The following is a 115,343-nucleotide window of genomic DNA, read 5'->3' on the forward strand; positions in this document are numbered from 1 at the left end:
ATTCATTTTCAGTCATAGTGAGCAACATTTATTGATTCCAGTTCATAGCAAAACCTATGATCTGAATATAGTTCAACATGACATTTCTAACGGGTTCAAACCGGACATTTCTAAATGGGACCTACACGCGTAGTACGGATTAGATGCATACTGTTAAATACAGGCATTTTTAGAGAAAAGTCATATTAGGTGTCGAGTGAGAGGTCTTTATGTCTTTAAAATCGTTTATAGAGGCTATTTAACGGGTATTTGAGTCATGTCAGACTGATAAGCGATTATGGCGAGATTGATTGATAAAAATAGTCAGATTTAAAATAAATCTATTTCTAGGGGGTTTGCCTAAATTTAGATTTATTTTAAATCTAAGGAATAAGATCGCTTAGGCGGCCTTTATTGTATCTGAGCGCTACGAGGACTCTGGATCACATAAGATGGATGCTGTTAATAATTATGGTATAAAAAACACACTCGGTTAAGTGTGTTTTTGTTTCTTAATTTACGAGTATTAAGAGAATGAAGATATATCTGTTTCCATAGATTTCACTTCTCTATTGATAATATTCCAAAAATTATTTTCTATATCTTGTTCTGATAATTTTAACTTGTGTACTGGAATTCCTTTATCGTATGAAATTACTTCTTTCATGTTTTTATAATTATATGTATCAAAGTTTGGGAAATAGTTGTTATTCCATTTATTATGCTTAATTTCATGTATGGCTCTAGTTGATTTTTTTACGCCGTTGTACTCAACATGGTGTCTTATGCACAGTTTTTTAATCATGTTATCTAGATTAAATAGCATTAGCATATCGTCAATTTCTGAAAAGAAGAATAACCAACCTTTACATTTTTTATTGGAAATACAACCTGTAATTCTTAAGTTTAGTTTCCAGAATAGCAAAGCTTTTGATCGTTGCTTTCCAGCATTGGAATATGAAGTGAATAGTGCTGCTATAGCATCCTGAAATTTTTTTCTACTAGAATACCTAATTGAAGTTGTTATCTTTCTAGAAGGTTTAAGTGGTATATTTTTATTACCGTTATCCATCTTCGGATTATATATATACCCCAGATAAGAAAATTCATCATTTATAGGTTGTATTATAGTTTTATCAGAAGTTTCGCTTACTTCATGTGCTTTAAGGATCAGTGCGTTAACTTCTGTTATAAAATGATTATAAATATTTTCAGCTTCATTGTTTTTACAGAATATAAGTACATCATCAACATATCTTTTATAAAAAATATTGTATTTACTTATTTTTTCATCTATTTCATGCATGTATATTTCAGCAAGTACGTTTGAAATAGATAACCCTTGTGGGATGCCTATAATGTTTTTTTTATTTTTCTCAAAACCAGTTGAAATTGCATTTTTAATTAAAGTGATAGCCGTATCTTCAATCCCTAGCGTTTTTAGTTTTTCTTCTAAGATGTGGTGGGAAATTGTTGGGTAAAAATCTTTAATATCTATTTTTATTACAGTTTCGTACTGACCTATTTTTAAAGCGGATTTAACATCTCTTGTTGCTTGCTGTGGTACTTGAATGTTTAGGTGATCAGAAAGTTTTTTTTGGAGGTAATTGTTCAATGCTTTTAAGGCAATCCTATCTCTCAATGTAGGTATAGCAATTTGTCTTGGGTATTTATTAGCACCTTTAGAAATTAGTTTTTCTTTGTATCTAGTGAATTCATATTCTTTAAAAAACACTTTTGTAACTATAGTATTAATATCTTTACTTTGATTTTTAGCGAAGTGCTTTGGTTGTATACTATCAATGCCAGTCACTTTAGATAAAGCAAAGTTAGAAATGTATATTTTTCTTAAGTTGTCAGATGTGAATATAGAGTTCATAGCTTTACTTTTTGCATGAGAAGTAAATTATTAATAACGGTATAGATAATATTGCAATAGTTAGTAATACGTTAATAACTTTTATTGAGTAAAATAATACAAAATCGTACCATCTAGCAATTATAGTTAAGTCATCGATATTGTTAGTATTATTGTAAGCAGTAACTTTGGCATTAAGAAAATCAATCCAAGAGTGGTTTTCACAAGATTCAAGTATCTCACGATATTTTTGTGAATCTTCGTTATTCAAATGGTCTTGATATTTAACTTTTATGTAAAGAGATTGTAAGTCAATATATCCACATTTAAATTTATTGGCTCTTTCGTTATGACGGCCTAGAGAAATAAATAAAGACATACAGAAAACAAAAACGGAAAAGCAAATAAATACCTTTGATATTACATCAGGTTGTGTTTTTCCTAGTAGTAATACAGATGCAAAAACTCCGCAAAGAGAATACCAAAATAGATACCTATTCGACCAATAAGCATAGTGAAGTAGTCTACTTTCAGCATTTATCCATGATTTTCTTGTCCACCAAATACTATCTTTATTCATTACATCTCCGAATTAGTTGCCCTGCGGGAAAATTTTAAGACTATTAACGCCCTTTTTAGGGGGCTACTTCACAAGGAAGTAAGTGAGTAAATCACTTCATGATTAGAATCACCTCTATGAGAGGCTTGTATATAACACACCGACAGGGCGTGAGAATAATACACGTTATCTTGTTGCATATCATTAGATTAATGAATCATACAAATAAATAGTTACAAAAAACTGCATTTTAAAATTAATTATTATCAGAGGTCGTTTTTCTATGTCAGTGCGCATAAATAGACATACTGTTAAATACCGCCCAATTTGAGGCGGTATTTTTGTATGCGAGGTAGATTTATTTTAAATCTAAGGCGAAAATGCTTTTACGTTAAATGATTACGATTTAAATATGTTGCACAACAACAAAATAGGCACTAAAAAGCCGCGTAAATCTTTATGGAAGTATCTGTTCTTGAAGCTTTTCTGCTTTGTTAATATCTTCAGCTGACATGTGTTGTTTTATATCTTTTATCTCAGAACTGGCATCGTAACCATTATTTTCTGCAATATTATACCAAGCTAAAGCAGTACTGAAATTACTGTATGTTCCATGTCCATTACGATACGAATACCCAACCATATATTGACTATATTCATTACCTTGCATGGCACCTTTCATGAAATAACTTAATGACTTCTTATAATCAGTCTTGTTAAATCCGCATTGAGCTTTGTAGTCGGTATAGTAATAAATGTCACCCAGTTTGGCATAAGAGCGAGTGTGATTATCCGTATTTATTGCTTGCTCGAGGAGTTTAATTGCATGAGCACAGTCTTTTTTAACACCTTCACCGTTAAGGTAAGAGAGGCCTAAATTATACATCGCACTGGCATCCCCTTGTTCGGCTGATTTTTTGAACCATAGGGCTGCTTTAGTATAGTCTTGTTTGACACCTTGACCGTCGTTGTATGAAAAAGCCAATTGGTACATAGCATCGTTGTATCCCAATTTGGCAGCTGCAAGATAATACTTATTGCCTCTTTTGTAATCCTGTTGAGTACCTTCACCATCAAAGTACATAACACCTAAGCTATAAAGCACATAAGGATCTTGTTTTTGTTCTAATTGGTGATAAAGCTTGAGTGCTTCTTTGTAGTGACTATCTTCGTAATAGTAATCAGCTAGAGTTAGTGTTGCTTTAGGGTGATTTTTTTTTGCAAGCAGAACAAGGTATTTTATACCCTGTTCAATATTTTCTTGCATCATTGATTCTGATATTAAAATATTTGCTGCGTTGTAAAGAACTTCTGCATTAGCCGATGTCTCAGCTTTTTTAATAACAGTTAGATCTTCTTGAGTATATTCGTCGGCGCTTAAATCATAGGCAAAAGAAGGAGCAGAAAGGACAAGAGATATTCCTGTAGATATTAGAGTTTGACGATAGTTCATTATAATAATTCTATTTTGTTTTGTAGTTGAATTATAAAGCTATTCTGATTGTTTAAAAGATTATGAATAGAATTAATCTATGGAATGTGATCGTTGTACAATTATATGAGGTGTTTCGTTTTATGCGTGATCAATATGATTTTTCCAAACTAAAAAAAAGGGCACTTTACGTGCCCTTGAATATGGTATTCGCAAGTTTTTACTCGTTGTTATGATTTTGGTGCTTGCGGTTGAGGATTCGGATGGAAACGAACCACTTCATCTTCTGTCGCTGCTAGTGGATCATTGAAACGTTCAATATCCATTTCACCTTCAGATTTAGCAACAATACAGGTTACGACACTATCACCCGTGATGTTAACGGCGGTACGTACCATATCAAGTAGACGGTCAACACCCATAATCAATGCGATACCTTCAACAGGTAGACCTACTTGGTTAAGTACCATTGCAAGCATAATCAGACCAACCCCAGGAACACCTGCCGTACCGACTGATGCCAATGTTGCGGTTAGAATAACCATGATGTAATCATTCATCGAAAGGTCAATATTAAACGCTTGAGCAATAAATACCGTTGCCACACCTTGCATGATGGCGGTGCCGTCCATGTTAATGGTTGCACCAAGGGGAACCGTAAATGAGGCAATCTTGTTATTAACACCTAAACGCTTAGTGGCTGTTTCCATTGTAACGGGAATGGTGGCATTGGATGATGCGGTTGAGAACGCAAACATTACAGCATCTTCCATTTTCTTGAAGAACGTAATTGGGCTCAAACCGGTAAATACTTTTAGCATTACGCTATAAGTGACCAATGCATGCAGTAATAGAGCAGCGACTAAGACGAGGAAGTAATTAATTAAGCTAAAGATCGCATCTAAGCCTAAACCTGTGAACAATTTCGCCATTAAGAAGAACACACCGTATGGGGCAATGTTCATCAATAAAGCCACCAGCTTCATGATCACTTCATTTAAATCGGCAAATACTGCTGCCAGACGTTCACCTGGTTTGCCAGCGGCACTGATTGCGATACCAAATAAAACGGCAAATACAATAATCTGTAAGGTATTACCATTTGCCATTGCGCTGATTGGGTTGGTTGGGAACATGCCCACAATAACGCTACCTAGCGATGGTGCTTCTTTAGATGCAAATGTTGTTGCAGCACTTAAATCGGCCCCTGCACCTGGTTGGAAGATATTTGCCATGGTCAGCGCAAGGGTAATGGCTAAGGCTGTAGTGGTGAGATAAAACGCTAAGGTTTTACCACCAAGGCGGCCAAGTGTTGCTAAATCTTTTAATGAGCTTGTACCACAAACCAGTGAGACAAAAACCAGAGGTACAACGAGCATTTTTAAGCTGGCAATAAAGATTTTGCCACCAACATCAAACAGGCCATCTACGATGTAGTTATTAACAAAAGCGACATCAGCAAAAAGGGAACGGATCATAAATCCTGTCAGAATACCTAAAACCATACCGAGTATAACTCGGCCAGTCAGTGACATTTTTTTCTTTTCTGTGGTCATTAATATTTATCCTTAATATTTATTTCTCTCTGTCCATCGATTATCAGAGTGCGTTCGAAGAGTAGCAGTTATTTGTCTGTTAACGTGAAGTAATAATTGTTATTAACTGCTAAAATCTGCGTTAAGTCACAAATTTTATACTGATTTAATGTTTATAAAATCTATTTTTAACTAATATTTAACATAAATCGCGATTTGAATGTATAAATGAGTAATAAAACGTTATTTTTTCGAGGAATATGATCGGGATTTTCGATAAATAGTTGTAAGAGAATAATGTAGGAAGGATATTGATGATGTTTATAACAGGGAGGAGACTACGTACTTTTTCTTTATAGATGCTAAAAAAGTACGTAGCTTGTGTCGTTATTATTTATAGATAAAGCGATTATTTAGCCACATTACCCGCGACATTCATAATATCCCAAGTACGTGCAAATGGCGGCGCATAGGCAAAATCCATCATACCTAGTTGTTCGGTTGTTGCGCCAAGACTGATGGCAACGGCAAGGGCATCAACACGGTGAACAGCCCCTTTATTACCGATCATTTGACCACCAAGTAATTGTTTATTATCAGAACGGTAAATTAATTTAATATAAAGTGGTGATTGGCCTTCACAGTAGTTGGTGTGGCATTTATCACTAATATACACGGTGCTGTAATCAATATTAGCTTGTTGAGCTTCACGCTCTGAGAGTCCGGTGCGAGCGGCTTCTAAGCCTAAAACTTTGACACAACTGGTACCTAATGTACCGTCATAACGGAGATTTTTTCCTGCGATATTCTCACCGACTAAGCGCCCCATTTTATTAGCGCCTGTTGCGAGTGGAATATAAACAGGCTGCTGTAACTGTGCATGCCAAATGGTAGCGCAATCGCCTGCCGCCCAAATATTATCTATTGATGTTTTTCCTTGCTGATCAATGATTATTGCGCCATTGGCTAAACGTTCAATGCCTGTTGCGGCAATAAAATCTGTATTCGGTTTAACGCCAGTACAGCAGATCACTAGATCGGTCGCATAAATATCTTTATCGGTTTTAATGCTAGTAACACGATCATCACCAATAATTTCACACACTGATTCTTTAAGGTGAATTTGTACACCAGCGTGTTCAAGTTCAGGTTGAAGATGTTGGCTGATTTCAGTATCAAACGCATCGGGAATTAAGCAGGCGGCACGTTCAATTAAGCGTACTGTTTTACCTTGATGGATCATCGCTTCAGCCACTTCTAAGCCAATAAAACCTGAACCAATAATCGTTACATGTTGGCATAGTGGATCGGCAAGGGCGGTTTTAATGTCTAAACCATCTTGCATACGACGTAATGAATAAACCCCTTGTTTTTCAAGGCCAGCTATTGGGGGGAATATTTCTTTAGCACCCGTTGCAATCATTAAACGATCATAATGGGTAACGAGTGTTTCCCCTTGATGTTCAACGGTGAGTTGCTGCTGTTGTGGGTCGAGATCAACAACGCGATGTTGAGTTAAGACCTGAATCCCTTTTTCTGCAAATTGTGCTGGGGTAAATTCTGCCATGAAATTGGCATCAGAAAATTCATCACCAATATAATAAGGTAATCCACAGGCACCAAAAGAGATCACATTAGAGGCTTCATAAACAACAATCTCAGCGGTTGGGTTAATGCGTTTTGCTTTTGCTGCGGCACTCATACCTGCGGCTTCGCCACCAATAATGATAATTTTCATACTATTGTCTTTTCCTTAAAAAATGGAGAAGGGAGGCAATACACCTCCCTTAAAACGAATGTTTACTATTGATTAAGCTGCTGATTCTTCGCCATCTAAGTTAATGGTTTCATCACTATTAAAAATAGCCATGTCGGTTTCGCCCATTACTTTACTGGTGATTACACCTGCGGTGATTGAACCTGATACGTTAAGTGCAGTACGACCCATATCAATAAGCGGCTCGATTGAAATTAAAAGACCGGCAAGTGCCACTGGCATATCCATTGCTGATAGTACTATTAATGCTGCAAATGTTGCGCCACCACCAATACCTGCCACCCCAAAAGAACTCACGGTAATAATTGTGACTAAAGTACATAGAAAGCCGAAATCCATTGGGTTGATACCCACAGTTGGTGCAATCATCACTGCAAGCATGGCAGGGTAAATACCCGCACAACCATTTTGACCAATGGTTGAACCAAAAGAGGCGGAGAAGTTAGCAATTCCAGACGGAACACCGAGGCATTTTTCTTGGGTTTGCACGTTCATTGGAATTGAACCTGCACTGGTGCGAGATGTGAAAGCAAAAGCCAGCACTGGAATGATTTTTTTAAAATGGCGTACTGGGTTAAGACCAACAATGGCAACAAGTGCTAAGTGAATCATAAACATTAAAATTAAGGCGGCATATGAAGCAAAAACGAAGTTGGCAAGGTTTACAATATCGGTGTAGTTAGAGCCTGAAATAACCTTGGTCATTAGTGCTAATACGCCAAATGGGGTTAGACGTAATACTAACGTTACCATACGCATAACAATCGCTTGAGTGACTTTAATAAAGCCTTCAAATTGGGCGAAGATTTCAGGTTTTTTCTTGGCAATACCCGTTGCAGATAAGCCAATAAAAATAGAGAAGATAACAACAGCAATAGTTGAAGTACGACGCGCACCCGTCATGTCTAAGAATGGGTTGGCAGGAATAAACTCAATCACTAATTTAGCAAACGACATTGCTTCTACATTAGAAAGGGTTGATTCAAGGCTTTTCGCACGCGCCATTTCAGCGGCACCTGATGTAAGCCCTTCTGCGGTAAGGCCAAAAAGGTTAGCCATTAGGATACCAACACAAGCGGCAATCATGGTGGTAACAATCAGCACCCCAAGGGTGAGACTGCTTATTTTTCCTAATGAAGTGCCACCATTTAGTTTAAGAATGGCAGAGATGATAGATACCATCACTAATGGAATAATGATCATTTGTAGCAGACGCACATAACCAACGCCGACAATATCAAAATATTCAATTGATGTTTTGATGACCTCAGAGCCAGCACCATAAAAGACTTGTAGCGCAGCACCAAAGGCAATACCTAAACCTAGACCAGCAAACACACGTTTAGTAAAACTGTAGTGTTTATTTTGCATATGATATAGAAATGCTATCAAGCCAACAAATATGGCGAGGTTCGTTACAATACCTAAAGTCATCATGAGTCCTTCATATCAAATAAAAAAATGGGTTATTTTTATTGTTCCTATCTATTTAGGGTTAAATTTTGCTGGTTTTATGAATAATTACAAGCAAATTAACGCAATCAATGTAAGTGATATTGTCAGAAGGGAAAACGATCAAGATCGCTAATTATGAACGAGAGATGAATATTTGTTTATAAAATTAGAGTTTGCAGCGGAGCTAGATCAACATTCAACAACCTATTAACAAGCGGTCGTAAGGTGATAGGTTTGGTGTTCTATAAAGCGGGGGGATGTGTAAAAAAAGATAAAAAAATACCGATAACAGTGTTATCGGTATCGAGAATTAAGATGCAGTGTAAATTACATTACACGCATACCTGGCTGAGCACCTTCATGAGGTTCTAAGATCCATAGATCTTTACCACCAGGGCCCGCTGCAAGGATCATACCTTCAGACATGCCGAATTTCATTTTACGCGGTTTTAGGTTAGCAACCATTACCGTCATTTTACCAACAAGCTCTTCTGGTGTGTAAGCTGATTTAATACCAGAGAATACTTGACGCATTTCACCACCGATATCCAATTGGAATTTCAGTAGTTTGTCTGCTTTTGGCACCGCTTCACAAGAAACAATTTTAGCGATACGCATATCAATTTTAGCAAAATCATCAAACTCGATTTCAGCTTCAATTGGCTCATCTGTTAATGGGCTTTTTGGTTGGGCCGCTTCAATCGCTGCTTTATCAGCCGCTGCTTCTTCTTTAGATGCTTCAACCATTGCCGCAACATGTGCAGGATCGATACGATTAAACAATGCCTTGAACTTAGTAACTTCATGGTTTGTTAATGGTGTTTCGATGCTTTCCCACGTTAGCGTTTCATTTAAGAAAGCTTCAGTACGCTCGGTAAGTTTTGGCATTACAGGTTTTAGGTAAGCCATTAATACGCGGAACAGGTTGATACCAACAGTACAGATTTCCTGTAGCTCTTGATCTTTACCTTCTTGTTTCGCCACAACCCAAGGTGCTTTTTCATCAACATACTGGTTAGCTTTATCAGCCAGTGCGGTGATTTCACGAATAGCGCGACTGTATTCACGGTTTTCATAAAGATCACCAATACGTGTTGCTGCGCCAACGAATTCAGCGTAAAGCTCAGGCTCTGAAAAATTCTCAGATAACATGCCGTCAAAACGCTTAGCAATAAAGCCTGCGTTACGTGATGCTAGGTTAACAATCTTGTTCACAACATCGCTGTTTACGCGTTGAGTGAAATCTTCAAGATTAAGGTCGAGATCATCAATACGGTTGTTTAGTTTTGCTGCGTAGTAGTAACGTAGGCATTCAGGATCAAGGTGGTTTAAGTAAGTACCCGCCTTGATAAATGTACCTTTAGACTTCGACATCTTCGCGCCATTTACCGTTACGTAACCATGTACGAATACGTTATTTGGCTTACGGAAACCAGCGCCATCTAGCATTGCAGGCCAGAATAGGCTGTGGAAGTAAACAATGTCTTTACCGATGAAGTGGTAAAGCTCTGTTGAACTGTCTTTGTTCCAGAACTCGTCAAAATCAAGATCATCGCGCTTATCACAAAGGTTCTTAAATGAACCCATGTAGCCGATTGGTGCATCTAGCCATACGTAGAAGTATTTGCCAGGTTCGCCAGGGATCTCAAAACCGAAGTAAGGTGCATCACGAGAAATATCCCACTGGTGTAGGCCAGACTCGAACCACTCTTGCATCTTGTTTGATGTTTCATCTTGAAGTGCACCAGATTTAGTCCACGCTTTTAGCATGTCTTCAAACTGTGGCAAATCAAAGAAGAAATGCTCTGAATCTTTCATGATTGGTGTTGCGCCAGACACTGCTGATTTTGGATTAATCAGATCAGTTGGGCTGTAGGTTTCACCACAGTTATCACAGTTATCACCGTATTGATCTTCAGCTTTACACTTAGGGCATGTGCCTTTTACAAAGCGATCAGGTAAGAACATTTCTTTCTCAGGGTCAAATAACTGAGAAATAGTACGGCTAGTAATAAAGCCTTTGTCTTTTAGCTGGGTGTAAACAAAAGAAGCAAGTTCACGGTTTTCAGGTGAATGCGTGCTGTGGTAGTTGCTAAAGTTAATATCAAAACCAGCGAAGTCAGCTTGGTGTTCTTTGCTTACTTCTGCAATCATTTGCTCAGGTTCTACACCCATCTGCTGTGCCTTAAGCATGATTGGAGTGCCGTGTGCGTCGTCTGCACAGATGAAATGAACTTCATTGCCACGAAGGCGCTGGTAGCGAACCCAAATATCCGCTTGAACATGCTCTAGCATGTGACCTAAGTGGATAGAACCGTTAGCGTACGGCAGGGCGCAGGTCACCAGAATTTTTCTTGGATTAGCAGCCATAATTACTTCTTTCGCTCATGATGGGTAAAAAAACATAGCTGCAAATACTACCTGATGGACAGCATATTGACTAGCGTCAGATACTGATTTATCTGTTTTAGGACGGGGGAAATCGGGCAGAAAGGGTACTTTGGTGGTAGCATGATAAAAAAGAGGAAGATATTACCCCGCAGCATCAACGTTACTGGTTGTTTTCTATACTAATACTGTGACGTAGATGTTGTTAATAAGTGATGACATTTATGTGGAGTGCTAATTTATGGCAATAGAAACAAACCATTTCGATAGCGTTGGGGATATTCGCCAATGGCTAAATCAATTTGAACATCCACTATTGAGCGTGGAATGGGCTGATGTGCCGCATTTTGTCTCGGTATCAGCTGACGGTGTTATCATCATCACAATCCCATTTGCAGCCAATGAATTAGCGCAACAATTACGCCTATGGATTGCAGAGCAGCAACAACAAGGTATTGTGAATTCAGCGTTAAATTTTGATGTTCGCTGTCGAGTGGCAACGTTAGCTGTGGCTGACAAACAACCACTTAACGGGGTTAAAAACATTATTGTTGTGAGCTCTGCTAAAGGCGGTGTGGGTAAGTCTACAACGTCGGTTAACTTAGCTTTGGGTTTACAGCAACAAGGTGCCAAAGTCGGCCTATTAGATGCGGATATTTATGGTCCATCAGTCCCGATGATGTTGGGTGCAATGGATGAAAAACCACAATCATCTGATGGCAAGATGATGTTGCCAATAGAAGCACATGGTTTATATACCAACTCAGTGGGTTATTTAGTGCCAGCAGAAAGTGCCACTATTTGGCGTGGTCCTATGGCATCGAAAGCATTGTCGCAAATTATCACTGAAACATGGTGGCCTGATCTGGATTACCTTGTGATTGATATGCCACCAGGTACGGGTGATATTCAATTAACATTATCACAGCAAATTCCAGTTACTGGCGCGATAGTGGTGACAACGCCGCAAGACTTAGCGTTAGCTGATGCGATTAAAGGCATTAGTATGTTCAATAAAGTCGATGTACCTGTGCTCGGTATTGTTGAAAATATGAGTTATCACATTTGTAGCAATTGTGGTCATCAAGAGCATATTTTTGGTACGGGTGGCGCGGCTAAAATGGCACAAGATTATGCAGTACCGTTATTGGCACAATTGCCATTAGATATCAAAATTCGTCAAGATATTGATAACGGTACACCAACCGTTATTGCATCGCCTGAATCAGAACAAGCGGCAGCATACATTATGTTAGCAGCCAATATTGCTAGTCGACTATATTGGCAAGGTGAAACGGTTGCTGAGCAGATTACTATTCGTACAATGTAACGGTTAATCAAACAAAACCCGTTGATATTATAATCAGATATGACAGATGCCTCATTTTTACTGGTATCTGTCATAGCAACTGCTTATAATCGGAGGGTTTAATTTATCCAAATTCGCCTTGCTACGTGGTCTAATAGGTACTTTCTGATATGTCTGAAACTTCACACCAATGCGTTATTATCGGTATTGCAGGCGCTTCTGCTTCCGGTAAAAGTCTGATTGCCAGTACAGTTTATAAAGAGTTAAAAGAGAAAGTCGGCGATCATCAGATCGGTGTAATCACGGAAGATTGTTACTATAACGATCAAAGCCACCTATCAATGGAGGATCGTGTTAAAACTAATTACGATCATCCAAGTGCACTAGATCATAATTTATTATGTGATCATTTAGAGCAGTTAATGAAAGGTGAAGCAGTAGAAGTACCACAATATAGCTACAACGAGCATACTCGTTTACAAGAAAGCACCACGATGACACCGAAAAAAGTGATCATTTTAGAAGGTATTTTATTGTTAACTGAGCCTCGTTTGCGTGACATTATGCATGCTAGTATCTTTATGGATACGCCATTGGATATCTGTTTATTACGTCGTTTACAACGTGATGTTGCTGAGCGTGGTCGTACAATGGAATCAGTCTTGATTCAATATCAAAAAACAGTACGTCCAATGTTCATGCAGTTTATTGAACCATCAAAACAATATGCAGATATTATTGTTCCTCGTGGTGGTAAGAACCGTATCGCAATTGATGTGTTAAAAGCACATATCGCTAAATTGCTACGTTCGTAATGATTTAAAATAAATAAGGCTGACAATATGTCAGCCTTATTTTTATAGTTATAATTGTTGGTTATAACCCCGTCACCCGTTGCTGAACCATCAACGACATTAAGTCTTACTGATGTGTTTTGTTATACCACTCTCATGTGCTAAGCACTGACAGGATAGAGTGTGTATTATGCAGGAGAGAGATTAAATGAGACTTTGCGATAGAGATATCAGGGCTTACCTTGATGAAGGCAAAATCAGCATTGAACCACGACCATCTGATGATTGTATAAGTGGCCTAACGATTGATGTAAGCCTTGGGAATAATTTCCGCGTCTTTAATGATCATGGTGCGCCATTTATTGATCTATCCGGTAAAAAAGAAGATGTCGCCACTCAACTTGAAAAAGTAATGAGTGATGAGATTATTGTCGCAGAAGAAGAAGCCTTTTTTCTTCATCCGGGTCAGCTTGCACTAGCGGTTACTCATGAGTCAGTGACATTACCCGATAACATTGTTGGTTGGTTAGACGGTCGTTCATCATTAGCGCGTTTAGGCTTAATGGTGCATGTAACTGCGCATCGTATTGATCCCGGTTGGTCAGGACGTATTGTGCTTGAATTTTATAATTCAGGTCGTTTACCATTAGCGTTACGACCACATATGCCTATTGGTGCGTTAAGTTTTGAGACCTTATCGGGTCCGGCGGAAAAACCGTATAACAAGCGTGTTGATGCGAAATATAAAAATCAGCAAGGTGCGGTAGCAAGTCGTATTAATGAAGACGACAAGCAACGTTAATCTTTTTAGATGCTAATTATTGTTGTTATCGTCAAAAGTTTATTAAAGGCAGCCTTCGGGTTGCCTTTTGTTTAGCTATTATGTTTATGATGAACTAATCTTGGTGTCAATGGTCTTAATGACATTGATTTATAAGGTTAATTTTAAACAAATTATTTTTGCATAGTCCACTATGAATGGTGACGTTCTATGCATATCCGAGGGGCATAATGAAAAAAATACTGTATATATTACTCGGGCTGATTTTATTAGTCGTGATTGGTATTGGCGCGCTAGTTACCTTTGTTAACCCTAATCAGTTTAAGCCGTTGCTGACTGAACAAGTTAAAAAAATGACGGGGCGAGACTTAGTTATTAATGGTGATATTAACTGGCGTTTTTTCCCTACATTAGGATTAAGTGTTGGTGAAACTGAATTTCGAAATCCCAAGGGGTTTGCTGAGCCTAATTTAGTGCAGTTTAAACAAGCAGACTTATCAGTATCAGTTTTACCGTTATTGTCTCAACATCTTGATATTGGTGAAATGCGTTTAGATGGTGCGCATGTTTTTGTTCAAACTTTAGCAAATGGTCATACTAACCTTGATGGTTTAATGGCTAAAAAAGCAGAAGCTGAAACAACAACGACAAAAAATACGATCACGAATCATGATCAAAAGGCACAGTGGAAAGTATCAGTTGCAGGTATTAAGTTAGTTAATGCGAGTGCCGATGTACGTAATGATCAAACCAAGATGGTTGCACAACTTAATCACGTTAATTTCACGCTTGATAGCTTTCAGCCACAAACATGGACTAAAGCAACCTTTAATGTGCAAGGCCATGTCAACGCATTAACCTTTAGTGCGCAGGGTAGTACCGATCTTAATTTAGCGGCTAATTATAAGAATGTTAAGTTAAAAGCATTATCGGCTACCATGAGTATGATCGATGGCAATCTTGATATCAAAAATGCACAATTAGGGCTTGATCAATTTACACTGGGTCAGTGGTCAAATGTGACTTTTTCAGTGGATGGTAAAGTACCCAATCTAAACTTTGATACTCATGGTGTTGCTAAAATGAAATTAGCGCCAGATCATAATGTTATTACGGTTCAAGGACTGAAAATAACTAATGATTTAGTGGGTAAAATGCTGCCTCGTCCAACAATAAATTTAGTGGTTGATGCTGATGCAACATATGATATTAGTCAAAAATTAGCATTAATCAGTCAGGTTACTATTAATGCTAACGGCACAAAAGTAGCCGGCTCTGGTTCATATTTAGCCGCTGCAATTCCGGATATTCGTTTTGCATTATCAAGCGATAATATTGATGTTGATAGTTGGTTGCCTACAAAATCAGTTGCTACAAATAATAATACGGCAAAAGCGGCGGCTGCGATGAATTCGCCTGCTAATACCAATTTTAATACCAAGACAGATATTTCTACGCAAGAACCTGATCTTAGTGCGCTAAAAAATATCGATTTGGCGGGTATGATAGCGATTAAGCAGTTAACGGTAGATAATGCTGATATAGCGAATGTTAAGGTTGTGACCTCGGTAAAACAAGGTATTGCGACCATCAATCGTTTTGAAGCTAATTTATATGGCGGTAAGGTAACAGGTAGTGCTTCCATTGATGTCAATAGTACTTTACCGAGATACCATTTAAAAAATACTGTATCTAATGTGGATCTATTACCATTATTAAAAGCAGTTGCAAATAATAAGCTACTTGCTGGTAAAGCTAATATCACCACAGATTTACGTGGACATGGTTTATCTGAAGCGAATATTCGCCATAATATTGTAGGTTCGATTAAGGTTAATGTTTCAGATGGTTCGGTGTATGGGGTTAATATTCCAGATTTACTGCGCAATGCGAAAGCTAAATTAAAAGGCGAAGCTGAAACTGATACTGCAAAGAAAACAGATTTTTCAGCATTAACTGCGACCTTAAAATTAGATCATGGCATTGCAGCAACGGATAACTTCCATTTAGCATCACCGTTAATTGCAATTGTAGGTCAAGGTAAAACCAGTCTTGTTAATGAAAGTATTGATCTGATGATTAATTCTGAGATTGTTGCTAGTGGTAAAGGACTGGATAAAATCAAAGGTATTGCCGTTCCTATTCATGTTACTGGTACTTGGCAACAGCCTAAATATAACTTAAATATTAAAGACTTATTTAAGAATAATGCAGAGCTAGAGAGTAAAGCTAAGAAAGAAATCAATCGAGGCTTAGAAAAATTGTTTGGCGATAAAGCAAAAGATGACAATATTAAAAATGTCGCAGATAAACTACTGAAAGGGTTATTTAATTAATATTGACCAAGTAGTGCTATTGCTAACGTAAAGTATAATAGAAGAGGTTTGCTGTTATCGGCAAACCTTTTATTTTTTAACTATATAATCAATTAAGTAGCAGGTATGTAACGGCTTGTTATTATTAGATTGGATTTGTTTTTATCCATGACTAATATTATTGAGTATTTTTATGGTACCAGCAGTAAAATTATGACTAATAAAACGATACCTTCTGAAAAATCGACGTTACTCTCTAAAATAAGGGGAGTAATAACCTTTGTCGGCAATGCCATCAAAGCCCTACCACCAATTGACCATTTTATTCGCGCAGCAGATCGCTTTAATGATCGTTTAGGCAGCCAGTTTGGTGCAGCAATTACCTATTTCTCATTTTTATCACTAATACCCATTTTAATGGTGCTGTTTGCTGCCGCAGGTTTTATTTTAGCGTCAAACCAAGTATTGCTGACAAACATTATTGATAAAATTGTTGCTGGGGTGACGGATCCAAATTTAGCGAATACTTTAAAGCAAATGGTACAAACGGCTATTAGCCAGCGTACAACCGTCGGTTTAAGTGGTTTGGCGATTGCACTCTATTCTGGTATTAGTTGGATGGGCAACTTACGTGAAGCCGTACGGGCGCAAACTCGTGATGTGTGGGAGCGTAAACCGGAAGATAAAGAACATATTTTACTGCAATATTGTAAAGATCTTATTGGATTAACCGGATTGGTTGCAGCATTGATTTTTACGGTGGTATTAACGTCGGTTGCAGGTTCAGCACAAGCTATGATTGTTGATGCATTAGGCCTTGGCGGTATTACGTGGTTACGACCTGTATTAACGACGATTGCATTAACTATTTCTATTTTAGCGAACTATCTGATGTTTCTATGGATATTTTGGATGTTGCCTCGTCGCCGCTTTAACCGTAAGACATTAATGCAAGGAACGTTATTGGCAGCAATTGGTTTTGAAGCAATTAAGTTTGCGATGACATTCTTATTGCCTAAATTAGCTAGCTCACCATCAGGTGCGGCCTTTGGTTCTATTATTGGTTTAATGGCTTTCTTCTATTTCTTTGCACGATTGACCTTATTCTGTGCCGCTTGGATAGCAACAGCCAAAGAAAATCGACCTGATTATGATGTTGTCGTTGATGGTGCTATTGAAGAAGAATAGCAAGATAGACATGGTTATTTTATAGTCATTAAAAAGGATAGCTTTGTCGCTATCCTTTTTTGGTTTTTACGATGTTGTTACAATATAAGCGTCATAGAATGCGGTATACAACAGTATTTATTGCATAATGATGACTATTGGTATCGGAGTGTAAGTCATCGGTATGATTTATTTATCAGCTACTGCCTGAATAATGTTACTTAGTCGTGTTTTTTTTGTGATTATTAATACTTTAACGAGTAAGTAAGTTGTTTTTATGGCGCAGTAGTTATTGGTGATAGTTCCCAGAAGTGAAATTTTGTGATTATTTCTATTACATAATATGATATTTATCAATATACCTGATTGATATAAGAGGCATTTTACTCCTAATAATAGGTACTTTGGTTAATAAAGTATCAATGATATATAAGGAGATAGGTCATGTTGTATTTGGAATTTTTATTCCTGTTGTTGGTGCTGTATGCAGGTAGTCGCTTTGGTGGTATTGGATTAGGGGTTGTTTCGGGATTAGGTTTGCTGGTGGAAGTGTTTATCTTCCGTATGCCACCGACATCACCACCGATTACCGTGATGTTGATTATCCTTGCAGTGGTTACATGTGCATCCATTCTTGAGGCTGCTGGTGGCTTAAAATACATGCTGCAAATAGCAGAACGTATTTTACGAAGTAATCCTAAGCGCGTTACTATTGTTGGCCCGCTAGTGACTTATATTATGACCTTTATGTTAGGTACAGGTCATGCGGTGTATTCAATTATGCCAATTATTGGTGATGTTGCCCTTAAAAATGGTATTCGTCCAGAGCGTCCAATGGCGGCTTCATCTGTTGCTTCTCAACTTGCGATTACTGCCAGTCCTATTTCGGCAGCTGTCGTTTATTATCTCGCACAATTATCAACAATCACTGACTCTATCCATTTATTATCCATTTTGATGGTGACTATTCCTGCAACCTTAGGCGGTACATTGTTGTTGTCATTGTACAGCTTACGCCGTGGTAAAGAGTTAGCTGATGATCCTGAATATCAACGTCGTTTGAAAGATCCAGTTTGGCGTGAACAAATTTTGCATACCACTAAAACGTCATTGAATGAACAATTACCACGTTCTGCTATGCATGCAGTGATCTTGTTTATTGTCGCGTTAGTCACGATTGTTATTGTCGCGATGGTGCCAGAAATTAGAACTATTGGTGATGCAAAACCGATTTCAATGGCATTAATTATTCAAATGATGATGTTAGGATTTGGTGGCTTAATTCTATTAGTGACACGTACTAATGTGCAGAAAGTGCCTGAAGGGGTAGTGTTTAAATCAGGAATGGTAGCAGCAATTGCTATTTTTGGTATTGCTTGGATGAGTGATACTTATTTCCAATACGCGATGCCATCGTTTAAATCAGGCATTACTGAAATGGTGCAAGGTTACCCGTGGACATTTGCGTTGGCATTATTCACTGTTTCTGTTGTGGTGAATTCACAAGCAGCAACAGCACGGATGATGTTACCTGTAGGTTTAGCTATGGGATTAAACCCAGCGTTATTAATTGGTTTAATGCCAGCGACATACGGTTATTTCTTTATTCCTAATTATCCTTCAGATATCGCAACCGTTAACTTTGATGTAACAGGTACTACTCAAATTGGTAAGTGGTACTTTAACCATAGCTTTATGATGCCTGGTTTAATTGGTGTTATTTCAGCATGTTGTATTGGTTATACACTTGCACAAATCGTTATTTAGCAGTAATTCGTCTCATTTTGTTGTGAATGGCTTTTTAAATAGCAAAGGGCGAATTATTTGATTCGCCCTTTTAAATTTAAAGCGTGCTGTATTTTAAATCTGATAATTAATCGTCAACTTGCTTTTTACCCGGCTCTTCTGGTTCATCATAAGGCCAATAGTGATGGCCAATTCGAATCAAAACGGTAGCGGCGGCTAAAATAAAGGCCGCGAGTGATAACCAAATAATAAAGGGTCCATCAAGCTCTTTCATACCAAGAGTAATATAACGAGCGATAGCCATAATCGCAATATACAACGGATAACGGACAGGGATCTTACCGTGAGCAACAAATTGCTGCACCATTGCAAGAATTTCGAGATAAATGAACATTAATAAAATATCTGTTAACTGAATATTACGGTTAACAAACACATAAATAAATTCATTCACCATTGCAATAACGGTCGCTAAGGTAATGGCTATTAATAATATCGCTTCTAAAATATGAAAAACTTTCAGAAACGGTTTACTAAATGAGTTAGGTAAATGAGATGGCATACTTTCTCCAGCACTGAGGCTGTTTATTTTATTTTTATACATGTAGCTAGTATAAGATTTATTGCTTATCCAGATAGCAAAATATCACCGAGTCTAACTACATGCTTGTTTATTGAACAATATGAATTTATATGTGTAGCACCTTATTTACAATTACCAATCAATGCCTTTGCGCGCTTTGATTCCTTGTTCAAAAGCATGCTTTACATTGCGCACTTCAGAAACGGTATCTGCAATATCAATTAAACGACGATGAGCCGCGCGTCCTGTAATAATAACGGTTTGTTGTGAGGGTCTTGCGTTGATCGCGTTAATGATTTCATCTAAATCAACATAGTCGTAAGTTACCATATAAGTCAGCTCATCAAGCAACACTACATCTAATTTATCATCCGCTAGCATTGCTTTACAATCAGCCCATGTCGCTTGAGCTGCGAGTGTATCTGCGGCTTTATTTTGGGTTTCCCATGTAAAGCCGGTTGCCATGACAGAAAACACTACGCCATGTTGTTGTAGCAGATTACGTTCGCCACAATCCCAGGTGCCTTTGATAAATTGACCAACGCCACATTGTTGACCATGGCCGACAGCGCGCGCGATCATTCCAAAGCCAGAGGTTGATTTTCCTTTACCGTTACCCGTAATAACCAGTACTAATCCTCGCTCTTGTTGCGCGGCATTAATTTTGTTGTCAACCTGTTCTTTTAAACGTTGCTGACGGGCTTGGTGACGTTCGTCCTTGGTAGTTAAATCAACCATAATTTCCTCTTTGGTAACATTGCTACATTTAGCATAAATACAATCATAATGTATAAATGATTATAAATGAAAGCCCGTGCAGTCACAGGACTACACGGGCTTTTATTTTGGCGTATTACGTTGATTAGCCTAGAACATCCGTTGCAACTTTGTAGGTTGGATCTTCTAGCATGTTCACTTCAACTAGATTACCTGCTTTTTGCAGTAATCGACGACATTCAGGACTAAGGTGACGAATATGCAGGGTTTTGTTACGGCTTGCGTAACGTTCTGCAAGTGTATCAATCGCTTCAATGGCTGAGTGGTCAGCAACACGTGAATGGGCAAAATCAATAATCACGGTTTGTGGATCATTAGGTGCGTCAAATAAGTCAAGGAAACGAGATGCTGAACCAAAGAATAATGGGCCATTAATTTGGTACACTTTTGCGCCATCGTTATCAATGTAAGAACTGGTATAAATTTGTTTTGCATGGTTCCACGCAAATACCAATGCCGAGTAAATAACACCAACAAACACCGCAACAGCAAGATCCGCTGCAACCGTTACACAAGTAACAAGAATAATAGTAAAGAAGTCATGTTTAGGTACTTTACGTAGCATGCGTAAACTTGCCCACTCAAACGTACCAATAACAACCATAAACATCACACCAACCAGCGCAGCCAGTGGGATCATCTCAATGAATGCTGATCCAAACAAAATAAACACTAATAAACCAATGGCAGCAGTAATGCCCGATAAACGGCCACGACCACCAGAGTTAATGTTGATCATTGATTGGCCAATCATGGCACAACCACCCATTGCGCCGAAAACTGAACAAGTAATATTAGCCAGACCTTGGCCGACACATTCACGGTTACCGTGGCCGCGAGTATTGGTCATTTCGTCAATAACAGTCAGTGTCAGTAATGATTCGATTAAACCTACCGCGGCAAGAATTAAAGAATAAGGCAGAATAATTTTAAGGGTCGCTAGATTAAAACCAACATCGGGTAGGGCAAAAGTAGGTAATGAACCCGCAAGGGTCGCATTAGCATCACCACTCATTGTACGGACGAAATCGACGACAGTACGTGAATCTAGACCTAATATATGCACCAACGCTGTTACGGTCAAAATGGCAACTAACGAAGAGGGGACCGCTTTGGTGAGTTTAGGTAAAAAGTAAATGATGGACATGGTTAATAATACTAATCCCAGCATGATGTATAGCTGAGTACCGTGCATCCATTCAAGACCACCCGTCAGTGATGGCACTTTAAATTGGCCTAATTGCGCCAAGAAAATAACAATCGCAAGGCCGTTTACAAAACCTATCATTACAGGATGTGGCACCATGCGAATAAATTTACCGAGGCGGAAGACACCTGCGAGTATTTGGAATACACCCGCTAACATCACAGCAGCAAATAAGTATTGAATACCATGTTGGGCAACAAGGCTAACCATAACGACAGCCATTGCCCCTGTAGCACCAGAGATCATGCCAGGACGACCGCCAAAGATGGCTGTAATTAAACCGACAATAAATGCAGCGTATAGACCAACCATAGGATCTACGCCTGCGACAAAAGCAAAAGCAACGGCTTCTGGTACTAGAGCAAGTGCTACAGTTAATCCAGATAGAATGTCATTTTTGACTGATTGTTGTGAGACTTGAGGAAATTCAGGCATATATTAGGCGTACTTCTCTTCGCTAAAATGAATGGATAGTTAACATATATTGAGTAACAGAATGTTACCGAAAGATTTACAATGCTTCAACTTAAGACGCTAAAAGGTCTAAAGATGTGCTTGTATAGCATATTAATTAAGTTAAACCATGAAAATGTTAAATTTTGTGGTTATTTCTGACTCAAAAAGCGGTGATAAAAAAAGCCATGCAGATGCATGGCTTTTTATTAGCAGTTTACACTAACTTAGTCAAAAGATGGCTTAGTCATTGGTGCTGCTGCTGTGCTAGTTGCTGTTTGGCTACCTGCAGAGCGTGTTGTTACACGTTCGCGTAATGGTGCCGCTTCAACGTGAACTTTTACAGCTGTTTCTACAGGTGCTGGTGCTTTAGTCATTGCCGCTACCGCATGGAAACCACGTGGAGAGGTTGCTGTTACTACAACAGCTTCAGTGACAATTTTTGTCATTGGTGCTGATGCTGCTTTAACAACGGGTGCTTCAACAACTGGCGTTTCAACAACTGGCGTTTCAACAACTGGTGCTTCAACAACAGGTGCTTCAACAACTGGTGCTTCAACAACGGGCGTTTCAACAACTGGCGTTTCAACAACTGGCGTTTCAACAACTGGCGTTTCAACAACTGGCGTTTCAACAACTGGCGCTGAACGTAATGGGAATGCTTTACCCATTGCAAGTTCTGGCATCGCAACACCACCTAAAGTAGGTTGTGATACAACGACTTCAGGTAATGCTTGGGCGATTGTTGGTTGATGAGCTTGCTCAGTAATAACATCTACTACAGGCGCTTCAACTGTTGGCTTAATGTGTGACCATACTTTGCCCATTGCCATTTCTGGTGCAGCTACACCTGAGGTTGGACGCAGCGCTTGTGGTTTCTCAACAATAGAGACAACATTAACCATATCGCCAATTGTATCTGTTGCTTCAACAACCGCGAACTCAACAGCATCAGCAACGTTATAACAGCTTGGATCTTCATGCTGCTCATAATCTTGCTTTTCAACACGGGTATCACGAATACGGCGACGGCGTTGACCGCTAGCGCGTAGGTGGCGTGGTGAACGACGATTACGACGTTGATTGTTGTCCTGCTCATTTGTTTCTGATTGTTCATCAATCACAGATTGATCTTGAGCTGGTGTTGTTTGTGCTTCTTTTGCAATTGTTGTACCCATTTCCATTAATGGTGATGGGTTAGTGATTGCAGTGATAGCATTCGTTTCAACAATTGGTTGAGCTACAACCGCTGTTTCTACGTTGCTAGTAAAGCGGATCTTTTTCTGTAACTGACGACGTTGACGACGTTGTTTTATCTTAACGACTCTGTCTTCAGCTTCAACCGGCGCTTCAACGTGGGCTTCAACGGGAACTTCAACAACAACCGTTTCAGCTATTTTCACTTCTACTTCTTCTGATTGTTGGCGCTGTTGCTTTTGCGCTTGAATCTCTTCTTTACGAGATTGACGCGGTTGCTCTTTCACTTCTTCAGAACGAGGTTGACGTGGTTGTTTTACTGGACGTTCGGTTTGAGGTTGACGGTTTTTGTCCGTGCGCTCATTACGTTCATTGCGACGACGAGGCTGCTGACGCTGTTCGTTGTTGCGATCCTGTTGTTCAACGTTGTTGTCTTGATCACTCTCTTGGGTGTTATTACGGCGAGTGTTATCACGGTTACCTTGACGGTCATTACGACGAGTATCAGGGCGATTATCAGGACGACGGTTATTGTTGTTACGACGATTATTGTTATTTTCTTGTTCTTTTACTGGTGTTTCAACATCTGGTTTAACGGCAGTCTGTTGTTCAGTACTGTTATTAAAGAATGAAGAAATTGCAGCAAAAAGACGATTAAATAGGGTTGGTGCTTGAGCAATAATCGTTTGTGCGCTTAGTGTTGATTGTCGTGTTGGTTGTACTTCTGGTACTTCTGGTGCAGCTGTCACAGGAGCGGGTTGTTTAGGCGCTGCGAAACCGTGTAGAACAGGTTCTTCACGTTTTCTGGTTGTACGCTCTTGTTGTGGAGCTTCAGTTGCTTCCGCTTCTCTTAATGCATCAATAACATTAGGAAGATGGTATGAAAGCGTCTCTTGCTCTTCACCTTCACGGATACGTAACACTTCAAAGTGTGGTGTTTCCATGTCAGGGTTTGGCACAATAACAACATGCACATTGTGGTATTTCTCAATGTGTTGTACTGCTGCACGTTTTTCGTTTAGTAAGTAAGAAGCAACAGGCACAGGTACAATTGCAACAACTTGTGAACTGTTATCTTTTAATGCTTCTTCTTCGATTAAACGCAGGATAGAGAGTGATAGTGATTCATTATCACGTACAACACCTGTACCTGTACAACGTGGACAAACGTGGTGGCTTGCTTCTGCTAAAGATGGGCTTAAACGTTGACGAGACATTTCAAGCAAACCAAAGCGAGAGATACGACCAATTTGTACACGTGCGCGGTCAACACGAACGGCTTCACGTAAACGGTTTTCTACTTCACGTTGGTGACGAACAGGTGTCATATCAATGAAATCGATAACCACAAGACCACCAAGATCACGAAGACGTAATTGACGTGCAATTTCATCTGCGGCTTCTAGGTTAGTTTGTAGTGCGGTTTCTTCAATATCGCCACCCTTTGTTGCACGGGCAGAGTTGATATCAATTGACGTTAGTGCTTCTGTTGGATCGATAACGACTGAGCCACCTGAAGGTAAACGAACTTCACGCTGGAACGCAGAGTCAATTTGGCTTTCAATTTGGTAGTGGCTGAATAGTGGTACTTCACCGTCATAACGTTTAATACGCGATAAGAAATCAGGGCGAATTAATTTGATATGCTCACGTGCGCGCTCAAATATTTGTGGGCTATCGATAAGAATTTCACCGATATCACGACGTAGATAATCACGAATAGCACGTGCAATAACATTACTTTCTTGGTGGATCAAGAACGGAGCTGCTTGAGATTCAGAAGCTTCTTTCACTGCACTCCAGTGATTAAGAAGAACGTTTAAATCCCACTCAAGCTCTTCACCTGATTTACCCACACCAGCAGTACGTACAATCAGACCCATGCCATGAGGCAGTTCTAATGTACTTAATGCCGCTTTAAGTTGAGTTCGTTCTTCACCTTCGATACGACGAGAAATACCGCCAGCACGAGGGTTATTAGGCATTAATACTAAGTAGCTACCAGCCAATGAGATAAAGGTTGTTAGTGCGGCACCTTTATTGCCCCGCTCTTCTTTATCAACTTGGACGATAACTTCTTGGCCTTCTTTCAAGACTTCCTTAATGTTAGGACGACCTTGATAAGAATAATTTGATGGGAAGTAATCTTTAGCGACTTCTTTTAAAGGTAAGAAGCCATGGCGTTCTGCACCGTAATCAACGAACGCAGCTTCCAGGCTTGGTTCGATACGTGTGATACGGCCTTTGTAGATATTTGCTTTTTTAGATTCGTGACCTGGGCTTTCGATATCAAGATCAAATAGCTTTTGGCCATCAACTAATGCGACGCGCAACTCTTCCTTCTGAGTTGCGTTAATCAACATTCTTTTCATTATATTGTACTCATTATTGTTGTTGTATTAGCGCCGCTAATTACATCAAATATTTGATGGTGCCTGACTCCAAGTCTGATGTACGGGTGCAACCTCACGGTTGGAATGCAGGAGTGCTCTATGGCCACACGTATTAGCCAACTATGTAAGAGATTGTTAGATCTGAAACACACAGCTGGTATCACCACATCGAGGTGTGGTTGTATCTGTTACATCAAAAAAATCTGTAATCTAACGCACTAAAAAAAACTCCGGTAACCATAACGTCTTACGCCACGTGCTGCGTTTATCACCTGAGTTGTATATAAAATAGCCGAAATGATGAGAGCATGCTCACCTTGTCAGTAAAATAAGCAAAAAAACTTATTCTAGAATGCAATCATAGCAGGCTCACTTTTTTGCGGCAATCTGCTTTATTTGCATGGTACAATCAAATTTATGACAGAAGATAAACCTAAAGTGCAATTCATCGATATTACTGATGATTTTGCTGGCCAACGGATCGATAATTTTCTCCGTGCTAGGCTTAAAAATGTACCAAAAAGTATGATTTACCGTATTTTGCGTAAAGGCGAGGTGCGAGTAAACAAAAAACGTATTAAACCTGAATATAAATTGCAAGATGGTGATCTCGTACGTGTCCCACCGGTTTTTGTTTCTGAAAAAGAGGAACAAGCACCGATTAGCACTAAACTTCATAAAGTCGCTGAACTTGAATCATGCATTATCTATGAAGATGATCATGTTTTAATTTTGAATAAGCCTTCGGGCACTGCCGTTCACGGTGGTAGTGGTTTGAAGTTTGGTGTGATTGAGGCGTTACGTGCATTACGACCTGATGCTCGATATCTTGAATTAGTACACCGTATTGACCGAGATACCTCTGGCATTTTGTTGATAGCGAAGAAACGTTCAGCGTTACGTAAGCTACAAGAGCAATTTAGAGAAAAAACGGTTCAGAAATATTATTTTGCCTTAGTGATGGGGGAATGGAAGGCAAACTGTAAGAGAGTCAATGCACCGCTATTAAAAAATGAAGTAAATAGTATTGTGCGTGTTAACTCTCAAGGTAAGGCATCAGATACACGCTTTAAAGTCCTTGAACGTTTCGCACAAGCAACGTTAGTACAAGCTAGTCCTGTAACCGGACGTACTCACCAAATCCGTGTGCATTGTCAATATGAAGGTCACCCTATTGCTTGGGATGATCGTTATGGCGACCCACGTTTTGATGCTTATACTAAAAAAACGGGTTTAGGACGATTGTTCTTACATGCGGCAAACATTAGATTTACCCATCCAAGTACGGATGAGTTTATGGATATTAGTGCGCCGATGGAACCTGTATTAGAACGTTGTTTGGAAAAGCTACGTACTTTTTAATTGCTGTTGAAAATATTAAGGCGAGCATTAAGCTCGCCTTTTTTATGCTTTATTTTCGTAATGCAGATCTTGGCTTATAAAACAGTGATATGTTCATTGGCCAGCATTTCTCGTAAGGCAATAAGCGGTAATCCCACCAAAGTATTTGGATCGCGTCCTTCTAACTTATTAAATAACGCAATGCCTAAACCTTCACTTTTAAAACTACCAGCACAGTAAAGCGGTTGTTCTTTAGTGACGTAATGTGCAATTTCATTATTAGTTAAGGTTCTAAAATGGACGTGGAAAGGTTCACAAATTACTTGGGCTATTTGTGTTTGTGCATTATATAAACACAAGCCTGTATAAAAAGTGATGACTTTACCACTGGCTGCGCGTAGCTGAGCACAAGCGTTCGCTTCGGTATGCGGTTTACCTAAAATGTCACCATCAATGACACATACTTGGTCTGAACCTATAATAAGGTGATGAGGATGCGATTCTGCGCAAGCTTGTGCTTTTGCTTGAGCTAATCGCTTTACTAAGGTTGTTGCTGACTCATTATCAAGTCTGGCTTCATTAACATTAGGGTTTGCTGTCGTAAAAGGTAGCTGAAGTTTTTCAAGTAGGCTTTTACGAAATGGCGAAGTAGATGCAAGAACAAGTGGTTGATTCATAAGCTATGATGAGTTATCTAAAGGAAAAAGTAGTATGAGTGTACTCATCGTCGTTATTCAAAGCCAGTAAGCCTATTTATTGATTGTTTTAATTTCAATGCAGACAGACGATGTTATCGTTACAGCACAATGGTATTATAAAGCGTAATTATTGATTTGAATTCCAACAAAGTTGTTATTGGTTAGCATTTGAACAATGATTGAGTGATCTTTCATCATTTTATCAGCAATCGTCAAGTGATTGAGTGATGGAGAAATAAAAACTTTTTAATGAGGAGAGGGAGTGAATGTTGAATGAATTTTCATGGCAGCATGAGAATTTTTCAAAAGCTGTTAATTCGGGCACATTTCCTTTGACTCAACCAGACTATAAGGCTAGTATTCGCGCCCTATGCAAAAGGTAAAATTGCCGATAAAGGTAGATCCAGTACGCACTGCACAGAAAAGACTCGACTATGATGGCATCATCAAAGCTGATCTTCTGTCCCGTTTAGCTGGCTCAACCCAGAGCGTAATAAGTGATGCAAACGTCAGCTTGTCTTTTGACCTTGATCAACGTCGTATTCCTTTTATTCGCGGAAACGCAAATATAGATGTGATGTTGACCTGTCAGCGATGTCAGGGAGAATTTCCACACACACTTAGTGTTGAATTCTGTTATAGTCCAGTTCGTGACGAAGAGGCTATTGACAAGTTACCGGAAGCCTATGAGCCGACAATTGTCGATGAAAATGGCGAGATTAATCTAATTGAACTCATCGAAGATGAATTGATGTTAGAGTTACCACAAGTTGCAAGACATGATGATGACGATTGTAAGATCGGCACTTATAACTTGTCTTTTGGTGATATCCCCGTTGCTAATGAGCGTCCGAATCCGTTTGCAGTATTAAAAAATCTTAAAAGTTAAATTTAACAGGAGTAGGGTTAATGGCCGTACAAAAGAGCAAAAAATCACGTGCAGCACGTGGTATGCGTCGTTCACATGATGCACTAACTACAGCAGCAGTATCTGTAGATTCAGTATCAGGTGAAACTCACCTACGTCACCATGTGACAGCTGACGGTTTCTACCGTGGCCGTAAGGTTATCAACAAGTAAGGTTGAACCTTAATGGGTCTTACCGTTGCACTTGATGCAATGGGCGGGGATTTCGGTCCTCAAGTAACAGTGCCTGCCGCCGTGCAGGCACTGTTACATTCGCCTGAGCTCAAACTCATTCTATTTGGTGATATTAGTGCTATCACTACCCAGTTAACACTTCTTAATAAGCTCAATCATCCTCGATTGTCTATCGTACATTGCGATAATGTTATAGCTAATGAAACTCGTCCATCACAAGCATTACGTCATAGTAAAGGTTCTTCAATGCGTATGGCTCTAGAAGCTGTTGCCGCAGGAGATGCTGACGCTTGTGTTAGTGCTGGTAATACGGGGGCATTAATGGCTTTATCTCGTTATGTACTGAAACAACTTCCCGGTGTTGAACGTCCTGCTTTAATTTCAGAAATTCCTAATCGCCACGCTAACCATACTTGGTTACTCGATCTAGGCGCAAATGTTTCCTGTGATGCAGATACCTTGTTTCAATTTGCTGTTATGGGATCGGTTGTTGCTGAACAAACATTAGGCACATCACCACGGGTTGCATTACTTAATATTGGCGAAGAAGCCATTAAAGGCAATGACCTGGTGAAACGTTGTGCTGAAATGTTGACTGAATCTCCTGATATTAATTACATTGGTTATATTGAAGGTCATCAATTATATTCAGATAAAGCGGATGTGATTGTGTGTGATGGTTTTGTCGGAAATGTAAGTTTAAAAACCAGTGAAGGGGTAGCTAACCTATTCATTGATTGTATTAAACGCAATATTGGACGTAACCCATTTAAGCGCTTAATTGCTAAATGGCTATTTCGTGAGCTGTTTAATAGTTTACAACAATTGAACCCCGACCAGTATAATGGCGCAAGTCTGTTAGGATTACGCGGTATTGTAGTGAAAAGCCATGGAAGTGCTGATACCACAGCTTTGGAGAATGCCATAAGCCAAGCGGTTTATGAGATTAAACGCCAAATACCGATGAAAATCAGTGACCGTCTGGAAGAGGTCTTATTAGAGAGGCATTATTAGTCTTCATGTATAGCAAAATTTTAGGAACTGGCAGCTATTTGCCAACACAAGTTCGCACCAATGCGGATTTAGAAAAAATGATAGATACTAGCGATGAGTGGATCGTTGCTCGTACTGGTATTCGTGAGCGTCGAATTTCATCCGCTGACGAAACGGTTGCCGTGATGGGTTACCATGCTTCTTTAAACGCGATTGAAATGGCGGGTATCAATAAAGAAGATATTGATCTTATTATTGTTGCAACGTCTAGTGCAAGCCACTCATTCCCGTCGGCTGCTTGCCAAGTGCAAGGTATGTTAGATATTAAAGGCTGTCCTGCTTTTGATCTATCTGCGGCATGTACTGGTTTTGTGTACGCATTAAGTGTCGCTGATCAGCATATCAAAACGGGCATGGCAAAAAATGTATTAGTGATTGGATCTGATGCGCTTTCTCGTCATTGTGATCCTAAAGATCGTTCAACCATTATCTTATTTGGTGATGCGGCGGGTGCGGTCGTTCTTGGCGCAAGTGAAGAACAAGGTATCATTTCAACACATTTATATGCTGATGGTCATTTTGGTGGCTTATTAAGCCTTGCTGTGCCAGAGCATGATAAAGATTTTGATGCTAATACTTGGCTTTATATGGCAGGTAATGAAGTATTTAAAGTAGCAGTTACTCAACTGTCTAACTTAGTGAAAAATACGCTTATTGCCAATAATATGGATAAATCTGAACTTGATTGGTTAGTGCCACATCAAGCGAATATGCGTATTATTTCAGCCACAGCGAAAAAATTATCAATGTCGATGGATCAAGTGGTTGTCACACTGGATCGTCATGGTAACACCTCTTCAGCAACTGTACCGACTGCGTTAGATGAAGCAGTGCGTGATGGCCGTATTCAACGTGGTCAAACGTTATTATTAGAAGCGTTTGGTGGTGGTTTCACATGGGGCTCTGCACTAGTGAAATTTTAAACTGACTCACCATTGGGTTTAGTTTACGCGTTAAAAGAATTTTGCGATAAGGCAGACGGTGCATATAGTTAACGCTGTCTTATTAGCCTATTAATTTACTGAACGATCAGTATATAAAGAATAAGGATTCTCAAATGTCTAAGTTCGCGATTGTTTTCCCTGGACAGGGTTCTCAAACTGTTGGCATGCTTGCTGATTTAGCAGAGCAATTTGATGTGGTTAAGCAGACGTTTGCTGAAGCTTCTGATGCTTTAGGGTATGATCTTTGGGCGTTAGTTCAAAATGGTCCCGTTGAAGATTTAAACCAAACTCAGCGTACACAGCCTGCATTATTAACCGCATCTGTAGCGATTTGGCGTGTATGGCAACAACAAGGTGGTGAACAACCTGTTGTTTTAGCTGGACATAGCTTGGGTGAATATTCAGCACTTGTATGTGCTGGTGTGATTGATTTCCAAGCAGCAGTTAAGTTAGTTGAACTTCGTGGTAAACTAATGCAACAGGCCGTTCCAGCAGGTGTTGGTGCAATGTCTGCAATTATTGGTTTAGATAACGATGCGATTGCCGCAGCATGTGCACAAGCCGCTGAAGATCAAGTGTGTTCTCCTGTTAACTTTAACTCGCCAGGTCAAGTGGTTATTGCGGGCAACAAAGAAGCAGTAGAGCGTGCCAATGTATTGTGTAAAGAAGCCGGAGCTAAGCGTGCATTACCATTGCCAGTTTCTGTTCCTTCACACTGTGCGTTAATGAAGCCTGCGGCGGATAAACTTGCTATCGCATTAGAAGGCTTAGCATTTAGTGCGCCGACTGTGCCTGTAATTAATAATGCAGACGTAGCGACTGAGATTGATCCTGTTGCAATTAAATTGGCACTTGTTAAGCAATTATACAATCCAGTTCGTTGGACTGAGTCAGTTGAGCGTATGGCATCTGAAGGCGTTGAAGAATTGCTAGAAATGGGGCCGGGTAAAGTATTAACTGGTCTTACCAAGCGTATTGATCGTGCTCTTAGCAGCCAAGCCGTAAATGATGTAGCATCATTAACCGCAGCATTAGCAAAGTAATTAAGCTTAGAAAGAGGATTTACAATGAGTCTGGAAGGTAAAATTGCACTAGTTACAGGTGCGAGTCGTGGTATCGGTCGTGCAATTGCTGAAATTTTGGCTGAGCGTGGCGCAACTGTAATCGGTACGGCAACATCTGAAAGCGGTGCTGATGCTATTAGTGCGTATCTTGGCGATCACGGTAAAGGTTTTGAATTAAACGTAACCTCACCAGAGTCAATTGAAGTCACATTAAAGCAAATTAAAGAACAATATGGCGATATTGACATTCTTGTTAATAACGCCGGTATTACTCGTGATAATCTACTCATGCGTATGAAAGAAGACGAATGGCAAGATGTTATGAATACCAACCTTACATCGATTTTCCGCCTGTCTAAAGCAGTGTTGCGTGCTATGATGAAAAAACGTCATGGTCGTATTATTAGTATTGGCTCTGTTGTTGGTACTATGGGTAACGCTGGACAAACAAACTATGCAGCTGCTAAAGCAGGTTTGCTTGGTTTTACAAAATCGATGGCACGCGAAGTTGCTTCTCGTGGAATCACCGTTAACGCAGTTGCACCCGGTTTTATTGAAACGGATATGACAAAAGCGCTAAATGATGATCAACGTGCTGCAACGTTAGCAAATGTTCCTGCTGGTCGTTTAGGCGATCCGCGTGAAATAGCAGCGGCTGTTGCTTTTTTAGCCTCTGATGAAGCTGCTTATATAACGGGCGAAACATTGCACGTTAATGGCGGCATGTATATGATTTAAGCAAATTTGTTGTAATACTTCATGATTCAAGTCAAATTGAACTATTTTTCTGGTTAAATCGTGGTTTGACCAGCATTATGAGTGTTGCAACTTTTGCTGTAATGCATAAACTACAACAAATCGCATTAGCGAATTCTTGTTAAAGGAAATATATTAGTATGAGCAACATCGAAGAACGCGTAAGAAAAATCATCATTGAGCAACTAGGCGTAGACGAAGCAGAAGTTAAAAACGAAGCATCTTTCGTTGACGATCTAGGTGCTGATTCTCTAGATACAGTTGAACTAGTAATGGCTCTTGAAGAAGAATTCGATACTGAAATCCCTGACGAAGAAGCTGAAAAAATTACTACTGTTCAATCTGCAATCGACTACGTAAACAGCGCACAGTAATATAAAAATGAATATTTCCAGGCGGTCATTATGACCGCCTGTTTTTTTTCACTTCCTGTTATATCCTCAATTCCCGGAGAAATTAATCGTGTCTAAGCGTCGTGTAGTTGTAACTGGCATGGGTATGCTTACCCCGGTTGGTAATTCTGTTGAATCTTCTTGGAAAGCTTTACAGTCTGGCACCAGTGGTATCAGTACCATTCAACATTTTGATGCAAGCGCCTTTGCTACTCAATTTGCCGGAATGATCAAAGATTTCAATTGCGAAGATTACATGTCTCGAAAAGATGCTCGCAAAATGGATTTATTTATCCAGTATGGCGTAGCAGCTGGCGTACAAGCATTCAAAGATTCTGGTTTTGAAGTTACTGAAGAAAATGCACCACGTATTGGTGTTGCTATTGGTTCTGGTATTGGTGGTTTAGGTTTAATTGAAGCTGGCCATCAAACATTGATCGACAAAGGACCACGTAAAATTAGTCCGTTCTTTGTACCATCAACAATTGTTAATATGATCGCAGGCCACATGTCTATCATGTACGGTCTACGTGGTCCAAATATCGCTATCTCTACAGCGTGTACGACGGGCCTTCATAACATTGGCCATGCTGCACGTATGATTGCATACGGTGATGCTGACGCAATGCTAGCGGGTGGTGCAGAAAAAGCATCAACAGAACTAGGCATGGCGGGTTTCGCTGCTGCAAAAGCATTATCAACACGTAATGATGATCCCCAAGCGGCTTCTCGTCCATGGGACAAAGATCGCGATGGTTTTGTATTAGGTGATGGTGCTGGTGTGATTGTGCTAGAAGAGTACGAACACGCTAAAGCTCGTGGCGCTAAAATTTATGCAGAGCTTGTTGGTTTTGGTATGAGTGGTGATGCTTACCATATGACGTCACCAAGTGCAGACGGTTCTGGTGGTGCATTAGCGATGGAAGCTTGTATTCGCGATGCGGGTATCAATGCTGATAAGATTGGCTACATCAATGCCCACGGCACATCAACACCTGCTGGTGATAAAGCTGAAACATTAAGCATTAAACGCGCACTAGGTGCTGCGGCTGACAATGTGATGGTTTCATCAACTAAATCAATGACAGGTCACCTATTAGGTGCTGCTGGCTCTGTTGAATCAATCATTACTATTCTAAGTTTGATTGATCAAGTTGTACCACCAACAATTAACTTGGATAACCCAGGTGAAGGTTGTGATCTTGATTATGTTCCAGGTGAAGCGCGTCAAGCTAATCTAGAATACGCATTATGTAACTCATTCGGTTTTGGTGGCACTAACGGTTCGTTATTGTTTAAGAAAATTTAATTCGCTTATTTGCGTATTGAGTAATAAGTGCCATAAACTGATATGATTAAGTAGCCTGATATTTCGATATCGGGCTATTTTTTTATCTGTTAAAAGGAAGACGCAATGGCCTCAGTGAATGGTCGCGAACAACAGGTGCTTGCCATTACAGATAGAGCGACCCTGTATGGCGATGGTTGCTTTACAACAATGTTAGTTGAGCAACAATGTGTTCAGTTATGGCCATTGCATTTAGCTCGTTTAGAGGTGAGTCTGCAACGGTTAGCGATTACAGCACCGAATTGGCAGCAGGTATATACTGATGTAGTCGCGCTAGCATTACACTATCCTCATAAGGGTGGAATAAAAATATTAATTAGCCGTGGTAGTGGTGGGCGAGGGTATAATCCAAGTGGCTGTAATGATACTCAAGTAATTATTACCCATTTTAAATGGCCACAGCATTACCAGCAATGGCAACAGCAAGGGGTTACATTAGGCGTATGTCAGCAGCGAATGGGGAATAGCCCAATGCTTGCTGGGATGAAGCATTTAAATCGCCTTGAACAAGTGTTATTAAAACAAGAAATTGAACAAGCAGGTTGGGTTGATGCGATTGCACTTGATGGTGACAATCGAGTTATTGAAACCACGGTGGCCAATCTGTTTTGGCGTAAAGGCAATACTGTATATACTCCAGCGCTACAGCGTGCAGGCGTTGCAGGGGTGATGCGTCAACATGTCCTCGATATACTTGATGAGCTTAATTATGACTATCAAGTAGGGGATTTTGATCTGACGGCTGTATTTGCTGCTGATGAAGTTTTTATGACTAATGCATTGATGGCGTTAGTACCTGTTAATCAAATACAAACTACACAATATTGTGAACGTACAATGTTCAAAACACTATGGAAGAGGTTACATTCGTGCTAAAGAAGTTGATTATTGTGATTTTTCTGTTGGGCTTGTTAATGGCTGGCGTGGCAGGTTGGAGTTTTTTTCAAGTAAAATCGGCGCTTGATAAGCCAGTGCTGATTGAACAACAAACATTTATTACCGTGAAATCAGGCACCTCTTTTCGTGGGTTATTAACACAATTAAGTAATGAAAAAATTGTCACCTTATCGCCATGGCTGCGCTGGGTGGGGTATTTAGAGCCAGCATTGACGAATATTAAAGCGGGTACTTATGCGATTGAACCTCAAGCAACATTGCATTCAGTATTAACAATGATCACCGAAGGTAAAGAATACCAATATGCGATCACGCTGGTGGACGGTGAGCGTTTTAGTGAATGGCGACAATTATTGCAAGCTGATCCGCATTTGATCCATACAACTGACAATATGACTCAAGCACAAATTAGCACCGCGGTTGGGATCGAGAATGATAAAATTGAAGGCTATTTTTTGCCAAACACTTATCATTTTACCGCTGGCACGAGTGATATAAGTATTTTAAAACGTGCACATGTTGCGATGATGAAAGAACTGGATCTTGCATGGCAGCAACGCGCTAAAGATACCCCATTAAAAACGCCTTACCAAGCATTGATTATGGCATCGATCATCGAAAAAGAAACCGCTGTGGCGAGAGAGCGTGGTTTAGTAGCATCGGTATTTATGAATCGCTTACGTGCCAATATGCCATTACAAACTGATCCTACGGTGATCTACGGTATGGGTGATAAGTATGATGGCAATATTACTAAAAAAGATTTGCGCACTCCAACCGCTTACAACACTTATACCATGCGTGGTTTGCCGCCAACACCGATAGCCATGCCAAATAAAGCTTCTATTATGGCCGCGGTTGATCCGGACGACAGTGATTATTATTATTTTGTCGCGGATGGTAAAGGCGGTCACAAATTTTCAACTACGTTAGTCGAGCACAACCGCGCGGTTCGTGCCTATCTCAAAATATTAAGAACACAGAAATGATCGGTAAATTTATTGTCATCGAAGGCCTTGAAGGGGCTGGTAAAAGTACAGCGATAGCACAAGTTATAGCAACATTAGCTCAATATGGTATTGCAAACCCACAATCGACACGTGAACCTGGCGGCACACCGCTGGCAGAACAAATGCGCGCTTTAGTTAAGCAAGGTCATCCTGATGAGCCATTAACGGATATGGCAGAATTGCTGTTGTTATATGCAGCTCGAATTCAGTTAGTTGATAATGTAATAAAGCCAGCTTTAGCCGAAGGGCGTTGGGTCGTTGGTGATCGCCATGATATGTCATCACAGGCTTATCAAGGCGGTGGTCGTGGTTTTGATCAAGCATTGATGGAAAACTTGCGTGATACGGTTCTAGGGGATTTTCGTCCTGATCTGACTATCTATATGGATATTGATCCCGTATTAGGCTTACAACGTGCTCGTGGCCGTGGTGAGCTTGATCGTATTGAACAAATGGATATTAGTTTCTTTGAACGTGCTCGTGAGCGCTTTTTAGCATTATGTAACAATCAACCCAATGTGATTATTATTGATGCTAGCCAAACCTTAGAACGCGTTACTGCCGATTTAACCCAAGCATTACAGTCTTGGTTGGAGCAACAATAATAATGATATATCCATGGCAACAAACTTTGTGGCACAACTGGCAGCAGTTGCTTGAGCAACGACGTTTACACCATGCTATTTTGTTATTAGCGGCAAAAGGTAGTGGGCGAGGTGTGTTGGCACGACAATTATCGAAAACCGTACTTTGTCAAAATGCACAAACAGAGCCTTGTGGTGTTTGTCATAGTTGCCAGTTATTTGATGCTGAAAACCATCCTGACTTTCATGTTATTAAGCCTGAACAAGATGGCAAGCAAATTGGTGTCGATGCGGTTCGTCAGTGTAACCGTTGGGCAACGGAAACCTCACATCTCAATGGTCAGCGGGTTATTTTAATTGAAGACGCTGATTCTTTGGGTGAAGCGGGTGCTAATGCGATATTAAAAACTTTAGAAGAGCCACCTGCGGGCTGCCAATTTATATTAACGGCGCAAGGTTTAGATCGGTTATTACCGACAGTGATCAGCCGTTGTAATAAATGGCGTTTAAATCCACCTGAAGAAACTAATGTCAAAAGTTGGGTTGAAAGCAAACTTCAACGATCCATTCTTTTAGAAAGTGTACGGCTTAATAATGGTGCGCCATTAGCAACGTTGTCCTTCATTGAAAGTGGATTAGATATCCGTTACGGCCATTTAGTAACAGCGTTTACTGAATTTGTACAACCGCCTCATATTGGTATTTATGATGTCGCGGCAATGTGTACTGCTGATGGTATTGTGACATTGCAATTGCTCAGTTATTTTCTGGTTGATTGTTTAAAATGGCAGCAAGGGGCAACGCAATATCTGGTACATCAAGAATCATTACCCGCCGTTGAAGCTGTCGCGACCACAATACCAACCGCATTACTGTTAGAACAAGTGCGCAATCTTAATAACTTACATCGTCAATTAGCTAAACATACAGGGCTAAATATTGAGTTGTTAGTGGTTGAGTGGTTAAGCGGATTTATTGGTAAGTAATTGTTACCATTAATGCTTTACCAGCACCGTTATGAAATGAAGCATAAGAATAAACAAGAGGAAAGCCTGTGTTAGTCGATTCACATTGTCATCTTGATAAACTTGATTATGACAAACTTCATACAGGGATTGATGATGTATTAAATAAAGCCAAGGAACGTGGCGTTGAGTATTTTCTGTCGGTCGGGGTTACATTAGCGGCTTTTCCTAAAATGATGGAAATGATCGCACCTTACGATAACGTGTTTGCATCCTGTGGTATTCATCCACTCGATGTAGAGTCAGGGTATGACTCTGAGCAGTTTAAAGCCTTTGCGCGCCATGAAAAAGTGGTTGCGATTGGTGAAACTGGGCTTGATTATCACTATCAGCCTGAGACTGCGGAATTGCAGCAAAAACTGTTCCGTGAGCAAGCACGTGTGGCGGTTGAATTAAATAAGCCGTTAATTATCCATACTCGTATGGCACGTGAAGATACTATGCGTATTTTACGTGAAGAAGGCGCAGAGAAGTGTGGTGGTGTATTACATTGCTTCACTGAAGATTTGGATATGGCATTAGCTGCGATTGAGCTAGGCTTTTATATCTCAATTTCTGGCATTGTGACGTTCAATACTGCGAGCGACTTAAAAAATGTGGTGAGTAAGTTACCGCTAGATCGCTTGTTGGTTGAAACCGATTCACCATTCTTAGCCCCAATTCCATACCGTGGTAAGCAAAACCAACCTGCTTATACCCGTGAAGTGGCTCAATATATTGCGCTATTAAAAGGCATATCTGTTGAGGAAGTGGAACAAGCCACCACTAAAAACTTCTTCACACTGTTTTCATTAGCGAAACAGTAAGACACAGTTTTGGTCTGACATTAAAGAGAAGCCTCGGCTTCTCTTTTTTTGGTTGCTGGAAAGGGGCTGGTGGTTGATGTGATATTTCTAAATGGTTGTAACACATACAATTCCCTGTGGGACATATAACAGATGTTATGTGAAATAGGTAGCGAAGTGCGTCGATATGGAATGATATCGGTGAAGTTGGTTTCAGTGTGGTCGCTTGGTGATCACATGAGTTAGCCAAAGGACTAACTTAAAAGTAGACAAAAGCAAGTTAGATTTTGTGCCCTGATGTTATCGTTTGGTATTAAATAAAATAATGATAACGCCTGCAATAAGGTGCCCCGCACTAAACCAGCAAAGCACACCGAACTTTTAACCCAAACTGCCGAGTATAACGGGTCACCTTGATTGCTTTGTTGAACGAAGCCGCTGCGCGGCAGAGTAAAGCAGACAGCGATTAAGCTACCTTTAATACTCCTTTTAATGGAGTATTTATGATGAATAACGAACAATAACAACGTTCAGATTATCTTTATGAACAACATGTTACCCACCTAACCTTGCAAGGTAAACGTCCAGCCACTATTGATGGTTATAGTCACTCACCATTTAGATAAATCACCCGATACGTTAACCACTGATGATCTCAAGCGATACTTTGCTCAACTGATTAAAACCCATTCAGAATTGATCATAATGGATTATGAATGTTATGGGTGTCCTATGTTTTTCTTTTGTCCATGCTGTCAGCATGTCATGCAATTGGCGGGTTTTTTTCGACCCAGATAAAAACGTAAAATAATAAGGATAATGGCATTAACGCGTAATAATTAAAGAGGTTCTAATTATAAATCAATGAATTAAATTGATTGGTTCACGCCAAGGATAACGCTCGACTTCTTTTCAGCATCACCCTTTATGATATTCACAATATTTACTTATATAAAGCAGCTCGGGCTTGTCCAACACTTCGGATAGGTGTCGGCTGCGCGACACATATCCTTATCTGTTATACAGTTGGTTACGCAGAGCTTCTTATAAATTTTGACTTACTTTTGCAATATAAAGACTGACATCTTCAAGCTTGCTCTTTATCTGAGTTACCTCTATACCGATTGCCATTAACTCAGCAGAAATCGTGTTAGGTTCAAAATTAATAATATTTTGTAAAACTTTATTTTCCGTGCCTTTAAAGAATGTTATTAACCCAAAAACTTCGTCTGCCATACTCTGACCACTTTCAGAAGTAACAGAGTCGAGTACGATCAAAGCATCCTGTAACTTAGCTAAACTATTAGCTAACTTGTCAGTGTGCGCTTGCACATCATTTTGACTTGGTAAAGAATCTCTCCCAAGTTGAGATGCGGCTATTAATTGCACTACAGTACGCATGTTCCAAGTATAGAAATGTTGTCTATACTTGATAATAGCCTGTTTAGCTTGAGAGACTTCAGTGAAAACTTTTTCCCAACGATTCTTCTCTTTCCAACTGTACGCCCCCCAGAACGCAGATACTGATAGGACTAGCGTACCAATTCCAGTAAGTAAGTCGCCTATATGAGCAAAATATTCAAATTTCATTTCTGGTAAAAAACGCCACAACATAGTGATGATTCCCGAGAACTGTATAACGCCGCGTTAAGTAGTGAGCAACGCTACCACGAAACCTAACCATACCACCGTAAACACAAAACCCAACGATGGAATGAAAAGTGCCATGTGTTGCGAATCACTCTTGAACAGTTTGTTGAACGAAGCTGCTGCGCGGCAGAGTAAAGCAGACTGCGATTAAGCTACCTTTAATACTCCTTTTAATGAAGTATTAAAGATGAACAACAACGTTCAGATTATCTTTATGAACAACATGTTACCCACCTAACTCTACAAGGTAAACGTCCTGCCACTATTGATAGTTATAGTCATGCACTTCGTCGCATTACTCACCATTTAGATAAATCGCCTGATACGTATCTGTTAATTTTCAGCTATTTACCCCATAACATTTTTTTGTACTTGAATGCTTCCGCAGCATTATCAAGAGATGGCATTAGTGTAAGTTTGGAAATATCCACTTTGTATAATAGCTGCAGTAAATGTTGAGCTTCCGAACTAGGCAATGACAAGCGAATTAATCCGGGTCTAGTGTACGATCTGTTAGGTCTTTCATCCTCGACTATTGCTTCGATACTTGGCCACTTACTATGTTTTTCGTAAAAAGCATTCGCTGAATTGACTAGGGTAAATAATCCTTTCTGTGCTCTTAAGAATGTGTTCCCGGCCTTTGGTGCAGAAACAATGTTTAAACTTGGGATGTCGTTTATTAAAACAGTGCTCACACACATTATAGATAAACATGTTTCTGGATCTGCATTTAACGCACTAGTAGCTGCGAAGTAAGCCGCAACGAAAGGAGATTCAGTCCAATCGAGTAAACGAGTTGAAACTCCATGATGCTGAGCTAGAGCTATACTCGGCAAAAGCTCCGGAGTAAAACATTCATCCATATGAGTTACCGACTGTTTGAAGTGCGCGTAGTTTAAAGGCGTAGAAACTCCAATGCGGTCTGCTGCTTCCAGAAATAGATATATCGACCTTATTTCTGCATGATTATGACATCGAAGATAATCTTTAATATCATCAGTTCGATCTGTTGGAGGTTGTGGAGTAAAATGCTCTAGCATATTAAAATTCCGATGAGCTGTGGGTATTAGCTCCCATTCTTTATTTCCCTGACCTCTAAAAACATAACCATTAACAAACCTTTCACTAACATCGAAAATGCAACTTGGTTCAAATATGTTCTCACCAAGAAGATAATCAAAAAGCTCTCTTGCAGAATCAAAAAAGTGATCGTAATCGTACATCAAAGTCCTCATTTACACTTGTGCCATATATAGCTTATTAATAAGTATTCTGCTTTCACGAAAAAGCACACTTCTAAAATATGACAATCATAATGAATTTAATTCAAAAATATCATGATGTTGGTAGTGTTTTTTATATTTCAAATGCTTTTTAATAATGTAGAAAATAAGAAATGTATTTACTCAGTCTTATTAAATATGAAGCCAAACAGATAAAATCACCGTGCTCCGTTGTAACTGTTCAAATACTCTGTAAATAAAACTAATCCAAAATCACGTTAATACGATATGAATGAGTATTTGATCTAACCAATAATGGGGCAATTATGAGTTAGCTGAGTTACTAACTCATAGATGGACAGAAGCGAGCTAGGAGTTCTGTCCCAACTAGCCGAAGTGAGATTAGAAAAAGTATGTTAATACCTTAGATCCTGTTAGGCGATTTTCACTACACCATTTTCGTAATGGTTGGAGAATAATACAGGCAACGCTGGGCAATCGGATAATAAATCAGAGCGCAATTCATCATATACCTTAGTAATTGCCCAACCTTTCAATTGTGATGTGCGACCTTCAACCTGAAACTGAGTTTCACCAACAGAGTAATATGGAGAGTTGTATTCAGGAAGAATATTGATGGACTGCATAATTGTAGCAATATTATCATTATTTTTAGGATCGGCAGCTGCATAGTGTGCAGCAACTTTATTTCGCCATTTTTTTACTGCATCTGGCAAATAATAGTCTTTTATTGCCTTAGATTTATCTCTAATCAACGAGTTATTTTGTTTTATATCCAGATATGTCACACCTGATTCAAACAGTTCTTTTAAAGCGACTAGTGAACATAAGTTACTTAGGTAAATACTAAAAATGTCGAAATTGTTAGTACCAAAATGTACAGCAAATACATCAGTAGTATCGACTAGCGTAATTGTGCTCGTTGCTCTGTGATTTAGAACAAGTTCTTTGTTTTGTTGCAACTTTACCAACATTTGTTGAGCTTGTTGATAGTTAGACGCTCCATGTTTAAGCAGGAATTTGACGTTTTCATGGAAGCGAACACTCTGTGCCTCTTGAGCTAACCGCGATTTTACTTGTTGGATTTGTGGCCCCATACGGCCCAATTCCTGATCAAATGTAAGCTCAATCATACTACCTCTCTCTTAACACTATAAATTAACTCGTGATATTATTTAGAACGCCATACGCTATAATAAAAAAGGGGCAATACAAGAAAAGAGCGCGAATATTTAAGTTCTTACACTGTAATATTAGGTTTAATAAGGCAAAAATAGATGAACAAGATATGGATGAATCTTTACTATGAATTGTAATGGAGTAAAAATCAGTTACAGATCTTTGATCTGTTATTGCAGCTCTCATTTTAGGTATACCCCAACGAAATCAGTTCACTTCATCTCTCAACCCGCATTGCAGCATTTAAGAAACTATCTATAACAAACTAATCAAAGAAACTAATTTAAATGGAACCAAGAGGTGATAGGTATGACATAATATTAAGAAATTAAAGCCGTGTTCTTTTTCAAATAATGTTGGTGCTGTTATTACTTTATCTTGATCGTAATTATATACAATGAATCTAACCCCATCAGATTTATTAGCGCTTGTTTGTTTATCATCTAGCCTTCAATGAGTGCCTCTACATGATATTAAAAACACATATTTTGAATGGGTATAACTAATTAAGTTCCCAACTATACGACAGAACCTTTATTTTGTGTTGTTTGCGTTACATTGTGTTACTTAAGTATCAATTCTGTAATAAAAGTTTTATTATAATTACGTTTTTTTGGTTTTATTATCAGTAATTTACGGCTCGTAGTGCGATCAGTGTGATCAATGTTCTATATTTTGCATGTTATGTAAGTATATTCTGGAAATATCAGTCAAAAACGAGCAATATCACCCCTGAGTTATGCTAGTGACGAATGCTTTAATCAATTTATTATTATAAAGAGCTAAAACTAAATTTATTAAAGTAGATAAATGCTGCATCTAACTCTTAATTATTTTAATTAAATCAATTATTTATTATGTATATGTCAGTGAAGGAATATCACATTCATTGATATCAGTTTGGATATAAGGGTAAAAACTATGTCGAATGGCAATAAATCCTCAGCAGAGAAGATCCTTGAAGGGGTTGGTGGTGCTGCTAACATTAAGTTTCTGACGTGCTGTGCAACGCGTTTACGTTTTGAATTAAACGATAACTCAATTGTAGATAAAGCTGCATTAGATGCTATTCCTGATGTAATGGGTTGTGTTCCTCAAAGTGGCGAGCGCTACCAAATTGTTGTTGGTGGTGGTGTTGCGACGATGCATAGCGCACTGCAACAGTTAATTGAAAACCAAGCGAATAGTGGTAATAGCACAAGCGTTAATGAAACGAAAGCCGCTGCTAGTACATCAAATGATGATGTAAAAGCATCACTGCGTTCAGGTGGTGTTCGTGGCAAAGTTGCTTGGGTTGATGGTTTCTTTGAATACCTTTCAGATTCGTTCCGTCCCATTTTAGGTATTTTACTAGGTGCTTCGTTAATTATTGCTCTGGCAGCCGTTCTTGATGCCCTACACATTGTTGATTTTAGAGGTGTTAAATCTGCTGGTTGGATCTTTGTCGATTCAATGTGGCATTCAGTTTTCTACTTCTTGCCAATTATGGTTGCTTATAACGCAGCTAAAAAACTGAAGGTTGACCCTTGGTTAGGTGCGGCAATCATGGGCGCATTAATGACGCCTGATTTCCAAAAGCTAACATCATTAGCGTCAACAACATCTATTAAAGATACAACATTAGGTACTGTCTCTCACATTGCTCATGTGTTTGGTTTACCAATGCAGCTTAATGATTACTCTGGTAACGTATTCGTTCCGTTGATCATGGTTGCTGTATTAGCGCTTGTATATCGCTTCTTAAAGAAAATCATTCCTGACAACCTACACATGGTATTTGTACCATTCCTTTCTTTGATCATCATGATCCCGCTAACAGCGTTCTTGATTGGTCCACTAGGTGTATGGATTGGTACTTACTTAGGTCTTGGTCTAGCTTGGTTAAATACGCATGCACCGTTTGTGTTCGCGATTCTAATCCCGTTATTGTACCCATTCCTTGTTCCATTGGGTCTACACTGGCCTCTAAACGCACTAATGTTAATGAATATTCAAACATTAGGTTATGACTTTATTCAAGGCCCTATGGGTGTGTGGAACTTTGCATGTTTCGGCGCAACCGCGGGTGTATTGTTGATTTCACTTCGTGAAAAAGATGCCACTATGCGTCAAACCGCTTCTGGTGCGTTAGCCGCTGGTTTATTTGGTGGTATTTCAGAGCCATCACTATACGGTATCCACTTACGCTTTAAGAAAGTTTACTCACGTTTACTTCCTGGTTGTCTAGCAGGTGGTGTAACACTTGCGATTCTTGGTTCTATGTACGGTAGTGTTAAAACTCAAGCGTTTGCATTTACGTCACTATTAACTATTCCTGTGTTCCACCCAATGTGGGTTTACGCAGTATCAATCGCAGTTGCTTTTGTTGTGCCAATGGTACTGATCTTCATCTTCGATTATCGTACAGCAGAAGAAAAAGCAGAGCACAAAGAATAGCGTTAATTACGATTAGTGACTCTTTGTATTATAGAATGAACAGAGAGGTATATTAGCTCGCCTCTCTATGAAAATCCCGCGATGAAAGTCGCGGGATTTTTTTATTTATAAATTATCGAAAAGTGGGTGTATGGAAATTGAATATTACATTGATATGATTTATAAATTGGTTGTTTTAATTATTATGTTGGGGCTTAAAATTAACGTTGGAAAGTAAAGTTTAACGAATATCGCTTATTATTCATGTTACATAGGTTACAAAGGTTACTTATTAGTGATTAAGTGACTTATTGAAAAATGCTTTTTTTGTGTATTTTTATTATTTTAAATCATGGTGTTATAGTTTTGATATCGTGATTTGATACGTTTGTTTCATTGTGATCTACATTATAGTTTGGAATTATACTTTATTGCTTATTAGTAATTTTGATAGCCATCAAGTTATATTACTCGACGCATTTTATACTAATGCTTGAAATAATACGGAATAAGTATTAGCAAATGACTACGGGGGTATGTCGCTAATGCTTAGTATTATTCCAATTTAATATACTCAGGAGCTAACAATGTTCACTAACGCGATTACCCTTGGTAATTTGAGCTGGGCTCTAACTGCGAAAGTGTTCATCACTTGCTTATTTGTTTTTGAATATGATTTAGAAAAAGAGACAAAGTAACGTCTCATATTTATTTCATTGACAAGTGTAGAGTCATCTCAAGGAGACAAGGTAATGAAAGCCTTTTTCAGTAAGTTATCTCAAGCTGTAATGCTACCGATAGCCTTGCTGCCAGCCGCTGGTATTATGCTAGGGCTTGGTGGTAGTTTTACGAACCAAAGTATGATTGAAGCGTACCAAATTGGTATTTTGCAAGACGGAACACTTTTAAATAGTTTCCTACAGGTTATGACCGCAGCTGGCGGTATCGTCTTCGCAAACTTACCATTAATGTTCGCACTGGCTATTGCTATCGGTTTTGCCCGTGCAGAAAAGGGTGCTGCGGCACTGGCGGCTACCATTGCATATCTTGTAATGAACGTTGCGATTGCAAAAACATTGACTGTTGCGGGTATGGTTGATACCACCAACAACACAGTGATATTAATGGGCAACCATTATGCTGGCGTATTAGCTGATGTGCTTGGTATTCAAAATACACTGAGTATGGGTGTATTTGGTGGTCTTATTGCTGGTGGTATTACTGTTGTGCTTCACAACAAATACCATAATATTAAGTTACCTGAATTCTTAGGTTTCTTTGGTGGTGCACGTTTCGTTCCGATTATTAGTGCATTCTCTGCATTATTTTACGGTATCGCATTAGTATTTATTTGGCCATACATCGGTGCTGCATTCGGTTCTATCGGTGCAATGCTAGGTGAAATGACGGCGTCTGGTCACGGTTATATTGCATCATTTATCTTTGGTATTATTGAACGTGCGCTGATCCCTGTTGGTCTACACCATGTATTCTATCTTCCATTATGGCAGACAGAAATTGGTGGCACCGCTGAAATCGCAGGTCATGTTTACAAAGGTACACAAAACATTTTCTTTGGTTCATTAGCGAATGGCGATTACACGCAGTTCTCTGCAACTAACTTTATGACGGGTAAGTTCCCATTCATGATGTTTGGTTTACCAGCAGCAGCTTATGCTATGTATACTGTTGCAGATAAAGAAAATAAAACAGCGGTAGGTGGTCTATTATTCTCTGTTGCGCTAACTGCGTTTCTAACCGGTATTACTGAGCCAATCGAGTTTACGTTCCTATTCTTATCTGCGCCACTTTACTACTTCATCCACGTGCCTCTTGCTGGTCTGTCATTTATGATTATGGACTTGCTACAGGTTAAAGTCGGTATGACATTCAGTGGTGGTTTCATTGACTTCGCCTTGTTTGGTATGCTGCCAGGTCTAACGGGTACTGAAAACCATTGGTACTACATTCCGCTACTTGGTCTGATTTATGGCCCGGTGTACTTCTTCTTGTTCCGTTGGTTTATTCTGAAGTTCGACGTTAAAACACCCGGTCGTAAGGGTAGTGCTGTTGCCGTTGTGCGTAAGAAAGATTACCACGCATCAAAAGCTGCGGGTGGCGCGAATGACGCTCACGCTGATGAGATGATTAGTGCACTTGGCGGTAAAGATAATATCGTTGATGTTGATGCGTGTATTACCCGTTTACGTATTACTGTTAAAGACGGTGATTTAGTAAAAGATAATCAATATTGGACTGAGCATTTAGGTGCGAAGGGTTTAGTGAAGATTGGTAATACAGGTATTCAAGCTATCTATGGTGCACAAGCTGCTGGCTTTAAAGCACAGATTAACGCGAAACTGGGTAAGTAAGAACGCTAATGAGCTTTAAATTAAAATACCGACGTATTGGTACTTTTATGATTGATATGGCAATAGTGCAGATGTTCGCGATGGTTGGTCGCGACCTCTACCTTGGTATTATTGCTTATATCTCTAATGGTACTGGCGCGACGTTTTCGTTAAACGACGCCATGGCATTACCTGCATTATTGTTATTATTTCTGGGGGTAATGTTGTTATTTATTGGTGTCTTTATGGGCTATCAATGGATCTGTTATCGTTTATTAGGTACGTCACTATCGCGTTACTTATTAAGTGTGCAGATTGTAGCAACAGATGATCAGCCATTGACGAAGCAACGTTACTTAAAGCGTGAGTTTAATAAAATTTACCTTTGTGTCGCAACGTTGGGATTATATCCACTTTATTGTGGGGCTCAATATTTAGCTTTCTCACATCTACCTTGGCATGATCGTACTAATCACACGACAGCTATATTGCGTTAAGTTATCACCATAAATACGAAAGCCACAGCATTACGCTGTGGCTTTTTTTTGCGTTTTTTTAATGTCATTGTTGCTGCTAGACTCAAGATTGTTGTTTTTTTGTGCGATTATTGGTGCTTTATTTAAACAGTGTTTTATATTTATGTATTTATTGTGGTTGCTTTATTTTGAATGGTTTTTGATCGTAATTTATAACATTAGGGTGATTATAAGTCGAAAGTTTGTTTTTATTTGTTGAATTTAACCTTGTTTTCATTATTGGAAAGATAGCTTTCACTGCTGAACGCTATCTTTTAATCAGTAGGGTCATTACTCTTTTGCGGTCTATACAAATAATCTGCATTAAAAATAAAGCAGTTAATAAAGGAAGAAAACAATGGGTTTATTAGATTTTGCTCGTGATATTGGTCATAAATTATTTTCCAATGAAGATGAAGCACCTGTAAAAATTACGCAGCATATTGAAGAAAACAATCCGGGTATCAGCGATTTACAAGTAAGCGTTGAAGATGGCGTTGCTACCTTGTCGGGCTCTGCCGATTCAGCTGCGGCTCGCGAAAAAGCAATTCTAATGGCGGGTAACACTAAAGGCATCGCAAGTGTTGTTGATAACATTTCAGCGCCAGAAGAGACAAGCAATGTGACTTACTACGTTGTTGAAGAGGGTGATAGCTTGTGGAAGATTGCCGAGAAAACACTAGGCAATGGCGCTAAGTACGAGCAAATTTTCGAAGAAAACAAAGAAGTTATTCAAGACCCAGATTTGATTTTTGCTGGACAAAAACTACGTATTACTCAAGCATAATTAAGCGTAAACATTAATCACTCCACATTAATAAAGTAAACGAGGATATGTATGGATATTGCAAAAATACTAGAAATTGGCGCACAGTTATTTAGCCAGTCACAAGCAAATACCAATGGATTAAGCCAAGGATCTATTGTCTCAGCACTGTCTCGTTTACTTGGGGGTGATGAGAATGGTCAAGGTATCAATTTTGAACAACTATTGTCATCTATCGATGGTGCGGGCCTTGCGAATGTATTGCAAAGCTGGCTTGGCAATGGTGAAAATCATGCTATCTCGGTAGATGATATTACCAATATTTTTTCAGGCTCGCAGTTATCTGATTTTGCGAATGAATTGAATATTCCAGAACAAGAGGCCAAAACAGGCTTAAGTGAAGCGCTTCCTAGTATGGTTGATAACGCAAGCCCAGCGGGTGAAATTGCGGGTGAGCTATTAAATGCGGTTGGTGGTGTGTCTGGTTTGTTTAATATAGCAGCCAGTTTATTTGGTAAAAAATAAGTTACATTAGATAAAGCTAATATAACTTATTACGAATACCTTGATAAAACCTCAGCTTAATTGGCTGAGGTTTTTATTTTTTATAGCGATAAGAAAAAGAGGATTAAAATAGGCACTAACATACTCAAAATAAAACCACTAACAATTGCAATTGGCACACAGCGAATACCACCACTGTTTTGAATGACGGGTAGGGTAAAGTCCATCGCGGTCGCGCCTGCATAACCAATTGCGGTGTTGGGATAGCGATTAATGAGTAATGGAATCATCATTAATGCCAGCATTTCACGTAGTAACTCATTTAAAAAAGCCGCGCCACCATAAATACTGCCTAAACCATCGCCAATCAATATTCCTGCTAATGAATACCAACCAAAACCAGATGCCATTGCTAAGCCATTGTTAATCGGAATATCAAGTAATAATGCTGCAATTACACCACCTAATAATGAGGTCACGAGAATGACCACCGCAATGATAACGCCTTTTTTATTGAGGATGATTTGTCGCAGTGTCATGCCGCTATTGCGAAGCTGAATGCCCACAAAAAATAATAGTAATAATAATATGTGTTCACTCGCTTGCTCTACCCACGATAGATCAACGTTTAACAGCAGTCCGATAATTAATCCTAGCGCAACGACGATGACTAATTTTAACGATTCCTGCATCATTTTTGCTAAGGGCAGCTTACGGTGAACATGTGATGTTGGTGTCGGCCATAAACGATCGAGCCAGGGTAGCGCGAGTAGGTTACATACCGAAATAGAGATAAAAAAGGTAAAGGTATATAACAGAATTTGGCCTAAATTCTGACTAAGGTTATCGAGTCCAGCTAAACTTAATCCCATTAAGGCTAGAATGACCAAAACTAAACGGCTTGTTTGAGTATTGATAAATTCAATAATATTGGTTTTTTTTATAGGAATTAAATATCCCAGCACCAATGGTAAAAAAATAAGCAGGATCCCCGATAACATATTTATCCTTAGATGTATAAAACTGCGTTTAAAATGACATTCTAAATATCTTAATGTAATACTGTTTTAACAACACCATAATAAGTGATTAAAGATTAAGCATTAAATTTGTGATGAATATAACATAAGGACGCAGAAAGAGTATATATATCAAGAGGAAGGAAGTTGGGTAAAGTATCAGAAAAAGTGTGTATATATGTGTCTAAACGTATTGTCTAACGGGGGGATTAGACGAACACAGAGATAAACAAAATAACTAATGCAATTAAAGACCACAGCTATGAGTGATCTGCTTTAATTGTTCTTCAAATTCAAGATCTGACAGATTGGTTAATTCATACATTATTTCAGCGCCAGTGAGATCTAATTCAACCTCATGTTCATTTATGGCAGCATCATTGGCTTTAAATAATAGAAGGTGATGTGCCATGCGAGCGATAGTTAAATAACTCATATCACTATCATGGTGAGTCGTTATGGTGTTGGTCGCGACAGCAATATAATCCGCATCAAAACCCCATTGGCTAAGGACAATTTTACTGGTTAATGCACAGTTATCCTGGAAAATATATTTGGCAATATTAAAATCAAGATAATTTCCTTGTTTAATAAATTGTGAATATTCATTAATTAAGCCAAATAAACCAATATCCGCTAACAGACCAGTTAATAAGGCTTTCTCTGGTTCAAGCTTAAATGGCTTATTACTATAGATATGCATTTTTTGACAAATAAGTGCCATGGTTGCTGCAAATTGACGTGAATGAAATGCGCTCTTTTTAAGAAGTTGGTTACATTCAATATTTTCAATCGTGGTATTTTTTAATGAATAAATTATTTGAGCTGTAATGATCTCTCTAATTCGAATAATACCTAAGCGCGATACTGCGGTAAGGATGTCATGACAGACAATATTACGGCGATTAAATATTGCAGCGTTAGCGGTTCGAATAATATTGGCCGTTAATACCGGATCATCGATTAATAAGTTCGCAACATCATGCACGGTTGTTTCAGAGTTTTTGCATAATATATTCAATGTTAATAGCGTATCTGGAATGGATGGTAAGGTTAATCTGTTATGACGTGCTGCTTTTTTTATGGAATAACAAAGATTCGACTGAATAGCCCGAATATGGTGGTGGTTATTAGCTTCTAACCAAAAAAAAGATAAATGTGACATCGAATTATTACAGTGGTAAGAGGTGTGATCAGTGTACTCATTGTTGCGCGATCTACAAAGTACGACCTCTCATTTTTTTGACATAGTTAACGGTTAGCGCATTGAATCAGGCTATTATTTTTAATTATTAATTAAGTTGTGATTTTGTAGCAGTTGTAATAGGAAGCTAATTGTAATATCGGCAGTTTGATGATGGATTAAAGACTGTTTATGTTTTATATCGATAGGTAATATTTCTAGCCAGCGTTGACAAACCCAAGTGGCATTTTGGTAGTTAGGTTGTGGATAGTATTGACTAATTTCTGGTATTGATATAAACAACAATTTGAGTTTGTCGGCAAGTAATTTGTTATTGGTATTTATTTTAATAGTAGGCCAATTATGGCTACGTTGATAGGTAGCAGTCAGTAACTTATCATGGGCCATTGTCAGTGTAGAGATTGAAATTTTATTGATACCTTCAACGACGATCTCTAATAATCCGCTATTAAGAGCATTAAAATCGATAATAGCAGCCGTTGTTGCGATTGCTGGAATACTGGTAACGGTTTCTGGTGAACTCTTGTTTGCAATCATCCCTAATGCAAAGGGCTGATTGTTCGTTATTGCTTCTGTTACCATTCGCATATCACAGATTCTTGAAATAACAAGTTTCAGCCGTCCTTCTGGCAATAAATGCTCATTATGAGGTAATAATGCGATGGTATTCATAGTTTATCCTTGTTGTTTTAGATTTGCTTACAAGAAACCTTATTAAGGTTAGCACTATATATTTAATCGAGGGTAAGTATAAAAAAGGGCTAATTGTTAATTTGTTTCATAAATTTTCGACTAAAAATATGCGAGTAATCTCATATTCGAATGCTCGTTGTATCATATGTTGTAGCGATGAGCATAAAATAGCTTGTCAAATGATTGACACTGAGAATGTTAAATATTTGATGTGTTTTTAGTTGTTATGGATAATATCTGGAGCATGAGCGATGACGTTAATAAAAGATGATTATTTGAATTATTTATCTAAATTTGGTCAACAAGAAAAAAGATCAATGTTTGGTGGTACGGGTATTTTTATTAATAGTGCTATGTTTGCCATCGTAACACCTAACTCAATGTATATTCGCGGAGGGAATGAACTGGATGATAAATTAATTCGCTCTGGTTGTGAAAGGTTTAGACATGTAAAGAAAAGTAAAACGGCGACGGTTAATTATTATGAGATCAATAAATTATTTTTAACTGATCAATTGCAATGTGACTTATTGGTGACAGAATCAATTGCCTTTTCTTGTCGTGATAAAAACGTTAAAGCTGCGGAATCAAACCGCCGTTTGCGTGATTTACCTAATATGCGTTTAACGCTTGAACGTATGGTAAAAAAAGCCGGTGTATTAGATGTAGATACTTTTTTTAATGCTGGTGCCGTAAATGTATTTAAGCGTGTATGTGAGCATAATGGTCAGGAATTAGATTATAAATTGTTGTGGATATTTGCTGGTGCGATTCAAGGTGGACATTGGCAGTTATTGAGTGAAGATTGTAAGCAACAATTATTAGATGAATATCGTCAACAAATACATTAATTCATATAGCTAATTGATTGTATAAGTTTATTAAGCCGATGTAGCTGAGAATAAGTTGTTTTTTTGCTATGCTTGAAAAAATTATGTTGTTATGGCTAACGTATGCAATTATCTAAATTATCAGGTTCTGTTCTTTCTGGATTACATTGTTTTTTGATTGCCGCAGATCAAATGAGTTTCACTCGCGCTGCTGAGATTTTATGTTTAACACAAAGTGCCGTGAGTCATAAGATTAAGAATCTTGAAGATATTTTAGATGTTCAATTATTTATTCGGCAACATCGAAAGTTAGTATTGACTGATGAAGGGCAGCGTTTAAAGCAAGTCTTAGCGTCTAATTTTGGTAATATTATTCATGAGATCCGTGATTTAAAAAGTACGGATTTAAGTGGTGATCTTACCGTTTCAGCACCACCGACTTTTGCCCAAACATGGTTAGTGCCTCGTTTAACATCTTTTATTGATAAATACCCCAATTTGCGAATTCATTTACGTACTCGGAATGATTTAGTTGATTTTCAAATTGAAAGTTATGATTGTGCGATTTATTTTGGAAATGGCGTTTATCCCAATTTAGCCGTTGATAAATTGCTTGAAGAAACCATGTTTCCCGTATGTAGTCATGATTATGCATTAAAAAACAAACTGTATGATCAGCCTAATAATTTGATGCATTGTTTATTGTTACATGATGCTGCGCCATGGGCGAGGGCTGGTAGTAATGATGAGTGGCAATTTTGGGCTCAACATTTCAATGTCTCATTACCCGATAATAGTTGTACTTTTGATCGTGCTGATTTAGCTATTAAGGCGGCAACAACGGGAATGGGGGTCGCAATGGCAAGACAATCTTTTGTAGCAGAACAGTTGGCTACGGCTCGGTTAGTTTCTCCTTTTGATATGACGATGAGTTCAGCACATAGTTACTACGTTGTTTGTCGTCAAGATATGCAAATGTCACCGAAAATTAAAGCCTTTAAAGATTGGCTTATCAGTGAGATTAATACGTAATAGCAATGCAATGATGATCAAAAAAAGGCGCATTATGCGCCTTTCTTATTATTCATTAACTATTATCGTAACCATTCGGTTTATTTAATGAGTTCATTACCTGAAAGTTCACCTTTTTCAAAGCTAGTGATACTTTCTAATGTAGTTTGAGCAATACTGCCAAGTGCTTCTTCAGTTAAAAAAGCTTGGTGCCCTGTAAACAGTACATTGTGGCATGACGATAAACGACGGAAAACATCATCTTGAATAATGTCGTTAGATTTATCTTGGAAGAATAAATCTTTTTCATTTTCGTAAACATCAACGCCTAATGCACTAATAATACCACTTTTAAGTGCTTCAACTGCATCACTTGAGTCAAGTAAGCCACCACGGCTAGTATTGATGATCATCATTCCGCGACGCATTTTTGCAAATGCTTTACGGTTAAGCATGTGATAATTTTCTTTGCTCATTGGGCAATGAAGGGTGATTACATTTGCTTGTGCGTAAATTTCATCAAGGGTGCAGTAGGTAACACCTAATTCAAGTGCGATTGGGTTTGGATATGGGTCATAAGCAAGAATATTCATGCCTAAGCCTTTTAATATACGTATTGTTGCAATACCAATACGACCAGTACCAATAACCCCAACGGTACGACCATGAAAATTGTAACCCGTTAAGCCTTCTAACGAGAAATTGGCATCGCGAGTCCGTTGATAAGCGCGGTGAATTCGACGGTTAAGGCTTAACATTAGTCCGAGGGTATGCTCGGCAATAGATTCTGGAGAGTAAGCAGGAACAGTAACGACCTGTAAATTGAGTGCCTTGGCAGCTTCAAGATCAACGCGATCAAAGCCTGCGCAACGCATAGCGATAATTTTCACCCCTTGCTCTGCCAATATTTTGAGAATAGGCTCGCTGAGGTCGTCATTAACAAAAGCACAAATAGCATCAAAACCTTCAGCCATTTTTGCAGTGTGATGATTGAGTTGAAATTCAAAATAAGTGAGCTGTTGATGGAATTGTTTATTAGTATGAGAAAATGATTTCTGGTCATACCCTTTGGTGCTAAACACAGCTATTTTCATAATATCACTCCAAAAACACAGTCTGTTATTCAGTCATTATTAAGTATAAAACCTTAATATCTGACTAACTTACACGGTTATTATGTGATCAACATAACAACTTTATTGTAAATAGTAAATCATTTGTATGACAAAATAACCGTACTAAAATAACGGTTATGGTTATGCTGCTGTGACGAATTGGTTCATGTTATGATTTAGATTATTTGTTGCAACTTACTTTATTTTTTGGGATTCAATATGTTAAAAAAAATTCTTGCCAGTGCAGGCGCGGTTGCGATCATTGCATGTGGCCCATTAGCAACAGGTCAAATCGGACAGAGTATCTATATGGGGGCGGTTGAAAATTATCATAGTCCTTATATGTCTATTACCAATAAAAGTTTTGAGCGAGGCTATTTATCGTCAAATGCGGTGTCTCGTATTGAACTTAAAAATCAATTAAAAACGGCGTTTGCAGAACAAGGATTGCCGACTGTATGGTTAGTTAGTCACCATATTGATAATGGCTTTTTAGGCGTAAAATCAACCAGTGAATTTGTGATTGATAAAAAAAGCGAACCACTAGTTAATCAAATTTGGGGCAAAAATGTTGCGCCAATGCAAATGGTTACTGATTCTGGTTTTACGGGAACAACCCATTTTGTGATGACGGTGAATCCAATGGATTACACGCATGACGACGGTGTAACTGCGATCAGCAAAAAATTGGTGGTTAAAGGTGAATTTGATCCTGAAAATAGTAAGAGTCAATTTAGTTATAATTTACCTGAATTAACCGTTTCTACCCTTGATAAAGAAAGCATGATCGTAAAAGGCATTAATGGTGAAGGTAAAGGCCAAATGCAAGGTAATTTCTGGATTGGACATCAAACCTTTAGTTTAGAACATGCTAAATTCACAGCCGCTGATCAGCACCAATTTATTGCTATTGATGGTGTGAATGTTGCTATGAATAATGCATTAAGTCAGCCAAAGGGTGAGAAAACGCCAACAGAAGCAACTCAGCAAGTGACTAATACCAATACGATTAACGTTGCAAAATTAACCACGCTTGATGGTCAACAGTATAAAGATATTGCCTTTAAATTGGCGCTAAAAGACCTAAATTATAAAGCGATTAGTCAGCTAGCGACAATGGAGCAATCGTTACAAGCAGCACAAAATCCTGCTCAAATTAAACAAGCAATGGTAGCGTTAGATTTATTGATAGCTCATGGTGCAACCGTTGATTTATCACAGCTAAGTGTTAAGACCCCACAGGGAACGGTTAATGCTCAAGTACTGCTGAATATTAAGCCTGGATTAGAGCATGCTTCAACTAATCTTACTGCGGTTACAGATCAATTAAGCGGTAATATCAATATTGTTATTCCTGAAGCGTTAGTGGCTAAAGAACCATTATTAGCGGCGAAATTACCGGTATTAGTGAATCAAAAAATTGTGACTAAACAAGATGATAACTATCAACTTCAGGTGAAAATCATTGCTGATCAAGTGGAATTTTCTTCTGGAGCCAAACTACCATTAGCAATGATGGCATTATTCCTGCAATAAGTTTCTTTGAGTAGGTTCGGCAAAAACGCTTACTTTTTTAGTGAGCGTTTTTTTTGTTTTTTAATATCTTAATTATCATGATGTTATGATTTTTTCTAATTAAGATGTTTAAAATAGAACATTGATATTTAGTAAATTTAAATATTTAGACTTAACTTAACATTATAGGTGCAGATTTATCTTAATTAAGATATCAAGTAATTAAATCTGATCCGCAACAGAATAAAACATGGTGGGGAAGGTATGGAATCATTAAAAGTAAAAGACTATATGAATGTTCGTCCAGTTACATTTACTGAAAGTCTGTCGTTATCCGCAGCATTAGATAAATTGTTAACGGCGAAACAGATTGGTGGACCTGTTATTAATGAACACAAGCAAGTAGTAGGTTTTATCTCAGAACAAGACATGATCCATAAACTGCTTAAAGTGGGTTACCACTGTCAAGATAGTCATACCGTTAGTGAGTGTATGCAGACTGATGTATTGACCGTTTCTGGTGAAGATACAATTATTGTATTAGCTGAAACGATGACGGGGCAAAAGCCTAAAATTTATCCTGTTGTTGATGATGGTCGTTTAGTGGGAGTAATTACCCGTCGTGATGTATTAACCGCAATTAGTAATCAGATAGGGGCTTGCTTTAAACATCCATTGTGATCAATATATAAACATATTTGTAGATTAGTAATAAAAAAGGTGCTCAGAGCGCCTTTTTTATTGATTATTATGGCCTTGTTTTAGGGTGTCATAATGCCGATTTGGAGACGTTGTGAACAAAGAAAATACAGCAGAGAATAGCCAAGCTAAATTTTTAACGGGTTCTATTATGCGTCACATTGTAGTGATGTCAGGAACGGGGGCTATTGGTTTAATGGCCCTGTTTTTAGTTGATTTACTCGACATGTTTTTTATTAGCATGTTGGGACAAATAGAACTTGCTGCTGCGATTGGTTTTGCCGGAACGTTAGTCTTTTTTTCCACCTCTCTTTCTATCGGTACATCTATTGCGGCAGGAGCATTAGTCTCACGTGCGCTAGGTAAAAATGATCGTCAACAAGCACGCATGATGGCGAGTAATGTGATGATTTTTGCTGTTATTATCAGTATTACTGTTGTTAGCTTGATGTTATGGCAGTTGCCACTGTTACTGGATTTAATTGGTGCTAAAGGTGCGGTTGCTAAAGCGGCCACCCAATATTTGGTGATCTTATTACCCAGTGCGCCATTGATAGCTGTTTCTATGTCAGCGGGTGCGGCATTACGTGGAATTGGTGATGCAAGAAGTTCAATGGTGGCGACATTAATTGGTGGTGGCGTTAATGCAGTATTAGATCCGTTGTTTATTTTTGGATTATCAATGGGTATGCAAGGTGCGGCCATTGCATCGGTGTTTGCGCGATTAGCGGTAATGTGTTTTTCCTTGTATGCGGTGGTCTATAAGCATCAATTAGTTGCCAAACCGAATCTTACTAGCTTTAAATTGGCATTACCGACAGTGGTTAAAATTGCATTACCTGCAATATTAACTAATACCGCAACCCCAATTGGTAATGCTGTTGTTACCAGTAATATCGCCCATTTTGGTGAGAGTTTTGTTGCAGGTTATGCGGTTATTGGACGTATTATGCCTGTTTGTTTTGCATTGGTTTTTTCATTATCGGGTGCCGTTGGACCGATTATTGGTCAAAATTTTGGTGGTGAACGCTGGGATAGAATTAATCAAATATTACGTGATGCTATGTTATTTACGGCAATTTATTGTGTTGGAGTCTCGTTATTACTTTGGTTTGGTCAAGATTTGTTGATAGCGATGTTTAGTCTCACTGGTGATGCGGCTGAAATTGTCGGTGTGTTTTGTAGTTTGATTGCAATTACTTTTATTTTTAATGGTGCATTATTTGTGGCAAATGCAGCCTTTAATAATCTTAATCGACCGACATGGTCAACAGTTTTAAATATGGGTAAAGCAACCTTTGGCACCATTCCTTTTGTGTTAATTGGTGGGCATATTGCAGGTGCAAGTGGAGTATTAATTGGTCAAGCTGTCGGTTCGGTTGTGTTTGGTATTATTGGTTTTGGGTTAGTTATTTATCAAGTTAAGAAAATGGGGCTTACTCATGAACAACAACGATTGGATAATAATGACATATTAACCCCATTGGTACCTGTCGCTCCATTTTGTTCTTCACGAACGTATATGGGTACTGAGGATGTTTTGGAGGAAACGTTGGCGGTTGATCTTGAACATCATCATGATAGCTCGATACAAAAAAGAGAAAAATAAAAAAGTGTTTATTGAGTGATATCTTATTTGCGTGATATTACTCACTTTCTCAATGTTACCTGAGAGATAAACGACAATTTTCTTGTTGGAATATGATCGTTATTTTAGCTAAATAGCAATTATTTCATCGCTTTATTGATCTAACTCGATGAAATAAAAACAATAGCCAGCGACAATAATAACACTAACAATTATTAGCTTGTAGTTATGAGGTAGTGGTCATTGTGCAATTACTTATTATCAGTCGTGTTAGTTTAGCCATTACACTTCACCTTTAATCGAAGGAAAATAAAGGTGATGGCGTATTTATTGTTTAAGGGAATAATGTTCTATGCGTCAAAATCTTCGCTATATCATACCTATTCTGATCCCATTAATTGTTTTGTTATTACCGGCATCAGCTTTTCCTATTGAAGGGTTAACGGTGATTCAGCAACGTGTGATTGCTATTTTTCTATTAGCGGCATTGTGTTGGGTGATGGAGCCTATTCCTATCTATGCAACCTCTGTTGTGATTATTGTGCTGGAATTATTATTACTGTCAGATAAAAGTCTGTATTTATTTAGGCTTGATCAAGGGCAGCCTCAGTTTGGTAATTTAATGAGTTATAGCGAAATAATGGCGACCTTTGCGAGTCCGATTATTATGTTATTTCTTGGCGGTTTCTTTTTGGCGATGGCAGCAACGAAATACCGTTTAGATGTTAACTTAGCACGGGTGTTATTACGGCCGTTTGGAAAACAACCTAAATATGTCATGTTCGGTTTAATGTTGATTACCGCTGTTTTTTCAATGTTTATGTCAAACACCGCAACAACAGCGATGATGCTCTCTATTTTAGCGCCAGTTATTACCTTATTTGGTGCTAAAGACCCTGGTAAAATAGCCTTTGCGTTATCTATTCCTGTTGCGGCTAATATTGGCGGTATTGGAACACCTATCGGCACCCCACCTAATGCGATTGCTCTGAAATATCTGACGGGAGAAAATCTGATTACTTTTGGTGAGTGGATGTTCTTTGGCGTGCCTTTTGTCGCGGTGTTATTGGTATTTGCGTGGTGGTTGATTAATAAACTTTATCCTGCAACGCAACAATCAATTGAATTGACTATCCAAGGTAAGTTTCTAAAAACCCCAAAAGCGATCACGGTTTATGTGACATTTGCCGTCACTATTATGTTGTGGCTAATGGGCTCAATGCATGGCATGAACGCTTATACGGTAGCGTTAATTCCGGTGGCAATTTTCTCGATAACGGGGATTATCAATAAGGAAGATCTTAAGAAAATTTCATGGGATGTATTGTGGTTAGTGTCTGGTGGTATTGCGCTTGGTTTAGCGTTAGATAAAACTGGTTTGGCTAAATTGGTTGTACATAGTATTCCATTTGATATTTTCTCACCTTATGTGGTCTTGCTTGGTGCCGCGATACTGTGTTTATTAATGGCTAACTTTATGTCACATACCGCAACGGCAAACCTATTAATGCCCATTATGGCAGCATTGGGAACATCGATGACGTCATTAACGCCATTAGGTGGTGAAGTTACCTTGATTCTGGTGGTGACTTTTGCTGCATCGTTAGGTATGTCATTACCGATAAGTACACCGCCTAATGCGTTAGCACATGCAACGGGTTATGTTGAAAGTAATCAAATGGCTCGAATAGGTGCGATTGTCGGTGTCGTCGGGGTGTTATTAAGTTTTGTGATGATTTGGGGGCTACAAGTTATCGATCATATTTAGTGCTGTTAACGTTAGATCAAGGATGATGCTATGAATCAACCCAAAGCACTGCGACGGATCATTGATACCTATTTTCAAGATCCTAAGTCGATGATTGCTGTTACTGCTGGCACGGAGGTTTTGCGACAAGATGGGTATAACGATCGCTTATATTGGGTAAAACAAGGTGAGTTATCAGGCTATGTAAATAGTAAAGAAAATGATTTAAGTGCGCAGGTGTTTGTGGTCAAAGAAGGGATGTTCTTTGGCGTACACAGTTTTTTTGCTCAAACACTGGTTGCCTCTACGACGGTTGTTGCAGAAAAAGACAGTGAGATTGCTTGGATTGATTTATCGACCCAAGCGGTTGAGCCTGAGCATTATGGTTCATTAGCTGAGCAATTTATGCCTGTAATGGTGCATGAGTTAGCGATGCGGCAGATGCTTACTGGAATAGCGGCACTAGAAAAAGAAAAAGCGTTGCAGAAATTGTATGCCACTGAACAAATGACCACATTAGGTCAATTAGCGGCAGGGATTGCTCATGAGCTTAATAATGCCATTGGTGTGATTAGTAGTAAAACGGAGAATATCCAAACCGCGATCAGCCAGTTTGTTAATGATAATCAGCCTCAAATGCGACCATTTTTACAACATGGTATCGATCATGGGCAAAGTATTAGTTCAGCCCAAGTTCGTGAACGCAGCAAAGTATTACAGCAGCAGTATACATTGAGTCGAGAACAAGCTCGAACCCTTGCGCGTGCATTACCCGAAGGTGATGTTCCCGCTGATTGGCTTAAAGATATTGATGCTGCCTTAATATGTTGGGATAGCGGCCGTGATTTGCGTGATATACGACTTGCAGCACGACATGCCGCCAGTATTGTACGATCAGTAAAACAGCTAGGTGGTGGTGATCACGCACGAATACCGAATGTTGATATCACGGATACATTACATAAATCGTTAACATTATTACAAAGTAATTTACGCTATGTTGATGTGGTATTACGACCTGCAATTTTACCGCCTGTAACCGCTAGCATCACTGAGTTGGTACAGATTTGGGTTAACCTGATCAAGAATGCATGTGATGCAATGGAACATACTGACAATCCACAAATTGAAATTATTACGCGAAGTGTAAAAAATAAGTTGTTAGTCACTATTACTAATAATGGACCGATGATCGATGAAGCTACGCGTCGTAAAATATTCAATCCAAATTTTAGTACGAAAAAAGGCGGATTATCGTTTGGGTTAGGATTGGGATTAGCAATAGTTCGACGTATTGTTAATAGTTATGGGGGCACTATAGTCGTTAAAAGCGATCATCAACGAACAACATTTAGAATCAAATTACCAATAACGTAAAGGACGGTTATTATGGAAAAAATCACTATTATTTGTGTTGATGATCAACGTGAAGTGTTAAGTGCAGTATTAAAAGATTTAGCTGAGTTTGAGCCGTCTTTTTTATTGGAAGATTGTGAGTCAGCGGATGAAGCATTAGCGTTAATGGATGAACTTGATGCAGAGGGTGAATTTATTGGGGTTATTATTTCCGATCATGTGATGCCGGGTAAAAGCGGCGTTGAGTTATTGACGTTAGTGGCAAACGACAACCGCTTTATACACACTAAAAAAGTATTATTAACGGGGCAAGCTACCCAGCAAGATACCATTGCTGCGATTAATAAAGCCCGTATCGAAAGCTATTTTGAAAAACCATGGGATACTGAGGTATTGGTTAACTGTGTGCGAACATTAGTGACAGAATATATTTTTGATATGGGACTAGATTATACGCTCTGGGGCGATGTAATTGATAATGCAACTGTTTTACGACGTTTACGTTAATTGAACTCTGAGGGTGTAACGTATATTTACTGATTTTTTGATAATTATTATCACTTGAGTACCGTGATATGTGGCTATTTTGCTTGACCTTGGTCTTAACTCAAAGGTTTATAATTATCATCAGTAAAACTGAATAGCACCCAAGGAGAACGATGATGTGTGCTCAATGTAATAATAAAAAAGATCATATTCATACAACAAAATCAACGGTTGCTAATCAAGCAACCGTAACGGTGGTTGCAGCAACGGCTGATTGTTGTTCGAGTATAAATTCTGAGTGTTGCTCGACGAATAAAGATTCTGAAGGGTGTGGTGATAACGACACTGAAGGTCCCGCTGCTGGTGGTTGTTGTTCAACGACAACGCATCATGATATCTATGCCGTAACAAACAAGAATAGTTTTACTATTACTGGTGCGCATGCTTCAGCTTGTGATCAGACGGCTCATCAAAATAAATATCAGCATAGTAACGCTAACCATTGTGATGGTCACGATTCCGATGCTAAGAACGCGCATAATCATGATGATCACGATCATAGCGGACATGCTCACAGTGGCCAATGCTGTTCAAGTCCTACTATGAGTAAAGAACAAGAATTAGCATTAGAAGCATCGCTAACAAATAGTGCTCATGGCAAAACGTTCAGCTGGAAAGTGTTAGGCATGGATTGTCCTAGCTGCGCGGCTAAACTTGAAAAAGCCATCATGTCATTAGCGGCTGTCGATACAGCAAAAGTGATGTTTGCGACTGAAAAATTGATTGTTAATATTCATGATAATCAGCAGACTGATCCTGAAACGTTAAAATCTGAAATAGAAAATAAATCTAAACAAACTGGTTTTACGTTAGTTTCTACAACAACGAAAGCCGCTGACCTACCGACCCCATCTTTCTTAATTCAGCATTTGTCTGTGATTGTTATCGCATTGATGATGGTGATCTCTTTTGTCTTAAATAAAACAGTTTCTGCAGACGTTGGGTTATTCGCGTTTACGCTGACTACCATTGTTGGCTTATTCCCTATATTGAAAAAAGCTATTGTTTTAACCAAATCAGGTACGCCTTTTTCGATTGAAACATTGATGTCGATTGCCGCTATTGGTGCTTTATACCTTGGTGAAACGGCTGAAGCGGCAATGGTTATCTTCTTGTTCCTTATTGGTGAACAATTAGAAGGTTATGCGGCTTCTCGGGCGCGTAGTGGCGTCAAAGCATTAATGGATTTAGTACCAGAAGAAGCAACGGTTATTTCGGCTGATGGTTCAAAAATCAAACGATCTGCGGCTGAGTTAAAACCCGGTGATGTGATTGAAGTTGTACCGGGTGAACGTTTACCCGCCGATGGTCAAGTTCTTGATGTTGTCGCCAGTTTTGATGAAAGTGCATTAACGGGGGAGTCTGTACCTGTTGAACGTACACCTGGCGAAAAAGTCATGGCTGGTAGCATGGCATCGGATAAAGTGGTGCGCTTAACCATTATTTCTGCTCAAGGTGATAATGCCATCGATCGTATTTTGCATATGATTGAAGATGCTGAATTACGGAAAGCGCCATTAGAACGTTTCCTGGATAAATTCAGCCGTTGGTATACGCCAAGTATGATTTTATTGGCTGCACTGGTGGTTATTATTCCACCATTAGTCTTTGGTCAATCTTGGGATGAATGGATTTACAAAGGCTTAGCGTTATTATTGATTGCTTGTCCGTGCGCATTAGTTATCTCTACTCCCGCTGCGATTACATCAGGTTTGGCGGCGGCGGCACGTCGTGGTGCATTAATTAAAGGGGGAGCGGCGTTAGAACAATTGGGTCATATTGAAGTGGTTGCGTTTGATAAAACAGGTACGCTGACTGAAGGTAAACCTGTTGTAACTGATATGATTTGTTGGGATAACGACGACGAGAAATTATTACGTCAAGCTGCAGCGATTGAAGCAGGATCATTGCACCCATTAGCAAAAGCGGTGGTTAATCGCGCTCAAGAAAAGCAGTTATCAGTGGTTGAAGCAACAGAGCGTGAAACCCTAGTCGGGCGAGGTATTCAAGGTATTACTGAAGGCGATAAATTTTTATTATGTGCCGCTGATCGTTTACCTCAAGATATTGTGCTCACAGCTGCGCAACAGCAGCAAGCAACTGATTTAGAAAATGAAGGTAAAACGCTGGTGGTTGCAGTGCGTAATGCACAACCTGTAGGATTAGTCGCATGGCGGGATAATTTACGTGAAGATGCCTTAATTGCGATAGAAAAGCTTAATCAGTTAGGTATTAAATCAGTAATGCTAACCGGTGATAATGCACGGGCTGCTGCTGCAATTGCGAAAGAGATTAATATAGATTATCGTGCGAGTTTGTTACCCGCAGACAAAGTGACTGAAATTCGCAAGCTTAATGATCTACACAGTGTAGCGATGGTTGGTGATGGTATTAATGATGCGCCAGCAATGAAAACTGCGACCATCGGTATTGCGATGGGTGGTGGTACTGATGTGGCATTAGAAACCGCAGATGCAGCGATTACGCATAACCGATTGTCAGAACTACCCGTAATGATTGAATTATCACGAGCCACTTTAAATAATATTCGTCAGAACATTGGTCTTGCTCTGGGACTTAAAGGTATTTTCTTAGTGACAACGATATTAGGCGTTACTGGGCTATGGGTGGCAGTCTTAGCGGATAGTGGTGCAACGGCTTTGGTTACGTTAAATGCTTTGCGCCTATTACGTTTTAAACCAAAAGAATGATTTTGCTAATAACATAATCGTCTTATTTTTATAATCATGATAAGCAGAATGGGTTAAACACCATTCTGCTTTTTTATTTATGGCTATTATTAAGCGTAAATAACAGTGGTAAAGGTTATGATGAAGTTGCTTATTTTTTGTGATGGATTCGATAGGTAAACGTTTTGTTGTGATATACATCAAGTTAATTTGTAACTAAAAATTATGTTGCTTTTAGTTAATGTGAATTAGCTCACTAAAAACAGTTCTAGCTTCCGTTATCTTTACATTAGATTTTGACAGACGTTGTTGTTATGTTGCGTATTACGTTTACTGTCAAACCACAAAAATTAACGATAATTATCCATCTCTGTTCCTACAATCAGAGCGATTAAATTTAGAGGGTATCATTATGTCTGACAATAAAGTGTTCCACTTAGGTGTTAATAAAGCGGATCTTAACGGCGCTGAATTAGCGATTATTCCTGGTGATCCTGCTCGTGTGGAAAAAATTGCCAACCTAATGGAAAACCCTGAATTCCTAGCAAGTGCTCGTGAATACACCGTGTACCGCGCACAGCTAGATGGTAAGCCTGTCGTTATTTGTTCTACGGGTATTGGTGGTCCATCAACGTCTATTGCTGTGGAAGAATTAGCACAGTTAGGTGTTAATACATTTCTTCGCGTCGGCACAACCGGTGCTATTCAACCGCATATCAACCCTGGCGATATGATTGTAACTACGGGTTCTGTACGTCTTGATGGTGCAAGTCTACACTTTGCTCCAATGGAATTCCCTGCTGTGGCTGATTTCACTGTAGCAACCGCAATGAAACAAGCATGTGATGATGCTGGTGCGACTGTGCATACTGGTGTTACCGCTTCTAGTGATACTTTCTACCCAGGCCAAGAGCGTTACGACACATTCTCTGGCCGTGTAGTACGTCGTTTCCAAGGCTCTATGAAAGAGTGGCAAGAAATGGGCGTGTTGAACTTTGAAATGGAATCTGCGACATTATTAACTATGTGTGCAAGTTCTGGTTTACGTGCAGGTTGTGTTGCGGGCGTTATTATTAATCGTACTCAAAAAGAAATTCCTGATCACGCAACATTAAAAGCAACTGAAGCTCGTTCAATTAAGATTGTTGTTGAAGCTGCTCGTCAAATGCTAACGAAATAAGTCGTTTTTAATAACGCACTGATTTATTTTCGATATTCTAAAAGCCGATAGTATTTTATTACTGTCGGCTTTTTTACGTTTAAGGTAAATAGCTATAATTAAAAACAACGTGATAATACGCTATAACCTATTGGTGAATTTAACCATTGGCTCTATTTTGTTGTAGAATAGTATTTTGTGAGCTTAGTGAAGTTATAAACATGATTGATTATAAAATTATATTTCCGAATGGACGTCAAGATACCATTGCATTACCTATTTCACCTGTATTACAGATGAAAATTGCTTATTTAGATGATGTGTTTGTTGTAAGAGATATTATTGCAACAGTAGGAGAAAACTACACGATAGTGACATTATTATTAGATGATGGTCAGCACCATACGCAAAAACCACAAGCGGCAGGGGTTGTTTTTAATCGACTTGGATAAGTAACGCTAAACGGCATTAAGCGACGATCAATCTTTGATTCAATAAAAAGGCCTTATGTGAAAAAGGCCTTTTTTGATCAATGAACATTATTATTTTTACAGATAACTATGCTGGGTTATGTGCCTGACCACCTGCACCTTTCAACCAATCATGAAGGTGAGTATATAATTCACCCAGTTGATCTGGACCAATAATTGCCAACCCTAAATCTTGTGCGCGAACTAAATCGTGATGACGTAGAGGACGGAAACTTACAAGCATTGCACGCGCTTGTAGGCCACCTAGCAAGTCACGTAATGATTCTAGTTTGTACAAGGTATCACCGCCATCATCACGCATACCTTTAGTCTTACACTCAATGATATGCAGTTTATTATTAACGATAGTTGCCACATCAAGTTCATTACGCACTTCACGGTCACCAATTTTACGGTAAACCTGCACGCCCAATGAGTGATCTTGAATTGTCGGTAATTCGTTTTGAATTGCACGAACCGTACTGTGAACTAGGCTTTCTAACCATTCACCGTTAGCAAAACGACGCGCCTCTTCATGTTTAAATGTCAAAATACCATCGTGGTATGTTGCAAGGCCTGTTTCTTCTAAATCAGTTAGGAGCGTGCCAAGTTCTTTATAGCCCTGTTGCTTTTCACTTAACTCAACATTTAATACCTGTTCTTTACGACAGGTTGTTGCTAGATAATTAAGTGTTGCTAAACCTGGGCCTAATTCTAATGCAGAACTTGCCCAGCGTTGGCCTAATTCCCATAATTGGTCGTTCAGAGATTCTGGCATTGGATTGTCAGATAATTCACAACGTGCACCAAAAATAGTTAAATAATCAGAGATTTGAATACGATCTTGAACTTGTTGTTGTTCACGGTCATTAGGGAACAACCAGCACATTTCATCACTGAATGGCTCAATAACGTAGATAGGCCAATGGAAAGAGCGGAAGACTTCATAAGCAGATAATAAACGGTGACGTAAACCACAGCTAGCATTAAACCACACATCTCGGCTGTCGTGTTTTAATTGTTCAGCAAGTTGGTTCAAACATTGTCTAATTTGAGTGACATTGATAATGTCGGGAATAATAAAAAATTCAACAATAATATTACGTGAAGTTAAAATAGAAGCGAGTCGATCATATTGTTGTTGTTGTTTTTCTGTACCAATAAAGATCATTTTATCAGCAGGTACTGCTTCATCTAATAATGGAGTGATCAGACGGACAGGATCCTGATCAATAATGCCAACGTGAGTAATCATAGTAATCCTTAATGCGCCCAACATACAGGGCGTAATATGGTGATGCGCATTAAATAAAAGAAATGTAAAAGTAAGTGTGCGCAACACATCTAAGGTAAGTATATGCGGTTTTTTAGTGCAAAATTCAAGTCAAAATTTATAAACTAATAATGCACACATTAATCGGAAATATTACTTATTCAGTTATTTTGTCTAATAGTCTATTTTTAAGCGTTTTTTTTATCTAAATATTGAGATTTTCTAAAATGCCATCGTTATTCATGGCATTTTTTTTGTTGAAAACATAGTTATCAATAATAATTTACATACTTGGTGGTGTTGGTAATTGTGAAGCTAATAGCCAAATAGCCAGTACGAAGAAGATTAAACCCATAAATTTATGTTGGTTATTACGGAATTTTTCATTCTTCAATAACGATTTTCCAAAAACACCAATCGTTGTGACTAAAAATAAGTTAAATAATAACCCTAATACATTTAGTAATAACCCAAGAATTAGCATCTGTTCGCCAGAGGATGTTGCAACATGGGTTGAAACAAATTGTGGTAAGAACAACACAAAGAAAATGAGTGCTTTAGGATTAAGTAGATTAGTAAAGACAGCACGACGGTATAACGTTGATGCCATTTTATTGGATTGCTCTAATTCTTGAGGCGCGTCATCTGGGTGACTGCGCATACAATCCCAGCCCATTTTTAATAAATACGCGCCGCCAACTAAACGTAAAACATGCAATGCGATTGGGTTCATTGCGATAAGTGCTGATACCCCAAGAGCCGCTAGAATGGTTAATAAAATACCAGAGGTTGCATTACCTAAACTTGCATAAATACCGACTTTGCGACCGTAAGTTAAGCTTGAACTGGCAATAAGTAACATGTCAGGTCCAGGAATGAGTAGTAGAGCAATTACAGCGGTGAGGTAAAGCGGTAATACATTTAAATCAATCATGGTAAAAACAACGTTATAGTGTAGAAGTCTATATTTTACACAATAAATAGTTCCATTCCATGAGTTACAATCAATAGAAAGTGTTTTTTACTGCTTTGACTTGATTATGTATGTTAATTGTCCGTTTTCCGTTATTAATTTGTTAATATTAATGGTTTTATTTGGGCGTTAAGTTAGGGAAGGACTGATCACTAACAATAAAAAATACTGTTGATGTGATCAGTGAATAATTGGTTTTGTTGGTCTATTTTGACTGACTTTTATTATGCTTTCTTGCTGTGGAAATGAAAACGCTCATGAAAGTAAGCTTTTAGATGTTCTTCCATATTGTGTACTTTATCATCAATCGCTTCACACAGTACTGCATCATTGTTCATTGCATTGACACGGTTAATAACCATTTCGTCGATAGCTGATTTTTGTGTTTCGGTTAGTTGTGGCTGTTGAGTTGTCATTATTATTTTTATCCTTATTGTTTCGATTAATCAGTAAAAGATTTGAATATATGCATAGTATCGATATTTATTTAAATAAGGAATATTTGTAAAAATTGTTTACGAATAAAAAGTGATTAAAACTGACCGTAAGATGTGATTTATTTTCCAAAATTGGACTTAATCGCGCTCATGAGTAGAATAGCCGTTCACAAAATTGATACGTTTTTTGAAAGGCACGGTTATAAATGGGTAATAACGCGATGAGAAGTAACTTTGAGTTGTTAGCGCCGGGCGGTGATATAGAGTCGATTAAAGCGGCAATCGTTGCGGGTGCGGATGCTATTTATTGTGGATTAGATAATTTTAATGCCCGTAATCGTGCAACGAATATTACCTTTGAAGATTTAAATGGCATTGTTCGTGTTGCACACCAGCGTGATTGTAAGATTTTTCTTACGCTTAATATCATGATCCTTGAAAGTGAAATTCCTGCTGTTATTCGGTTATTGAATAAATTAGTTAACACTAAAATTGATGGTGTTATCTTACAAGATTTAGGGCTATTTCACTTAATTAAGCAACATTTCCCAACACTTGATGTTCATGCTTCAACCCAAGTTAATAGCCATAATGAAGGCCAAATTTTATTTATGGGGCAGCTTAATGCGAGCCGTGTGAATTTATCGCGTGAACTTAATATCAAAGAGATAAAACAGTTAGCACAGTTTGGACATCAACATAATGTGTTAATGGAAGTGTTTGTTCACGGCTCATACTGCATTGGTTTTTCTGGGTTGTGTTATATCAGTTCGGCTAAAAATGGTAACTCAGGTAACCGTGGTCGTTGTAGCCAACCTTGTCGAGATCAATACCAAACGACGGCGGTTGGTAAAGATTACCCATTAAATATGAAAGACAATTCTGCGTTTTCAAATTTAGAAGCCTTAGCGGATGCTGGGGTGTATTCATTGAAGGTGGAAGGACGCATCAAAAAATCACATTACGTTTATACCGTGGTGGATAATTGGAGCCGTCAATTAGATAACTATTGTAATCAAAAGCCATTATTGGCGGATACACGTGAGTTATACACTGTCTTTAATCGCGATTTCTCTAACTCATACTTAATGGGTGATATTAATAACGCGATGTTTATCGATAATCCACGCGATAACTCTGTTGATCACTTTGCACAGATTGCTGATGCTAAATCTGAGACTGAAATTCAAGCGGTTAAGCAAAAGCTATATGATGACAAAACTACGATCATTCAAACTGTTGAAGAGCGAATTGCTGATCTAGACATTAGTTTATTAGCATTAGAACTCACTATTATCGGTCAGGTTGGACAGCCGCTTATTATTCAAGTAACGACACCGTTACAACAGTTTGAAGTGGCATCAACCTCGTTATTGCGTCAATCTGATAATACGGTACTTGATAGCGATTGTTTTGAAAAACGCTTTCGTAGCTTAAATAACGGTGAATACTTGTTATCATCAATGAATTTAAGCCAATTAGCGGCAGATGTGGTGGTGCCATTTAAAGAATTAACGCAAATGCGCGATCAAATTGCATGCGGGTTAAATGGTGATCAACCATTAGTTGAAGCGTTTGAATTACCGAAAACTGTTCGTCAGCCATTATCGACGATGACACCACGATTATCGGTCTTGATTGCTAATCCTGCTGATATTATTGCTGTGAGTCAGCCAGATACCACAGTGTATTATCAATTGCCAGAAGCGATGGCAATGGAAGGGTTAAAATTAGTTAGTCTGTTCCAAGAAAATCCACAGCTTATTCCTTGGTTCCCTGCAATTTTAATTGGCGATAATTATCAAGCGGCAGTGACGTTCCTTGAACACGTTAAGCCATCACGTATTGTAACCAATAATAATGGTGTCGGTTATGCGGCGCATCAGTTAGGTTTAGCGTGGGTGGCTGGCCCTCAAATGAATATCAGTAACAGTTTGAGCCTTGAATGCTTACAGCAAGAGTTTGGTTGTGTTGGGGCGTTTATTTCTAATGAGATCAAACGTTCACAAATTAAACCCATTGCAGCACCTGCTGAGTTTGAATTGTATTACAGTATTTATCACCCGATGATGTTGCTAATGAGCCGTCAATGCTTATTCCATCAAACAGTAGGCTGTAAGAAAAAGCGTTTTGATGATAAATGCTTACGTAAATGTGATAAGTCAGCATCGATCATTAATCTTACTGAAGCGTCATTTGTGGTTGATAAACAGCGCGGTGATCATAATGCATTATATAACCCGAAGAACTTCTTAAATCTTGATATTGTGGCTGAGATTCAGAATAAGTTTACGGGCTTTATGATTGATTTACGTGATATTAAAACGGAAACTGCAGTGAATGCTGATAAAGCAACGGTTGTCTCTTTGTTTGATACCTATATCCATGGTGATATCAACGCTCGAGAAATATTAGAGCAAACTATCGTTGGCACTATTTGCCAACAATATAAAAAAGGTCTGTAATTTAGATAAATAGGATATTTCATGGTAGACGTAAACATTGTTGCTTTTGATGAAGCAAATAAAGAGAGTATTCGTTTAGTACGTGAGCAGGTATTTATTCAAGAACAACACATTGATCCTGAAATTGAGTTTGATGGTTTAGATACACAAGCGGTGCATGTGCTGGTGGTTGATGGTGAACAGCCATTAGGGACCGGGCGTATTTTAGCAAATGGACACATTGGTCGTATTGCGATTATGCAGGCTGCTCGTGGACAAGGATTGGGTGTAAAAGTAGTACGAGCTTTAGTGGAATATGCTAAACAACAAGGTTATCCAAAGGTTGATCTTGGCGCGCAAACTCATGCTGTTGATTTTTACCGTAAGCTAGGTTTCACGCTATACGGTGATGAATTTATGGAAGCTAATATTCCCCATCAAGCGATGGTAATGCTATTAGAACACCCATAAATCGATAGCTTAGTATCGATTTTCTTCAATAAAGAAAACGCAGCTTATTTTATCAATCTTGTGTGAATAAGATGGTTTAAAATGGCTGCGTTTTTATTGACTGTTAAGATCTTAGCCTCTCAGAACCGTTTGGAATATTGCGCACCACACCAACTTTTAATTTACGTTTCAGTGGAGTAGTGACAAAACCAATAGGGGAAAATACGCATTGTTTTTATCTTCTGTCGCTGAGATCAGTGCCACACTGTCGCGTACGGTTAATAGCTTGGTTAGTTTTAACTAAAAGATAAATAGTAAATGGCAGAATAGAAACGCCTAATTAAACGGTAAATATTTAAAATAAATCACAGTTTTAATGGAAGTTACGGTTTTTAATACTTAAAAAAAAAGGCTCATAAGAGCCTTTTAATGTATTCGCGTTGAGAATAATAACCGTCAGTTATTAGCTTTTTTTAGCGTTCTTTTGTAGGAAATCAAGTACAAGGTTGCGATCTTTTTCGTTTAGACCCGCACGTGGGAACATACTGTTTGTAATACCTTTCCACTGCTTGTAAGTGAAGTCACTTGGGTGTGGTGCTGCGTGACAAAGAGTACAGCTACCGTAGAATAACTTCTCACCAGGTGATTGCTCAGGACCACTTTCTGCGGCAACGGCTTTTAAGCGCTTACCTAATTGTAATGACCAGATATCCACTTTAAAGTCTGATTTCACAACTTTAGCTGGCGTGTATGCTTGGTTTGGCGTTTCGGCATCAGTACATTTCTTGAAGTAAGCCAAACAGGTGTTAGCACTGGTTGCTTGTGCTAAACCACTGGTTGGTTGACTACTTGTTAGCATGTTGATTGAGCCTGAGTTACAACGGCCTTTGCTATCAAGTTGTAGCCATGCGCCTTCGTGGATGTAAATAACACCCGGCATTGCTTCAGCAGTGATACGAGCACCCGCTAGTAGTACACCACGGTCATTATAAACTTCAACAACATCGCCATCTTTTACGCCACGTTCTTCAGCGTCTTTTTTATTGATGAGTACGATTTGACGACCATCAACAGACTCGTAGCTATTCACATCGGCATTTGCCATTTGTGAGTGCAAACGCATCCATGGGTGTGGGCTTAGTACGTGTACTTGACCTTTCTTCGCATTACCTAGCCATTCAAATGGTGGGATCCATTGTGGCATTGGTGGACAACTATTTGCTTTAAATCCAGCAATCGTTGAGCTATATAATTCGATTTTACCACTTGGTGTATGCAGTGGGTTCTTAATTGGATCAGCGTAGAAATCACCATGACGTACAAAGCTATTTGCTGCCGCAGGTGTTGATACGTGAGCGATACCATTTTGCCAGAATGTTTTGAAATCATCCGTTGCATCAGATGCTTCATAAGAGGCTTTAACATGTTGGTACATAGTTTTACCTTCGGTAAATTCTTTATGTACGTTAAACATGAAAGCAAGGCGTGAGAAGATTTCGTAATCATCTAAGCTTTCACCTACAGGCTCAATAACCTGACGCATCGCGTAGATTTTATTGTTGCTGTAAGTACCGCCTGATGAAATATCATCACGCTCAAGTGTGGTTGTTGTTGGCAAAACGATATCAGAATATTTCGCCGTAGCACACCACCAAGGTTCGTGACAGATAATGGTATCGATATTATCGTTAAGCGCTTTGATTAATTCGTTAGTGTCTTGTTGGTGAGACAGTAAGTTATTACCTGCGTTATAGATAAGTTTTGCTTTTGGTAGTGTAAGGTTTGAACCATCACGAGTGTAAGCTTTACCTGGGTTTTTCAGCATATCTGAAACCATAACCACAGGACATGTCTTAGTGATAGGGTTACGACCTTGTGATAAACCGATAGGCATACGCTTACCAGAAGCAGGCATACCGCCATTACCATAGTGCCAGCTAAAGCCTGCACCTTCACCTGGTTTACCAATTTTACCTGCGATTGCAGCAAAGTTGATGATAGACCAGTGAATCATCTCACCGTGGTCAGCACGTTGTAGTGCCCAACCTGCAGCGATTTGGGTACGTTTAGTCACACAAAGTTCAGCGAGCTCTTTAATTTTAGCCGCAGGTAAACCTGTGATTTCTTCAGCCCATTCAGGTGTTTTTGCAACACCATCTTCATCACCGATTAAGTAAGCAAGGTACTTATCAAAACCAACAGTGTATTTATCGATGTAAGCTTTATCGTGTTGGCCTGTTTTGTACAGATGGTAAGACATTGCAGTAAATAGGGCAGTATCCGTATTAGGACGGATATTGATCATTTCACTACCAACAGCTTTATCTGTTTGGGTTTGTTGAGGATTTATAGAGACAAATTTAATCCCTTTTTCCTTAAACGCTTCCCAGTGTTTTTGCATAGAGTGATCAGCAACACGGAATTCTACACGGTTGGTTTTCCATGGGTCACAACCGATTAGAAGAACAACTTCAGTGTTTTTCTCTACAATTTCCCACGCAGTTTGTGGTGAGTATACTTCCATATCACCAATAACGTGTGGAAGGATAACTTCAGAAGCTCCAGCTGAATAGTCACCAGCACAGATACTTTGGCCACCAATAAGGTTGAAGAAACGACCTTGTAGTGTTTGAGGGCGGTTAACACCACAATGTGACCAACCACCGTATGATGAACTAAATACTGCTTCGTTACCGTGTTTTTCAACAGTACGAGCAATACAGAATGCTGTTAATGCGATTGCTGTATCCCAATCAACGCGAACAAAAGGTTCTTTACCACGAAGATGCGGGTTGTGATCGCCCAATGGATCTTCTAATAGTGACTTACGTACCATTGGGTATTTGATACGTGTATCGCTATAAGTACGACTCAATACACCTTTAGTTAACATTTCTGTTGGGAACGGGTCGACATCATTAATCGGTTGAACACCAATTAATGTGCCGCCTTTAACGACTGCTTTAAACGGACCATAGTGAGTAGCTGATGGAATGGTAATTGTATCTGAAGCAAATACTTTTCCAGCAGGAAAAAGGGTGAGTCCGTTAGCAGCGATAGCCGTTGCTACTGAACCTTTTAAAAAGTTACGACGAGATAGGGTCATGTTTATATTCCGAAGACAAACCGAATGAATAGGCATTTTAATAGCATAATAACTATTATAATATTTGTCGGTATAGTGATCTATTATTTGACTTATTTCTTGATAGGCTACACGGAAATATAAAATATATTAGTTCGCTAAATGAAAAATAAGTTACCACAAAAAAGCACTACAATCTGTAATGTTTAATGTTCTATATAAATAGAAAAATACTTAGCACGGCAACTAAAAAGAGATTGATAACTATTCTCGATACTACTAATTTTAAATTGTATTTACCGTACGAATGACGGTATTTCTCGCGTGTAACTATTTGATTTTACTTTTTTAATTTATTTTTTATTTTATAAAGTCGACATTATTACATTTAAAGTAAAACATTATTTACATATTGATTATAATTAGAGCTCTAAGCAAATAAGGATTCTTACAAATTGTAACACAATTATATTTTTAGTTATGTTTAGAATATTTATTTATATGAATCAATGGCGTTGCCCTGTTCACATTCAAATGTTAGTTTGTGCGCAACTCTTTTTTTAACGTTGTTTTGACGTTTAATTCATTTTGGACCATCCATGAAGAAACTATGGCGTTTTTTAGTAAAGCCAAGTAGTCGTTATTCAGTATTAGCGATTGCAGTTGTCTGTGTGATTATCACATTGGCAGGTGTGTTTACCTTCCACGAATCGATAAAGTTTAGTTCGACTACCGAGTTTTGTACTTCATGTCACTCAATGAAAGAAAACTACAACGAATATAAGACTAGTATCCACTATAAAAACGCATACGGTGTACGTGCTGAATGTCGTGACTGTCACATTCCTGAAAATGATCCTATTGCCTTTATGAAAGCGAAACTGGGCGGTGTAGGCGATATTTACAGTGAATTTATCAGTAAAGATATTGATACTCCAGCTAAGTTTGAAGCAAACCGTTTACGTATGGCTCAAAATGTATGGCGTATGATGGCTGAAACAAATTCAGCAACCTGTAAGAGTTGTCACTCATACACTGCAATGGATCACGCTAAGCAATCTCCTGCAGCAGCAGCGGCAATGACAACTGCAGCAGCAAAAAATATGAACTGTATTGAATGTCATAAAGGTATTGCGCACCAGTTGCCTCATATCAATAACGACTTCCAAGCAACGTTCAAGCAATTAACGATTAATGCTGGTGAAGCACCTGCGACTAAAACGCTTTATACGTTAGCATCTAAAAAATTGTATACCACTGACTCAGCATCAGGTGATGCACAAGGTCAATTATACCCAGCATCAAAAGTTGAAGTGCTAGGTACAAGTGGCGACATGATCAAAGTACAAATTACAGGTTGGCAGCAACAAGGCTCAACAACTGGTATGTTAGTACAAGACATGGCGAAGCAAATTCAAACTGTCTCTCTAAATGCAGACCTACAAAAGTCAGCAACTATTCTAAATACAGTAAAAGCTGAAGATGGTCAGACATGGCAGCAAGAACAAGTATCAGCATGGATCACTCAGCGTAATATGCTAGCGAGCATGAAGCCTATTTGGGCTTACGGTAAAGAAATTCTTGATGCAACATGTAGTCAATGTCACGCTATTCCAGATCCAAAACACTTAACAGCAAATGGTTGGGTTCAGGGTCTAAAAGCGATGCAACAATACTACATGCTAAATAAAGATGAAGAGCGTACGTTACTTAAGTATCTTCAAAACAATGCGAAAGATGCACAAGTAGCAGCACCTCAAGCAGCTCAATAAATATTGAGATAATAAACTCTACTATTGAGTAATAAAAAAGCCTGCGTTTAGCGCAGGCTTTTTTGTGCGTGATGGTTTTTAGTTTGCTTTTACTTAGCGACAGCAATCGCATGTGTTTGAGGTGAAAGGTTATCACCCAACGCATGAAGTTCAGGTAACATGCAATGAATCAAATGGAGTTGTTGTAATACCATTCGCGTTGAGGTGCAATCTTCATCTCGCCATTGTCCTAAACGCTGTTCTAAATTGAGGTTTAATGAGGGTGAGGTTTCAATAATAGAACCATTTAGTTGCGATGAGATACACTCTAAATGATTATGAATAATACGATGAGCCTCTGATACTAATTGATGGGTTTGATTATCTTGCAGTTGAGTACGATGCGCACCGAGTGCCGAGATATAGCTCAACATGGCATGATTTAATGTTAAAAAACGGAAGCTTTGATCAGTATCTATTTGATATTTATCCGGTTCTTCCAACATGTTATTGATCGCCGTACTCAGTTGTGCGTCTTTATTGTGGGCTTCACGACGCGCAATACGATAATTCATATTATCGCGTTTACCGATACGATATTGAGCAATGATTTGCGCTAAGTAATCTTTATTTGCCAACGTGGCTTCAGCCATCACTTTATGTAATCGTTTAGATTCCCAATCAGGTAAGATGAAACTGACGGCTAATACGGCTAATAGGCAGCCAAGTAATGTATCACCTAAACGCGGTAAAATAACCGCAAACCCTTCCCCTAATTGGTTAAAACAAAACAGCACTAATAACGTAATAAAAGCGGTTGCCCAGTCATATTTAACGGCTCTAAAGGCAAAGAACAGCACACCCATAATAACCATCAGTACTAATTGGCCTTCTTGGCCAGGGAATAAATACAGTAATGGTATGCCAGCAAGTAAGCCACCTAATGTGCCAATAACGCGTTGTACTAACTTTTGACGGGTTGCACTATAGTTCGGCTGGCACACAAAAAGGGTAGTTAATAAGATCCAATACCCGCGTTGCAGATCCAGCGCCTGAATAAAGCCATAACCGACAATTAATGCGATACCTAAACGAATCGCATGACGAAATAACATTGAATCAGTATTAAGTTGACAGCTAATACGCTTCCACATTTCTTTTATGCTGTGCGCTTCAGTATCAACTAATTCAATATCAGTTTGTTGTGTAACATGCTCTGCATCAGGGTTATTAATATTTTGTAATTGACGTTCTACTGTTGCTAAATTATTGAATAAATAATCCAGTTGATTGAGAAGCGAACGCCATTGTGAGTTATTTTGCTGTTTGAGGTGATTTAGCGATTGTTGCAATTCATCTAAGGCATTGATTGAATCATGGCCATGATGATAAGCCTTACCTTGTTTTAATGCTTCAGCGATACCGTGACAGGCTATTGCTTGTACATGCAACAAACGTTGAAAGCGAAATAATACATCACTACGTTGAAAAGCAGCGGCTAGTTCACGGTAACGGTAATGGGATGAACTTGCACGCTCATGAATATCTTGTGCCATAAAATAAATCTTAAGAAACTTATCACTTTGACCGCGACCGGCACGGTGCAGCAAGGTCATTTTTACAGCATTTAGGGCATTAACCACTTTAGCATTTTGTTTAGCAGCTTGAATCCGTAATGGGTGTGACGTGAGATCAACAATCGGTTCAAATAATTTGCTCTTATTATCGAGATAATAACCAAATTCAGTGAATACATTAGCCAGTCCTTGTTGTACTGGTTGATTTGGCCATAAAATATGCCATAGCAGTGATAAGATCCCATACCAACAGGCACCAGCTAAAAGTAACATTGGCTGATACCAAAGTTCAGTACTACTATTTGCGCCCAACATGGTGTAAACCGCGAGTAATAATGAGGCAAAAGCAATGTTGGCATAACGAGGACCCATCGCACCAAGCATAATAAAACCGAAGGTCGAACAAAATAATCCGATTGCAAACAAAAGGGGATAGTCAAATAAGACTTCAATAGAAAGAGAGGCAATCAAAAAACAAACAAGGGTAATCGTCAGGCCTTTAATGCGACCAGTTAAATTATCATCAGATTCAGCCAGTGCTGCTGCAATAATTCCAAGTACTAATGGTGTTACTGCATGGTTGGCACCGAGATACCAACAGGGTAATACTACACCGACTAAAGCTATCAATACTCGAATAGAATAGTTAATTCGGTCATTGACCCAATATTGGCGGAGTTTTATATGTAACTCTTTAGTTTGCATAGATATTAACAATCTTCTGATAATAAGGACGGGAGAAAACGGTAGAATTATCTACGCTATAAAATCGCAACTAAAGATAACAGAAATATTGTTATTGCGAGTAAAAAAATAAATTTTTAGTACCTAGAATAATATTTAGTCAAATAGACACTTCAATACTATGGCTACACGATAGTTATTGATACTCTAAGTAACATTATCCCGATAGACGGGTGACAAGTAATGATTCAATTGAGGTTGATGTAAAATTATCAGCCAGTAATGAGTGTTACAGCCTAATTAAAGCATGGAACAATTGGTGGAATCACAATGCAATTAAGTGCCAGTCGACTAGCACAATGGCTCGTTCAAGGTGATTATTATAGTATCGCTTTAGACGGTAATAGCTTGGTATTAGATAGTCAGACTTCTTCTGACGTTATCTCTTTTGATGACTGGGATGGTTCGATTGAAATCCATCGCGGTGTATTATGGGGTGCGCTTGAACTGACGTCTTCAAACCAACAATACTGTTGGACAGTTCATGGTTTACCGTGGCACGAATGTAAATCATTCGCGGCATTTTTAATTCGTAGTTATCAAGATTGGGCACAAAGCCGCGTTGACAAATTAGATGCAATGTTGCCAGAAATGTTGCAACGTATCGAACTTTTTTCTAATAAATCGGGTTATTTACGTTCTTCTGAACATTATGAATTACATCAGTTTCTTAATGATGGTTTAACTAATTCAGATTTAACCCCAGAGCTTGCCGCAACATTTAGACCACGTAGTTTTGAAAAAATATCACCTTGGCTTGGTGAGCATAAAGCGTGGGTTGAAGAACATAACCAACAATGGTTAACACAACAAACCCAAAAATGGGGTTCATGGTTTGATAGCTTTGAGAAATCACCGTTAAATGAATCACAGCGCTTAGCGACCTTAATTAATCAAGATTATAATTTAGTTCTTGCAGGGGCGGGTACGGGAAAAACCAGTGTATTAATCGCACGTGCAGGTTACTTAATTGCGAGCCAAGCGGCGGTGCCTGAAGATATTCTAATGTTATCGTTTGGGCGTAAAGCTGCGGATGAGATGGCGGATAGACTGAAAGAAAAAGTCAGTGATCGCGTTAAAGTAGCGACGTTCCACAGTTTGGGATCGCAAATTATTCGTGATGTTGAACTTGATAAACCCAATGTTGCTTCTATTACCTTAGATCCACGCGCCCGTAGTGCGTGGCTAGCGCGAATGCTGATTGAACAATGGAATAACTCAACCTCAGCAACTAAGTGGCAGCGTCACCTTACACAGTGGCGAGTACCTGGCTTTAGCAAAGAAAATTCAATAGAACAACAAGCGGAAAATGAACAGTTACAAACTTGGGTGTGGCGTAATATTCAATTATTAGGCCAATCAGGGATGAATAAAGAAACGCTAACTGACGCCATTATAAATAATGATAATCCAGCAATGCGCCCAAGGATGAAAAGTGAATTAGCGTTGTTGTGGCCATGTTATCAGGCTTATTTACAGCATCTAAAAGTGAAAAAGCAGATTGACTTCAATAGTATGATTGAAGTGGCTACTGAATATGTTAAAACGAACAAATTTATTTCGCCGTGGCGTTATATTATGGTGGACGAATATCAAGATATTTCACCGCAACGCTTAGCATTAATTGAAGCATTATGTCATCAAGAAGTGGTAGGACATTCAATACCAACGTTATTTGCTGTTGGCGATGATTGGCAGGCTATTTATCACTTTGCAGGTGCAGATGTTAACTTAACTACTGATTTCGAAAATCGTTTTAGTCATTCATGTATTACTCAACTTTCAACTACATATCGTTTTAATAGTATGATTGGTGAAGTGGCGAATGTCTTTATTCAACAAAATCCGTGTCAGATTAAGAAGCAACTCACCAGTTTTACAAAGCAGAGTAAAAAGGCGGTTACTTTATTGGCGACAGATTTATTACCGCAAGAGTTAATTCGATTGAGTAAGCATTACGAGAATAAGGCCACAAAAGTACTTATTCTTGGACGTAATAATAAGCAAAAACCTGATAGATTTGAAACATGGAAGAATCAGTGGCCGCAACTTAACTTGGAATACATGACGTGTCATTCAAGTAAAGGGCGTGAGGCTGACTATGTATTTATTGTTGATGTAAATAAAGGTCTTTTCCCATCACCGGATCGTGAAACGGGTTTAGCCGCTATTATGCAGTTGCGTACTGAAACCTATAATGACGCGGAAGAGCGCCGTTTGTTTTATGTTGCGTTAACACGTGCTAAAAAACATGTGTGGGTCTGTGCAGATCCAGATAAAACATCACCGTTTATTAATGAATTAATTGAAGATAAATACCCAGTTAATAATAAAATTAAACGGACTAAATAAGTATTATTGGTCTATTGAAGCCCTGTTATTATGATTGCTTGCTGTTCTTGCAATAATTAATACAGGGTTTTTTATTGTTTAAATAATGATAATAAAAAGCCTTCGCTATTAACGAAGGCTTTTTATAGAAAGATGAAAGTAGATGAAAACTTAATCTAGACGCTGTTTGAGATAAGCATCATAGTCTGGAATTTCAATATCAATTTCTTTATCAAGTAATGGTGATGTAATAATAAAGTTAGCACTAGCACGGTTAGTGGCTACCGGAATATTCCATACTGCGGATATACGTAATAATGCCTTTACATCAGGATCATGCGGTACAGCATTGAGCGGATCCCAAAAGAAAATCATCATGTCAATTTTGCTTTCTGAAATTAATGCGCCTAATTGTTGATCACCACCCATAGGGCCACTGATTAAACAAGTAATAGGTAAACCTGTTTTTTTTGTAAGTAAATGTCCAGTTGTCCCTGTTGCATAAAGTTCGTGATTAGCTAATTTATCTTGGTGCTCTTTCACCCAGCGAAGTAAAGACGTTTTGCAATTATCATGAGCAACTAAAGCGATGTGTTTTTTAGCGGCCATTTTACGTGTTGTGGTAATCATGATATTCCTTTTGATATCAAGTTAATCTTGATGAAGCTAGGTGATAATGTCTATAGTAATTATTACTAGTCAGTAGTGTATTCCATATTAGGCTAAAATTTTGTGATAGCCCATAAATTATTGATATTCATATTTATAAGGTTACCTCATCTTAAGGCTATCGACTGATGTGATGATTATTAACGTAGAATGATGGCCTAAATTCTGCGGGTGATAATGAATCACGAATAACTGCCGCAGGTAAATATTGCGGTGTTAAGTCAACAATTAATGGTGAAATATCAAGCGCCACTGTTTTTTTCTCAAGATAACGAACTGTTTGATCTACTGAAAGTCGAGCTTGCTCTGCCATTTTATCAGTTGGAGCAAATAATATTTTATGACGACGTAAGCCTCGGTAAACCCCATGACTTAAATAGGTTGATACTATTTTGATATTGGTAATGTGGTTGGTACGTAATTCACTGATGGCGACTTCAGCGGCTACTGCTCCGCCAACGATATAATCAATGTCTTTATAATCAGTAAATAATTGCTGCAATAGGTTACGTTGGAGCTCTTTACTGTTGTCACCCCATAGCGTCGTTATAATTTCGACATCACTATTGGCAATAGCAGCTTTAAAACCTTTGGTTACCGGTTTAGTTCCACCACGTAATTGCGGACCAGGTAGCCATGCAATACGGACTTTTCCTGAGCCTTTTGGGTGGCGTTTTGCAAGGTAAGTACCTGCAGCTTTACCCATTTCATACCAATCGACGCCAACTTTTGCTTTTACATGTTGACGAATGTCAGGATCAGTAAAGTCGATATCATTGGTCATTAAAAATACAGGAATATTACCAATTAATGTGGATAATTTACCGTTATAAGCATGCGCATCGACGGTGCCTAGAATGATGGCATCTGCGCCCCAATGACGACAAGCAGCAAGTTGACTTTGTTGTTTATAAAGGTTGCTATAGCCGCCAGCTTCAAACACTTTTAATGTAATACCTAGCTTTTTTGCTTGCTCAACCATTCCATAATTGATCGATAACCAATAAGAATCTTTTAAATGTGGGTACACTGCACATACTTTCCACGGTTTAGAAACTGAGGTTAAAAAAGAATATTGAATTTTTGTCGGTTTTTTATCCGTTTGAAAAGGGGGTTGATATGAGATCACCTCAAGCGCAAACGCGGATTGAGCAGAGAAAATCATTAAAATAAAAAATAAAATGCGCATTATTACCAACATTATTTAGGTCTAAAGCCATATCGCTGGCAAAATAGTACCGTTTTATTGCCTTTGGTTAAATAGCCAGTATTGAACAAGTTATATTAATGCTGATTATTACCTGTTCTAAACAAGATTTTTGATATAGAGACTATTTATGACGTTTACTCGAAAAGGTATCGGAGCCAAACTGTTATTAGCCTTTTCTGCCATGGCTGGCTTAATGATTATTGCAGTTATGATTGGTGTGGCTGGCTTTTCCTTAGTCGCTAAAACTGAGCGTACTGTTATTAATTCAGCGGTACCTTCATTAGCTGAAGCGCGAAAATTATCAGATTTAAGTTCACGCATTATATTTAATGCACAAGTCTTAGCTAAATCGAAACTTGAATCAGAACGGATGCAACAAGGACGAGCATTAACTATTCATATTGAAGCATTAACACGTAGTTTACATGCGCTTGAGAAATATTCGTTTGATCAACCGTTAATGTTGAAATTAGAAGATGATGTAAAACGTATTGTTGATAATTTAGCCTTGCTTGGGCTACTTGTTGGTCGACAAATAGACTTACAAAGTCAATTAGATGAATTAACAGCGGTAATGACCAAAGCGACTCATCAAATTGACAGTTTGTCACAATCTCAAGTGGCGAATGCTAATACGATCGCCGTTGCTAATGTGTCGCGTATTTATGATTTAGTGGCGGCAAATAATAAACCTGCAGTCTATAACGCGCTTGATAGCCTGGTCGAAGTAGACATGGATTTATCTGAACGGTTATTTGAATTGCGTTTTTTATCATTACAAGTGATTAATATGTTGGATGATTCTGAACGTATAATAGACATTAAATCGCTGGTGGCACTAAAAATACGGTTCAATAATGCCGTTAATATTATCAGTCATCGGGTTAAATCTGTTGAAGATCCTAGTCGTTCAGAACAATTGATGAAACAAACCGCTAAACTTGAACGCGGTAATTTATTATTTAGTGTTAGTGAGCAATTGATTTATGCCAAGCAGGATGTGCAACGATTAGATCAACAAAATTTAGTATTATTTCAGGAATTAAATAGTACGGTTGATAATATTATTGCAGCGGCAAATACTAATACACAACAAGCAGTTAAACAAGTTGATCAGACGTTGACCGTTGCACGTAATACACTAATTGTAATTTCAGGCATTGGTTTGTTGGCCTTAGTTCTAATCATGTGGCGTATTGTATATATTCGCGTTATTTGCCGTATTAACCGCTACAGTCGTGCTTTGTTATCACTAGCTCGTGGTGATTTATGTATTCAATTAGATGTTGATGGTGATGATGAATTAGCACTAATGGGGCGGGCTATTTTAGTTGCGCGTGATACTGCCAATGAACGTTATCGGTTAGCCCAAGCTGAAGCTAAAATTCGTCAAGAATTACAGCAACACAAAGCAAGTTTAGAGCGGTTGGTTGCTAAACGAACCGGTGAGTTAGAGCGTATCAATAGTCGCTTAAATGAAGAAGTGTACAACCATTATAAAGCACGTGATGAAGCTGAAAAGGCGAACCGTGCTAAATCAGCATTCTTAGCGACCATGAGTCATGAAATTAGAACACCGATGAATGGTGTATTAGGCACCGCATCATTACTCGCTGATACAGTGTTAAGCATCCAGCAAAAGCGCTATTTAGATGTTATTAATCGTAGTGGTGAAACATTATTAGATATTCTCAATGATATTCTGGATTATTCTAAAATTGAAGCAGGACATCTTGATATAAGACCGAGTGATTTTGCGTTAAAACGTATGGTTGTCGATGTGTTTAATATGCTTCAAGGTCGAGCAATGGCAAAACGAATTGGCTTTGAGTATGTTGTTGAACCTGATGTTGATGCAATTTGGTTTGGTGACGAAAGTCGTATTCGACAAGTGTTAGTCAATTTAGTGGGTAATGCGATTAAATTTACCGATAAAGGTAAAGTGACAATCAATGTCCAATTGCATCCTGATATGCCGGATGAAATATTATTTTCAGTTCAAGATACTGGCATTGGTCTTGATAGTCATGAACAAGGGCTATTATTTAATGCCTTTCAACAAGCAGAGGCGGGTCGTAAAGCGATTGAAGGGACAGGGCTTGGTTTAGCCATTAGTAAACATATCGTAGCGGCGATGGATGGTGAAATCGGAGTTGATTCGATTGTTGGTACAGGTAGTTGTTTCTGGTATTCATTACCATTAGAGCGTGGCCAAGTAATCTTGAATACCGATGTTAATCAAGTGCTTGTTCCTGCAGCACATATTCTATTGGTTGAAGATAACCCCGTAAATAGTATGGTTGCAGAAGGGTTTCTTAAACGACTAGGTCACAGTGTAGTTATTGCTGAAGATGGCGCACAAGCAGAAGCGTTTTATCGTAAAGAACAGTTTGATTTAGCATTACTTGATATCAATTTACCTGATACTGATGGTATTACCTTATTGCATCAGTTACGCCGCATTGATAAAACCAAGAAGCAAGCATGGCAAGAACCGACACCGATGGTCGCTTTTTCTGCTCATGTATTTAGAGAAGAAGTTGAAATCTATTTAAATGCAGGTTTTGCGGGCTTCTTACCTAAGCCTTTGGTTGAGCAACAATTAATTGATACGATGAACAGTATTCTAAAAGGAGATAAGCGAGTGGTTATTGAAAAAGGTGCGGGTGAAGATAAACCGCAACTTGTTGAGACTGATGAGCTATTTCCATTAGTGAAAGAATCTGTTTTAGGCAGTGATTTGCAAGTATTGGGTGCAGCACAAGTGAAACAATTAATTGGTTTATTTGGTGACTCTGCAAGTAAGACATTAGTGATATTACATCAGGCAATTACCGATAATGATTTAAAAGAAGTCGCTAAACAAGCCCATACCCTTAAAGGTGCGGCTGGAACGATGGGATTAATGCAATTACATCAGTTATGTTTAACCTTTGAAAAATCAGCTCAAGAGGGCTCTATTGAGGGATTATCTGTTGCACCATTACAGCAAGTGTTTGATGCGTCAGTGACGGCTTTAGCAACGATTTTCCTTGATGATTAATGTTGTTAATAACAGCATTAACAAAAAAGAACGCTTCGGCGTTCTTTTTTTATGGGTGTAGATCGAGCGTCATAAATAGACAATGAGGATCGAGTAGATAATCAGTAAAGGCGGACATTCGATAATCCTATGTTTAATATATAGCGCCCGAGAAGTGATAAACAAAGCCATTGATAAAGCATTAGTTTACGTTTGAGTCGTAATTTTACCTAAGCGTTTTAACGATGAATGATATGGCCATAATGAAGAAGGGGCGTGATTAGAGAGGAAAAAAGAGGATTTACGATGATGTCATATGGCGGTAAGGCTGTTGTTTTATGAGTGATACGAGAATAAGAGATGAAAAGTCTGGATAAAAAATAACCCCGAGAACAAAGTCCTCGGGGTTAATGTATCACTTAGGGTAATTTAAAAATTACTTCTTAGCGTTACGTTCTTTCTGCTCAGCGATAACTTTTTCAGAAACGCTAGCAGGACAAGGTGCGTAGTGTGAGAACTCCATAGAGAACTGACCACGGCCTGATGTCATAGTACGTAGAGTACCGATGTAACCAAACATTTCTGAAAGTGGTACGTCAGCTTTAATACGAGAACCAGTGATACCAGCGATTTGGTCTTTGATCATGCCACGACGACGGTTAAGGTCACCGATAACATCACCAACGTGATCTTCTGGAGTAAATACGTCAACGTTCATGATTGGCTCAAGAAGTTGCGCACCAGCTTTAGGCATAGATTGACGGAATGCGCCTTTCGCTGCGATTTCAAATGCTACTGCAGATGAATCGACTGCGTGGAAGCCACCATCAAGAAGCTCGATTTCAACGTCAAGAACAGGGAAACCAGCTAGAACACCAGTGTTCATCATGCCCTTGAAGCCTTTCTCGATTGCAGGCCAGAATTCTTTAGGAACGTTACCACCAATTACTGATGATTTGAACGTAAAGCCTGAACCTACTTCACCTGGTTTCATGATGTAGTCGATCTTACCGAACTGACCAGAACCACCAGATTGTTTCTTATGCGTGTAGCTATCTTCAACTGCTTTCGTGATTGTTTCACGGTAAGCAACTTGAGGTTGACCAACAATTAGGTCTACGCCGTATGTACGCTTAAGGATATCAACCTTAATGTCTAGGTGAAGTTCACCCATACCTTTAAGGATTGTTTCGCCAGTTTCTTCGTCAGTTTCAACTTGGAAAGATGGATCTTCTGCAACCATTTTACCGATTGCAAGACCCATTTTCTCAGAACCGCCTTTATCTTTAGGCGTTACAGCAATAGAGATTACTGGAGTTGGGAAGATCATTGGCTCAAGTGTACACTCGTGCTTAACATCACAAAGAGTGTGACCTGTTTGAACGTTTTTCATACCAACGATAGCGATGATATCGCCAGCGTGAGCTGAAGTAAGTTCGTTACGATCATTTGCTTGCATTTCAACCATACGGCCAACACGCTCAGTTTTACCTGTAGCTGAGTTAAGGATGGTGTCACCCTTGTTTAGCTTACCTGAGTAAATACGAACGAATGTTAGTGCGCCAAAGCGGTCATCCATGATTTTGAATGCAAGTGCTTTTAGTGGCTCGTCAACAGATACAATAGCAAATTCGCCATTTGCTTCGCCAGTTTCTGGGTCAGTTAACGGCTGTGGATCTACTTCTGTTGGACAAGGTAGGTAGTCAACAACAGCATCAAGAATAAGTTGCATACCCTTGTTTTTGAATGCTGAACCACAGTACGTTGGGAAGAAAGTACAAGTACGTGTACCAGCACGGATACAACGCTTGATTTCTTCAATAGAAGGTTCAACACCATCCATGTAAGCTTCTAGAAGATCGTCGTCTTGCTCAAGAGCAGTTTCGATCATTTCTTCACGGTAAGCTTCAACGTCATCAACCATATCTTCAGGAACAGGTAGAATTTCGAAGTTTTCTGGAAGACCAGTGTCATCCCATACGAATGCTTGACGAGATAGAACGTCAACAACACCAACGAAATCATCTTCACGACCGATTGGAAGTGTCATGATTAGTGGAGTCGCGCCTAGTACCTTCTTAACTTGATCTGTAACGCGGAAGAAATCTGCGCCCATACGGTCTAGTTTGTTAACGAAGATAATACGAGCAACTTCTGATTCGTTCGCATAACGCCAGTTAGTTTCTGATTGTGGTTCAACACCACCAGAACCACAGAATACACCGATGCCGCCATCAAGTACTTTAAGAGAACGGTAAACTTCAACTGTGAAGTCAACGTGTCCAGGAGTATCGATAACGTTAAAACGGTGATCTTTCCAGAAACAGCTTACTGCTGCTGACTGGATAGTTATTCCGCGCTCAGCTTCTTGTTCCATGAAGTCAGTTGTTGACTCGCCATCATGAACTTCACCAATCTTGTGGATTTGGCCAGTTAGCTTAAGGATACGCTCTGTAGTAGTGGTTTTACCCGCATCAACGTGCGCGAAAATACCAATGTTTCTGTATTTAGATAAATCTGTCATTGTTTTTCTCTATCAACAATTACTGTCACATGTGAGGTCGCGGATTATAGCACTAGTTGTGCTAATCAGAACATAGCCATATGTAATAAAAATAGGTATTAACTTGCTTTTTGCTCTTGGAGTTCTAACTGTTGACGAAGATCTGAGCAAATAACAGTGATAAAAACCAAGACTAGTCGAGGTTGATTATTATTGTAAGCTGATTTAAGGATATTTTAGTGATTTTTTGAGAGTCAAATGATGAATTAGTCTTGATATGAATGGCCTATAATAATAGACAAAAAACGATTTTTTAGTTTGTTTGTGCTTAAAAAATAGTAAGTCAGCTGGAATGTGTCATTTGTTTCACTTTCTGTTTATTAGTGAGGTAGAATTCAAGTAAGTCCTGTTTTGTTATTTGAGTGTACAAAATGTCAGAAGAAATAGAAGTAGAAGCACTGGAAGTTGAAGTTTCTGTCCAGCCGATTGAACTGTATAAAGTGCTTAAAATTGCTAATTTAGTCAGTGGTGGCGGCGAAGCTAAATATGCCATTTCTGATGGTTATGTTGCTGTAAATGGTGAAGTTGAATTACGTAAGCGTTGTAAAATCTATGATGGTGATGTAATTGAGTTTAATGGTGAATATTTTGTAGTTATTTGTGATCAACCCGTACAAGAAGTCATACCACGAGATCAACAACCAATCAAAGTGGCGCCTGTAGTTAAAGCGCCAAAAAAAGATAAAAAAGCACCACCAGTAAAGGCAAAGAAAAATAAAGCCGCACCAGCAACCAGTAAAAATCGTTCTGTAACTAAAAAAGAAGCAGAAAAAACAGAGAAGAAAGCAGATACAGCAACAGGACGTAAACCAATCAGCTTTTGATTGATGAGCTAAATTATTGAGGCGTGCTATTGCACGTCTTTTTTATCACTATTTTTTGAGATCGGTCGTATTAGGATGATAACTACTTCTCGTAATATGTATGTTTCGTTATTTTTACTTTCTGCATGCACGATGGCTGTGGCTGCTAATGCTGCTCAAATTAGTGTGCTATCTACTCACGAGTGCCAAGTAATGACTAAGGCGGGGGTTGTGTCTGCGACAGCCCCTGTGCCATGTCAACGCTTGAAAAAAGTTACGTTTCATTATCGTGATTTTGCAGGTAAAGCACATTCCAATGGTCAAGTGGTGGTGATGGATGCTGTCGCACCGTATGTGGGGAATATTTTTGATGCTTTATTTAAGCAAGGTTTTCCTATTCATAACGCCGTCCCTATAGAAGTGTATGGTGGTGATGATACCCGTTCGATGACTGCAAATAATACGTCAGCCTTTAATTATCGTCCGGTTGCTGGAACGGGTAGCTTATCATTACATGCTTATGGGGCCGCGATAGACCTTAATCCACTTCAAAATCCATTTGTAACGTTTAGTGGTAATGGTAATGTTAAATTTAGCCCTGCTCAAGGTACTCATTATGCCAATCGTGCTCAATATCGGTTTGGTAAACCAAATAGTCGAGGCATGGCTGAAGCCGTTATAGATATATTTGCTCGTAATGGTTTTCAATATTGGGGTGGTTTTTGGAATTCTCCGATTGATTATCAGCATTTTCAATTGACCAAAGATATGGCGTTAACCATGAGTAAAATGACGCCAGCACAAGCAACATTATTTTTTCAGCGTTATGTCGCGTGGTATGACAGTTGTAGCAAGATGTACCCAACAGCATATAAGCAGTATAAATTTAATGATTACGCAGAATACCTAAAGCATCAGTTATCCGTTAAGTCATTGCATACAGCTTATAGTGCTAATCCTCAACGGGTAATGGATGCGATTAAGCTTCAACCTGTACGCTCGGCTATTTGTGTAAAGCGTTAGTTGGCAAGAAGTTTATTGATAAGTTGCTATCTAAGTCATAGTTTTTAGTCTGCATACTTTGTTTTTAATTAATTCGTTTGCGGCAATGATTTGAGGATCTTAGGATGGTGCTATTAGTATTATTCGACAAAGGATGGTTCAATGGTTAGTCAAGTCACAATGGTTGCACAACAATTACACTTTTCAGAATTAGTGCAAGGCTATTGGCGTTTAGCTGAATGGGGCATGACTGCGCAACAACGATTAACGTTTATAGAGCAGCATCTTGAATTAGGGATCACCACGGTTGATCACGCTGATATTTATGGTGGCTATCAATGTGAGGCGTTATTTGGTGAAGCATTAGCGTTAAAACCAAGTTTACGTCAACAGCTACAGGTAGTGACGAAGTGTGATATTAATCTGTGCAATGCTAAATACCCTCAACGTCGCATTAATCATTACGATACCAGTAAGCAGCATATTGTTGATTCAGTAAATAATTCATTGGCAAACTTACATGTTGATAATATTGATCTGTTATTGATTCATCGCCCAGATATATTGATGGATGCTGATGAGGTTGCTTCTGCCTTTGCTGAGTTAAAACAACAAGGAAAGGTTAATCATTTTGGTGTGTCGAATTTTGCACCAGCGCAATTTGATTTATTGCAATCTCGTCTTGATCAGCCTCTGGTTACTAATCAAGTTGAAATTAATCCGCTTAATTTTGAAGTGGCACACGACGGTACGCTTGATCAATTACAAATGAAGCGCATTCATCCAATGGCGTGGTCATGTTTGGCAGGGGGCGAGATTTTCACTGGCAGCTCTGAGCAACATATTCGCGTGCGTGAAACCTTAATTGAGATCGCAGCTGAAATTGGTGCAGATAGCATTGATCAAGTGATTTATGCGTGGATTAGGTGTCTACCATCAAAACCGTTAGCTATTATAGGTTCGGGGAATATTGAACGGGTAAGATCGGCTGTTGAAGCCCTTGGGTTTTCATTATCACGTGAGCAGTTTTATCGAGTATGGGTAGCCGCAAAAGGTCATGGTGTGCCATAACAGAATCTAAAAATGGCAGCTGCTATCGTGAATGACCATCGTGATAGCTTGCTGCCATTGGTGTTGTTAGTGTACGTTGGCTGGGATTATTGTTCCATCAGCCGTAGGATTGTTTTTATTGGCACTCCATTGGTACCAACCACCATCGTAAACACTGATATTTTTCCAGCCGAGAACATGTGCGAAGAAGAATGCTTCTGATGCTCGCCAACCTGTACCACAGAAAAATGTCACATCTTGACGCGGTTTAATATTCCATTTTGCCCATTGTGCTGCAATTTCATTACCACTTTTCATGGTTTGATCTGGGTTAAGAAAATCTTGCATGTGGTAAGAATCTGAGCCTGCGTGACCCCACTTAGCACCTTCAATGCGTCCTTTTGGCTTAATGTAATCATAGCCGCTAGTTTTACCGATATATTCAGGCCAAGTACGAATACTCACGACAGATTGTTGACTCGCCGGTTTTTTCAATAATGATTTTACTTGTGTGGTATCGATTATATATTGAGGGTTTACTGGGATGGTCTTTCCAAACGCGACCGGTTTTTTATTGTAATTAGGTAAGTTTTCTGTGGGGTAACCAGCATTAATCCATGCTGTCCAGCCACCATTTAATAAACGTACGTCTTTAACGCCAGCATACATTAAGAAGTTAGCAAAACGCGCTGCTGACATATTGTTACGAGCATAAAGTATAACTGTGGTGTCATAACGAATACCAAGATCTGCAATTACTTTCGTTAATGCTGTATTACTGACTTTGTTCCACCATGGTTTTGATTCGATGGTATTGGTATTAACGTATAAAGAACCAGGAATATGATCAAGTAAATATTTTGTCGGTGGACCCCATTCAACTTCAACCAGTTTATAACCATGCTTTGGTGCGTAGCGAGGGTGCTTGCCGTCAATAAGATCATGTAGCCATGATGCGGGCACTAATTGTTGAAAATTGGGTAAAGCGCTAAGTTGACCATGGTAATGACTAAGGGATTGATTAATCGTTGTTAGCGACTGATAACCTTGAGCTTGTAATGCCGACGTTAATTGCTGAGCTTTATCTGCCGAGCAATATAAATAAGTAGGTAGGGTAGGTTTAAGATGTTTATCGCGTAATAGCGTTTGAAAACCTGAAGTATCTAACGTTTTTAACCAACTAGCATCAATGTTAACTGCACCAGCAATATGGCCGCCATACTGCTGTTGAGGCTCAGGCCAACCGTTATAAAGATTACTATTACGGCAATCAATAATTTGTAGTGGTGTGTTGTGTGCTTGCTGTTGAGCTAATTGCTCAAATGTTGCTGTGGTTGGCGATATAGAGGGTGCGGCAAATAGAGAACCAGATGTCAATAATAGCACAACCATAGCTGTTGTTTTAATGAGCATAATTAAATCAAATCACCTCAGTGATAGTTAAAAACAAGTGTGCATTTTAACGTTTTCAAAATGTAATACAATTGGATTCCAATAAATTATAAAAAATCAGTTATTGGAATGATTGAAAAAATTAAATTATGGTGTCTTATGAATAATAAGGTTATTTAAAGTACCGCCGTTTAGAGAACACTAAACAGCGGTATTTATATGGCATCAAATATGCGTAATTATGCTAACCATTTAATAATAAATTGACAAATATCTTGAGGGTTATTTAAATCTAGCTGTGGTAATGAACAGTTTTCAGGTGCTGGCTGATCACTAGCAAATGCCATAATTGTATTGTCGGTTGGATAAAGCAATGGTTTGCCGTAGCTTGGACGGTGAATTTCTATTTTTGGAAATGGTTGGTCACGAAACCCTTCAATTAAGACTAAGTCGAGTAGTTCATGATTAAGCTGACTTAGACAATGATTTAATTCAGGATCTTGGCGTTCTTGTTGTGGATACTCAAAGAACAACATATGCCGAGATTTAGTGGCTAATAAGGTTTGGCTACAACCCGCATGACGTAAGCGATAGCTATCTTTTCCTGGAGTATCAGGATCAATATCATGATGACTGTGCTTTAGAAGTCCGATTCGTAAATTGTGTTGTTTGAGTAGGGGAATAAGTTGCTCAAGAAGTGTTGTCTTTCCTGAACCACTAAAACCCGCGAAACCGAGTATGGGTGTAGGCGATGTAATCATTATGAGACCCGTTGATATTGATTCTTTTGCTATTATATACCTAACAAAAGTGAACACCTATCTACCGTGTATATTTATTGATATATAAGGGATTTATTTAAATAAACTTAATTTTGAGTTGTTGAATAAAAAACAGTAATCATGTTTTTTGGTAATAATAATGTGACAGTCTACATTTAATCTATATTGAGTTTATTATTATTAATAAGTCTATGACAGTCATAAATATAACAATTAATATAATATTTCCTAACAGGGAGTGTGTAATGTGGGCGACGTTAGATTTTGAAGCATCAGGACTCTCAGAATTTTCTTATCCAATAGAAGTAGGTTACTCACTACCAAGTGGTGTGGATCATAGCTTACTCATTAATCCGTTATCAGCCAGTGATGAGTGGCTGTATTGGGACACTTTTTCTGAATCACATATTCATGGCATTACACGGGATGAATTAAAGCAAGATGGTAAGCAAGTTGTCGATGTTTGCCAGCATCTTAATGCAGTTTTAGGGCAATATGAACGGGTGTTTTGTGATAGTGAATGGGATTTGTTTTGGTTAGGTCGGTTATATCATGCGGCTCATATGCGACCTTCATTTATGCTAACGGAGATCTGTTGTTGGCTCAAACAACATAATGGTCTTGATCGTGAATATTTTCAATTAGCCCTTGAACGGCAAGGACCCGTTAAACATCGTGCGAGTTATGATGCCAAACAAATTCGGCTAGCACTGAATACATTAATGAATAATCAGTAATATTATCTATTTATAAATCTGATGTTTATTATTGGCGGTATAGTTAATGACGATTACAATGTTTGGTATAAAAGCATATGTATATGAGAATTTAAGTGAAATCTACGTCTAGTCGTAATCAATCACTGCGTGTGGCGATGTTTAATATTTCGATGTCAGACAGTGAACCAGACAAAATATTAGCATTAACAACAAATCCTAATATTACGCGTTTAAAACGTCTCGCAGCCATTATTCAACATGCCGCAGCTGATGTGATATTGCTGTGTGAGTTCGATCATCTCGGGGATGGGGGTGATGATGGTGCGTTAGCCTCTTTCTGTGATAATTATTTAGCGATTTCTCAATATGGACAAGATCCTATCGAGTATCCATACCGTTTGTGCCCAGCCACTAATACGGGTTTATTGACAGGGGTTGATCTCAATCAGGATGGCATGATTTCATTGCCAGCTGATGGAATGGGATTTGGTCATTTTCACGGTAATTTTGGTTTTGTTTTATTATCTAAATACCCTATTCAAGATAATAATGTCCGTTCATGGCAACATCTGCTGTGGAACACGATGCCAAATACATTGATCCCTCGTGATTTTTACAGTCCTGAAGCGGTAAATATATTACGATTATCGTCTAAAAATCATCTTATTATACCTATCCAGTGTGGTTTTAAAGTGATAAACCTCGTGTGTTGCCATCCAACACCACCTGTATTTGATGGTCCTGAACGTCGCAATGCAAAACGTAATCATGATGAAATTCAACTTATTTGCGATATTCTCGATAATGCTGCGTATTTAGAGGACGATGCGGGTATTGCTGGTGGGCTAGCTCTCGATCAATCTTTTGTTGTGCTGGGCGATCTTAATGCTGATGTTACCGATGGTGATGGCTTAAAAACTCCGATTAAAGATTTACTTAATCACCCTCGGGTTCACCAACAGGTAAGTCATGGGGCATTAACGCCTAAAAGTATAGGGGGGAGTGAATATCGTCCGTGGCAACGACGTAAAGGGTGTAATAATGAATGGACTCATTTAGGTGGAATGCGTTTAGATTATGTGTTGCCATCGGCTAATTTAAATGTTGTAAAGAGTGGCGTATTTTGGCCTGAAAAAGCTCACCCATTACGACAATTAATGCTTGATGATAAAGGGCGAGAAAAACCACTAGCAGGATCTGATCATCGATTAGTTTGGGTTGATATCAAACTTACCGAGTAATTATTATAATAAAAGAGGAACAATAACGATTGTCCCTCTTTTAAATTGTATTAATTATTGGTATCTGCGGTCTTTTTTGCCCAAATTTCAAGCTTGGCTTTTTTAGTCACACCCGCTAAATTCAATGTTGCATTACCAATACTGTTATATGTCAATTCAATTGATTTTATTTTATTTTGAGCGCGATCAAGTGTCATTGCGCGTGTAGAACTATTTTTAGTTAGTAAACCTAATGTTGACAGTTGTTGCACATGACCATCAGCATAATTGATTTTAATAGCATCTATTTGTACAGTGCCTTGTATGCACGTTAATTTAAGATGGTTATAGTGTGCGGAATTAAATAATGAGTTGATTGTGACAGTATCAGTATCTGTTTGAAAATTAGCAGTTTTAGTGGCTAGTTTAACCCAATGGTTTGATGTTTCTTTAGGTGTGCTATTACAACCACTTAATGTTGCCAGTAATAGAATGCCAGCTAAAAATGGATAGATAAATTTACTCATAAAACCTCAATAAAGTAATAATAAAATCTGTTATGTATTTTATTGGTAACGTCGAATTTTTGTAAATTATGTCATACTTTAGAGGTTAGATGTTATAAATATGATAAAATGACTAAATATCTCAGTCATTTTATATTGATGATATTTTTAGATTGTTAATTAAAAATATTTACCGCGGATAGTATTGAAATTTTCTTTAAGTGCGCAGGTAGTAAACGTTTTAATGACCATAGAGTCAGACCAATAATTAGTTGACCAACCTGCTTTTTGTTTGAGTAGTTGTATAAATTGAAGCGTTGATAACCCTCGACGCCAAGCGCTTGGTAATACAACTGTTTGTACGTGTCGATCCGTTAACAACACCCCTTGCTTACTATGAGATAAATACTCAAACAATTCAGCTTCAGTACTAAAGGGTTGTATAACCAACGGTGATAGCACTTCGACTTCAATACTTAAATCATCAAGTTGATCTTCTGCAAGTGGCATAAAACGGCGATCTTCATAAGCACTACCAATCGCTTTGTTATGCATTTCTAATATTAAAGGTTTAGTTGCAATCGTAGAACCGATACAACCTTGTAGTTGACCGTTAACTTCTAATGTTACAAAGCATGCTGCAGGTTGCAACATTTTACGATTATAGTGCTCTATTTTAGGTGCAGACGTTGAAATTGCTTTTTCTGAAAAATGACCTCGAATCGCATCACGGGCAATATCCAGTAGCTGCGTAAGTTCACCTTTATTGTATGTTTGATGTGTGACAGCTGAAGTATCCACCAGTGTTCTCCTTTTTGATTCTTATGAATTATCAATACGTCCGTATATAAATAATGAAGGTGTGTATTTATAAAATGCTTGGCAGTGATATAAAATGTTATACGAGCTATAACTTATTTTATTGTTTGATTAATATCATCTATTTTTACTGATTATTCAATATGTGCGTAAGTAAAAAGTGTTAACTTGTTTGTCTAATTTATACTATTTGTAAGTTTCGCATAAGCGTGTTGTTAAATTGTCATAACTGAGTGATATTTGTGCTTTTTTGATTATTTTTTTGATTGTGTTGTTTATGGGTTTTACTCACAACGTAGATTGTTTTATCGTTAATGTCATTTTTGATACTGAAGATACATTAGATTATGAATAGCGATCAAGGTTTGACAATTGAACAATTAAGTGAATATAAAAATGTGATAATCACTCAGCCTAATTGTCCGTATTGTGTAAAAGCAAAAGCATTGCTGGATCAGCAAGGTACTGAATATGTGACATTAGTACTCGGACAACAATTAACAAAAATGGTTATGGTGGATTTTATTCAACATAGTGCAAATGTTAATGTACGAACAGTACCACAGATTATTTTAGATGGTCACTATATTGGCGGTCATGATGATTTAGTTGCATTTCTTGAACGTCAAGTTGGTAATACTAGCTTTGATGATTTTGAGTTATAGAATTGATCTAATATAACTAATGAAGGGGGAATTCCCCCTTTTTATAAATACCTAAGAGATAAATGATGAAATTGGATTTTTCGCAATTAAATAAACAAGCTAAACAATCATTTAGTAATCAACATGCAGTAATAAAAAAAGTGATGCAAGGGAAAGTGGTTGCTTGTGAGAAATGTGGACAACCTTTGGTATTGATTACACCAGAACAAAGTGAGCAACCAGGAATAGGTTGTATAAAAGGTTGTACTTTTATCTCTCTTGAGTTTGCTTGATAATTTACCATTACTTGTTTTTATTGTCGTTTTTGATTAAAAAATAATCGATACTGGTTAATTTTTGCAAACTTACTAATTAATTATAATTAACTTTTAAACAGTATTATTTTTTCAAGAAGCTTTATTATTCATACTAAAAGCGATGAGTTGATAATGGCTTATTCATTTTTATAATGCGGTAAGTTAATACCAATATTTTTTGTTTATTTATACTAATGAGTGCTTCTACTATTTAGGGTGAATATTACGTCTAATCTATTGATTAAAAATAATAAAAATAAATGTAATTTGGTATTGTTACATATAAAAAGTAGTTAAAAATTTCAAATGAACTAAAGTTGTAGCAATAGATAGTTAGAGTACAAATAAAAAATAGTTATTGTGATAAAAAGCAATTAATAGCAACGTCTGCTTTGGGCTTAAAATGAATCAAATCAATTCATTTGGTTGCTTTATTGCTCTATTGACAGTTCTTATCTACTAATGGTTATATAATGGCGCTTTAATTTTTATTTACATGACTAAATATTATAGTTGAGGCGATATCTAACAGGATGTAATAAATGAGTAAACACGATAAATATAGTATAAATAATACGGATTACACTATTGGGCAAGATAACGTCCAAAAGTGGGGGTTCGATGTGCATAACGCCGTTTTTGGTGTGAGTGCTGGATTGATAGTCATTTTTTTAATTGCAATTTTAGTTACTGATCCAGCAACAGCAAAAGCCGCTTTAGATAGTGTAAAGAGTGCGATTGTTAATCAATTTGCTTCTTTATTTATTTGGGCCGGTAATTTCTTTGTTTTCTTTTGTTTAGCCTTGATTGTTTCACCGTATGGACGCATTCGTCTAGGTGGTAAAGATGCAGAAGCTGAGCACACAACATTATCATGGCTTTCAATGCTATTTGCTGCGGGTATGGGCATTGGCTTAATGTTTTGGAGTGTAGCTGAACCTGCCGCTTATTTCACTGGTTGGGGTGGTTCTACACCATTAAATGTCACACCAGGAACACCAGAAGCTTTTCAAGTCGCGATGGGTGCAACGATGTACCACTGGGGTTTACACCCTTGGGCTATCTATGGTGTTGTTGCATTATCAATGGCATATTTTGCTTATAATAAAGGATTACCCCTTTCTATTCGCTCTGTATTTTATCCCATTCTTGGTGATCGTACATGGGGTTGGGCTGGACATATCATTGATATTCTAGCTGTTTTAGCAACATTGTTTGGTTTAGCGACCTCATTAGGCTTAGGTGCACAACAAGCCGCGAGTGGTATTAACCATGTATTTGGTACTCATGGCGGCTTAGGATTACAGATTGGTATTATCATTGTTGTGACTTGTGTCGCTATTTATTCTGTAGCAAAAGGCATCGATTCTGGTGTTAAGTTACTGAGTAATATTAATATGATAGTTGCCGTTGTCTTATTGATTTTTGTAGCTCTTGTCGGTTTTTCTGTTTCTATTGATACTATTCCAAAGACAGTAATGGGATATATTGAAAACTTTATTCCGTTAAGTAATCCATATGATCGTGCTGATGAAAAATGGATGCATGCTTGGACTGTTGTGTATTGGGCATGGTGGATTTCATGGTCACCATTTGTAGGTTCATTTATTGCGCGTATCTCAAAAGGTCGTACTGTTCGTGAGTTCTTAATTGCAGTATTACTTATTCCAACAGCAGTAACGATTGTTTGGATGTCAGTCTTTGGTGGACAGGCTATTCATCAAATAATGGATCATATTGGTACATTAGGCACGAAAGGTATCACCCAAGTGCCGTTAGCAATGTTCCAAATGTATGATGCGTTACCCTTTGGTACTATTTTATCGTTTATTTCGGTGATTCTTATTTTGGTGTTCTTTGTTACATCATCAGATTCGGGCTCATTGGTTATCGATAGTATTACAGCTGGTGGTAAAGTTGATAACCCTGTTGCGCAGCGTATTTTCTGGGCTGCCGTTGAAGGTGTTATTGCGATTGCATTGTTATGGGTTGGTGGTACGCAAGCCATTGAAGCATTACAAGCGGGTACAATTTCTACAGCGTTACCGTTTACGTTTATTTTATTATTAATGTGCGTCAGTTTATTAATGGGCTTTAGAACCGAGCGTGATAAATAACCCATTAGTTAAGTACTTAAAATAACGCTAACGTCATAAAAAGCAGCCGCCAGAATAAGATCTGAGTGGCTGCTTTTTTATGGGAGTCGTTTTCTGTAACAATCGTTTTATTCCCAAAGGTAGCCAATGGGTGTTTCAGGACTAAAGTGATAGGCGATTTGTGCTTGAAGTAATTCTGCTGTTGCTAAAGAATCAGTTAATGCATGGTGCGGTTGGTAGGCTGGTAGACCATAACGAGAACGGCATTTTCCCAGTCGTACTGAATCTGGACGTTTACCTTTTAATCTATTCCACAGGCCGTTAACTAGTTGCTGTTGAATGGTTGCTTCAATGGCTAATGTATCAACGACGGGGAATTGAATTCCTTCTCCTAAGCGAATTTTTAAGGCGCGATCCATAAATTGTCGCTCAATATTTTTGTAATGTACAACGACAACTTTTCCCGCTAGCGCATCTAATACCGCTTCAAGAATACGACGTAAATCAGGTGCTTGTTGCACGTCAGAGTGCGTAATACCGTGAATAACGACAGAATCTTCTTCTAATTTTACCTTAGGTTTTACTACCCAATGTTGTGATTCTCGACAATAAATACGATGAATATCAAAGGGTACTAATCCAATACTAACAATATCATCAGTTTCTGAATTGAGTCCTGTCGTTTCAAAATCGAGTGCCACAAAAGGCACTTCACTTAATGGTGTGTCTTCAGCGATAATACCCGTCTGATAATAAGATTTTATGCGGCTATCTTGTGCTTCTTGCGCCAATATTTTGAACCGTAAATGCCAGTCAGAAACTGGCATGTTACGCGTAAAGTGTGCAGAAGCAGATTGTTTTGATCCGTAATGAAACATTAACTGCTCTTTTTATTATCTTGCTGATTGATAACGAAATTTTACAAAGTTTTGCGCTTTACTTAATATTTGGAATGCATCTTTGAGATTTCGACGTTCAAAATCAGACATATTTTCAGGTTCAATACTGTTATCAGGCTCGATTTCTGCTTCAATATCCAATGCTTGGTGACGAATACGGACTAAAGAGATGTATTCCATCGCGTCACGTAAGTCTTGTGCTCGACCCGGGGGTAGAATGCCGCTATCGATAATATCATCAAGGCGTTCAAGAGAGTTTTGTGATCGTGAACCAACAGCAAGGGAATGTACGCGAATTAAATCGGCTAACGGCGCTGTACCACGGCGTTTAAGATTGATTGAGTTATTATGTCGACCATCTTTTTCCATTACAAAATCTTTGAAAAATCCTAATGGAGGAGTGCGGTTTAAAGCATTACGGGCTAGACACGCTAAGAAGCGAGGGCTATTTCGTGCTCGGCGGACGATAAAGCCATTAAGTTGTTTAGCCCATTTAGTTTTACCCCATACACCACCAAGATCAAAGAATATTGAACTGTTAAGTAATGCAATGGGTTTAGGATTATCAATCCAATCGGCAAAACAATTTTCCCATTGTTGACGGGTTTTGCGCCATTCTGGATTGGTTGCCATAATATCGCCCGTACAATAGGTATAGCCGCATTCAGCTAATCCATCACAGACAAATTTAGCCAGTTTTTCAAAGTAGGCGTTATGCTTGTCATAATTGAAATGATTATCAAGAATGATCGCATTATCTTGGTCGGTGACGATTAGTTGTTCATCTCGAGCCATTGAGCCGAGCGCAAGAAAACAATATGGTACCGGCGGTAGGCCATATTTTTCTTCTGCGAGTTCAAGCAGGCGTTGTTTAAAGCTTCGACCAATTTCAGCCATCGCACTACCAATCATATGTGAATTAGCATCTTCATTAACCATGCGCACAAAACAGTCTTTAACTTGTGTTGATAATGCCGCTAATTCTTCTACGGATTGTTGCTGGTAGATACTACTGACGAGTAATAAACTGTTTTGAGATTCATAGCGCACAATATCAGAAACACTAATAATGCCAACGGGATGTTTATTTCGCATGACGGGTAAGTGATGAATATTAGAGCGCAGCATGGTAAGCATTGCTTCAAACACATAGGCATTATGATCGAGTGTGATCGGCTCGGCTGACATCACCGTCGAGACTGATTCTGCGGTTGATACGCCAAGCGCTAATACTCGTGTACATAGATCTCGATCAGTGATAATACCAACAATTAAGTCATTATCATCATCATCGTCAGTGATGTTTTCATCGCAGATAAGTAGCGCTGAAATACCTTCATCAGCCATCGTTTGAGCGGCAACTTGAATGGTTGCATTTTGATTAAGGATTACGGCATCGCGAGTTAGTAATGTACGCACTTTAGAAGTGGTTAAATCATTTTCATCATTTTGACGAGAGACAGCGTGGCGTAGACGAGAACCATCATCAACTTCAACAAAGTCAGCAAAACTATCATAGTCATCACAGAGTTTGGTAAATAGGTTACCTGGTATGCAATAGAGTAGGGTGTCTTCTAAGGCTTTTGCGGGCATTCTGACTCGATTATTCATTAATAATCCCATTTGCCCAAAAATATCACCTTCATCTAAACGGTTATATAGTTCTCCTTTGCGACGATAAACCTCAACAGCCCCACTACGAATAAGAAATAAATCATTAATGCTATCACCTAGGTTTAAAATCATGCTGTCTGCACGGTGATAGGCCACTTCAATTTCGATAGCTAATTCGTTCAGTTGTTCTTCTGGCAGTAAATCGAACGGTGAGTATTGGCTAATAAAATTAAGAATTTCTGTTTGTTCTGCTTCCATATCTCAGTCCACATCAATAAAAAACAGGAGCAAGGCTCCGCAGATAATAATTAAAGAGCAATAGATCTTATGTTGTTAAAAAATAGTCTATCACTATTAGAATTGTAACCTATGCCTGTATGGAAATCATATATTGTTAGTTTAATGATTACAGAGATAACTGATAATAATATTGATGTGAATCTAATTAGAACAGGAATATACACTTCAATGAATAGCAGGAAATAGTGTTAAACGCTCAAGAGCCAGAGGTATTTTATTATTACTGGATAAACCCTATTATCATCTAAAAAAAAGTCAAATCTAGAGTATTGTAAAGATAATGATAAAACAGAATGTATTAGGCTTTAATGAGTCAATTTTAAGCGGTGTATTATTGTTTATCGTTATCTCTAGCGAGGGAAGATATGAAGATTGTTTTTTTTGGAGAAGCATTAGTTGAGCTTAACCATTCACCTCGACATCAAACATATGGCGGTAATGTTGTTAATCGTGCTTTATATTTAGCACGGCTAGGTGGTTCGCGTGCAATACATGTTAGCTATGCAACATGTATAGGTATTGAAAAAATATCAATGCAAATGCTGCAATGTTGGCAACGAGAAAATATTGATACCAGTTTAGTAAAATGTTTAGCAACTAAATTTCCTAATTTATGCTTCATCGAAACTGATAACTATGGTCAACGGCATTATCATTATTGGAATAAAGATAATGCAATGCGGTATTATTTCTCTTATGGTCCAGCCTTATTACATCATGCTGTGACTAATAATGACTATGATGCAATTTATATTAGTGGTAGCAGTATTGCGGCATTAACAGATGATGATAAAACAGTGTTATTGAGTTTACTTGAGATACATAAGGAAAAAGGAGGAAAGGTTTATTTAGATAACAGTTTTCGCGCTGATCTTTGGTCAACGAGGCAAGCTCAATATTGGTATGGAAAAATATTTCCTTATGTTGATATCGCCTTTATTGATTTGAATGATGAAATGAGAATTTGGGGAAGCGCACGCTATTTAACCCAGCGTTATATTCAATGGGGATGTCGTGAGGTTGTTTTTAAGCAAGCTAACAGTACAGAATGTACCGTGTGTAGCTTGGTTATTCGTTCTGATGCTTTATTACGAGTAGCAACTATCAAATTGGCAGTGCAGTATGGTGATCAGATAGTGGATAATGCCTTTGTTGCTGGTTATCTTGCTGCTCGAATTAATCAACAAACGATTTCACAATCATTAGTCTTAGCGCAAACACTGAGTCATAGAGTGACAACATCTTTAGATGCAATTATTCCTTCTGATTCAATGCGTGACATGATGTAGAACAGGATGTAATTGACTGTCATATAATCGTAATTGATTGTTTTGCGCATAAAATAGCCAAACAATCAAAAAGTTACAAAATGCAGTTGACTCATTCTCAGTAATCCGTAGAATGCACCCCATACCGCGAGACAACAACGTCTTATCGGTTAGGAAATATGGCGCGTTGGCAGAGTGGCTATGCATCGGATTGCAAATCCGCGTACCTCGGTTCGACTCCGGGACGCGCCTCCATACTTCCTCTTGCGACACTAGCTCAGCTGGTAGAGCGCAACCTTGCCAAGGTTGAGGTCACGAGTTCGAACCTCGTGTGTCGCTCCAAATTAAAAAATATGGCTAAATAGCGATATTTATAGATGGTGTCTTACCCATCGCATTAAATTGCGTGCCCTGGTGGTGGAATTGGTAGACACAAGGGATTTAAAATCCCTCGGCGTTCGCGCTGTGCCGGTTCAAGTCCGGCCCGGGGCACCATCTCTTCTTTTATATAAGTAAAGGAAGTTGTTATAACAGAATTAAAAGATATGGCTAAATAGCGATATCTAAAGATGGTGTCTTACCCATCGCATTGATTTGCGTGCCCTGGTGGTGGAATTGGTAGACACAAGGGATTTAAAATCCCTCGGCGTTCGCGCTGTGCCGGTTCAAGTCCGGCCCGGGGCACCATCGATTAAAAAAGCTCATCATTAGATGAGCTTTTTTTTCGTCTGCTGTTTATTATCTTTATTAATAGTTCATTTAAGATTATGCAAAATGGAGGCTTAGCCTTATTTTTTGTCATCACTTAATCGAATAATACAATTTTGAGTAAATTCAACCGCTTCATTCGCACTCCATTCTCCTTTGGCTTTTTCTTTTAGTTGTTTGCACCATTTTTCACTCCCAACTGTTGGTGTGCATGCTGATAATAAAAATACAGTACTTATAAGAATTAAAATTATTTTCATTGGTATCCTTTTGTGTGTGATATTCACTTTATTAGCTATTTAATACTACACTAGGTGAGAAATAACGGTATTGTATCTATATCGACGTTAGTTAAATAAGTAAGAATCTGATTGTATCTCTTATCATAAGAAGAAAGATTTTAATGGCTAAACCTAATAAAAAAGGCCCAGTTACAACGGTTGATGTGTTGTGTCGCCGTTGTAAAACAGTACTATTTAAATATCGTAAAGGTGGAAAGGGTGCATTAGTGAAGTGCTTTAAGGAGAGGATAAGTAAAGACTTTACTCTACAAGCATGTATTTGCCCTGAATGCCAGACTGTATTTGCTCGTGAAATGTTAGTCAGAGGTACGCCTGCATATAAGATTATTGGCAGTAAAGCAGTAGCGAAGTAATCTATAATTAAACAGCCATCTATATAATGGCTGTTCAGTTGATTGCGATGATGGTTATTTAATGAATACTGAGTTAGTCGGGCAGTTAATTTTTTTACTGATTAATACCGTTTTTAAATCGAGTAATTTACGTTTGTAGGTTGCACGTACTAGTTGATAGTCAATTGAAGGTGCAAACCATAATGAAAGTTGGCGATCACTTTTCTTTATTTGATCAATGCGAATTGCTTTTAGATCACCAAAATTGGTAGCAATTGTTTCTTCTCCGATAACTTTAAAATAATAATGACTAATGTCATCACTATTTTGCAAAATAAAATCGAAATTTTTCTTACCTTGCATTATATCTAATCGCATTTGTGCCGCGATTGCATCACCATCAAGTATAGGTAATAAGGTTTCACTGAATTGACGTGATTTACCATCTTCAATTACTGTTGATTTTGCACCATTATCAGTAAAAGTGGCAGAGACTTTACCTGTCATTAAGCCTTTTATATTACGCTCAAAAGAATCTGTCACAAAACTTTGACGTTGTGGTGACCAATGAAGTGTTGAATGCTGGTTTAATTTTGCTTTAGTGATTAATACATTAACGGTACTGTTAGTATAAATATTTGCCTGAGTACCATTCCAAACTATATTACGCTGATAATTACCAATATCATGTCCTTCAAAAAAAATCTTGTAGTTCAAAGTTTTATTGCATTGGTTATTTTTACTTGGTAATAACTCGGTGGGAATCGTCTTTATTTTTGTAGATGCTTTATTTAGTTGAGTAGAAATATTGTTTACGAGAGAAGACGGTACTAATGTATCTGCGTTAGCATTAATAGCAGTACTGAAAAAACTGACTAGAGAAAAAGTAATAACAGGTAATAAACGCACAAACACTCCTAGAATAATTACAAATAACGGTATTAATTATAGCGGTTTAATCGTCTAACAGATACGCCATAAAACAAACGTTGCTAATTATGGTGCAATATCGAGATTGCAGTATGAATACTTAAAAAATAGCAGAAAAAATATTTTTTTAAAGTTTATTATAATCAATTGGTTAAATACTTCACAAGAAGGCTATATTTTACACATACACGTAAATTAATTTAACTTATTGTTTTATAGGTAAAATTTATTTCAGAGTGTAATGTGAATATATAACAATTTAAAATTAGTGATTTGACGTAATCCGTGGAGAGGCCTATTTTTATTTGGTTGTTATTTGTGTATTTCACTTAGAGGAGTTAGCAATGAAAAAAATGAGCTCGTCATATCGATTACAGATTATTAAGGAAGTTGCCCAAAAACGGCAAATGCAGTCTACCGATGATCCGATGGTGAGGCATATATCTGAGCTGCTTGAATATCATCATGATCGACCTATAAAAACATCGCCTACTTTTTCAGATAATCATTATGATGATCATATTGGTGGTTGGGTCAGTAATTTGTGGGATCAAAATAAGTAAACTAAACAGTGTGATTGGGTGCAATTTTTTGTTGTGCCTTTTTATATCAATAAACCCTGAAATATAAAAATTATTGGTGAGAGACTGGAACAAATATCAACACTGATGTACATTGCGTCGTCTTTATCTTTTTAGGCTGACAAATGAATTATATCGAATTTGATAGTTACGTACGTAAGTGGATTTTTACTCATGCATCAATGCCTGTATCGGAAGCTGATTTAGTACAAATAAAACCATTTACTCAAGCTCGTTCAGCGCAATTGTGGTGTGAACATGTGAGTAACCAAAGTTCTGATGCTGATCATTTTGAGAAAGGCGACTGGGCTTTTGATAAAAAAATTTGGTCAGACTCAATAGATTGGCAGAAAGCTTGGGACAGTGATGAGCCTGAGTTACCAGCAGAGCTACTGGCTGATGTAAAGTGGGAAGATAATACTACTATTTTTTTCTGTTATGAAAAATATAATATTATTGAAACTAAATGGGGTGTATTTAAACGTAATTGGAAGAATTTTTTGTTTTTTGATGATGGTCCATTATTACTTGGTCGTAAGCAAAAGCAAACTATTTGGTTCCAATCAAATGGTACATTCCAAGTAGCAACCCGTCCATAATTATCAATTGATTATTAATGTCGTATACCTATATACGGCATTTTAATTAGATAAATAGTATTTTATTCTTAAAGTTATAAATTGATATCGATATAATATTCTTTTAAATAAAATATAATTTAATTAATAATCTGTTTTATATTTAGAGGTTTATAGTAAAGTTAATATTAACAATTTTATTGGTTAATATTGGATAATAGTTCATTTATTGTCGTTTGGCTTTTATTGATATTATTTTTACACGAGTGGACTGAATGTTGATTTGTTATTAATGGTTGATTTAATGGAATAGCAACAGCAATGAAAAATCGTGAGCTTTGATTCGTTGTTGTGATTATTATTGGTGATGAAGATGATTCAAACAACCCCATTTGAAATGGTGTTAATTTATTATTAGCACTATAAGCGACACCTGACTTTAAGTAAATAAAACCTGATAGGTGTTGTTTAGGTGGTGCAAAATACCAGGTGCTATAAGAGGCCATAATAATATCAAGTAAAATTAGCTCACAATGACTTTTTACGGGGCTAGAATATTGATGATAATGACCCACTAATAGTTTGGTAGTTGAATTATTTGTTTCAATTAATGGAAAGTTATCCTTATTGAATAATTGGCTCTTAGGTTGACACATTTCATTATTATTTGTAGCAGGTAGAGCCATCCATAATTGGAACGATTCACTTATTGATTGCTGTGGCAACGTGGTAGATTTATGAATGATTCCTTGACCACTTGTCATTATATGAACATCACCACTGTTAATTATATGATGTTGTGGTGTTGAGTCATAATGTGAAATAGTCCCTGTAAGAGGATAGCTAATCGCTTCTACACCTGAATGGCCATGAAAGTTAAGACCGTGGTTAGTGGGTGTTTTCGATGTAAAGTGTTCCCATAAAACAAATGGATTCGTGGTTGTAAAATGTTTCTCATGGATGAAAGAAGTAGTAATGCCTTTTTTTATACCATGACGAATATGGGTAAGCTGTCTACTTTTTGGCATAAGATATTTATATCCACTTTAAATGGCAGTAACACGACGTTTATTTTTAATATCTATATTAGCTAAAGCGTAGTCGTGATAATAATTATTTGCTGATGAATAATGCTATTTTTGTGATTTTATTTCTAAGCTCTGGGTGTCTCTGAATGCCTACCTAAGCTGTTATATTAGTAAGGTTGTAATATAATAACGTAATCAATTAGTTATTTATTTTAATGAAGAGTGTTAATGAGCACTTTTTTTGTTACTAATTCATCGATAAAATAAAGCAAGGTATCGTAATGACATTATCTTTAGGTGGTTTGTTTAAACAACAAGCGTTTATAAATGGTGAGTGGGTCAACGCATATTCAGGAAAACACACCGTTGTGACTAACCCTGCAACAGCTGAAGTCATTGGAAATGTACCTTTGATGGGGGCTGAAGAGACACGAGTTGCGATAGATGGTGCAGATAAAGCGTATCGGCAGTGGTCAAAAACAACCGCAAAATATAAAGCGGCCGTATTGCGTAAATGGTATGAATTGATTATTGATAATACGGTTGAGTTAGCTACTATTTTGACCTTAGAGCAAGGTAAGCCACTTAATGAAGCTAAAGGCGAAATAGTCTATGCTGCAAGCTTTGTTGAATGGTATGCCGAAGAAGCTAAGCGGATGAATGGAGAAATAATTCCAAGTCACAAAGCTGACGCAAGAATTTTAGTTTCACGCCAACCTGTTGGTGTTGTGGCGGCTATTACGCCATGGAATTTCCCTGCGGCAATGATCACCCGTAAATGTGGTCCTGCATTCGCTGCGGGTTGTGCTGTGGTATTAAAACCCGCACCTGATACTCCCTTTACCGCATTGGCATTGGCGGCATTAGCGCAAGAAGCAGGCATTCCTGATGGCTTATTCAGTGTTGTAACGGGTGATGCGGTTAAAATTGGCGCTGAACTTACGGGTAATAAAAAAGTTAAAAAGATTTCTTTCACAGGCTCTACAGCGATTGGTAAATTGTTAATGGCGCAAGCGGCTGCCAGTGTAAAAAAAGTATCATTAGAATTAGGCGGTAATGCACCCTTTATTATTTTTGATGACGCTGATATTGATCGTGCCATTGACGGTGTGATGATTGCTAAATTTCGTAATGCAGGCCAAACATGTGTCTGTGCTAATCGCATTTATGTACATAGTAGTATTTATGAACAATTCATTGATCGATTACGTCAACAAGTGGTATTACTGAACGTCGGTAATGGATTAGATGACGGTGTGACTATCGGGCCTTTAATTAATCGAGCTGCGGTTGAAAAAGTTGAACGTCATATTCATGATGCGATGTTAAAAGGTGCTCACTTAGTGTTAGGTAGCCAACAACTTTCGAGTGACTGTTTTGTTCAGCCAACGATTATTCGTGATATTCGAGATGACATGTTAGTTGCAACCGAAGAAACCTTTGGCCCATTAGCGGCTATTTTTAGTTTTAATGATGATCAAGACGTTATTGATCGTGCTAATAATACTGATTCAGGCTTGGCCGCTTATATTTATACGCAATCATTATCGCGCGCATTTAATGTGAGTGAAGCACTTGAATATGGCATGGTAGGCGTGAATGAAGGCCTTATTTCAACTGAACTTGCACCATTTGGTGGCGTTAAAGAATCAGGATTAGGTCGAGAAGGTGCTCATCAAGGCCTAGAAGAATATACTGAAATGAAATATACCCTGATGGGCGGTATTTAGTCATCTTTGTATTTTTGTTCTATTAAAAATAAAGCTCTTTTTAAGGGCTTTATTTTATTTACTTGCAATATAAACAACATTTTTACCATAAATTGAGGCTTTGTTACTGTTATTAATATAATAGCTTTACTGGCTGGTATTATAGGTGATGAACTTATAAATTGTTTTGTTTTGTTTTGTTTTGTTTTGTTTAGTTTCTAGGTAGAGTAAAGTGAAAATATACACTTTCAACGTATTGTTAAAGTGATTAATAATAAATAGTAAATCCAGTGCTATTGGAAATGGCTGCGCATGATTGCGTAATCACTGGAAAAGGGAGAGTAAAAAATATGTTACCTGCATTAACCTATCAAAGTAGTATTGATCATGTCGTACTATCATATTTAACTGCACTATCTGAAGCTGGATTTCAAGGTGATATTGAACAGAGTTATGCTAGTCGATTAGCGGTTGCAACTGATAATAGTATCTACCAACAGTTACCCCAAGCGGTGGTATTACCTCGTAATATTGATGATCTTATTCTTATTGGGAAAATAGGTTGTCATGATGATTATCAGAGCGTTACATTTTCTCCTCGTGGTGGTGGTACGGGAACAAACGGTCAATCCTTAACATCTGGAATTGTGGTTGATCTTTCTCGCTATTTAAATCAAATCTTAGAGATTAATATTGCTGAAGGTTGGGTACGTGTTCAAAGTGGTGTCATTAAAGATCAATTGAATGATGCTTTACGTCTCTATGGCTATTTTTTCTCACCTGATCTTTCAACCAGTAATCGTGCCACGATTGGAGGCATGATTAACACCGATGCTTCTGGTCAGGGTTCATTAAAATACGGCAAAACATCTGATCATGTTTTAGCACTGACTGCGGTATGCGTTGATGGTTCGGTACTTAATACTGAACCGCTAAATAATGATCAAATTATGGCATTGGATGATACTGTGTTTGTTAATAATGCCATCAAAACAACCGCTCAAATTTGTCGGAATAAACGCCAACAAATAGTTGATAAATTCCCAAAACTTAATCGGTTTCTTACTGGTTATGATTTGAAACATGTTTATGATGAACAACTTCAACAGTTTGATATTGCGCGCTTATTATGTGGATCTGAAGGATCTTTAGCCTTTATCGCAGAAGCTAAGTTAAATATTACGCCAATTCCAAAATCTCGCACGTTAGTCAATATTAAATACGATAGTTTTGATTCTGCATTACGCAATGCACCGATGATGGTGGCTGCCCATGCATTATCGGTTGAAACCATTGATTCAAAAGTATTAAATCTAGCCAAAGAAGATATTGTTTGGAATACGGTTGAAGATCTATTAATTGATGTACAGGGAAAAATCATGTTAGGTATTAACATGGTGGAGTATGCCAGTAATGATCTCACAGAGAACCAACAACACGTTGCAGCATTGTGCCAACAACTTGACCAATTAATAGCAGATCAACAAGCGGGTATTATTGGTTATCAAGTTTGTGATGATTTAGCCAGTATCCAAAAAATGTATACCATGCGTAAAAAAGCAGTGGGGTTATTAGGGGCTGTTAAAGGGGCGAAAAAGCCAATAGCATTTGCTGAAGATACCTGTGTACCACCTGAACATTTAGCAGATTTTATCGCTGAATTTAGACAGTTATTGGATGAAAAATCTCTTCAGTATGGCATGTTTGGACATGTTGATGCGGGTGTCTTACATGTGCGTCCTGCGTTGGATATGTGCGATCCCCAACAAGAATTGTTAATGAAAGAAGTGTCTGATCAAGTGGTTACATTAGTCGCTAAATATGGCGGTTTAATGTGGGGCGAACATGGTAAGGGATTTCGTTCTGAATATGGTCCTGCTTTTTTTGGTGAAGAATTATTCACAGAGCTACGTCGAATTAAAGCGGCGTTTGATCCCCATAACCGTATGAACCCAGGTAAAATTTGTACACCACTTGGTAATGACAGTGAATTAGTTAAAGTTGATAGTGTAAAGCGGGGTTTTTATGATCGACAAATTGCTGTAACCACGAGAGACAGCTTTAAACAAGCCATGGAATGTAACGGTAATGGTTTGTGTTTTAACTATGACACCAGCTCGCCTATGTGCCCCTCAATGAAGATCTCAGCTGATCGTCGTCATTCACCTAAAGGACGAGCAGGGTTAGTACGTGAATGGCTAAGACAATTAGCAGAGCAGGGGATCAATGCTGATGAGTTAGAACAGCAATTATTAACCACATCTCCAACAATCAAACAGATCATAGATCGCTTAAAAAATACTTATGGTTCTAATCGTCATCGCTATGATTTTTCACATGAGGTCATGGACGCGATGAATGGTTGCTTAGCGTGTAAAGCATGTGCAAGTCAATGTCCTATTAAGGTTGATGTACCCAGTTTTCGTTCACGATTTATGAATATTTATTACAGCCGTTATCAACGCCCAGTAAAAGATTATTTGGTGGCGTATGTTGAAAATATTTTACCGTTAATGGTGAAAGCGCCAGTCATCGTAAACAGTGTAATCAGACCACAATGGTCGAAAAAGTTAACCTTAAAGACTATTGGTTATGTTGATATGCCATTACTGTCGGTACCAACGTTATCTGAAAGTTTGGATGGCCATCATGCGTTATGTTTTGACATGTTATGGTTACAAGCACTATCAGATCAGGAGCGGGAGAATTACGTTTTAGTGGTTCAAGACCCTTTCACTAGTTTTTATGATGCGCAAGTTGTACGTGATTTTATCCATTTAATTGAGAAACTAGGTAAAAAGCCGATTTTGCTGCCATTTAAACCTAATGGAAAAGCACAACATGTAAAAGGATTCTTAAAAGCGTTTGCGAAAACAGCAACATCAACGGCTGATTTTTTAAATCAATTAGCAGTATTGAATATACCGATGGTGGGTGTCGATCCTGCTTTAGTATTGTGTTATCGCGATGAATATACTGAAGTGTTACAACAACGCCGAGGTAAATTTATGGTTTTAACTGCTCATGAATGGCTATTACCATTATTACAGCAATTACCGCAAAGACCATTGCAAAGTGATAAGCCATGGTATCTGTTTGCCCATTGTACGGAAAAAACCAAATTACCTAATGCTGAAAAGCAATGGGGAGCTATTTTTACGCATTTTGGCGGTGTTATGGAATCTGTGCCTGTTGGTTGCTGTGGAATGGCGGGTACATTCGGTCATGAAAGCGATAAATTAGAAGCGTCAAAGAGCGTGTTTAATTTAAGCTGGAAAGAGAAGATTGATCAGTATGACTCCACTCGCTGTATGGCAACTGGCTATTCATGTCGTAGCCAAGTTAAACGATTGGAACATATTCAATTTAAACATCCAGTACAGGCGTTGTTACAGTTGGTTGGTCTCTAAATGTGAAGCTGATGAGTACCGTATAAATTATAAGCCATAAAAAAAGCGAACTTAATGATTAAGCTCGCTTTTTTATATTCAATATTGGCTTAGTAAACTTAGCTTACTGAACGGTATTCATTGTCAGGGCATAACCAGCGGTATACAACACCAGCAATAGCAGCACCAATCAGAGGTGCAACCCAGAACATCCATAATTGTGATGTTGCCCAGTCGCCAACGAATAATGCAGGACCAGTACTACGAGCAGGGTTAACTGATGTATTAGTTACAGGAATACTGATTAAGTGAATCAGTGTTAGTGCTAGACCAATCGCAAGACCTGCCATTTGTGGAGAAGCAAGCTTATGTGTTGCACCTAAAATTACGAATAAGAACATGAATGACATTACAACTTCGGTAACGAATGCAGACAACAAAGAGTAATGACCAGGAGAATGGGCACCGTAACCGTTAGAAGCAAAGCCATTTGCAAGATCAAAACCAGCCTGACCGCTTGCAATGATATAAAGCACACCAGCACCAGCAATACCACCAAGTACTTGTGCTGCAATGTAAGGAATAACGTCACCTGTAGGGAAACGACCGCCAGTCCATAGACCAACAGTAACGGCTGGGTTTAAGTGACAACCTGAGATATGACCAATTGCGTATGCCATGGTTACCACAGTTAAACCAAATGCCAGAGCAACACCTAAAAATCCGATACCTAAATCAGGGTATGCCGCCGCTAATACAGCACTACCACAACCGCCTAAAACTAACCAACCGATGCCGATAAATTCAGCAACTAATTTTCTCATCATAAAGCTTATTTCCTTTTAAATTACGATTAA

General features: G+C 38.4%; 92 protein-coding genes and 4 tRNA genes. 59 read left to right on the top strand and 37 right to left on the bottom strand.

Translation table 11 applies throughout. The features are described 5' to 3' along the window. Window positions 1–505: 505 nt before the first annotated feature. The 7 genes from CIK00_RS11465 to metG all read right to left on the bottom strand — a co-directional run bounded on the left by CIK00_RS11465 (window position 506) and on the right by metG (window position 10,965). Window positions 506–1,858: a reverse transcriptase/maturase family protein gene (locus CIK00_RS11465; protein ID WP_101768993.1), complete on the bottom strand. Its 1,353-nt coding sequence runs from the start codon at window positions 1,856–1,858 to the stop codon at window positions 506–508. Window positions 1,859–1,862: 4 nt separating this feature from the next. Further along, on the bottom strand, window positions 1,863–2,417 hold the full coding sequence (locus tag CIK00_RS11470; RefSeq protein WP_101768994.1) for an SLATT domain-containing protein: 555 nt from the start codon (window positions 2,415–2,417) through the stop codon (window positions 1,863–1,865). Between the two features lie 436 nt (window positions 2,418–2,853). Then, window positions 2,854–3,849: a tetratricopeptide repeat protein gene (locus CIK00_RS11475; RefSeq protein ID WP_101768995.1), complete on the bottom strand. Its 996-nt coding sequence runs from the start codon at window positions 3,847–3,849 to the stop codon at window positions 2,854–2,856. A gap of 209 nt (window positions 3,850–4,058) precedes the next feature. Continuing rightward, a complete protein-coding gene (locus CIK00_RS11480; RefSeq protein WP_101768996.1) occupies window positions 4,059–5,384 on the bottom strand; it encodes a dicarboxylate/amino acid:cation symporter in 1,326 nt (441 codons plus the stop codon). Between the two features lie 388 nt (window positions 5,385–5,772). Next, window positions 5,773–7,101, bottom strand: a complete 1,329-nt coding sequence (locus tag CIK00_RS11485) for a CoA-disulfide reductase (protein ID WP_101768997.1) — start codon at window positions 7,099–7,101, stop codon at window positions 5,773–5,775. Window positions 7,102–7,173: 72 nt separating this feature from the next. Further along, window positions 7,174–8,574, bottom strand: coding sequence for an L-cystine transporter (locus CIK00_RS11490; protein ID WP_101768998.1), 1,401 nt, complete (start codon window positions 8,572–8,574; stop codon window positions 7,174–7,176). Between the two features lie 348 nt (window positions 8,575–8,922). Further along, the gene (metG, locus tag CIK00_RS11495; RefSeq protein WP_101768999.1) at window positions 8,923–10,965 is read right to left on the bottom strand and encodes a methionine--tRNA ligase; all 2,043 of its coding nucleotides are present in this window, start codon (window positions 10,963–10,965) and stop codon (window positions 8,923–8,925) included. A gap of 259 nt (window positions 10,966–11,224) precedes the next feature. Between metG and apbC the strand changes: the two genes are divergently transcribed. The 6 genes from apbC (at window position 11,225) to CIK00_RS11525 (ending at window position 19,116) form a co-directional block, all read left to right on the top strand. Then, window positions 11,225–12,313, top strand: coding sequence for an iron-sulfur cluster carrier protein ApbC (gene apbC / locus CIK00_RS11500; protein ID WP_101769000.1), 1,089 nt, complete (start codon window positions 11,225–11,227; stop codon window positions 12,311–12,313). Between the two features lie 149 nt (window positions 12,314–12,462). Further along, window positions 12,463–13,107 carry a uridine kinase gene (gene udk / locus CIK00_RS11505; protein WP_101769002.1) on the top strand — a complete coding sequence of 215 codons (645 nt, stop codon included), beginning with the start codon at window positions 12,463–12,465 and terminating at the stop codon, window positions 13,105–13,107. Window positions 13,108–13,294: 187 nt separating this feature from the next. After that, complete coding sequence (dcd, locus tag CIK00_RS11510; RefSeq protein WP_101769004.1) at window positions 13,295–13,888, top strand: dCTP deaminase; 594 nt, start codon at window positions 13,295–13,297, stop codon at window positions 13,886–13,888. Between the two features lie 209 nt (window positions 13,889–14,097). Then, window positions 14,098–16,203 carry an AsmA family protein gene (locus CIK00_RS11515; protein ID WP_101769005.1) on the top strand — a complete coding sequence of 702 codons (2,106 nt, stop codon included), beginning with the start codon at window positions 14,098–14,100 and terminating at the stop codon, window positions 16,201–16,203. A gap of 192 nt (window positions 16,204–16,395) precedes the next feature. Further along, window positions 16,396–17,370: an inner membrane protein YhjD gene (gene yhjD, locus CIK00_RS11520; protein WP_101769085.1), complete on the top strand. Its 975-nt coding sequence runs from the start codon at window positions 16,396–16,398 to the stop codon at window positions 17,368–17,370. Window positions 17,371–17,793: 423 nt separating this feature from the next. Beyond that, a complete protein-coding gene (locus CIK00_RS11525; RefSeq protein ID WP_101769006.1) occupies window positions 17,794–19,116 on the top strand; it encodes an anaerobic C4-dicarboxylate transporter in 1,323 nt (440 codons plus the stop codon). A gap of 106 nt (window positions 19,117–19,222) precedes the next feature. Here CIK00_RS11525 and CIK00_RS11530 read toward each other — a convergent pair whose 3' ends face one another. The 4 genes from CIK00_RS11530 to rne form a co-directional block, all read right to left on the bottom strand. After that, on the bottom strand, window positions 19,223–19,657 hold the full coding sequence (locus CIK00_RS11530; RefSeq protein WP_101769007.1) for a phosphate-starvation-inducible protein PsiE: 435 nt from the start codon (window positions 19,655–19,657) through the stop codon (window positions 19,223–19,225). Between the two features lie 153 nt (window positions 19,658–19,810). Next, on the bottom strand, window positions 19,811–20,416 hold the full coding sequence (gene cobO, locus CIK00_RS11535) for a cob(I)yrinic acid a,c-diamide adenosyltransferase (RefSeq protein WP_101769008.1): 606 nt from the start codon (window positions 20,414–20,416) through the stop codon (window positions 19,811–19,813). A 124-nt stretch (window positions 20,417–20,540) separates the two neighbouring features. Further along, entirely contained in the window at window positions 20,541–22,097 is a 1,557-nt protein-coding gene (locus CIK00_RS11540; RefSeq protein WP_101769010.1) for a SulP family inorganic anion transporter, read from the bottom strand. A 245-nt stretch (window positions 22,098–22,342) separates the two neighbouring features. Then, the gene (rne, locus tag CIK00_RS11545; RefSeq protein ID WP_101769011.1) at window positions 22,343–25,684 is read right to left on the bottom strand and encodes a ribonuclease E; all 3,342 of its coding nucleotides are present in this window, start codon (window positions 25,682–25,684) and stop codon (window positions 22,343–22,345) included. Between the two features lie 438 nt (window positions 25,685–26,122). Between rne and rluC the strand changes: the two genes are divergently transcribed. Further along, window positions 26,123–27,067, top strand: a complete 945-nt coding sequence (gene rluC, locus CIK00_RS11550) for a 23S rRNA pseudouridine(955/2504/2580) synthase RluC (protein ID WP_101769012.1) — start codon at window positions 26,123–26,125, stop codon at window positions 27,065–27,067. A gap of 74 nt (window positions 27,068–27,141) precedes the next feature. Here rluC and CIK00_RS11555 read toward each other — a convergent pair whose 3' ends face one another. Then, window positions 27,142–27,723, bottom strand: a complete 582-nt coding sequence (locus tag CIK00_RS11555; RefSeq protein ID WP_101769013.1) for a Maf family protein — start codon at window positions 27,721–27,723, stop codon at window positions 27,142–27,144. Window positions 27,724–28,114: 391 nt separating this feature from the next. On the opposite strand from CIK00_RS11555, the gene yceD reads away from it, so the two are divergent. From yceD to CIK00_RS11620, 13 genes are all read left to right on the top strand, one after another. Next, window positions 28,115–28,633: a 23S rRNA accumulation protein YceD gene (gene yceD, locus CIK00_RS11560; RefSeq protein ID WP_101769014.1), complete on the top strand. Its 519-nt coding sequence runs from the start codon at window positions 28,115–28,117 to the stop codon at window positions 28,631–28,633. 20 nt (window positions 28,634–28,653) lie between these two features. Then, a complete protein-coding gene (gene rpmF, locus CIK00_RS11565; RefSeq protein ID WP_101769015.1) occupies window positions 28,654–28,824 on the top strand; it encodes a 50S ribosomal protein L32 in 171 nt (56 codons plus the stop codon). Window positions 28,825–28,836: 12 nt separating this feature from the next. Then, window positions 28,837–29,859 (top strand): phosphate acyltransferase PlsX, encoded by a 1,023-nt coding sequence (plsX, locus tag CIK00_RS11570; RefSeq protein WP_101769016.1) that lies wholly within the window; start codon window positions 28,837–28,839, stop codon window positions 29,857–29,859. A gap of 5 nt (window positions 29,860–29,864) precedes the next feature. Beyond that, a complete protein-coding gene (locus tag CIK00_RS11575) occupies window positions 29,865–30,821 on the top strand; it encodes a beta-ketoacyl-ACP synthase III (RefSeq protein ID WP_101769017.1) in 957 nt (318 codons plus the stop codon). A 134-nt stretch (window positions 30,822–30,955) separates the two neighbouring features. Next, entirely contained in the window at window positions 30,956–31,885 is a 930-nt protein-coding gene (fabD, locus tag CIK00_RS11580; RefSeq protein ID WP_101769018.1) for an ACP S-malonyltransferase, read from the top strand. 24 nt (window positions 31,886–31,909) lie between these two features. Further along, on the top strand, window positions 31,910–32,644 hold the full coding sequence (gene fabG / locus CIK00_RS11585; protein WP_101769019.1) for a 3-oxoacyl-ACP reductase FabG: 735 nt from the start codon (window positions 31,910–31,912) through the stop codon (window positions 32,642–32,644). Window positions 32,645–32,802: 158 nt separating this feature from the next. Continuing rightward, window positions 32,803–33,036, top strand: coding sequence for an acyl carrier protein (gene acpP / locus CIK00_RS11590; protein ID WP_101769020.1), 234 nt, complete (start codon window positions 32,803–32,805; stop codon window positions 33,034–33,036). A gap of 88 nt (window positions 33,037–33,124) precedes the next feature. After that, window positions 33,125–34,363 (top strand): beta-ketoacyl-ACP synthase II, encoded by a 1,239-nt coding sequence (gene fabF / locus CIK00_RS11595; RefSeq protein ID WP_101769021.1) that lies wholly within the window; start codon window positions 33,125–33,127, stop codon window positions 34,361–34,363. A 105-nt stretch (window positions 34,364–34,468) separates the two neighbouring features. Next, on the top strand, window positions 34,469–35,278 hold the full coding sequence (gene pabC / locus CIK00_RS11600; protein ID WP_101769022.1) for an aminodeoxychorismate lyase: 810 nt from the start codon (window positions 34,469–34,471) through the stop codon (window positions 35,276–35,278). Then, the gene (gene mltG / locus CIK00_RS11605) at window positions 35,272–36,288 is read left to right on the top strand and encodes an endolytic transglycosylase MltG (RefSeq protein WP_101769023.1); all 1,017 of its coding nucleotides are present in this window, start codon (window positions 35,272–35,274) and stop codon (window positions 36,286–36,288) included. Before pabC ends, mltG begins: the two co-directional genes overlap by 7 nt. Then, window positions 36,285–36,914, top strand: coding sequence for a dTMP kinase (gene tmk, locus CIK00_RS11610; protein ID WP_101769024.1), 630 nt, complete (start codon window positions 36,285–36,287; stop codon window positions 36,912–36,914). The genes mltG and tmk overlap by 4 nt, the downstream gene beginning before the upstream one ends. Before the next feature lie 2 nt (window positions 36,915–36,916). Next, window positions 36,917–37,879 (top strand): DNA polymerase III subunit delta', encoded by a 963-nt coding sequence (gene holB, locus CIK00_RS11615; RefSeq protein WP_101769025.1) that lies wholly within the window; start codon window positions 36,917–36,919, stop codon window positions 37,877–37,879. 68 nt (window positions 37,880–37,947) lie between these two features. Then, window positions 37,948–38,724, top strand: coding sequence for a TatD family hydrolase (locus tag CIK00_RS11620; RefSeq protein WP_101769026.1), 777 nt, complete (start codon window positions 37,948–37,950; stop codon window positions 38,722–38,724). Between the two features lie 1,023 nt (window positions 38,725–39,747). Here the strand turns inward: CIK00_RS11620 and CIK00_RS11630 are convergent. From CIK00_RS11630 to CIK00_RS11640, 3 genes are all read right to left on the bottom strand, one after another. Beyond that, on the bottom strand, window positions 39,748–40,317 hold the full coding sequence (locus CIK00_RS11630) for a hypothetical protein (RefSeq protein WP_101769027.1): 570 nt from the start codon (window positions 40,315–40,317) through the stop codon (window positions 39,748–39,750). 380 nt (window positions 40,318–40,697) lie between these two features. Then, the gene (locus tag CIK00_RS11635; protein WP_101769028.1) at window positions 40,698–41,576 is read right to left on the bottom strand and encodes an FRG domain-containing protein; all 879 of its coding nucleotides are present in this window, start codon (window positions 41,574–41,576) and stop codon (window positions 40,698–40,700) included. Between the two features lie 434 nt (window positions 41,577–42,010). Beyond that, window positions 42,011–42,730, bottom strand: coding sequence for a hypothetical protein (locus tag CIK00_RS11640; protein ID WP_101769029.1), 720 nt, complete (start codon window positions 42,728–42,730; stop codon window positions 42,011–42,013). A 967-nt stretch (window positions 42,731–43,697) separates the two neighbouring features. On the opposite strand from CIK00_RS11640, the gene CIK00_RS11645 reads away from it, so the two are divergent. The 5 genes from CIK00_RS11645 to CIK00_RS11665 all read left to right on the top strand — a co-directional run bounded on the left by CIK00_RS11645 (window position 43,698) and on the right by CIK00_RS11665 (window position 49,348). Further along, window positions 43,698–45,212 (top strand): PTS transporter subunit EIIC, encoded by a 1,515-nt coding sequence (locus CIK00_RS11645; RefSeq protein ID WP_101769030.1) that lies wholly within the window; start codon window positions 43,698–43,700, stop codon window positions 45,210–45,212. Window positions 45,213–45,943: 731 nt separating this feature from the next. After that, window positions 45,944–47,563: a PTS transporter subunit EIIC gene (locus CIK00_RS11650; protein WP_101769031.1), complete on the top strand. Its 1,620-nt coding sequence runs from the start codon at window positions 45,944–45,946 to the stop codon at window positions 47,561–47,563. Window positions 47,564–47,571: 8 nt separating this feature from the next. Then, the gene (locus CIK00_RS11655; RefSeq protein WP_101769032.1) at window positions 47,572–48,039 is read left to right on the top strand and encodes an RDD family protein; all 468 of its coding nucleotides are present in this window, start codon (window positions 47,572–47,574) and stop codon (window positions 48,037–48,039) included. Between the two features lie 376 nt (window positions 48,040–48,415). Next, window positions 48,416–48,844, top strand: a complete 429-nt coding sequence (gene lysM, locus CIK00_RS11660; protein WP_101769033.1) for a peptidoglycan-binding protein LysM — start codon at window positions 48,416–48,418, stop codon at window positions 48,842–48,844. A gap of 51 nt (window positions 48,845–48,895) precedes the next feature. Further along, window positions 48,896–49,348, top strand: coding sequence for a YidB family protein (locus tag CIK00_RS11665; protein ID WP_101769034.1), 453 nt, complete (start codon window positions 48,896–48,898; stop codon window positions 49,346–49,348). Between the two features lie 80 nt (window positions 49,349–49,428). Here the strand turns inward: CIK00_RS11665 and CIK00_RS11670 are convergent, their stop codons facing one another. The 3 genes from CIK00_RS11670 to CIK00_RS11680 all read right to left on the bottom strand — a co-directional run bounded on the left by CIK00_RS11670 (window position 49,429) and on the right by CIK00_RS11680 (window position 52,222). Next, complete coding sequence (locus CIK00_RS11670) at window positions 49,429–50,328, bottom strand: LysO family transporter (RefSeq protein WP_101769035.1); 900 nt, start codon at window positions 50,326–50,328, stop codon at window positions 49,429–49,431. Window positions 50,329–50,593: 265 nt separating this feature from the next. Continuing rightward, window positions 50,594–51,511 (bottom strand): HDOD domain-containing protein, encoded by a 918-nt coding sequence (locus CIK00_RS11675; protein WP_101769036.1) that lies wholly within the window; start codon window positions 51,509–51,511, stop codon window positions 50,594–50,596. Window positions 51,512–51,631: 120 nt separating this feature from the next. Further along, window positions 51,632–52,222, bottom strand: a complete 591-nt coding sequence (locus CIK00_RS11680) for an LON peptidase substrate-binding domain-containing protein (protein WP_101769037.1) — start codon at window positions 52,220–52,222, stop codon at window positions 51,632–51,634. A gap of 272 nt (window positions 52,223–52,494) precedes the next feature. Here CIK00_RS11680 and CIK00_RS11685 point away from each other — a divergent pair, with 272 nt between their 5' ends. Then, window positions 52,495–53,094, top strand: a complete 600-nt coding sequence (locus CIK00_RS11685; RefSeq protein WP_101769038.1) for a TfoX/Sxy family DNA transformation protein — start codon at window positions 52,495–52,497, stop codon at window positions 53,092–53,094. A gap of 102 nt (window positions 53,095–53,196) precedes the next feature. Beyond that, entirely contained in the window at window positions 53,197–54,105 is a 909-nt protein-coding gene (gene dsdC, locus CIK00_RS11690) for a DNA-binding transcriptional regulator DsdC (RefSeq protein WP_101769039.1), read from the top strand. 80 nt (window positions 54,106–54,185) lie between these two features. On the opposite strand, the gene CIK00_RS11695 is transcribed toward dsdC, so the two are convergent. Then, window positions 54,186–55,178: a 2-hydroxyacid dehydrogenase gene (locus CIK00_RS11695; RefSeq protein WP_101769040.1), complete on the bottom strand. Its 993-nt coding sequence runs from the start codon at window positions 55,176–55,178 to the stop codon at window positions 54,186–54,188. 240 nt (window positions 55,179–55,418) lie between these two features. On the opposite strand from CIK00_RS11695, the gene CIK00_RS11700 reads away from it, so the two are divergent. From CIK00_RS11700 to CIK00_RS11745, 9 genes are all read left to right on the top strand, one after another. Further along, complete coding sequence (locus CIK00_RS11700; protein WP_101769041.1) at window positions 55,419–56,735, top strand: DUF945 family protein; 1,317 nt, start codon at window positions 55,419–55,421, stop codon at window positions 56,733–56,735. A 243-nt stretch (window positions 56,736–56,978) separates the two neighbouring features. Continuing rightward, window positions 56,979–57,395, top strand: coding sequence for a CBS domain-containing protein (locus CIK00_RS11705; protein WP_101769042.1), 417 nt, complete (start codon window positions 56,979–56,981; stop codon window positions 57,393–57,395). Between the two features lie 187 nt (window positions 57,396–57,582). Beyond that, on the top strand, window positions 57,583–59,022 hold the full coding sequence (locus tag CIK00_RS11710; RefSeq protein WP_373322848.1) for an MATE family efflux transporter: 1,440 nt from the start codon (window positions 57,583–57,585) through the stop codon (window positions 59,020–59,022). Window positions 59,023–59,353: 331 nt separating this feature from the next. Further along, window positions 59,354–60,769 carry an SLC13 family permease gene (locus tag CIK00_RS11715; RefSeq protein ID WP_101769043.1) on the top strand — a complete coding sequence of 472 codons (1,416 nt, stop codon included), beginning with the start codon at window positions 59,354–59,356 and terminating at the stop codon, window positions 60,767–60,769. 30 nt (window positions 60,770–60,799) lie between these two features. Further along, window positions 60,800–62,125 (top strand): ATP-binding protein, encoded by a 1,326-nt coding sequence (locus CIK00_RS11720; protein ID WP_101769044.1) that lies wholly within the window; start codon window positions 60,800–60,802, stop codon window positions 62,123–62,125. Window positions 62,126–62,137: 12 nt separating this feature from the next. Then, on the top strand, window positions 62,138–62,611 hold the full coding sequence (locus CIK00_RS11725; RefSeq protein ID WP_045036669.1) for a response regulator: 474 nt from the start codon (window positions 62,138–62,140) through the stop codon (window positions 62,609–62,611). Window positions 62,612–62,766: 155 nt separating this feature from the next. Continuing rightward, entirely contained in the window at window positions 62,767–65,361 is a 2,595-nt protein-coding gene (locus tag CIK00_RS11730) for a zinc/cadmium/mercury/lead-transporting ATPase (protein WP_101769045.1), read from the top strand. 391 nt (window positions 65,362–65,752) lie between these two features. Then, the gene (gene udp, locus CIK00_RS11740) at window positions 65,753–66,520 is read left to right on the top strand and encodes a uridine phosphorylase (RefSeq protein WP_045036667.1); all 768 of its coding nucleotides are present in this window, start codon (window positions 65,753–65,755) and stop codon (window positions 66,518–66,520) included. A gap of 200 nt (window positions 66,521–66,720) precedes the next feature. Next, window positions 66,721–66,951, top strand: coding sequence for a hypothetical protein (locus CIK00_RS11745; protein ID WP_101769047.1), 231 nt, complete (start codon window positions 66,721–66,723; stop codon window positions 66,949–66,951). Between the two features lie 106 nt (window positions 66,952–67,057). Here the strand turns inward: CIK00_RS11745 and CIK00_RS11750 are convergent, their stop codons facing one another. The 3 genes from CIK00_RS11750 to CIK00_RS11760 form a co-directional block, all read right to left on the bottom strand. Beyond that, entirely contained in the window at window positions 67,058–68,224 is a 1,167-nt protein-coding gene (locus CIK00_RS11750; RefSeq protein ID WP_101769048.1) for a Card1-like endonuclease domain-containing protein, read from the bottom strand. A 301-nt stretch (window positions 68,225–68,525) separates the two neighbouring features. Continuing rightward, entirely contained in the window at window positions 68,526–69,176 is a 651-nt protein-coding gene (locus tag CIK00_RS11755; protein WP_101769049.1) for a LysE family translocator, read from the bottom strand. Window positions 69,177–69,439: 263 nt separating this feature from the next. Then, window positions 69,440–69,631 (bottom strand): hypothetical protein, encoded by a 192-nt coding sequence (locus CIK00_RS11760; protein ID WP_101769050.1) that lies wholly within the window; start codon window positions 69,629–69,631, stop codon window positions 69,440–69,442. Between the two features lie 227 nt (window positions 69,632–69,858). On the opposite strand from CIK00_RS11760, the gene CIK00_RS11765 reads away from it, so the two are divergent. Then, complete coding sequence (locus tag CIK00_RS11765; protein ID WP_233426560.1) at window positions 69,859–72,117, top strand: peptidase U32 family protein; 2,259 nt, start codon at window positions 69,859–69,861, stop codon at window positions 72,115–72,117. Window positions 72,118–72,138: 21 nt separating this feature from the next. Then, window positions 72,139–72,567, top strand: a complete 429-nt coding sequence (locus CIK00_RS11770; RefSeq protein WP_101769051.1) for a GNAT family N-acetyltransferase — start codon at window positions 72,139–72,141, stop codon at window positions 72,565–72,567. A 442-nt stretch (window positions 72,568–73,009) separates the two neighbouring features. Here CIK00_RS11770 and CIK00_RS11775 read toward each other — a convergent pair whose 3' ends face one another. Then, on the bottom strand, window positions 73,010–75,652 hold the full coding sequence (locus CIK00_RS11775) for a molybdopterin-dependent oxidoreductase (protein ID WP_101769052.1): 2,643 nt from the start codon (window positions 75,650–75,652) through the stop codon (window positions 73,010–73,012). A gap of 578 nt (window positions 75,653–76,230) precedes the next feature. Here CIK00_RS11775 and torC point away from each other — a divergent pair. After that, window positions 76,231–77,403, top strand: a complete 1,173-nt coding sequence (gene torC, locus CIK00_RS11780) for a pentaheme c-type cytochrome TorC (protein ID WP_101769053.1) — start codon at window positions 76,231–76,233, stop codon at window positions 77,401–77,403. An 89-nt stretch (window positions 77,404–77,492) separates the two neighbouring features. Here the strand turns inward: torC and yccS are convergent, their stop codons facing one another. Then, window positions 77,493–79,664, bottom strand: coding sequence for a YccS family putative transporter (gene yccS / locus CIK00_RS11785; RefSeq protein ID WP_101769054.1), 2,172 nt, complete (start codon window positions 79,662–79,664; stop codon window positions 77,493–77,495). Between the two features lie 309 nt (window positions 79,665–79,973). Between yccS and helD the strand changes: the two genes are divergently transcribed. Then, a complete protein-coding gene (gene helD / locus CIK00_RS11790; RefSeq protein WP_101769055.1) occupies window positions 79,974–82,055 on the top strand; it encodes a DNA helicase IV in 2,082 nt (693 codons plus the stop codon). Window positions 82,056–82,205: 150 nt separating this feature from the next. On the opposite strand, the gene CIK00_RS11795 is transcribed toward helD, so the two are convergent. Together CIK00_RS11795 and torT are read right to left on the bottom strand one after the other, a co-directional pair. Next, window positions 82,206–82,664 (bottom strand): methylglyoxal synthase, encoded by a 459-nt coding sequence (locus tag CIK00_RS11795; protein WP_101769056.1) that lies wholly within the window; start codon window positions 82,662–82,664, stop codon window positions 82,206–82,208. Window positions 82,665–82,821: 157 nt separating this feature from the next. After that, the gene (gene torT, locus CIK00_RS11800) at window positions 82,822–83,892 is read right to left on the bottom strand and encodes a TMAO reductase system periplasmic protein TorT (protein WP_101769057.1); all 1,071 of its coding nucleotides are present in this window, start codon (window positions 83,890–83,892) and stop codon (window positions 82,822–82,824) included. 148 nt (window positions 83,893–84,040) lie between these two features. On the opposite strand from torT, the gene torS reads away from it, so the two are divergent. Continuing rightward, window positions 84,041–86,956, top strand: coding sequence for a TMAO reductase system sensor histidine kinase/response regulator TorS (gene torS, locus CIK00_RS11805; protein WP_101769058.1), 2,916 nt, complete (start codon window positions 84,041–84,043; stop codon window positions 86,954–86,956). Window positions 86,957–87,371: 415 nt separating this feature from the next. Here torS and fusA read toward each other — a convergent pair whose 3' ends face one another. Further along, entirely contained in the window at window positions 87,372–89,459 is a 2,088-nt protein-coding gene (fusA, locus tag CIK00_RS11810) for an elongation factor G (protein ID WP_101769059.1), read from the bottom strand. A gap of 410 nt (window positions 89,460–89,869) precedes the next feature. Here fusA and CIK00_RS11815 point away from each other — a divergent pair, with 410 nt between their 5' ends. The 3 genes from CIK00_RS11815 (at window position 89,870) to CIK00_RS11825 (ending at window position 92,374) form a co-directional block, all read left to right on the top strand. After that, window positions 89,870–90,322 (top strand): RNA-binding S4 domain-containing protein, encoded by a 453-nt coding sequence (locus tag CIK00_RS11815; protein WP_101769060.1) that lies wholly within the window; start codon window positions 89,870–89,872, stop codon window positions 90,320–90,322. A gap of 96 nt (window positions 90,323–90,418) precedes the next feature. Continuing rightward, complete coding sequence (locus tag CIK00_RS11820; RefSeq protein WP_101769061.1) at window positions 90,419–91,324, top strand: M15 family metallopeptidase; 906 nt, start codon at window positions 90,419–90,421, stop codon at window positions 91,322–91,324. Window positions 91,325–91,465: 141 nt separating this feature from the next. Further along, window positions 91,466–92,374: an aldo/keto reductase gene (locus CIK00_RS11825; protein ID WP_101769062.1), complete on the top strand. Its 909-nt coding sequence runs from the start codon at window positions 91,466–91,468 to the stop codon at window positions 92,372–92,374. 66 nt (window positions 92,375–92,440) lie between these two features. Here CIK00_RS11825 and CIK00_RS11830 read toward each other — a convergent pair whose 3' ends face one another. After that, complete coding sequence (locus CIK00_RS11830) at window positions 92,441–93,766, bottom strand: rhodanese-like domain-containing protein (RefSeq protein ID WP_101769063.1); 1,326 nt, start codon at window positions 93,764–93,766, stop codon at window positions 92,441–92,443. Between the two features lie 218 nt (window positions 93,767–93,984). Continuing rightward, window positions 93,985–94,506: a molybdopterin-guanine dinucleotide biosynthesis protein B gene (mobB, locus tag CIK00_RS11835; RefSeq protein ID WP_101769064.1), complete on the bottom strand. Its 522-nt coding sequence runs from the start codon at window positions 94,504–94,506 to the stop codon at window positions 93,985–93,987. Between the two features lie 266 nt (window positions 94,507–94,772). Here mobB and CIK00_RS11840 point away from each other — a divergent pair, with 266 nt between their 5' ends. Further along, entirely contained in the window at window positions 94,773–95,264 is a 492-nt protein-coding gene (locus CIK00_RS11840) for a hypothetical protein (protein WP_045036648.1), read from the top strand. Window positions 95,265–95,359: 95 nt separating this feature from the next. Then, window positions 95,360–96,487 (top strand): endonuclease/exonuclease/phosphatase family protein, encoded by a 1,128-nt coding sequence (locus CIK00_RS11845; protein WP_308455490.1) that lies wholly within the window; start codon window positions 95,360–95,362, stop codon window positions 96,485–96,487. A gap of 50 nt (window positions 96,488–96,537) precedes the next feature. Here CIK00_RS11845 and CIK00_RS11850 read toward each other — a convergent pair whose 3' ends face one another. Together CIK00_RS11850 and amrA are read right to left on the bottom strand one after the other, a co-directional pair. After that, window positions 96,538–96,993, bottom strand: a complete 456-nt coding sequence (locus CIK00_RS11850) for a hypothetical protein (RefSeq protein WP_101769065.1) — start codon at window positions 96,991–96,993, stop codon at window positions 96,538–96,540. Between the two features lie 159 nt (window positions 96,994–97,152). After that, a complete protein-coding gene (gene amrA / locus CIK00_RS11855; protein ID WP_101769066.1) occupies window positions 97,153–97,773 on the bottom strand; it encodes an AmmeMemoRadiSam system protein A in 621 nt (206 codons plus the stop codon). Between the two features lie 365 nt (window positions 97,774–98,138). On the opposite strand from amrA, the gene CIK00_RS11860 reads away from it, so the two are divergent. The 3 genes from CIK00_RS11860 (at window position 98,139) to CIK00_RS11870 (ending at window position 100,869) form a co-directional block, all read left to right on the top strand. After that, window positions 98,139–98,456: a glutaredoxin domain-containing protein gene (locus CIK00_RS11860; protein WP_101769067.1), complete on the top strand. Its 318-nt coding sequence runs from the start codon at window positions 98,139–98,141 to the stop codon at window positions 98,454–98,456. Window positions 98,457–98,518: 62 nt separating this feature from the next. After that, entirely contained in the window at window positions 98,519–98,728 is a 210-nt protein-coding gene (locus tag CIK00_RS11865) for a hypothetical protein (RefSeq protein WP_101769068.1), read from the top strand. Window positions 98,729–99,294: 566 nt separating this feature from the next. Next, complete coding sequence (locus CIK00_RS11870) at window positions 99,295–100,869, top strand: BCCT family transporter (protein WP_101769069.1); 1,575 nt, start codon at window positions 99,295–99,297, stop codon at window positions 100,867–100,869. A 107-nt stretch (window positions 100,870–100,976) separates the two neighbouring features. On the opposite strand, the gene CIK00_RS11875 is transcribed toward CIK00_RS11870, so the two are convergent. Beyond that, window positions 100,977–101,726: a 3'-5' exonuclease gene (locus CIK00_RS11875; protein WP_101769070.1), complete on the bottom strand. Its 750-nt coding sequence runs from the start codon at window positions 101,724–101,726 to the stop codon at window positions 100,977–100,979. A gap of 15 nt (window positions 101,727–101,741) precedes the next feature. Then, window positions 101,742–103,619: a DUF294 nucleotidyltransferase-like domain-containing protein gene (locus tag CIK00_RS11880; RefSeq protein ID WP_101769071.1), complete on the bottom strand. Its 1,878-nt coding sequence runs from the start codon at window positions 103,617–103,619 to the stop codon at window positions 101,742–101,744. Between the two features lie 407 nt (window positions 103,620–104,026). Between CIK00_RS11880 and CIK00_RS11885 the strand changes: the two genes are divergently transcribed. The 5 genes from CIK00_RS11885 (at window position 104,027) to CIK00_RS11905 (ending at window position 105,616) form a co-directional block, all read left to right on the top strand. Next, on the top strand, window positions 104,027–104,950 hold the full coding sequence (locus CIK00_RS11885; RefSeq protein WP_101769072.1) for a PfkB family carbohydrate kinase: 924 nt from the start codon (window positions 104,027–104,029) through the stop codon (window positions 104,948–104,950). A gap of 160 nt (window positions 104,951–105,110) precedes the next feature. Next, window positions 105,111–105,184: transfer RNA gene (locus tag CIK00_RS11890), tRNA-Cys, on the top strand. Between the two features lie 11 nt (window positions 105,185–105,195). Next, window positions 105,196–105,271 (top strand) — tRNA-Gly (locus CIK00_RS11895). Window positions 105,272–105,337: 66 nt separating this feature from the next. Beyond that, window positions 105,338–105,424, top strand: a tRNA-Leu gene (locus tag CIK00_RS11900). Between the two features lie 105 nt (window positions 105,425–105,529). After that, window positions 105,530–105,616 (top strand) — tRNA-Leu (locus tag CIK00_RS11905). Between the two features lie 101 nt (window positions 105,617–105,717). Here the strand turns inward: CIK00_RS11905 and CIK00_RS11910 are convergent. After that, window positions 105,718–105,897, bottom strand: coding sequence for a DUF3012 domain-containing protein (locus tag CIK00_RS11910; RefSeq protein WP_101769073.1), 180 nt, complete (start codon window positions 105,895–105,897; stop codon window positions 105,718–105,720). A gap of 143 nt (window positions 105,898–106,040) precedes the next feature. On the opposite strand from CIK00_RS11910, the gene CIK00_RS11915 reads away from it, so the two are divergent. After that, window positions 106,041–106,292, top strand: coding sequence for a hypothetical protein (locus CIK00_RS11915; RefSeq protein WP_101769074.1), 252 nt, complete (start codon window positions 106,041–106,043; stop codon window positions 106,290–106,292). A 54-nt stretch (window positions 106,293–106,346) separates the two neighbouring features. Here the strand turns inward: CIK00_RS11915 and CIK00_RS11920 are convergent, their stop codons facing one another. After that, window positions 106,347–107,180 (bottom strand): DUF3108 domain-containing protein, encoded by an 834-nt coding sequence (locus CIK00_RS11920; RefSeq protein ID WP_101769075.1) that lies wholly within the window; start codon window positions 107,178–107,180, stop codon window positions 106,347–106,349. 365 nt (window positions 107,181–107,545) lie between these two features. On the opposite strand from CIK00_RS11920, the gene CIK00_RS11925 reads away from it, so the two are divergent. Both CIK00_RS11925 and CIK00_RS11930 read left to right on the top strand, forming a co-directional pair. After that, a complete protein-coding gene (locus CIK00_RS11925) occupies window positions 107,546–107,764 on the top strand; it encodes a hypothetical protein (RefSeq protein ID WP_101769076.1) in 219 nt (72 codons plus the stop codon). 143 nt (window positions 107,765–107,907) lie between these two features. Next, window positions 107,908–108,381, top strand: a complete 474-nt coding sequence (locus CIK00_RS11930) for a DUF2947 domain-containing protein (protein ID WP_101769077.1) — start codon at window positions 107,908–107,910, stop codon at window positions 108,379–108,381. Window positions 108,382–108,557: 176 nt separating this feature from the next. Here the strand turns inward: CIK00_RS11930 and CIK00_RS11935 are convergent, their stop codons facing one another. Then, a complete protein-coding gene (locus CIK00_RS11935; RefSeq protein ID WP_101769078.1) occupies window positions 108,558–109,388 on the bottom strand; it encodes a pirin family protein in 831 nt (276 codons plus the stop codon). Between the two features lie 281 nt (window positions 109,389–109,669). Between CIK00_RS11935 and CIK00_RS11940 the strand changes: the two genes are divergently transcribed. Next, entirely contained in the window at window positions 109,670–111,118 is a 1,449-nt protein-coding gene (locus CIK00_RS11940; protein ID WP_101769079.1) for an NAD-dependent succinate-semialdehyde dehydrogenase, read from the top strand. A 329-nt stretch (window positions 111,119–111,447) separates the two neighbouring features. Next, window positions 111,448–114,507, top strand: coding sequence for a D-2-hydroxyglutarate dehydrogenase YdiJ (gene ydiJ, locus CIK00_RS11945; RefSeq protein WP_101769080.1), 3,060 nt, complete (start codon window positions 111,448–111,450; stop codon window positions 114,505–114,507). 98 nt (window positions 114,508–114,605) lie between these two features. Here the strand turns inward: ydiJ and aqpZ are convergent, their stop codons facing one another. Then, window positions 114,606–115,310, bottom strand: a complete 705-nt coding sequence (aqpZ, locus tag CIK00_RS11950) for an aquaporin Z (protein ID WP_202820811.1) — start codon at window positions 115,308–115,310, stop codon at window positions 114,606–114,608. Window positions 115,311–115,343: the final 33 nt, after the last annotated feature.

This window comes from Photobacterium carnosum, from assembly GCF_002849605.1.
Taxonomy (GTDB): Bacteria; Pseudomonadota; Gammaproteobacteria; order Enterobacterales; family Vibrionaceae; genus Photobacterium; species Photobacterium carnosum.

What these genes read in the sequence shown, in the direction of transcription:
- CIK00_RS11830 (WP_101769063.1), bottom strand. Translation starts at nt 93,766, where the DNA reads ATGCTCATTAAAACAACAGCTATGGTTGTGCTATTATTGACATCTGGT.
- CIK00_RS11910 (WP_101769073.1), bottom strand. Translation starts at nt 105,897, where the DNA reads ATGAAAATAATTTTAATTCTTATAAGTACTGTATTTTTATTATCAGCA.
- apbC (WP_101769000.1), top strand. Translation starts at nt 11,225, where the DNA reads ATGGCAATAGAAACAAACCATTTCGATAGCGTTGGGGATATTCGCCAA.
- dcd (WP_101769004.1), top strand. Translation starts at nt 13,295, where the DNA reads ATGAGACTTTGCGATAGAGATATCAGGGCTTACCTTGATGAAGGCAAA.
- fusA (WP_101769059.1), bottom strand. Translation starts at nt 89,459, where the DNA reads ATGACAGATTTATCTAAATACAGAAACATTGGTATTTTCGCGCACGTT.
- CIK00_RS11530 (WP_101769007.1), bottom strand. Translation starts at nt 19,657, where the DNA reads ATGCCATCTCATTTACCTAACTCATTTAGTAAACCGTTTCTGAAAGTT.
- CIK00_RS11875 (WP_101769070.1), bottom strand. Translation starts at nt 101,726, where the DNA reads ATGTTTCATTACGGATCAAAACAATCTGCTTCTGCACACTTTACGCGT.
- CIK00_RS11715 (WP_101769043.1), top strand. Translation starts at nt 59,354, where the DNA reads ATGCGTCAAAATCTTCGCTATATCATACCTATTCTGATCCCATTAATT.
- CIK00_RS11540 (WP_101769010.1), bottom strand. Translation starts at nt 22,097, where the DNA reads ATGCCTGAATTTCCTCAAGTCTCACAACAATCAGTCAAAAATGACATT.
- CIK00_RS11745 (WP_101769047.1), top strand. Translation starts at nt 66,721, where the DNA reads ATGATTGATTATAAAATTATATTTCCGAATGGACGTCAAGATACCATT.
- CIK00_RS11695 (WP_101769040.1), bottom strand. Translation starts at nt 55,178, where the DNA reads ATGAAAATAGCTGTGTTTAGCACCAAAGGGTATGACCAGAAATCATTT.
- CIK00_RS11645 (WP_101769030.1), top strand. Translation starts at nt 43,698, where the DNA reads ATGTCGAATGGCAATAAATCCTCAGCAGAGAAGATCCTTGAAGGGGTT.
- CIK00_RS11685 (WP_101769038.1), top strand. Translation starts at nt 52,495, where the DNA reads ATGACGTTAATAAAAGATGATTATTTGAATTATTTATCTAAATTTGGT.
- CIK00_RS11655 (WP_101769032.1), top strand. Translation starts at nt 47,572, where the DNA reads ATGAGCTTTAAATTAAAATACCGACGTATTGGTACTTTTATGATTGAT.
- tmk (WP_101769024.1), top strand. Translation starts at nt 36,285, where the DNA reads ATGATCGGTAAATTTATTGTCATCGAAGGCCTTGAAGGGGCTGGTAAA.
- CIK00_RS11775 (WP_101769052.1), bottom strand. Translation starts at nt 75,652, where the DNA reads ATGACCCTATCTCGTCGTAACTTTTTAAAAGGTTCAGTAGCAACGGCT.
- CIK00_RS11860 (WP_101769067.1), top strand. Translation starts at nt 98,139, where the DNA reads ATGAATAGCGATCAAGGTTTGACAATTGAACAATTAAGTGAATATAAA.
- torS (WP_101769058.1), top strand. Translation starts at nt 84,041, where the DNA reads ATGACGTTTACTCGAAAAGGTATCGGAGCCAAACTGTTATTAGCCTTT.
- CIK00_RS11755 (WP_101769049.1), bottom strand. Translation starts at nt 69,176, where the DNA reads ATGATTGATTTAAATGTATTACCGCTTTACCTCACCGCTGTAATTGCT.
- CIK00_RS11820 (WP_101769061.1), top strand. Translation starts at nt 90,419, where the DNA reads ATGTATGTTTCGTTATTTTTACTTTCTGCATGCACGATGGCTGTGGCT.
- rne (WP_101769011.1), bottom strand. Translation starts at nt 25,684, where the DNA reads ATGAAAAGAATGTTGATTAACGCAACTCAGAAGGAAGAGTTGCGCGTC.
- CIK00_RS11710 (WP_373322848.1), top strand. Translation starts at nt 57,583, where the DNA reads ATGTCAGGAACGGGGGCTATTGGTTTAATGGCCCTGTTTTTAGTTGAT.
- fabG (WP_101769019.1), top strand. Translation starts at nt 31,910, where the DNA reads ATGAGTCTGGAAGGTAAAATTGCACTAGTTACAGGTGCGAGTCGTGGT.
- CIK00_RS11650 (WP_101769031.1), top strand. Translation starts at nt 45,944, where the DNA reads ATGAAAGCCTTTTTCAGTAAGTTATCTCAAGCTGTAATGCTACCGATA.
- fabD (WP_101769018.1), top strand. Translation starts at nt 30,956, where the DNA reads ATGTCTAAGTTCGCGATTGTTTTCCCTGGACAGGGTTCTCAAACTGTT.
- CIK00_RS11760 (WP_101769050.1), bottom strand. Translation starts at nt 69,631, where the DNA reads ATGACAACTCAACAGCCACAACTAACCGAAACACAAAAATCAGCTATC.
- CIK00_RS11470 (WP_101768994.1), bottom strand. Translation starts at nt 2,417, where the DNA reads ATGAATAAAGATAGTATTTGGTGGACAAGAAAATCATGGATAAATGCT.
- CIK00_RS11675 (WP_101769036.1), bottom strand. Translation starts at nt 51,511, where the DNA reads ATGTCACATTTATCTTTTTTTTGGTTAGAAGCTAATAACCACCACCAT.
- CIK00_RS11730 (WP_101769045.1), top strand. Translation starts at nt 62,767, where the DNA reads ATGTGTGCTCAATGTAATAATAAAAAAGATCATATTCATACAACAAAA.
- metG (WP_101768999.1), bottom strand. Translation starts at nt 10,965, where the DNA reads ATGGCTGCTAATCCAAGAAAAATTCTGGTGACCTGCGCCCTGCCGTAC.
- CIK00_RS11475 (WP_101768995.1), bottom strand. Translation starts at nt 3,849, where the DNA reads ATGAACTATCGTCAAACTCTAATATCTACAGGAATATCTCTTGTCCTT.
- CIK00_RS11850 (WP_101769065.1), bottom strand. Translation starts at nt 96,993, where the DNA reads ATGAGTAAATTTATCTATCCATTTTTAGCTGGCATTCTATTACTGGCA.
- CIK00_RS11935 (WP_101769078.1), bottom strand. Translation starts at nt 109,388, where the DNA reads ATGCCAAAAAGTAGACAGCTTACCCATATTCGTCATGGTATAAAAAAA.
- CIK00_RS11725 (WP_045036669.1), top strand. Translation starts at nt 62,138, where the DNA reads ATGGAAAAAATCACTATTATTTGTGTTGATGATCAACGTGAAGTGTTA.
- CIK00_RS11840 (WP_045036648.1), top strand. Translation starts at nt 94,773, where the DNA reads ATGTGGGCGACGTTAGATTTTGAAGCATCAGGACTCTCAGAATTTTCT.
- CIK00_RS11915 (WP_101769074.1), top strand. Translation starts at nt 106,041, where the DNA reads ATGGCTAAACCTAATAAAAAAGGCCCAGTTACAACGGTTGATGTGTTG.
- CIK00_RS11765 (WP_233426560.1), top strand. Translation starts at nt 69,859, where the DNA reads ATGGGTAATAACGCGATGAGAAGTAACTTTGAGTTGTTAGCGCCGGGC.
- CIK00_RS11870 (WP_101769069.1), top strand. Translation starts at nt 99,295, where the DNA reads ATGAGTAAACACGATAAATATAGTATAAATAATACGGATTACACTATT.
- CIK00_RS11880 (WP_101769071.1), bottom strand. Translation starts at nt 103,619, where the DNA reads ATGGAAGCAGAACAAACAGAAATTCTTAATTTTATTAGCCAATACTCA.
- CIK00_RS11575 (WP_101769017.1), top strand. Translation starts at nt 29,865, where the DNA reads ATGTATAGCAAAATTTTAGGAACTGGCAGCTATTTGCCAACACAAGTT.
- CIK00_RS11940 (WP_101769079.1), top strand. Translation starts at nt 109,670, where the DNA reads ATGACATTATCTTTAGGTGGTTTGTTTAAACAACAAGCGTTTATAAAT.
- CIK00_RS11865 (WP_101769068.1), top strand. Translation starts at nt 98,519, where the DNA reads ATGATGAAATTGGATTTTTCGCAATTAAATAAACAAGCTAAACAATCA.
- holB (WP_101769025.1), top strand. Translation starts at nt 36,917, where the DNA reads ATGATATATCCATGGCAACAAACTTTGTGGCACAACTGGCAGCAGTTG.
- rluC (WP_101769012.1), top strand. Translation starts at nt 26,123, where the DNA reads ATGACAGAAGATAAACCTAAAGTGCAATTCATCGATATTACTGATGAT.
- CIK00_RS11665 (WP_101769034.1), top strand. Translation starts at nt 48,896, where the DNA reads ATGGATATTGCAAAAATACTAGAAATTGGCGCACAGTTATTTAGCCAG.
- CIK00_RS11670 (WP_101769035.1), bottom strand. Translation starts at nt 50,328, where the DNA reads ATGTTATCGGGGATCCTGCTTATTTTTTTACCATTGGTGCTGGGATAT.
- CIK00_RS11485 (WP_101768997.1), bottom strand. Translation starts at nt 7,101, where the DNA reads ATGAAAATTATCATTATTGGTGGCGAAGCCGCAGGTATGAGTGCCGCA.
- udk (WP_101769002.1), top strand. Translation starts at nt 12,463, where the DNA reads ATGTCTGAAACTTCACACCAATGCGTTATTATCGGTATTGCAGGCGCT.
- CIK00_RS11630 (WP_101769027.1), bottom strand. Translation starts at nt 40,317, where the DNA reads ATGTTGTGGCGTTTTTTACCAGAAATGAAATTTGAATATTTTGCTCAT.
- yhjD (WP_101769085.1), top strand. Translation starts at nt 16,396, where the DNA reads ATGACTAATAAAACGATACCTTCTGAAAAATCGACGTTACTCTCTAAA.
- plsX (WP_101769016.1), top strand. Translation starts at nt 28,837, where the DNA reads ATGGGTCTTACCGTTGCACTTGATGCAATGGGCGGGGATTTCGGTCCT.
- CIK00_RS11680 (WP_101769037.1), bottom strand. Translation starts at nt 52,222, where the DNA reads ATGAATACCATCGCATTATTACCTCATAATGAGCATTTATTGCCAGAA.
- CIK00_RS11555 (WP_101769013.1), bottom strand. Translation starts at nt 27,723, where the DNA reads ATGAATCAACCACTTGTTCTTGCATCTACTTCGCCATTTCGTAAAAGC.
- rpmF (WP_101769015.1), top strand. Translation starts at nt 28,654, where the DNA reads ATGGCCGTACAAAAGAGCAAAAAATCACGTGCAGCACGTGGTATGCGT.
- CIK00_RS11925 (WP_101769076.1), top strand. Translation starts at nt 107,546, where the DNA reads ATGAAAAAAATGAGCTCGTCATATCGATTACAGATTATTAAGGAAGTT.
- CIK00_RS11930 (WP_101769077.1), top strand. Translation starts at nt 107,908, where the DNA reads ATGAATTATATCGAATTTGATAGTTACGTACGTAAGTGGATTTTTACT.
- CIK00_RS11750 (WP_101769048.1), bottom strand. Translation starts at nt 68,224, where the DNA reads ATGATTACTCACGTTGGCATTATTGATCAGGATCCTGTCCGTCTGATC.
- yceD (WP_101769014.1), top strand. Translation starts at nt 28,115, where the DNA reads ATGCAAAAGGTAAAATTGCCGATAAAGGTAGATCCAGTACGCACTGCA.
- dsdC (WP_101769039.1), top strand. Translation starts at nt 53,197, where the DNA reads ATGCAATTATCTAAATTATCAGGTTCTGTTCTTTCTGGATTACATTGT.
- torT (WP_101769057.1), bottom strand. Translation starts at nt 83,892, where the DNA reads ATGCGCATTTTATTTTTTATTTTAATGATTTTCTCTGCTCAATCCGCG.
- CIK00_RS11815 (WP_101769060.1), top strand. Translation starts at nt 89,870, where the DNA reads ATGTCAGAAGAAATAGAAGTAGAAGCACTGGAAGTTGAAGTTTCTGTC.
- CIK00_RS11720 (WP_101769044.1), top strand. Translation starts at nt 60,800, where the DNA reads ATGAATCAACCCAAAGCACTGCGACGGATCATTGATACCTATTTTCAA.
- mobB (WP_101769064.1), bottom strand. Translation starts at nt 94,506, where the DNA reads ATGATTACATCGCCTACACCCATACTCGGTTTCGCGGGTTTTAGTGGT.
- CIK00_RS11525 (WP_101769006.1), top strand. Translation starts at nt 17,794, where the DNA reads ATGTTGTATTTGGAATTTTTATTCCTGTTGTTGGTGCTGTATGCAGGT.
- udp (WP_045036667.1), top strand. Translation starts at nt 65,753, where the DNA reads ATGTCTGACAATAAAGTGTTCCACTTAGGTGTTAATAAAGCGGATCTT.
- yccS (WP_101769054.1), bottom strand. Translation starts at nt 79,664, where the DNA reads ATGCAAACTAAAGAGTTACATATAAAACTCCGCCAATATTGGGTCAAT.
- acpP (WP_101769020.1), top strand. Translation starts at nt 32,803, where the DNA reads ATGAGCAACATCGAAGAACGCGTAAGAAAAATCATCATTGAGCAACTA.
- CIK00_RS11515 (WP_101769005.1), top strand. Translation starts at nt 14,098, where the DNA reads ATGAAAAAAATACTGTATATATTACTCGGGCTGATTTTATTAGTCGTG.
- helD (WP_101769055.1), top strand. Translation starts at nt 79,974, where the DNA reads ATGCAATTAAGTGCCAGTCGACTAGCACAATGGCTCGTTCAAGGTGAT.
- CIK00_RS11480 (WP_101768996.1), bottom strand. Translation starts at nt 5,384, where the DNA reads ATGACCACAGAAAAGAAAAAAATGTCACTGACTGGCCGAGTTATACTC.
- CIK00_RS11705 (WP_101769042.1), top strand. Translation starts at nt 56,979, where the DNA reads ATGGAATCATTAAAAGTAAAAGACTATATGAATGTTCGTCCAGTTACA.
- CIK00_RS11465 (WP_101768993.1), bottom strand. Translation starts at nt 1,858, where the DNA reads ATGAACTCTATATTCACATCTGACAACTTAAGAAAAATATACATTTCT.
- CIK00_RS11490 (WP_101768998.1), bottom strand. Translation starts at nt 8,574, where the DNA reads ATGACTTTAGGTATTGTAACGAACCTCGCCATATTTGTTGGCTTGATA.
- cobO (WP_101769008.1), bottom strand. Translation starts at nt 20,416, where the DNA reads ATGGTTGATTTAACTACCAAGGACGAACGTCACCAAGCCCGTCAGCAA.
- CIK00_RS11885 (WP_101769072.1), top strand. Translation starts at nt 104,027, where the DNA reads ATGAAGATTGTTTTTTTTGGAGAAGCATTAGTTGAGCTTAACCATTCA.
- torC (WP_101769053.1), top strand. Translation starts at nt 76,231, where the DNA reads ATGAAGAAACTATGGCGTTTTTTAGTAAAGCCAAGTAGTCGTTATTCA.
- lysM (WP_101769033.1), top strand. Translation starts at nt 48,416, where the DNA reads ATGGGTTTATTAGATTTTGCTCGTGATATTGGTCATAAATTATTTTCC.
- CIK00_RS11700 (WP_101769041.1), top strand. Translation starts at nt 55,419, where the DNA reads ATGTTAAAAAAAATTCTTGCCAGTGCAGGCGCGGTTGCGATCATTGCA.
- CIK00_RS11795 (WP_101769056.1), bottom strand. Translation starts at nt 82,664, where the DNA reads ATGATTACCACAACACGTAAAATGGCCGCTAAAAAACACATCGCTTTA.
- ydiJ (WP_101769080.1), top strand. Translation starts at nt 111,448, where the DNA reads ATGTTACCTGCATTAACCTATCAAAGTAGTATTGATCATGTCGTACTA.
- aqpZ (WP_202820811.1), bottom strand. Translation starts at nt 115,310, where the DNA reads ATGAGAAAATTAGTTGCTGAATTTATCGGCATCGGTTGGTTAGTTTTA.
- CIK00_RS11770 (WP_101769051.1), top strand. Translation starts at nt 72,139, where the DNA reads ATGGTAGACGTAAACATTGTTGCTTTTGATGAAGCAAATAAAGAGAGT.
- CIK00_RS11640 (WP_101769029.1), bottom strand. Translation starts at nt 42,730, where the DNA reads ATGATTGAGCTTACATTTGATCAGGAATTGGGCCGTATGGGGCCACAA.
- CIK00_RS11635 (WP_101769028.1), bottom strand. Translation starts at nt 41,576, where the DNA reads ATGTACGATTACGATCACTTTTTTGATTCTGCAAGAGAGCTTTTTGAT.
- pabC (WP_101769022.1), top strand. Translation starts at nt 34,469, where the DNA reads ATGGCCTCAGTGAATGGTCGCGAACAACAGGTGCTTGCCATTACAGAT.
- CIK00_RS11825 (WP_101769062.1), top strand. Translation starts at nt 91,466, where the DNA reads ATGGTTAGTCAAGTCACAATGGTTGCACAACAATTACACTTTTCAGAA.